92 protein-coding genes, 1 tRNA gene, 1 pseudogene and 1 riboswitch (1 of these 95 cut by a window edge) are annotated in these 103,766 nt (G+C 58.4%); of the genes and pseudogenes, 60 read left to right on the top strand and 34 right to left on the bottom strand.

The window, feature by feature from the left end:
• Together ABUK73_RS14890 and ABUK73_RS14885 are read left to right on the top strand one after the other, a co-directional pair.
• Positions 1-308: hypothetical protein (locus ABUK73_RS14890; RefSeq protein WP_353577952.1), on the top strand; the 308-nt coding region annotated here is incomplete at its 5' end.
• Positions 309-331: 23 nt separating this feature from the next.
• A tRNA-Met gene (locus tag ABUK73_RS14885) sits at positions 332-408 on the top strand.
• Between the two features lie 145 nt (positions 409-553).
• Here ABUK73_RS14885 and ABUK73_RS14880 read toward each other — a convergent pair.
• From ABUK73_RS14880 to ABUK73_RS14870, 3 genes and pseudogenes are all read right to left on the bottom strand, one after another.
• Positions 554-769, bottom strand: a pseudogene (locus ABUK73_RS14880) (peptidoglycan-binding domain-containing protein); the annotation flags it as partial.
• A gap of 143 nt (positions 770-912) precedes the next feature.
• Positions 913-2,184, bottom strand: a complete 1,272-nt coding sequence (locus ABUK73_RS14875; protein WP_353577951.1) for a HAMP domain-containing sensor histidine kinase — start codon at positions 2,182-2,184, stop codon at positions 913-915.
• A 2-nt stretch (positions 2,185-2,186) separates the two neighbouring features.
• Positions 2,187-2,873, bottom strand: coding sequence for a response regulator (locus ABUK73_RS14870; protein WP_353577950.1), 687 nt, complete (start codon positions 2,871-2,873; stop codon positions 2,187-2,189).
• Positions 2,874-3,019: 146 nt separating this feature from the next.
• On the opposite strand from ABUK73_RS14870, the gene ABUK73_RS14865 reads away from it, so the two are divergent.
• From ABUK73_RS14865 to ABUK73_RS14855, 3 genes are read left to right on the top strand one after another with little or no spacing between them, the layout of a single operon-like run.
• Positions 3,020-4,447, top strand: coding sequence for an efflux transporter outer membrane subunit (locus ABUK73_RS14865; RefSeq protein WP_353577949.1), 1,428 nt, complete (start codon positions 3,020-3,022; stop codon positions 4,445-4,447).
• Positions 4,447-5,571 (top strand): efflux RND transporter periplasmic adaptor subunit, encoded by a 1,125-nt coding sequence (locus ABUK73_RS14860; protein WP_353577948.1) that lies wholly within the window; start codon positions 4,447-4,449, stop codon positions 5,569-5,571. Before ABUK73_RS14865 ends, ABUK73_RS14860 begins: the two co-directional genes overlap by 1 nt.
• The gene (locus tag ABUK73_RS14855) at positions 5,568-8,675 is read left to right on the top strand and encodes an efflux RND transporter permease subunit (protein ID WP_353577947.1); all 3,108 of its coding nucleotides are present in this window, start codon (positions 5,568-5,570) and stop codon (positions 8,673-8,675) included. The genes ABUK73_RS14860 and ABUK73_RS14855 overlap by 4 nt, the downstream gene beginning before the upstream one ends.
• Here the strand turns inward: ABUK73_RS14855 and recQ are convergent.
• From recQ to ABUK73_RS14810, 9 genes are all read right to left on the bottom strand, one after another.
• Positions 8,624-10,435: a DNA helicase RecQ gene (gene recQ / locus ABUK73_RS14850; protein ID WP_353577946.1), complete on the bottom strand. Its 1,812-nt coding sequence runs from the start codon at positions 10,433-10,435 to the stop codon at positions 8,624-8,626. The genes ABUK73_RS14855 and recQ overlap by 52 nt on opposite strands.
• Positions 10,436-10,522: 87 nt before the next feature.
• Positions 10,523-13,180: a nitrate reductase gene (locus tag ABUK73_RS14845; RefSeq protein WP_353577945.1), complete on the bottom strand. Its 2,658-nt coding sequence runs from the start codon at positions 13,178-13,180 to the stop codon at positions 10,523-10,525.
• Positions 13,181-13,182: 2 nt separating this feature from the next.
• Positions 13,183-13,512: a nitrite reductase small subunit NirD gene (nirD, locus tag ABUK73_RS14840; protein ID WP_062452276.1), complete on the bottom strand. Its 330-nt coding sequence runs from the start codon at positions 13,510-13,512 to the stop codon at positions 13,183-13,185.
• A 102-nt stretch (positions 13,513-13,614) separates the two neighbouring features.
• Positions 13,615-16,065 carry a nitrite reductase large subunit NirB gene (nirB, locus tag ABUK73_RS14835; protein ID WP_353577944.1) on the bottom strand — a complete coding sequence of 817 codons (2,451 nt, stop codon included), beginning with the start codon at positions 16,063-16,065 and terminating at the stop codon, positions 13,615-13,617.
• Between the two features lie 5 nt (positions 16,066-16,070).
• Positions 16,071-16,868, bottom strand: coding sequence for an ABC transporter ATP-binding protein (locus tag ABUK73_RS14830; RefSeq protein WP_077120664.1), 798 nt, complete (start codon positions 16,866-16,868; stop codon positions 16,071-16,073).
• 11 nt (positions 16,869-16,879) lie between these two features.
• Positions 16,880-17,776: a nitrate ABC transporter permease gene (ntrB, locus tag ABUK73_RS14825; RefSeq protein WP_353577943.1), complete on the bottom strand. Its 897-nt coding sequence runs from the start codon at positions 17,774-17,776 to the stop codon at positions 16,880-16,882.
• A gap of 66 nt (positions 17,777-17,842) precedes the next feature.
• Complete coding sequence (locus ABUK73_RS14820; protein WP_353577942.1) at positions 17,843-19,141, bottom strand: CmpA/NrtA family ABC transporter substrate-binding protein; 1,299 nt, start codon at positions 19,139-19,141, stop codon at positions 17,843-17,845.
• Between the two features lie 369 nt (positions 19,142-19,510).
• Positions 19,511-20,797 (bottom strand): CmpA/NrtA family ABC transporter substrate-binding protein, encoded by a 1,287-nt coding sequence (locus ABUK73_RS14815; protein ID WP_353577941.1) that lies wholly within the window; start codon positions 20,795-20,797, stop codon positions 19,511-19,513.
• A gap of 31 nt (positions 20,798-20,828) precedes the next feature.
• Entirely contained in the window at positions 20,829-21,416 is a 588-nt protein-coding gene (locus ABUK73_RS14810; RefSeq protein WP_113086270.1) for an ANTAR domain-containing response regulator, read from the bottom strand.
• Positions 21,417-21,566: 150 nt separating this feature from the next.
• Between ABUK73_RS14810 and ABUK73_RS14805 the strand changes: the two genes are divergently transcribed.
• Positions 21,567-22,280 (top strand): FadR/GntR family transcriptional regulator, encoded by a 714-nt coding sequence (locus ABUK73_RS14805; RefSeq protein ID WP_353577940.1) that lies wholly within the window; start codon positions 21,567-21,569, stop codon positions 22,278-22,280.
• On the opposite strand, the gene ABUK73_RS14800 is transcribed toward ABUK73_RS14805, so the two are convergent.
• A complete protein-coding gene (locus ABUK73_RS14800; protein WP_353577967.1) occupies positions 22,277-23,698 on the bottom strand; it encodes an aspartate ammonia-lyase in 1,422 nt (473 codons plus the stop codon). The two genes, ABUK73_RS14805 and ABUK73_RS14800, sit on opposite strands and share 4 nt — an antisense overlap.
• A 294-nt stretch (positions 23,699-23,992) precedes the next feature.
• On the opposite strand from ABUK73_RS14800, the gene ABUK73_RS14795 reads away from it, so the two are divergent.
• The 8 genes from ABUK73_RS14795 to ABUK73_RS14760 all read left to right on the top strand — a co-directional run bounded on the left by ABUK73_RS14795 (position 23,993) and on the right by ABUK73_RS14760 (position 33,171).
• Entirely contained in the window at positions 23,993-25,462 is a 1,470-nt protein-coding gene (locus ABUK73_RS14795; RefSeq protein ID WP_113086205.1) for an amino acid permease, read from the top strand.
• Positions 25,459-26,421, top strand: a complete 963-nt coding sequence (locus ABUK73_RS14790; protein WP_353577939.1) for an asparaginase — start codon at positions 25,459-25,461, stop codon at positions 26,419-26,421. The genes ABUK73_RS14795 and ABUK73_RS14790 overlap by 4 nt, the downstream gene beginning before the upstream one ends.
• 64 nt (positions 26,422-26,485) lie before the next feature.
• Positions 26,486-28,825 (top strand): glucose/quinate/shikimate family membrane-bound PQQ-dependent dehydrogenase, encoded by a 2,340-nt coding sequence (locus tag ABUK73_RS14785; protein ID WP_353577938.1) that lies wholly within the window; start codon positions 26,486-26,488, stop codon positions 28,823-28,825.
• Between the two features lie 152 nt (positions 28,826-28,977).
• Positions 28,978-29,201: riboswitch (cobalamin riboswitch) on the top strand.
• Positions 29,202-29,443: 242 nt separating this feature from the next.
• On the top strand, positions 29,444-30,421 hold the full coding sequence (locus tag ABUK73_RS14780; RefSeq protein ID WP_353577966.1) for an ABC transporter substrate-binding protein: 978 nt from the start codon (positions 29,444-29,446) through the stop codon (positions 30,419-30,421).
• 3 nt (positions 30,422-30,424) lie between these two features.
• On the top strand, positions 30,425-31,444 hold the full coding sequence (locus ABUK73_RS14775; RefSeq protein ID WP_353577937.1) for a FecCD family ABC transporter permease: 1,020 nt from the start codon (positions 30,425-30,427) through the stop codon (positions 31,442-31,444).
• Positions 31,441-32,238 carry an ABC transporter ATP-binding protein gene (locus ABUK73_RS14770; RefSeq protein WP_353577936.1) on the top strand — a complete coding sequence of 266 codons (798 nt, stop codon included), beginning with the start codon at positions 31,441-31,443 and terminating at the stop codon, positions 32,236-32,238. The genes ABUK73_RS14775 and ABUK73_RS14770 overlap by 4 nt, the downstream gene beginning before the upstream one ends.
• Positions 32,235-32,681: a pseudoazurin gene (locus ABUK73_RS14765; protein WP_353577935.1), complete on the top strand. Its 447-nt coding sequence runs from the start codon at positions 32,235-32,237 to the stop codon at positions 32,679-32,681. The genes ABUK73_RS14770 and ABUK73_RS14765 overlap by 4 nt, the downstream gene beginning before the upstream one ends.
• A gap of 178 nt (positions 32,682-32,859) precedes the next feature.
• Positions 32,860-33,171 carry a hypothetical protein gene (locus ABUK73_RS14760; protein WP_353577934.1) on the top strand — a complete coding sequence of 104 codons (312 nt, stop codon included), beginning with the start codon at positions 32,860-32,862 and terminating at the stop codon, positions 33,169-33,171.
• 30 nt (positions 33,172-33,201) lie between these two features.
• Here the strand turns inward: ABUK73_RS14760 and ABUK73_RS14755 are convergent, their stop codons facing one another.
• Together ABUK73_RS14755 and ABUK73_RS14750 are read right to left on the bottom strand one after the other, a co-directional pair.
• Positions 33,202-34,218: an NAD-dependent epimerase gene (locus ABUK73_RS14755; RefSeq protein ID WP_353577933.1), complete on the bottom strand. Its 1,017-nt coding sequence runs from the start codon at positions 34,216-34,218 to the stop codon at positions 33,202-33,204.
• 13 nt (positions 34,219-34,231) lie between these two features.
• Positions 34,232-35,539: a UDP-glucose dehydrogenase family protein gene (locus ABUK73_RS14750; RefSeq protein ID WP_353577932.1), complete on the bottom strand. Its 1,308-nt coding sequence runs from the start codon at positions 35,537-35,539 to the stop codon at positions 34,232-34,234.
• Between the two features lie 237 nt (positions 35,540-35,776).
• Here ABUK73_RS14750 and ABUK73_RS14745 point away from each other — a divergent pair, with 237 nt between their 5' ends.
• Both ABUK73_RS14745 and ABUK73_RS14740 read left to right on the top strand, forming a co-directional pair.
• Complete coding sequence (locus ABUK73_RS14745) at positions 35,777-36,991, top strand: adenylate/guanylate cyclase domain-containing protein (protein WP_353577931.1); 1,215 nt, start codon at positions 35,777-35,779, stop codon at positions 36,989-36,991.
• 167 nt (positions 36,992-37,158) lie between these two features.
• Positions 37,159-38,046: a DMT family transporter gene (locus ABUK73_RS14740; RefSeq protein ID WP_062452261.1), complete on the top strand. Its 888-nt coding sequence runs from the start codon at positions 37,159-37,161 to the stop codon at positions 38,044-38,046.
• Here the strand turns inward: ABUK73_RS14740 and ABUK73_RS14735 are convergent, their stop codons facing one another.
• The gene (locus ABUK73_RS14735) at positions 38,047-38,958 is read right to left on the bottom strand and encodes a LysR family transcriptional regulator (RefSeq protein WP_353577930.1); all 912 of its coding nucleotides are present in this window, start codon (positions 38,956-38,958) and stop codon (positions 38,047-38,049) included.
• A gap of 216 nt (positions 38,959-39,174) precedes the next feature.
• Between ABUK73_RS14735 and amaB the strand changes: the two genes are divergently transcribed.
• Complete coding sequence (amaB, locus tag ABUK73_RS14730) at positions 39,175-40,710, top strand: L-piperidine-6-carboxylate dehydrogenase (RefSeq protein WP_353577929.1); 1,536 nt, start codon at positions 39,175-39,177, stop codon at positions 40,708-40,710.
• Positions 40,711-40,756: 46 nt separating this feature from the next.
• Here the strand turns inward: amaB and putA are convergent, their stop codons facing one another.
• Positions 40,757-44,458 carry a trifunctional transcriptional regulator/proline dehydrogenase/L-glutamate gamma-semialdehyde dehydrogenase gene (gene putA, locus ABUK73_RS14725; protein WP_353577965.1) on the bottom strand — a complete coding sequence of 1,234 codons (3,702 nt, stop codon included), beginning with the start codon at positions 44,456-44,458 and terminating at the stop codon, positions 40,757-40,759.
• Between the two features lie 136 nt (positions 44,459-44,594).
• On the opposite strand from putA, the gene ABUK73_RS14720 reads away from it, so the two are divergent.
• Complete coding sequence (locus ABUK73_RS14720; RefSeq protein ID WP_353577928.1) at positions 44,595-45,065, top strand: Lrp/AsnC family transcriptional regulator; 471 nt, start codon at positions 44,595-44,597, stop codon at positions 45,063-45,065.
• Between the two features lie 47 nt (positions 45,066-45,112).
• On the opposite strand, the gene ABUK73_RS14715 is transcribed toward ABUK73_RS14720, so the two are convergent.
• Positions 45,113-45,679 carry a sigma-70 family RNA polymerase sigma factor gene (locus tag ABUK73_RS14715; protein ID WP_113086275.1) on the bottom strand — a complete coding sequence of 189 codons (567 nt, stop codon included), beginning with the start codon at positions 45,677-45,679 and terminating at the stop codon, positions 45,113-45,115.
• Positions 45,679-45,879: a NepR family anti-sigma factor gene (locus ABUK73_RS14710; RefSeq protein WP_113086276.1), complete on the bottom strand. Its 201-nt coding sequence runs from the start codon at positions 45,877-45,879 to the stop codon at positions 45,679-45,681. Before ABUK73_RS14710 ends, ABUK73_RS14715 begins: the two co-directional genes overlap by 1 nt.
• A gap of 139 nt (positions 45,880-46,018) precedes the next feature.
• Between ABUK73_RS14710 and ABUK73_RS14705 the strand changes: the two genes are divergently transcribed.
• Together ABUK73_RS14705 and ABUK73_RS14700 are read left to right on the top strand one after the other, a co-directional pair.
• On the top strand, positions 46,019-46,813 hold the full coding sequence (locus ABUK73_RS14705) for a response regulator (RefSeq protein ID WP_113086216.1): 795 nt from the start codon (positions 46,019-46,021) through the stop codon (positions 46,811-46,813).
• A 112-nt stretch (positions 46,814-46,925) separates the two neighbouring features.
• Positions 46,926-47,921, top strand: a complete 996-nt coding sequence (locus ABUK73_RS14700; RefSeq protein WP_353577927.1) for a sensor histidine kinase — start codon at positions 46,926-46,928, stop codon at positions 47,919-47,921.
• Between the two features lie 241 nt (positions 47,922-48,162).
• On the opposite strand, the gene ABUK73_RS14695 is transcribed toward ABUK73_RS14700, so the two are convergent.
• Entirely contained in the window at positions 48,163-49,866 is a 1,704-nt protein-coding gene (locus tag ABUK73_RS14695) for a sensor histidine kinase (protein ID WP_353577926.1), read from the bottom strand.
• A gap of 251 nt (positions 49,867-50,117) precedes the next feature.
• On the opposite strand from ABUK73_RS14695, the gene ABUK73_RS14690 reads away from it, so the two are divergent.
• Entirely contained in the window at positions 50,118-50,678 is a 561-nt protein-coding gene (locus ABUK73_RS14690; RefSeq protein ID WP_353577925.1) for a PRC-barrel domain-containing protein, read from the top strand.
• A gap of 89 nt (positions 50,679-50,767) precedes the next feature.
• Here the strand turns inward: ABUK73_RS14690 and galE are convergent, their stop codons facing one another.
• From galE to ABUK73_RS14675, 3 genes are all read right to left on the bottom strand, one after another.
• The gene (galE, locus tag ABUK73_RS14685) at positions 50,768-51,751 is read right to left on the bottom strand and encodes a UDP-glucose 4-epimerase GalE (protein ID WP_353577924.1); all 984 of its coding nucleotides are present in this window, start codon (positions 51,749-51,751) and stop codon (positions 50,768-50,770) included.
• Between the two features lie 141 nt (positions 51,752-51,892).
• Positions 51,893-52,321, bottom strand: coding sequence for a hypothetical protein (locus tag ABUK73_RS14680; protein ID WP_353577923.1), 429 nt, complete (start codon positions 52,319-52,321; stop codon positions 51,893-51,895).
• A 9-nt stretch (positions 52,322-52,330) separates the two neighbouring features.
• Positions 52,331-52,672: a DUF883 family protein gene (locus ABUK73_RS14675; RefSeq protein ID WP_353577922.1), complete on the bottom strand. Its 342-nt coding sequence runs from the start codon at positions 52,670-52,672 to the stop codon at positions 52,331-52,333.
• A 222-nt stretch (positions 52,673-52,894) separates the two neighbouring features.
• On the opposite strand from ABUK73_RS14675, the gene nspC reads away from it, so the two are divergent.
• Together nspC and ABUK73_RS14665 are read left to right on the top strand one after the other, a co-directional pair.
• The gene (nspC, locus tag ABUK73_RS14670) at positions 52,895-53,992 is read left to right on the top strand and encodes a carboxynorspermidine decarboxylase (RefSeq protein ID WP_353577921.1); all 1,098 of its coding nucleotides are present in this window, start codon (positions 52,895-52,897) and stop codon (positions 53,990-53,992) included.
• A 48-nt stretch (positions 53,993-54,040) separates the two neighbouring features.
• Positions 54,041-55,279 (top strand): saccharopine dehydrogenase family protein, encoded by a 1,239-nt coding sequence (locus ABUK73_RS14665; RefSeq protein WP_353577920.1) that lies wholly within the window; start codon positions 54,041-54,043, stop codon positions 55,277-55,279.
• A 94-nt stretch (positions 55,280-55,373) separates the two neighbouring features.
• Here ABUK73_RS14665 and ABUK73_RS14660 read toward each other — a convergent pair whose 3' ends face one another.
• Complete coding sequence (locus ABUK73_RS14660; RefSeq protein ID WP_113086225.1) at positions 55,374-55,613, bottom strand: DUF2934 domain-containing protein; 240 nt, start codon at positions 55,611-55,613, stop codon at positions 55,374-55,376.
• Between the two features lie 284 nt (positions 55,614-55,897).
• On the opposite strand from ABUK73_RS14660, the gene ABUK73_RS14655 reads away from it, so the two are divergent.
• The 5 genes from ABUK73_RS14655 (at position 55,898) to ABUK73_RS14635 (ending at position 60,903) form a co-directional block, all read left to right on the top strand.
• Positions 55,898-56,968, top strand: coding sequence for an enoyl-CoA hydratase/isomerase family protein (locus tag ABUK73_RS14655; protein WP_353577919.1), 1,071 nt, complete (start codon positions 55,898-55,900; stop codon positions 56,966-56,968).
• Between the two features lie 148 nt (positions 56,969-57,116).
• Positions 57,117-58,103 (top strand): thiosulfate ABC transporter substrate-binding protein CysP, encoded by a 987-nt coding sequence (cysP, locus tag ABUK73_RS14650; RefSeq protein ID WP_353577918.1) that lies wholly within the window; start codon positions 57,117-57,119, stop codon positions 58,101-58,103.
• 71 nt (positions 58,104-58,174) lie between these two features.
• Entirely contained in the window at positions 58,175-58,996 is an 822-nt protein-coding gene (cysT, locus tag ABUK73_RS14645) for a sulfate ABC transporter permease subunit CysT (protein WP_103587976.1), read from the top strand.
• Between the two features lie 3 nt (positions 58,997-58,999).
• Positions 59,000-59,881, top strand: a complete 882-nt coding sequence (gene cysW / locus ABUK73_RS14640; RefSeq protein WP_353577917.1) for a sulfate ABC transporter permease subunit CysW — start codon at positions 59,000-59,002, stop codon at positions 59,879-59,881.
• On the top strand, positions 59,878-60,903 hold the full coding sequence (locus tag ABUK73_RS14635; protein WP_353577916.1) for a sulfate/molybdate ABC transporter ATP-binding protein: 1,026 nt from the start codon (positions 59,878-59,880) through the stop codon (positions 60,901-60,903). Before cysW ends, ABUK73_RS14635 begins: the two co-directional genes overlap by 4 nt.
• On the opposite strand, the gene ABUK73_RS14630 is transcribed toward ABUK73_RS14635, so the two are convergent.
• On the bottom strand, positions 60,900-62,006 hold the full coding sequence (locus ABUK73_RS14630; protein ID WP_353577915.1) for a DNA alkylation repair protein: 1,107 nt from the start codon (positions 62,004-62,006) through the stop codon (positions 60,900-60,902). The genes ABUK73_RS14635 and ABUK73_RS14630 overlap by 4 nt on opposite strands.
• Before the next feature lie 117 nt (positions 62,007-62,123).
• Positions 62,124-63,560, bottom strand: coding sequence for an NAD-dependent succinate-semialdehyde dehydrogenase (locus ABUK73_RS14625; RefSeq protein WP_353577914.1), 1,437 nt, complete (start codon positions 63,558-63,560; stop codon positions 62,124-62,126).
• Positions 63,561-63,690: 130 nt separating this feature from the next.
• On the opposite strand from ABUK73_RS14625, the gene ABUK73_RS14620 reads away from it, so the two are divergent.
• Positions 63,691-63,858, top strand: coding sequence for a hypothetical protein (locus ABUK73_RS14620; protein ID WP_353577913.1), 168 nt, complete (start codon positions 63,691-63,693; stop codon positions 63,856-63,858).
• Here the strand turns inward: ABUK73_RS14620 and ABUK73_RS14615 are convergent.
• A complete protein-coding gene (locus ABUK73_RS14615; protein WP_353577912.1) occupies positions 63,843-65,030 on the bottom strand; it encodes an acyl-CoA dehydrogenase in 1,188 nt (395 codons plus the stop codon). The two genes, ABUK73_RS14620 and ABUK73_RS14615, sit on opposite strands and share 16 nt — an antisense overlap.
• Positions 65,031-65,126: 96 nt before the next feature.
• Between ABUK73_RS14615 and ABUK73_RS14610 the strand changes: the two genes are divergently transcribed.
• The 9 genes from ABUK73_RS14610 to ABUK73_RS14570 all read left to right on the top strand — a co-directional run bounded on the left by ABUK73_RS14610 (position 65,127) and on the right by ABUK73_RS14570 (position 74,581).
• Positions 65,127-66,041, top strand: coding sequence for a LysR family transcriptional regulator (locus ABUK73_RS14610; RefSeq protein ID WP_353577911.1), 915 nt, complete (start codon positions 65,127-65,129; stop codon positions 66,039-66,041).
• A 119-nt stretch (positions 66,042-66,160) separates the two neighbouring features.
• Positions 66,161-67,228 carry a LacI family DNA-binding transcriptional regulator gene (locus ABUK73_RS14605; protein ID WP_353577910.1) on the top strand — a complete coding sequence of 356 codons (1,068 nt, stop codon included), beginning with the start codon at positions 66,161-66,163 and terminating at the stop codon, positions 67,226-67,228.
• A complete protein-coding gene (locus ABUK73_RS14600) occupies positions 67,225-68,247 on the top strand; it encodes an ABC transporter substrate-binding protein (protein WP_353577909.1) in 1,023 nt (340 codons plus the stop codon). The genes ABUK73_RS14605 and ABUK73_RS14600 overlap by 4 nt, the downstream gene beginning before the upstream one ends.
• A 277-nt stretch (positions 68,248-68,524) precedes the next feature.
• Complete coding sequence (locus ABUK73_RS14595; protein WP_284775561.1) at positions 68,525-69,352, top strand: ABC transporter permease; 828 nt, start codon at positions 68,525-68,527, stop codon at positions 69,350-69,352.
• Positions 69,349-70,128 carry an ABC transporter permease gene (locus ABUK73_RS14590; RefSeq protein ID WP_062452229.1) on the top strand — a complete coding sequence of 260 codons (780 nt, stop codon included), beginning with the start codon at positions 69,349-69,351 and terminating at the stop codon, positions 70,126-70,128. The genes ABUK73_RS14595 and ABUK73_RS14590 overlap by 4 nt, the downstream gene beginning before the upstream one ends.
• Positions 70,121-71,146 carry an ABC transporter ATP-binding protein gene (locus ABUK73_RS14585; RefSeq protein WP_353577908.1) on the top strand — a complete coding sequence of 342 codons (1,026 nt, stop codon included), beginning with the start codon at positions 70,121-70,123 and terminating at the stop codon, positions 71,144-71,146. The genes ABUK73_RS14590 and ABUK73_RS14585 overlap by 8 nt, the downstream gene beginning before the upstream one ends.
• Before the next feature lie 2 nt (positions 71,147-71,148).
• Entirely contained in the window at positions 71,149-72,075 is a 927-nt protein-coding gene (locus ABUK73_RS14580) for a nucleoside hydrolase (protein ID WP_353577907.1), read from the top strand.
• The gene (locus ABUK73_RS14575) at positions 72,072-73,865 is read left to right on the top strand and encodes an adenine deaminase (RefSeq protein WP_353577906.1); all 1,794 of its coding nucleotides are present in this window, start codon (positions 72,072-72,074) and stop codon (positions 73,863-73,865) included. The genes ABUK73_RS14580 and ABUK73_RS14575 overlap by 4 nt, the downstream gene beginning before the upstream one ends.
• 284 nt (positions 73,866-74,149) lie before the next feature.
• On the top strand, positions 74,150-74,581 hold the full coding sequence (locus ABUK73_RS14570) for a type II toxin-antitoxin system VapC family toxin (protein ID WP_353577905.1): 432 nt from the start codon (positions 74,150-74,152) through the stop codon (positions 74,579-74,581).
• A 13-nt stretch (positions 74,582-74,594) separates the two neighbouring features.
• On the opposite strand, the gene ABUK73_RS14565 is transcribed toward ABUK73_RS14570, so the two are convergent.
• Complete coding sequence (locus ABUK73_RS14565) at positions 74,595-75,767, bottom strand: M20 aminoacylase family protein (RefSeq protein ID WP_353577904.1); 1,173 nt, start codon at positions 75,765-75,767, stop codon at positions 74,595-74,597.
• Between the two features lie 112 nt (positions 75,768-75,879).
• On the opposite strand from ABUK73_RS14565, the gene ABUK73_RS14560 reads away from it, so the two are divergent.
• From ABUK73_RS14560 to ABUK73_RS14465, 20 genes are all read left to right on the top strand, one after another.
• The gene (locus ABUK73_RS14560) at positions 75,880-76,551 is read left to right on the top strand and encodes a phosphoribosyltransferase (RefSeq protein ID WP_353577903.1); all 672 of its coding nucleotides are present in this window, start codon (positions 75,880-75,882) and stop codon (positions 76,549-76,551) included.
• 217 nt (positions 76,552-76,768) lie between these two features.
• A complete protein-coding gene (locus ABUK73_RS14555; RefSeq protein ID WP_353577902.1) occupies positions 76,769-77,824 on the top strand; it encodes a dipeptidase in 1,056 nt (351 codons plus the stop codon).
• A 37-nt stretch (positions 77,825-77,861) separates the two neighbouring features.
• Positions 77,862-79,499: an ABC transporter substrate-binding protein gene (locus ABUK73_RS14550; protein ID WP_353577901.1), complete on the top strand. Its 1,638-nt coding sequence runs from the start codon at positions 77,862-77,864 to the stop codon at positions 79,497-79,499.
• A gap of 18 nt (positions 79,500-79,517) precedes the next feature.
• Complete coding sequence (locus tag ABUK73_RS14545; protein ID WP_353577900.1) at positions 79,518-80,588, top strand: ABC transporter permease; 1,071 nt, start codon at positions 79,518-79,520, stop codon at positions 80,586-80,588.
• Positions 80,585-81,517, top strand: a complete 933-nt coding sequence (locus ABUK73_RS14540) for an ABC transporter permease (protein WP_077105807.1) — start codon at positions 80,585-80,587, stop codon at positions 81,515-81,517. Before ABUK73_RS14545 ends, ABUK73_RS14540 begins: the two co-directional genes overlap by 4 nt.
• Complete coding sequence (locus tag ABUK73_RS14535) at positions 81,514-82,350, top strand: ABC transporter ATP-binding protein (RefSeq protein WP_353577899.1); 837 nt, start codon at positions 81,514-81,516, stop codon at positions 82,348-82,350. Before ABUK73_RS14540 ends, ABUK73_RS14535 begins: the two co-directional genes overlap by 4 nt.
• Positions 82,347-83,096: an ABC transporter ATP-binding protein gene (locus tag ABUK73_RS14530; RefSeq protein WP_353577898.1), complete on the top strand. Its 750-nt coding sequence runs from the start codon at positions 82,347-82,349 to the stop codon at positions 83,094-83,096. Before ABUK73_RS14535 ends, ABUK73_RS14530 begins: the two co-directional genes overlap by 4 nt.
• A 157-nt stretch (positions 83,097-83,253) precedes the next feature.
• Entirely contained in the window at positions 83,254-84,153 is a 900-nt protein-coding gene (locus tag ABUK73_RS14525; RefSeq protein WP_353577897.1) for a LysR family transcriptional regulator, read from the top strand.
• 84 nt (positions 84,154-84,237) lie between these two features.
• Positions 84,238-85,776 carry an ABC transporter substrate-binding protein gene (locus tag ABUK73_RS14520; RefSeq protein WP_353577896.1) on the top strand — a complete coding sequence of 513 codons (1,539 nt, stop codon included), beginning with the start codon at positions 84,238-84,240 and terminating at the stop codon, positions 85,774-85,776.
• 229 nt (positions 85,777-86,005) lie between these two features.
• On the top strand, positions 86,006-86,956 hold the full coding sequence (locus ABUK73_RS14515) for an ABC transporter permease (RefSeq protein ID WP_353577895.1): 951 nt from the start codon (positions 86,006-86,008) through the stop codon (positions 86,954-86,956).
• Positions 86,953-87,774 carry an ABC transporter permease gene (locus tag ABUK73_RS14510; protein ID WP_353577894.1) on the top strand — a complete coding sequence of 274 codons (822 nt, stop codon included), beginning with the start codon at positions 86,953-86,955 and terminating at the stop codon, positions 87,772-87,774. The genes ABUK73_RS14515 and ABUK73_RS14510 overlap by 4 nt, the downstream gene beginning before the upstream one ends.
• 184 nt (positions 87,775-87,958) lie before the next feature.
• Positions 87,959-88,540 (top strand): exopolysaccharide biosynthesis protein, encoded by a 582-nt coding sequence (locus ABUK73_RS14505; RefSeq protein WP_454892378.1) that lies wholly within the window; start codon positions 87,959-87,961, stop codon positions 88,538-88,540.
• Positions 88,541-88,615: 75 nt separating this feature from the next.
• Positions 88,616-89,569, top strand: a complete 954-nt coding sequence (locus ABUK73_RS14500; protein ID WP_353577892.1) for a sugar-binding transcriptional regulator — start codon at positions 88,616-88,618, stop codon at positions 89,567-89,569.
• A gap of 143 nt (positions 89,570-89,712) precedes the next feature.
• Positions 89,713-91,026, top strand: a complete 1,314-nt coding sequence (locus tag ABUK73_RS14495; protein ID WP_353577891.1) for an ABC transporter substrate-binding protein — start codon at positions 89,713-89,715, stop codon at positions 91,024-91,026.
• A 256-nt stretch (positions 91,027-91,282) separates the two neighbouring features.
• Positions 91,283-92,155 (top strand): carbohydrate ABC transporter permease, encoded by an 873-nt coding sequence (locus tag ABUK73_RS14490; RefSeq protein WP_045228296.1) that lies wholly within the window; start codon positions 91,283-91,285, stop codon positions 92,153-92,155.
• An 11-nt stretch (positions 92,156-92,166) separates the two neighbouring features.
• Complete coding sequence (locus ABUK73_RS14485) at positions 92,167-92,991, top strand: carbohydrate ABC transporter permease (protein ID WP_353577890.1); 825 nt, start codon at positions 92,167-92,169, stop codon at positions 92,989-92,991.
• Between the two features lie 12 nt (positions 92,992-93,003).
• The gene (locus ABUK73_RS14480; RefSeq protein WP_353577889.1) at positions 93,004-94,002 is read left to right on the top strand and encodes an ABC transporter ATP-binding protein; all 999 of its coding nucleotides are present in this window, start codon (positions 93,004-93,006) and stop codon (positions 94,000-94,002) included.
• Positions 94,003-94,086: 84 nt separating this feature from the next.
• Positions 94,087-95,568: a mannitol dehydrogenase family protein gene (locus ABUK73_RS14475; RefSeq protein WP_353577888.1), complete on the top strand. Its 1,482-nt coding sequence runs from the start codon at positions 94,087-94,089 to the stop codon at positions 95,566-95,568.
• 16 nt (positions 95,569-95,584) lie between these two features.
• Positions 95,585-96,268, top strand: a complete 684-nt coding sequence (locus tag ABUK73_RS14470) for an HAD family hydrolase (RefSeq protein WP_353577887.1) — start codon at positions 95,585-95,587, stop codon at positions 96,266-96,268.
• A gap of 64 nt (positions 96,269-96,332) precedes the next feature.
• Positions 96,333-97,907: an FGGY-family carbohydrate kinase gene (locus ABUK73_RS14465; protein WP_353577886.1), complete on the top strand. Its 1,575-nt coding sequence runs from the start codon at positions 96,333-96,335 to the stop codon at positions 97,905-97,907.
• A 22-nt stretch (positions 97,908-97,929) separates the two neighbouring features.
• Here the strand turns inward: ABUK73_RS14465 and ABUK73_RS14460 are convergent, their stop codons facing one another.
• Both ABUK73_RS14460 and ABUK73_RS14455 read right to left on the bottom strand, forming a co-directional pair.
• Complete coding sequence (locus tag ABUK73_RS14460; RefSeq protein ID WP_113086259.1) at positions 97,930-98,343, bottom strand: MerR family transcriptional regulator; 414 nt, start codon at positions 98,341-98,343, stop codon at positions 97,930-97,932.
• A 79-nt stretch (positions 98,344-98,422) separates the two neighbouring features.
• Positions 98,423-98,923 carry a hypothetical protein gene (locus ABUK73_RS14455; protein WP_353577885.1) on the bottom strand — a complete coding sequence of 167 codons (501 nt, stop codon included), beginning with the start codon at positions 98,921-98,923 and terminating at the stop codon, positions 98,423-98,425.
• Between the two features lie 131 nt (positions 98,924-99,054).
• On the opposite strand from ABUK73_RS14455, the gene dmeR reads away from it, so the two are divergent.
• Together dmeR and dmeF are read left to right on the top strand one after the other, a co-directional pair.
• Entirely contained in the window at positions 99,055-99,327 is a 273-nt protein-coding gene (dmeR, locus tag ABUK73_RS14450) for a Ni(II)/Co(II)-sensing transcriptional repressor DmeR (RefSeq protein WP_113086262.1), read from the top strand.
• 9 nt (positions 99,328-99,336) lie between these two features.
• Complete coding sequence (dmeF, locus tag ABUK73_RS14445; RefSeq protein WP_353577884.1) at positions 99,337-100,329, top strand: CDF family Co(II)/Ni(II) efflux transporter DmeF; 993 nt, start codon at positions 99,337-99,339, stop codon at positions 100,327-100,329.
• Between the two features lie 187 nt (positions 100,330-100,516).
• Here dmeF and ABUK73_RS14440 read toward each other — a convergent pair whose 3' ends face one another.
• The 4 genes from ABUK73_RS14440 to ABUK73_RS14425 all read right to left on the bottom strand — a co-directional run.
• Entirely contained in the window at positions 100,517-100,795 is a 279-nt protein-coding gene (locus ABUK73_RS14440) for a hypothetical protein (protein WP_353577883.1), read from the bottom strand.
• A gap of 222 nt (positions 100,796-101,017) precedes the next feature.
• Positions 101,018-102,103 (bottom strand): quaternary amine ABC transporter ATP-binding protein, encoded by a 1,086-nt coding sequence (locus ABUK73_RS14435; RefSeq protein WP_353577882.1) that lies wholly within the window; start codon positions 102,101-102,103, stop codon positions 101,018-101,020.
• Complete coding sequence (locus tag ABUK73_RS14430) at positions 102,096-103,004, bottom strand: ABC transporter permease (protein ID WP_353577881.1); 909 nt, start codon at positions 103,002-103,004, stop codon at positions 102,096-102,098. The genes ABUK73_RS14435 and ABUK73_RS14430 overlap by 8 nt, the downstream gene beginning before the upstream one ends.
• Before the next feature lie 261 nt (positions 103,005-103,265).
• Positions 103,266-103,766, bottom strand: partial view of an ABC transporter substrate-binding protein gene (locus tag ABUK73_RS14425; RefSeq protein WP_113089814.1) — the final stretch only. Its footprint extends 510 nt past the window's final position; the window shows 501 of its 1,011 coding nt (coding positions 511-1,011); its start codon lies off the right edge, out of view; it ends in the stop codon at positions 103,266-103,268.

The following is a 103,766-nucleotide window of genomic DNA, read 5'->3' as shown; positions in this document are numbered from 1 at the left end:
GACGCGGGAGAGTAGGTCGCTGCCAGGTCTGCAAAACGCAACTCATGACAATCAATATCTTCTCAACGCAAAAACAAGCGGCCAAAAGGCCAGTCAAAGGCCGCTCACAACGCGGCCTTTTGTGTTATAAAGCACAAAGACAAAAACAAAGTGGTGTACCGACTAAGGTGCGCCCCTTACAGGAGACAAATCCTAAAGGATTTGCTCCGAAATGGTCATGTCCCTCACAGGACAAACAACGGTATTTTGCCTTCGGCAAAAACCAGACCAGATACGCAAACCTAAACAGGTTTGCTCTGGCGCGATAAATCCCTACGGGATTTACGCTGGACGCGGGGTGGAGCAGCCCGGTAGCTCGTCAGGCTCATAACCTGAAGGCCGCAGGTTCAAATCCTGCCCCCGCAACCAAAAATCTTTCCCCAAAATCACCGAGAATAATAAGAATGAGCCGACCCAAACGGCAGCCTCCCCGCCCGTACGCCAAACATAACGCCTACCATGCGGATCACAGGCCGGCGATCCGAAATGCTCAGACGCAGTCCAACAACTCAACCTACCTCAGCTGCGCCTTCAAGCTAGCATCCGGAAAACAGGTCGGGGCTAACCCATTCCTAGACTGCCAATCCCCAAGCGACCGACGCGTCTTGAAACCAGCCAAGCCATCAGCCCTCCCGACGTCATAGCCCTTGCTCACAAGCGCTTGCTGCATCGTCAAAACATCTGATCGCAACATCGAGCCAAGGTCACCCCATGTGGCTTGGAACGAACCTGCGTTGTTCTCGGCACCAATTAATGTGCTCCAGCGGGAATCAAACTTTGCAGACAGCTGCTATTGCCGGTTACTTTGCTCATATGACATGAAAATATGTGCCGAACACGGCAACCCGACTGCCGTAGCCACCCTTACACCCATCAACCCTCCCGTGTCGCAGGAATAACAATGTCAACCCGCAAACCACCTGAGGGCGCGTTGCTGGCTGTTGCGCCGCCGCCGTGCCATTCGGCTGCGCGGCGGGTGATGGCTAGGCCTAGGCCGAAGCCGGAGCGGGTGGTGATGGTGGAGCTTTGGGAGAAGGGTTGGAAGATGGTTTCGAGTTCGGATTCTGGCACGCCCAGGCCTTCGTCCTGGATGGAGAGTGACAGATTGGTGCCTCTCACCTCTGATGTGACGAGCACCGATGTTCCGGTTTCGGTATATGCTATCGCATTGCGGATGACGTTTTCCAGCGCCCGGTAGATCAACTCCCCATTCACCGACGCGACGAATGTATCGACGCCCTGGTAGATGACTTTCACCTTGCGTGTCTGGCCTTCAAAACTGGCGTCTTCCACGATTTCGCGGACGAGGTCGATGAGATCGAGCGTTTGTCGTTCGAAGCGCGGGGTGCCGCGTTCGGAAAGTCTGGCCAGCGTCAAGATTTCGCCGACCAGTTCATCAAGTCGCTCCACTTCGCGGCCCATGCGCTCGATCATGGCCGTCAGTCGCGTCGGGTTTTGTTGCAGGACACCGATTGCGGCTTGTAGCCTCGACAGTGGCGAGCGAAGCTCGTGCGAGACGTCGTGAAACAGTTGCTGCTGCGTTTTCTGAAGCTCCTGCAAACGTGTGGCAGTGATGTCGAGATCGTGAGCAAGTGAGGTTATTTCATCGCGCTTGCTGCCGATTGTGTGGGCAATGCGAACGTCGAGCTGGCCATTTGCCAAAGCGCGAAGTCCGTACCGGAGCTGCTCGACAGGGCTGATGAAATAGCGAGCGAGCCAGTAGGCAGCAGCTGCGGCGGCGAGAAGGGCAGCCAGCCATGGCACCGTGCGCGGCCACGTTTTGGAAATCACACCCTGATCGGCGCCTGCAATCTCGATGCGATAGCAATTTCCGTCGCTTACGAGATCCGTTGTGAATTCATTGCCCGGAGTTGCTGCGCAGTTGGTGGATGGACCAACCCTATTGATACTGACGGTGATATCCTGATCGGCTTTCTTCATCGCCGCAATCAGCGCCATTGCTGCGTTCGGCCCGCTGGATTGCAAAAGCTGCGATGTCGTCTCCATCGCAAACATCTGTTTGCGATGACTGAGCTCTTCCTGGAAAGGCGATTGAAACAATGCGCTGATGGTAAATAGGAACGCGATGGAGCCAGCCATGGCAAGCCACACGACGGTGAAGAATTTCCAGAACAGGCGACGCATTTCTAGCCTTCCAGCAATTGATAGCCACGGCCTCTTACGGCCTGTATCCAGGGTTGTTCGTCTGCCCGGGTTCCCAGTTTTTGACGGATACTGCTGATATGCACGTCGATGCGCCGGTCGAAGGCGGTCAAAGGTTTGCCGAAGGCGCGAAGAGAAATTTCCTGCTTGGAAACGAGCTGACCCGCAGAGCGCGCAAGGACTTCGAGCAGGCTGAATTCCGTACCGGTCAGCTCCAGCGGCGTGCCGTGCCACTCGGCTGTGCGCTTGGAGGGATAAAGAACAAGATCGCCGGTTCTGATTTCTTCCACCGAACCATCGCGTTCGCTTCGGCCCGACCGGCGCAGAATGGCGCGTATGCGCGCCGCCAGCTCTCCCGGTGAGCAGGGCTTGGACACGTAATCATCGGCGCCTAGGTTGAGACCGGAGATACGATCGACATCATCGCCACGGGCCGTCAGCATCAGCACGGGCACATCGCTGACCTGCCGGATTTTGCGCAGAACCTCGATACCATTCATGCGCGGCATCATGATATCGAGAACGATGAGATCGGTTGATCGCGACAGGGCTTTGGAGACGCCGATCCTGCCGTCGGCAGTGGTTTCGACGGCAAAACCTTCCTCGGTCAGATATTCACCAAGAAGGTTGGTGAGTTCCGTATCGTCATCGATCAAAAGAACCTGGGTCATGGTGTAATCCATCGGGTACATGGACGACCTTTAAGGCTTACCATCTGCGAATACAGCAGTTTTACATAACTTTACGCATTCTTGACCGACATTAACATCGCGATCCCTAAAGTACGGCCTTGAGCTTTTCAGGCAGTCCGGATCCCATGCGCATTACGGTTTTTCATTCCTTTTCAGTTTTCGCCACGGTAGTTGTGCTCACCGGCTGCACAAGCCTCGGTGAGCTGAAGCCTGTGGCCTCCGTTGTCGCCGCCCATTGGCACGCCACCTTGCCCCATGGCGGTCGCTCCAGCGATCTACTGGCCTGGTGGGCGAGCTTCAAGGATGGTTCTCTGGATACATTGCTGAGAATGGCAGAGCAGGACAACCCGTCCATTCAGGAAGCGGTGGCCAATATCGACAAGGCGCGGGCGACGCTCGACAGCACCAAGGCTGGCCTTTTCCCGTCACTCGATGGCTCCGCATCCGCTTCGCGCGAAGGCAACAAGGGCGACGATCTCAACACGCTTCCGGCGGGGACGACCAAAAGCGGCGGTCTTGATGCGTCTTGGGAACTCGATCTTTTCGGAAAAACCAAGAAACAGGTGCAGGCCGCGGCGTCGAGAGCGCAGGGCAAGGTCTGGTCGTGGCATGATGCGCGCGTGTCTGTTGCCGCCGAAGTCGGTGATTATTATGTGCAATACCGGGCCTGCCGACAGCTGGAGCGGCTTTACAGCGACGAACTCGCCTCGCAGAAAGAAACGATCCGGGTGACGGAAAAATCCGCGCAGTCGGGCTTCACCTCGACAGCCGATCTTGCGCTTGCCCGCGCCAGTGCCGCATCGTCTTCGTCAAGCCTCACTTCCCAGCGCGGGGCTTGCGAAATCCTCCTAAAATCCATCGTTCAGTTGACGGGTGGTGACGAGGTCGCTGTCAGAAAGCTTCTCGACCACGGGCCGAGCCGCATTCCGCAACCGTCCCAGCTGCGCATCACTTCGGTGCCAGCAGAGGTCCTACGGCAACGGCCCGATATCAACCAGCTGGAAACCGAAGTTGTCGCGACGGTTGCGGATGTCAGTGCGGCCAAGGCGGACATGTATCCCAGCCTCAGCCTGAGCGGTTCGATTTCCATCAGCCAATCCACCGTTACCGGCAGATCGGTGCCATGGTCCTTCGGTCCGGCCCTGTCCATACCCTTGCTGGATGGGGGATCGAAGCGGGCGGCGGTCAGAAGCGCGGTTGCAGATTACGATGTCGCGGTGGCGAGCTACAAGGACGGTGTCCTTAGTGCGGTTTCCGAGGTCGAGACAGCGCTTGTGAATGTGAATACAGCGCTGAAACGCATCAACGATGCCAAGTCTGCCGCAGACAATTATCAGAGCTATTTCCGGTCCATCGATCAGAACTGGAGGTCCGGCGGTGCCAGCATTCTCGACCGTGAGGAGGCGCGCCGTTCTGCGCAGTCCGCCGCCATCAGCCTCATCGAAATCAGGCGCGATGCGGTCCAGTACTGGATTGCTCTCTACAAGGCCCTCGGAGGCGGCTGGGCTTCGCCAGCCAATGTCGCTGTTGCCTCGCTCAATGGAACACGCTGATGCAAAAATATGTCTTCATTCCTGCTGCGATTGCACTTGCACTCGCTTTTGCCCTGAGTACCGATGCGCGCGGTGAGGACAGTCAGCAGACGACCACCCGCGCGGCGGCGCTGAGCGTCAACGTGACCAAGCCGGAGGTCGCCTCTTGGTCCGTGACCATTCCTGCCAGTGGACGACTTGCGGCATGGCAGGAAGCTGTCATCTCGGCTGAAGTCAGCGGCCTGCGGATCACCGGCGTTAATGCAGATGTCGGTTCTGCCGTGAAGAAGGGCGACCTTCTCGTCCAATTCGACCCCAAGACATCGCAGGCCGAACTCGATCAACAAAAGGCTTCTGTCGACAAGGCTCAGGCAGAGCTTGATCAGGCGGTAGCCGACGCAGACCGCGCGCGCGGATTGACCGGATCCGGCGCGCTTTCGAACCAGCAGACGACGCAATATCTCATCACCGAGCGCACCGCCAAGGCGGAGCTTGCGTCTGCGCGCGCATCACTCGCCTCTGCGCAACTGACGCTGGACCGAACCAAGGTCTATGCCATTGATGACGGCGTGATTTCCAGCCGCTCTGCTTCCTTGGGCAAGGTCGTCAATGCCGGTGACGAGTTGTTCAAGCTGATCCGCCAGAACCGGGTGGAATGGAACGCGGAACTTCCGGTCAAACGTCTGGCAGACGTGAAGGAAGGGACGAAAACCGTCATCTCTACGCCTGCGGGCGATGTTCATGGTGAAGTGCGGTTAATATCGCCCACCTCGTCCACGGATAATGGGCGGGTGATTGTCTATGTCGCGCTGCATGCAGATGCCGGCATGCCGCAGCCCAAGACCGGTGTTCTCGTCAGTGGTCATTTCGAATTCGACCAGACCGACGCTCTCACGGTTCCCGCTTCGGCGGTGACGCTCAGAGACGGCTTTTCCTACATCTTCATCATGAACCCATCGCAGCAGGATACGGTCTTGCGAAAACGTGTCGATACCGGCCGACGGCAGGGGGATCGCGTTGAGATTCTCTCGGGCATAGACAAGGCGGATAGCATCGTCGCATCGGGCGGCGCATTTCTGGCGGATGGCTCAGTCGTGCGGGTCGTAGAGGCAGCCGAAGTTGCCGATGGGCAGGCTGCGAAATGAATTTCTCCTCCTGGTCCATTCGAAACCCGGTTCCGCCAATCCTGCTTTTTGCACTTTTGACCGCCTGCGGTCTCTGGGCGTTCAACCGCCTCGATGTGCAGAATTTCCCCGATATGGATTTGCCGACCATCGAGATTTCTGCCTCGCTGGATGGTGCCGCGGCATCCCAGCTGGAAACGGAAGTTGCGCGCAAAATCGAAGATGAGCTGACGGGTTTGACGCAGCTCGATTCGGTTACGACGACAATCACCGATGGTTCGGTCAGCATCTCCGTGGCCTTCAAGGTCGGCAAGGACACGCAGGTCGCGCTGGATGAGGTCAAAAGCGCCGTTGATCAGGCTCAACCCGATCTGCCGCAGGATATGAACGCGCCGACCGTTTCGAAACAGTCGCTCAACTCGTCGCCGCTCATTACCTATGTGGTTCATTCCGACAAGCTGGATGATGCGGAACTGTCATGGTTCATCGATAACGACATGTCGCGCGCTTTGATGGCCGTGGATGGCGTTGGAGAAGTCGGCAGGCTGGGCGGTGTCGATAGAGAGATCAGGGTGGCACTGAACGCCGATCTGCTGGATGGTCTGGGTCTGACGGCCAATGACGTCAACAGCCAGGTTGAGGCGGTGCAGTCCGATCTCTCGGGCGGCAAGGGGCGCATTGGCGGCGAAAGCCAGTCGGTTCGCACGCTGGCGGCTGCCAAAAGTGCGGATGAGATACGCGCGCTGCCCATTCCGCTGTCGAAGGGAAGCTGGGTCCGGCTGGACGAGGTCGCCACGGTGACCGATACCCACAGCGACCTGACATCGCTGGCCTATCTCAATGGCAAACCGGTGATTGCTGCGCAAATCAAGCGCTCCAAGGGATATTCCGATACTGCCGTGACAGACCGCGTTCGCGAGGCGATCAAAACATTCGCCGCCGCCAATCCGCAGGTGACGATCGAGGAGGCCTATAACACCATCGTGCCGACGGAGCAGAATTACGAATCCTCGATGCACATGGTCTATGAGGGGGCGATCATTGCCATTCTGGTGGTCTGGCTGTTCCTTCGCGATTGGCGCGCGACGCTTCTCGCCGCCGTGGCCCTGCCACTGTCCATCATTCCCACCTTTCTCGTCATGTATCTGCTCGGCTACAGCCTCAACACGATCACGCTTCTGGCGCTTTCGCTGGTGGTGGGCATTCTCGTGGACGATGCCATCGTTGAAATCGAGAATATCGAGCGACATCTCAATATGGGCAAAAGCCCCTATGATGCGGCCATGGAGGCGGCGGATGAGATCGGCCTTGCGGTCATTGCCACTACCTTCACTTTGGTCGCCGTATTTTTGCCCACCGCTTTCATGGGCGGCATCCCCGGCATCATCTTCAAGCAATTCGGTATCACGGCCTCCGTCGCCGTTCTCGCATCTCTTCTGGTTGCACGTCTGGTGACGCCGATGATGGCGGCCTATCTGATGAAGGCGACCGGCAAGGCCCATGATGAGGATGGCCATATCATGCAGGCCTATCTCTGGCTTGTGAAAGGCGCACTGAAACGTCGCTGGCTACCCGTGCTAGGCACTGCGGCTTTCATGGGCTTTACGGTTTTGCTGTTGAGCCATCTTTCGACGGGCTTTTTCCCGGCATCCGATAATGCACAAACGCAGGTGACGCTTACCACGCCATCAGGATCGACCATCGAATCGACGGATGAAGCCGCGCAAAAGGCCTCCAGTATCATTGCAGGTGTGGAGCATGTGACCTCTGTGTTTCAGGCAACCGGCACGGCATCGACCGGCGGCATGAACAGCACGTCCACGACCAACACGGACAGCGCCACCATCGTCGTCAACCTGACACCCATCGATGATCGCGATATCAAACAATCCCAGATCGAAGCGGATTTGCGCAAAGCTTTGGAACAGCTGCCCGGCGTGCGCATCGAGATCGGCTCAGGTGGCAACGGCACTCAGCTGACGCTAACGCTTGCGGGCGACGATTCCGATCTTCTGGAAAAGGCGGCCTCCAGCCTTGAGGCCGATCTGCGCACCCTGCAAGGCATCGGCAATGTCACGTCGTCAGCCGCAATGCAGGCGCCGGAAATTACCATCAAGCCTGATCTGGCAGAGGCGGCCTCTTTGGGGGTAACGTCCAAAGCCATTGCCGAGGCCGTGCGTGTCGCAACGTCTGGCGCCTATGATGAGGCGCTTTCCAAGCTCAATCTGCCGGAGCGTCAGGTGCCGGTTCGCGTCATGCTGGATACGGTCAATCGTCGGTCGCTGGATGCGATCTCGCTGATCCCCGTGGAGGGCAGGGACGGCAACGTCGCGCTCGGTGCGATTGCCGATATCACCATGGGTTCCAGTCCAAGCGAAATCGACCGGCTGGACCGCTCGCGCAATGTCTCGCTTACCGTCGAACTCAATGGCAGAAGTCTTTCGGAAGTCCTGGCAGAGGCTAAAAAGCTGCCGAGCTACCAGAACCTGCCGCAGGGTGTGAAATTTGTCGAACAGGGCGAATTGAAACGGCAGAGCGAACTGTTCAGCAGTTTCGGCCTGGCCATGGCCATCGGCATTTTCTGCGTCTATGCCGTGCTGGTCCTGCTCTTCCACGATTTCCTTCAGCCGGTCACCATCCTCATGGCCCTGCCGCTCGCCTTCGGCGGTGCCATGCTGCCTCTGGTGCTGGGGGGAATGAGCTTCTCCATGCCAGCGGTCATCGGCCTGCTGCTGCTGATGGGTATCGTCTCGAAGAACTCCATTCTTCTCGTGGAGTATGCGATTGAGGCGCGCAGAGGCGGCATGTCCCGCTACGATGCGTTGATCGACGCTTGCCACAAGCGGGCAAGACCCATCGTCATGACCACCATCGCCATGGCCGGCGGCATGCTCCCCGCCGCCCTCAGCCTCGTCTCCGGCGACCCCAGCTTCCGCCAACCCATGGGCGTCGTCGTCATCGGCGGCCTGATCACGTCCACCTTCCTCAGCCTTCTCATCATTCCTGTGGTGTTTACGTTCCTGGATGATGTGTTGATTTGGGTGAAGGGGCGTATCGGCCACTCCACCCACCATCACGCCTCGGATAAAAACGTCGCGATGACTTCCAGAAATGCCGGGCCGTAACGGTCCAGTTTGGCATCGCCGACGCCGGGGACTTTGGCCATTTCGGCGCGGGAGGTGGGTTTGGCACCGGCGAGCTCGATCAAGGTCTTGTCATGGAAAATGACATAGGGCGGCAGGTTTTGGGTGCGGGCGATTTCCATTCGGCGTTCGCGTAATGCCTGGAACAGTGCGGCGTCCTCGTCTGGGAGGCTGATGGCGGGTCTTCCACCAGCATTGCGATCACGGCTTGTTTTGCGTGGCGCCTGAGGCTTTCGCAGCATCAGGCTTGGCTTTTCGCGCAGGAACTGCCGCCCTGTGTCCGAGATCGAAAGACCGCCGTGTCCTTCGAGATCAACCTCGATCAGGCGAGATGCGATGAGCTGGCGCAGGATGGCGCGCCATGTGCGGTTATCGTGTTCCTTGCCGATGCCATAGGTGGTGATCTGGTCGTGGCCGAAGCGGGTGATGCGTTCGTCTTCTGCGCCTAACAAAACGCTGATGATATAGGCTTGGCCGAAGCGTTCGCCCGTTCGATAGATGCAAGACAGGATTTTCTGGGCGGCGATGGTGCCGTCGAAGAGTTCCGGTGGCTCAGCGCAGGTATCGCAATTGCCGCAAGGGTCGCAACTGTCACCGAAGTAGGAGAGCAGGGCCTGTCTGCGGCATCCTGCCGTTTCGGCCAGACCCAGCAATGCATCCAGCTTTTGCCGTTCCATATGTTTGCGCTGATCAGGGGCATCCGAGGTTTCGATGAAGCGGTTGCGCAGTGCGATGTCTTCTGAACCGTAGAGCATCAGCACATCGGAGGGCAGGCCATCACGCCCGGCGCGGCCCGTTTCCTGATAATAGGCTTCGATGCTGCTGGGCAGATCGATGTGGACGACGAAGCGGACGTCTGGCTTGTCGATGCCCATGCCGAAAGCAATGGTGGCGACCATGATGATGGCTTCGCCATGCTGAAAGCGGGTCTGGTTTTTCTCGCGCTGTTCGCGCTCCATTCCTGCGTGGTAAGACAGCGCGTCATAACCTTCGGAGCGCAGCCATTCTGCCGTTTCCTCGGTCTTTCGTTTGGACAGGCAATAGATGATGCCGCTTTCATCCTGATGGTCCCTCAGGAAGCGTTTGACCTGGGCGCGCGGATTGTCCTTTTCCATGATGGCATAGCGAATATTGGGGCGGTCAAAACCGGCGATGAAGGCATCGCTGCTTTCAATCCGCATATGCTCCAATATTTCCGCCCGCGTCGGCTCGTCTGCCGTCGCCGTCAGCGCCATGCGCGGCGTATCGGGAAAGCGCTCGATCAACATGTCGAGTTGGCGGTAGGGAGGACGGAAGTCGTGGCCCCATTGCGACAGGCAGTGCGCCTCATCGATGGCGATGAGTGACAGGGGGACATTCTCCAGCGAATCCAGCACATCCGGCTTCAGCAGGGTTTCTGGCGCGGCATAGAGAAGGCTGACTTTGCCGGCGCGAATATCGGCCCATAATGCGCGGCGCTCGTCTGGCAAAAGATTGGAGTTGAGTGCTTCGGCTCTCACGCCCGCCTGACGCAGGGCGGCAACCTGATCGACCATCAGTGCAATCAGCGGCGAGACGACGAGGCCCATGCCGGGGCGGGAGAGGGCGGGAATCTGATAGCAGAGCGACTTTCCACCGCCCGTGGGCATTAGAACGAAAGCGTTGTTGCCTGCGATGACGTGCTCAACGATATCGGCCTGCTGTCCGCGGAATGTATCGTAGCCGTAGATGGTCTTCAGAATATGGAATGGATCGGTATTCAAGGGCATCTTCTTCGAGATTCGGTTGCCCGGCACCTCATTCCATATTCATGATAATCACAACCCCTTTAGAGCGTGAAACACAGGCAATCACTCCGCTGCGGTCTTGATGCAGCCCTCGATGATCCCTCGGATTTCAACGCGGCAAGAGCCGCAATTGGTACCCGCGCTCAAGGTCTTGCCGATGGCTTCGACGGTGTGGCAGCCCTCGCGGATGGCGGCGGTGATCTGGTTGACGCCGACATTGAAGCAGGAGCAGACGGTGGCGCCGGGGTCTGCCTTGCCCGCCCCCGGGCGACCGGCAACAAGGGCAAAGCGCGTGCGCAAATCCTCGTGCCGGGAGGAGAGTTGGGAAATTGCCCAGTTGCGGGCGACGGCAACGGGCTTGTCGGCAATGAACAGGGCGGCCAGCAATGTCTCGCCATCGAAGAAGGCGAGGCGGACCTGATTTGTGCTGTTATCGGCATAGCCGATGGGTTCGATGCTGACATCGATGCCGAAGACGCTACGTGCCCAGCGGCTCCAGTCTTCGGGTATCTCATCGAACGCCATCTCCAGACGATAGCCGCCGTCGGCTTTTGCCAGCGCCCAATAGGCGCAATCGAGACCCTGCGGTTTGGCCTGCGTTACCGCGAAGGCATAGGCTTTCGCCTGAAAACGGCGCGCGGTGACGGCGATGTTTTTCGATGCCGGTTGGCCAGAGAATGGGTCGGTCACCGGTGGCACAAGCCTGTCGACGCGGGCATTGGCGGCGAACTGGTCGTTCCAGTGCATCGGCACGAAGATATTGCCGCGCGCCTGCCGTTCCGTGACCAGCGCCCTCACGATGATCTTGCCGAGCTGGCTTTCGATTTCAACCAGATCGGCGCTGTCGATACCTGCCTCCATCGCATCGCGCGGGTGCAGTTCAACGAAGGGTTCTGCGAGGTGAGATGAGAGGCGCGCACTTCTGCCGGTGCGTGTCATGGTGTGCCATTGGTCTCGAATGCGGCCCGTGTTGAGCGTCAGCGGGTAGGCTGCATCGATGCGGGATGTTTGCGGCAGGGCGGTGCTGATGAAACGGGCCTTGCCATCGGCATGATAGAATTTTCCGTCTGCAAAGAAGCGGGTTGTTTCGCGGTGTTCAGAGGCGGGTTGCGGCCAGTTGAACGAAGACAGGCGGTCATAGGCTGGCTTTGTCAGCGTAGAATATGCTCCGATATCGAAATCACGCGACCCGTTATTCTCGAATGCGGAGAGATCGGCATGTTCCGTGAAGATATCAGCTGGGCCGGTGTAATCGAACGCCTCGGCAAACCCCATGCGCTGACCAACCTGCGCCAGTTGCCACCAGTCTGCTTTGGCGTCTCCCGGTGCGGGCAGATAGCCGCGCTGGCGGGAAATGCGGCGCTCGGAATTGGTGACGGTTCCGTCCTTTTCGCCCCAACCCCGCGAGGGCAGGAGGACATGGGCGTATTTGGCGGTGTCGGTGGTTGCGAACATGTCGGAGACGACGACAAAGGGGCAGGCTTTCAATGCGGCTTCGACAGCGCTGGCATCCGGCATCGAAACCACTGGGTTGGTCGCCATGATCCACAACGCCTTGATCCGTCCATCGGCCACGGCCTGAAACAGATCGACGGCTTTGAGGCCCGGCTTTTGGGCGATAGTTGGTGCGTTCCAGAAGCGCTGGACGCGGTCGCGGTCATCGGCATTTTCGATGGCCATATGGGCGGCGAGCATGTTGGCGAGGCCACCCACTTCGCGGCCGCCCATGGCGTTGGGCTGGCCGGTCAGTGAAAACGGTCCCATGCCGGGCCTGCCGATCCGACCGGTTGCAAGGTGACAATTGATGATGGCGTTGACCTTGTCCGTGCCGCTGGCCGATTGGTTGACGCCCTGGCTGTAGCAGGTGACGGTCTTTTCCGTGCGCTCATAGAGTTCGTAGAACTGGAGCAGTTCGGCAATGGTCAGTCCAGTCGCTTCTGCAATTTCGGGAAGGCTGGATTCTCCAGCGGATTGGACGGCGGCATCGAAGCCGTTCGTGAAGCTCTCAACATAGGTTCGGTCGATGGCGGGGCTGTTGGCGAGATGGGCCAAAAGGCCGGTGAACAGTGCCACATCGCCATCCGGGCGGATAGCCAGATGCATGTCGGCAATGTCGCAGGTCATGGTCCGGCGCGGGTCAATGACGACAATGCGCATATCCGGGCGCTCTGCCTTGGCGGCGGCGAGCCGCTGGTAGATGACCGGGTGGCACCATGCCAGATTGGAGCCGGTGAGAATGACGAGATCAGCCTCGAAAATATCCTCGTAGAGACCGGGCACCGTATCCGATCCGAAAGCCCGGCGGTGGCCGGCGACGGAGGAGGACATGCACAGGCGCGAATTCGTATCGATATTGGCCGAACCGATGAAGCCCTTCATCAGCTTGTTGGCGACGTAATAGTCTTCCGTCAGCAATTGGCCGGAGACGTAGAAGGCGACCGAGTCAGGTCCATGTTCGGCAATGGCTTCCGAAAATTTCGAGGCCACGAGGTCAAGCGCATCGTCCCACCCAACCCTGGCACCATCCACCTGCGGATAAAGCAGACGTCCGTCGAGATCGATGGTTTCGGCCAGCGCCGAGCCCTTGGAACAGAGCCGTCCCAGATTGGCGGGGTGATCGGGATCGCCTTTGACGGAGACAGAGCCATCGTCTTCGATCTTCGCAATCACGCCGCAGCCGACGCCGCAATAGGGACAGGTGGTCTTGACCTCTTGTGCCATGCTCACTCCGCCGCGATCATGAGGCTTTCAATTGCTATCGACAGCTTGCCGTCCACATTGCGAACCGGAATGGTGCGCACCGCGCCTTCATCCGCGCCCAGCGCTTTGCCTGTTTCTAGCGAAATCACCCAGTTGTGCAGCGGGCATGTGACCGATGCGCCGTGGACGATGCCTTGGCTCAACGGTCCGCCCTTGTGCGGGCAATGGTCTTCGATGGCATAGACATCGTTGTCCGCCGTGCGGAACACGGCGATCTTGCCCGATGGCGTTTTCACGCAGCGTGCGCCGCGCAGAGGAATGTCCGAGATATCGCCGATATCGACCCAGTTCATTGCGTTCATCCTGTCCTTGTCGATGATGTCTACGGGTGGGCGGAAACTCCTCTTTCCGCCCACCCGACTGCCAACGCGTCCGTCACGCCTTGCGGCGGTCGGTCACTCTGCGGCTTGATTGAAGCCGATGGTCGCCATCGGTTTGAACTCGTGCTTATGTTCGCCTGAGACGCGCTCCGACCAGGGATCGACCTGCGCGAATTTCTGGCTGAAGACGAAGCGCTCGAAATAGGCCTTGCGCTTTTCGGCATCACCCATGATCTGGCGGCGAACCTCGTCGTAGCCGATGCGCTTGGCCCATTTGTAGATGCGCTCCAGGTAACGGCCCTGTTCGCGGTACATCTGCGTCAGCGCCACGATATGCTCCAGCGCCTCGTCCTCGGTTTTGACGAGGCCGAGAACTTCCGTGCCCTTGATGTCGAGACCGGCGGCACCGGCGAAGTGGATTTCATAACCGCTGTCGACGCAGATGACGCCAATATCCTTGCAGGTGGCTTCGGCGCAGTTGCGCGGACAGCCTGATACTGCCAGCTTCAGCTTGGCCGGTGTCCAGGAACCCCACATGAACTTCTCGACGCGAATGCCAAAGCCGGTCGAATCCTGCGTGCCGAAGCGGCACCAGTCTGAACCGACGCAGGTTTTTACGGTGCGAAGACCCTTGGCGTACGCTTGACCGGAGATGAAACCGGCCTTGCCGAGATCGGCCCAGACGGCAGGCAGGTCTTCCTTTTCGATGCCCAGCAAGTCGATGCGCTGGCCGCCGGTGACCTTCACCATGGGTATCTCGAACTTATCGACAACATCGGCAATGGCGCGCAATTCGTTGGCATTGGTCACGCCGCCCCACATGCGCGGCACGACGGAATAGGTGCCGTCTTTCTGGATATTGGCGTGAACACGCTCGTTGATGTAGCGCGACTGGTAGTCGTCGGCATATTCATCCGGCCAGTCGGAAACGAGGTAGTAGTTCAGTGCCGGGCGGCATTTGGCGCAGCCGCAGGAGGTCTTCCATTCCAGTTCCTGCATCACGGCGGGAATGGTTTTCAGACCCTTGGCCTTGATCAGACGACGCACGTCATCATGTCCAAGCTCCGTGCAGGTGCACATGGGTTGAACGGCAGCCGGGTTATAGCTTTCGCCCAGCGTCAGTTTCATGACCTGTTCGACAAGGCCGGTGCAGGACCCGCACGAGGCCGAAGCCTTAGTGTGGGCGCGCACATCGTCCAGCGATGTCAGTCCCTTGCCGGTGATGGTCGAGGTGATCTTGCCCTTGCAAACGCCGTTACAGCCACAGATTTCCGCATCATCCGGCAAGGCTGCAACGGCCGCCATAGGGTCCAATGGGGACCCTCCCTGATAGGCTTGGCCGAAAATGAGTGTGTCGCGCATCTCCGAAATATCGGTCGCTTTTTTCTTCAGGTCGTTGAACCACGCCCCATCGGAAGTTTCGCCATAAAGAACGGTGCCGATAATGCGATTGTCTTTGAGGATCACGCGCTTGTAGACGCCTGCGGTGGCATCGCGCAGCACGATTTCCTCACGGTCATCGCCATCGGCAAAGTCACCGATGGAGAAGAGATTTATGCCGGTGACCTTGAGCTTCGTCGGCGTATCCGCATGCACGAAGGCCGGCGTGGTGTCGCCCGCCAGATGCGAGGCGGCAACCCGTGCCATTTCGTAAAGCGGGGCGACGAGGCCATAGACCATGCCATCCACTTCGGCGCATTCGCCGACAGAGAGGATGTCGCCATCCGACGTCTGCATGCCCGCATCCACGACGATGCCGCGATTGACGGCAAGACCTGCGTCTTTGGCCAGACCCGCATTGGGCCTGATGCCAACCGCCATCACCACCAGAGTGGCCGGAATGATCGTGCCATTGTCGAGCTCGATGCCCTCGACCTTGTCGGTGCCGACAATCTGCTTGGTATTGGCCTTGGTGATGACCTTGATGCCGCGATCTTCCATCGCTTTTTGCAGCAGGTAGCCTGCTGCCGGGTCGAGCTGACGCTCCATCAGTGTGGGCATTACATGTAGGACGGTCACGTCCATGCCGCGCATGGAAAGACCGGCGGCGGCTTCCAGCCCCAGCAATCCACCGCCGATAACGACAGCCTTTGCGCGGGATTGCGCGGCGAGTAGCATGGCGTCGACATCATCCAGATCTCGATAGGTGATGACGCCGGGCAAATCCTTGCCGGGAACGGGGATGATGAAGGGAACGGAGCCGGTGGCGATGACCAGCTTGTCGTAGCTTTCCGTCACGCCATGGTCGGATGTAACGGTCTTCGCCGCACGGTCGATGTTGACGATCCGGTGCCCCTTATAGAGCGTGATGCCGTGCTGGATATACCAGCCATCGCCATGGATGATGATGTCCTCATAGGACTTCTCACCCGACAGCACCGGCGAGAGCATGATGCGATCGTAATTGACGCGGGGCTCGGCATTGAAAATCGTGACCTGATATCGATCAGGTGCTTTCTCGAAGAGTTCTTCCAGCATGCGCCCGGGAGCCATGCCGTTTCCGATGATGACAAGTTTTTCTGTCATAGGCGTTACTCCGCAGCTTCGACGAAGCGATGACGTTCGTAGAGGAACTTCAACACGGCTTCGCGGCATTTCAGATAGGTTCGGTCGGATGCAAGCTCGATGCGGTGGCGCGGCCTTGGCAAGGGAACATCGAGAATTTCGCCGATATGGGCGGCGGGGCCGTTGGTCATCATGACGATGCGGTCCGAGAGCAGCACGGCCTCATCCACGTCGTGGGTAATCATAACCATGGTGTTGCCGAGACGGGCGTGGATTTCCATAACCGCATCCTGCAAGTGCGCGCGGGTGAGCGCATCGAGCGCACCGAAAGGTTCATCCAGCAGCAGGATTTTCGGCTCCATGGCCAGCGCGCGGGCAATGCCGACACGCTGCTTCATACCGCCGGAAATTTCTGATGGTTTCTTGTCCTTGGCATGGGCCATCTGCACGAGGTCCAGATTGCGCATGACCCATTCGTGGCGCTCGGCCTTGGTCTTGGTGTAGCGGAAGACCTTTTCGACGCCGAGATTGACGTTTTCGTAAACGCTCAGCCACGGCAGCAGGCTGTGGTTCTGAAACACCACGGCGCGTTCCGGGCCGGGCTCGTTCACTTCGCGGTTTTCCAGGAGAACCACGCCGGAGGAAACCTTGGTCAGGCCCGCGATGAGGTTCAGCATGGTGGACTTGCCGCAGCCGGAATGGCCGATGACCGAGACGAATTCGCCCTTGCCGATGGTCAGGTTGATTCCCTTCAGCACCTCGGCGCGGCTGCCACCCTTGTCGAAATATTTGTCGATATTATCGAGCTTGAGATAGGCGTTCATTTTTATCTCCCTCAATTCGCCGCTGCGCCGCGGGTGATGACATTGCCGAGTGCGGCCACCAGCTTGTCCAGCACGAAGCCGACGACGCCGATGTAGGCGAGGGCGACGATGATGTCGGGCAGGCGCGAGGAATTCCACGCATCCCAGATGAAGAAGCCGATGCCGACGCCACCGGTCAGCATTTCAGCGGCGACGATGGCGAGCCATGAGAGGCCGACACCGATGCGCAGGCCCGTGAAGATGTAAGGGGCGGCGGATGGCAGCATGATCTTGTAGAAGAACTCCAGCTGGTTCAGCCGCAGCACCTTCGCCACGTTGCGGTAATCCTGCGGAATGTTGCGCACGCCAACGGCGGTGTTGATGATGACGGGCCAGATGGAGGTGATGAAGATCACGAAAATGGCGGATGGATTGCTGTCCTGAAAGGCAGCCAGCGACAGTGGCAACCATGCCAGCGGCGGCACAGTGCGCAGCACCTGAAAGATCGGGTCGAGACCGCGCATCGCCCAGATCGACTGCCCCACGACCGCACCGAGGATAACACCTGCTACGGCGGCAAGGCCGAAACCATAGGCCACGCGCTCCAGTGAAATCAGAACCCGCCAACCCAACCCGATATCCTGCGAGCCGTTGACGAAGAACGGATAAACGATCAGGTCATAGCTTTCCTGAAACACCTGGCTCGGCGGCGGCAGTGTTGCGCCGGGGGCGGAACAGAGCATCTGCCAGACGGCGAGCATCAGCGCCAGCACGACAAGCGGCGGGATGACATTTCGGGCGATCGTGGTGGCGATCTTTTTGCCGTTCAGTGCCGGTGTCTTGCGGCGGTCGATGGCAATCACGGTGCCGCTTTTCGGAATGGCGGTGGCCGTTGCCATGCTGTCTGTCTTGCGGGCGGTTGCGGTCATGGGTCTATCCTGTTTGCAAGAGGTCCGTGCCCCTCATCCTTTGGGGGAAGAGGGGCGAGAGCGTCTTTAAGAAGCGGCTTTGATCGAGAGGCTTTCGAGATAGGCGGATGGGTTTTCCGGGTCGAAAACCTTGCCATCGAAGAAGGTCTCCTTGCCGCGGGATTTCGATGTCGGGATATCGGCAGCAGCCACGCCCAGTTCCTTGGCGGCTTCGCGCCACAGGTCTTCGCGGTTGACCTGGGATACCAGCGCCTTGATGTCGGTGTCGGGCGCGAACTTGCCCCAGCGGACATTCTCGGCCAGGAACCAGCTGTCATGGCTCTGGAACGGGTAGGATGCGCCGTCCTTCCAGAATTTCATCTGCAAATCGGTGCCATGAGCTACACGGCCATTGCCGTAATTGATGTCGCCCTTCAGGCGCCCCAGCACATCCTTTGGCGGAACGTTGAACCATTGGCGCTTGCCCAGAATGGCGGACATTTCGTCCTTGTTGTCCATGCTGTCGCACCATTGCTGAGCTTCCATCACGGCCATCAGAATAGCTTTTGCGGCATTCGGGTTCTTTTCCACCCAGTCGGCGCGCATGCCGAGCGCCTTTTCAGGGTGACCCTTCCAAAGCTCGCCGGTGGTACAGGCGGTAAAGCCGATGCCCTGATTGACCAGCTGTTCGTTCCAGGGTTCGCCCACACAGAACACATCCATGTTGCCAACCTTCATATTGGCAACCATCTGCGGTGGAGGAACGACGATGGTGGAGACATCCTTGTCCGGGTTGATGCCGCCAGCCGCCAGCCAGTAGCGAATCCACAGATCATGCGTGCCACCGGGGAAGGTCATGGCCGCCTTGATTTCCTTCCCCTCGGCCTTCTTCTTCTCGAAGGCCGCTCTCAGCTTGGACGCATCCAGCTGCACGCCGGTATCGGCGTATTCCTTGGCAACCGAAATACCCTGGCTGTCGAGGTTGAGGCGGGCGAGGATGGCCATCGGTACCGGCACATTGTTCTGCGTCACTTTGCCGGTGTGGATGAGGTAGGGCATGGGCGTGAGAATATGCGCACCATCGATGCCGTTGGATGCGCCGCCGAGAACGAGATTGTCGCGGGTCGCACCCCAGGATGCCTGTTTGGCAACTTCCACATCCGGCATGCCGTATTTGGCGAAAAGGCCTTTTTCCGAAGCAACGATGAGCGGGGCGGCATCCGTCAGCGCGATGTAACCGAGCTTGGCACCGGTCACTTCCGGCGCAGCGGCAGCCGCAAATGCGCCGGATGGGAAAGCGGATTTCATGGCCGTGATCAGGGCTGCGGTGGCGGTGGTCTTCAGCATGCTGCGGCGGCTTATGGTGCCGGTGAATGTCGGTTTCATGCGCATGTTCCCCATTTTTGATCCGCCGTTCCGGCGCTGTTTGCGAAAGGTAAAAATAAAAAAAACGCCGCTCGGAGATTGCGTTTGCCGGGAGGGAGGTCCCGGTCAGCAAAAACCTTGCGACGTCGATGTCGTTGGTAAGCAGCAGTGAAGCGCTTTTATCCTCGATCGCCGTTGACCGAGTGTTTTATACAACGCAAACGCTGTGCCAGTTTGATCGAGCGTGAATAAGCGTCTGATATGAAATCGTTATTTCTGGAATGCGTATCGTTTGCTTGAAATTTAATCGCGAAGTTCACGGCTCATATTTTGCGCACATGATGTCGGTGCGGCTTTTTCGGTGCGCAGCATTTGTGCAGTGCGTTAGAGTCAAACGTCCTCAGCGCTAGCGGAGCCGAGGTTGCCTGCACTGACTGCGAAGCCGTTCACGTAGGCCTCTATCAGGCTCGGATCGAAGACATGGCCATCCATGAAGCGGTCACCATCCGTGTCACCTTCGATGCGCGTATCGGCCTCCGGCGGTGTGTTGTTCGCGCCCAGAGCGTTGCGATAGAGATCGCTGCGATATGCCGATGCCGCAGCTTCTGTGGCTTGCGGCGTTAAGCTTGCCTGCCCCCAACGGATCATCTGGCTGTAAATCCACAGGGCCTGACTTTTACGCGGATAATTCGCGAAATTATCATGGAAAGTGAAATAGCGCTCGATCACCCGCTGATTGCCCTGCGCATCGACACTGAAGCGTCCCGCCAGTACCTGACGGATGATCTCCACAGGTGCGGCAATGTATTTCGCATCTGCCAGTGTCTCGGCCAGTGCACCGTGATTTTCGGCGCGGTCACACCAACGCGCTGCGGCATCCAGCGCCACCAGCAGGCGGGAGACGGCTTCGGGCTGCGCATCCGCCCATTCCGGGCGCATGCCGATGACCTTTTCCGGTGCCGAGGGCCAGATGTCCTGTTTGGCGGCGACGATGCGGCCGATGCCGCGTTCGCTCGCCACCATATTCCACGGCGCGCCGACACAGAAGCCATCGATGGCACCAGCGGCCAGCGCATCTGACGTCAGCGGGGGCGGCACGACGACGAGTTTGACGTCCTTGTCAGGGTTGATACCGCCGGCCGCCAGCCAGTAGCGGAATTCGTAATTGTGCGATGAGAAAGGATATGTGACGCCGAAGGTCGGCGCAGCTTCACCGCGGGCGCGCATCTCATCCAGAAGTGTCTTCAGCGCCTTGGCATTATCCAGCGCGCTTGCGGTTTCGGACAGTCCCGTAACCTCGCGCATGCGGGCAAACAGCCGCGTCGACAGCGTAATCGCGTTGCCGCCACGCCCGAGCGAAAACGGCGTGATGGTGGGCGAGGGGTTGGAGCCGAGATCCAGCATCGAAGCGACCGGCATGGGCGACAGCATGTGGGCGATATCGAACTGGCGGAAGGCCAAGCGGTCACGCACATTGGCCCAGGATACGTCCTTCACGAGATCGAGCTTCAGGCCTTCCTTCTCCGCAAAGCCGAATTCGGCGGCGGCGATCAGAACGGACGCATCAACCAGCGGAATGAAACCAGCCCGCAGGGTGCGTTGGTGGTCATTGCCGATCAAGGCAGGCCCGCTCTCGCCGCTGCCGTTTTTCGTTGCCTCGCTGACGATGGTCGTCATATCCTGTGCTCCATTTCCTCGCCTGCGCCGCTCACATCAACAGGCCCGCAGCCGTCACGACGCTTTGCGCAATCTCGGACAGTTTTTTCTTCTCGTTCATGGCCGTCTGGCGCAGAAGGGCGAAGGCTTCCTCTTCCGAGAGGCCGCGCATCTTCATCAGAATGCCTTTGGCGCGCTCGACGATCTTGCGATCCTCCAGCGCCGATTTCGCTTCTGCCAGTTCCCGTTGCAGGCGACTGAAGGCATTGAAGCGACTGACCGCCATATCGAGAATGGGTTTGACACGTTCCTTCTTGAGCCCATCGACAATATAAGCCGACACGCCCGCTTCGACGGCGGCTTCGATGGAGGCCGTATCCGAGCGATCCACGAACATGGCGATGGGTCGCCCGACGGTGCGGGTGAGTTGGAACAAGTGCTCCATCATGTCCCGATTGGGATTTTCGATATCGATGACGATGACGTCGGGACAGAGCGTGTCGATAATGCGGGCCACGCCGTGGACTTCGTGGATAACCGTGACGCGGTCATGCCCCGCCTCGCGCAGGCCTTCCTCGATAATGGAGGCGCGGATGGCGTTTTCATCGATCACCAGAATGGTCAGGTCGCGGTGCGTCATCTGCGCATAGATGACGCAGGGCAAAGAGATTTGCAATCTTTTTAATCGCGCTTAAAAACAAGGCATTTGTTGTTGAGTGTTTGTATCAAATCCTGTCTCGTCATCGCAGGCAGCTTGACAAGTATGCCATGTTTATAAAAAGTTAGCTGTATGAGTGCTGGGGCGGAATGGTTATCTGAAACGAGCCCGATTAGCCGTAAGAGTGCGGCGGAATCGGTCTTCGAAGATTTGCGATTGGCAATCGTCTCCGGGCGATTGACGGTGGGTACCCGCTTGCCTGCGGAAACGCACCTTGCAGGTCGCTACGGCGTCAGCCGACCGATTGTTCGCGAAGCGTTGCGGTCCTTGCAGACACTGGGCATGACCCAGACGCGGACGGGCAGCGGCACCTTCGTTCTGACGGACAAACCAAGCCGCGAATTAAGCTATGGCGGTTATTCCGCTCGCGATCTCATCGAAGCGCGTCCCTTTATCGAGGTTCCCGCTGCCGGTTGGGCTGCGGTGCGGCGCACCAGCGAGCAGCTGGCGCGCATTCTGAAACTCTGTGACGCCATGGATTTGCAGGAAGATCCCCATAAATGGGTCAAGCTGGATTCCGAGTTTCACAGCACCATCGCCGAAGCCTCCGGCAACGCGCTTTTTGCCAAGGTGGTCGCCGATGCGCGCGATTCCTTGAGCCAGCAATCGGAACTGCTGAACATCATGGCCGATCGCCGTATCGCCTCCAATATCGAGCATCGGCTGATTGCGGAAGCCATTGCCGCAGGTTCGGATGAAACTGCCCGAAGCGCCATGGAAGCGCATCTCGGGCAGGTCAAGCAGGTCGTCACCGCCATTATCGGTGATGAAAAGGCGCTGGGTTAGAGCGCATCTTCCGGCTGCGGTGTGAGACTGAACAGCGGCAGATTGGCCAGCAATTCCGGTCGCAAGGCCTGTTCAAGCTGTTCGGCATTCAGATAGCCTTTTTCCAGAACAACCTGCGCGACCGTGCGCCCGGAGGCCAGTGCTTCCTGCGCAACCTGCGTTGCCGCGTAATAGCCGATCAGCGGGTTGAGTGCGGTCGCGAGGCCGAGGGATTCTTGCAGCCTGCGCGCCATGATCTCGACATTGGCGGTAATGCCATCGACACAGCGTTCTGCGAGTGTGCGGCAGGCGGCGCTCAGCTGCGCGATGCTGTCGGACAATGAGCGGACGATGACCGGCTCGAACGCATTGAGCTGAAGCTGTCCGCCCTCGGCGGCCATGGTGATGGTGATGTCATTGCCGATCACCGAAAAGGCGACCTGATTGACCACTTCCGGAATGACCGGATTGACCTTGCCCGGCATGATGCTGGAACCGGCCTGGACCGGCGGCAGGTTGATTTCGCCAATGCCGGCACGCGGACCGGAGGAGAGCAGGCGCAGATCGTTGCAGGTCTTCGAAAGCTTGACGGCAACCCGCTTCAGCACGCCGGACAGATGCACGAATGCGCCGGGATCCTGTGTCGCCTCGATCAAATCTGCGGCGGTGACAAGCGGACGGCCTGTGAGTTCGACCAGATGCTTGCAGGCAGCTTCGGCATAACCGGCGGGCGCATTCAGCCGCGTGCCGATGGCCGTCGCGCCGAGATTGATTTCATGCAGCAGGGCTGCGGATTCGATCAGGCGAAGACGATCTTCGCCAAGCATGATGGCGAAGGTGCGGAATTCCTGGCCAAGCGTCATCGGCACGGCGTCCTGCAACTGTGTGCGGCCCACCTTGAGAATGCCGTCAAATTCCTTGGCCTTGCGCTCGAAAGCGTCCTGCAGGATCAGCATCGAGGCGGCAAGATCATCGATGGCTTCGATCAGCGCGACATTGATGGCGGTTGGATAGGCGTCATTGGTCGACTGGCTGAGATTGACGTGGTCGTTGGGGTGCAGATGCGCGTAGTCGCCCTTTTTGTAACCCAGAATTTCCAGCGCGCGATTGGCGATGACCTCGTTGGCATTCATGTTGGTGGAGGTGCCTGCACCACCCTGGATCACGTCGATGATGAACTGGTCGTGCAGGGCACCCTCGCGGATTTCGCGGCAGGCCTGTGAAATAGCGGTCAGCTTTTCGTTGTCCAGCAAACCCAGGTCATGGTTTGCCCTTGCCGCAGCCTCCTTTACGAAGGCCAGCCCGCGAATGAGGTAAGTATATCGGCCGATGGCAATGCCGGTGATCTGGAAATTTTCTGCTGCACGCGCCGTATGCACGCCCCAATAAGCCTCGCTCGGAATGTCTTTTTCACCGAGCAGGTCGTATTCCTTACGCATGGTCACCACTGTTTCCTCCACATGGGCAAACATTAAAATCTGTAAAGCTGCTTGACAGATTTATGTTTTGTACGCCTAGTATGAGGCAGCGTCAACGGGGGTGGATTGAGGGTTGACGCACGGTATAAGGGCCAGTATCTGAAAATAATCTGTCTTACAGCATTACAGAATTTGGTTATTTAGCATATTTTGTAGTGGTCTATACAACATTGAAAGTCGCTGATCCCGCCATGCCAGGATAGGCCATCCGGATGGAGAGGATTTGCTGACGACGAAAGCTCTCAGGGAGGGGCGATGTCAGTGGACAAGTTGAACCAAGCCAACCATCAGGTGGAAGCCCGGGAAGACCTCGGTTACCACAAGGCGCTGAAACCGCGCCAGATTCAGATGATCGCCATCGGCGGCGCCATCGGAACCGGGCTTTTTCTCGGTGCAGGCGGGCGTCTCGCCGTTGCCGGACCGGCTCTTATTTTCGTTTATGCCCTGTGCGGCTTCTTCGCATTTCTGGTGCTGCGTGCGCTTGGCGAGCTCATCATGCACCGCCCGACATCGGGTTCCTTCGTTTCCTATGCCCGTGAGTTCTACGGCGAGAAAATGGCGTTTGCGGTCGGCTGGATGTACTGGCTGAACTGGGCCATGACCTCGGTTGCCGATGTGACCGCGGTCGCGATCTACATGAATTTCTTCAAGCAATATGTGCCGTGGATGCAGGGCATCGACCAATGGGTCTTTGCCCTTGGTGCGCTGATCATCGTGCTGGCCATGAACATGCTGTCGGTGAAGGTTTTCGGTGAGCTGGAATTCTGGTTCAGCCTGATCAAGGTCATTGCTCTGGCCACCTTCCTCGTGGTCGGCGTTTACTTCGTCATCTTCGGCACGCCCATCGAAGGCCATGTCACCGGCTTCAGCCTGATTACGGATAATGGTGGCTTTTTCCCCAATGGTATTCTGCCCGCCTTCATCATCGTCCAGGGGGTCTTGTTCGCCTATGCCTCCATCGAGTTGATCGGCACGACGGCGGGCGAGACGGAAGATCCGCGCAAGGTCATTCCCGGCGCCATCCGCACCGTGGTTTTCCGCCTGTTGGTGTTTTATGTCGGCTCTGTGCTGCTGCTTTCGCTGCTTTTGCCCTATACGGCGTATAAGGCTGGCGAGAGCCCGTTCGTAACGTTCTTCGGCTCCATCGGCATCGAAGGTGCAGATATCATCATGAACCTCGTGGTGCTGACGGCCGTTCTTTCGTCGCTGAATGCCGGGCTTTATTCCACCGGACGTATTCTGCATTCCATGGCGGTTTCCGGCTCTGCACCGGCGGCGCTGGCGAAGATGAACAAGGCGGGCGTGCCCTATGGTGGCATTGCGGTTACCGCCGTCGTCACCGTCATCGGCGTCATTCTGAACGCTATCGTTCCGGCTGCCGCATTTGAAATTGCCCTTAATGTTGCGGCACTTGGCATTATTTGCGCGTGGGGTGCCATCGTGTTATGCCAACTCAAGCTGTGGCACCTGTCCCGGCAGGGGAAAATGAATCGTCCTGATTTCAGACTGTTTGGCGCGCCTTACACCGGCATACTGACGCTTGTCTTTCTCTTTGCCGTACTGGTACTGATGGCACTGGATTATCCGGCTGGCACATGGACGGTGGGTTCGCTCATCATCATTGCACCGGCTCTTGTTGCGGGTTGGTATCTGTTGCGCAATCGCATTCATCAGCTGGCAGAGGCAGACACATTGAGAAGCGCCGATGCGCGGGGACAGAAGTGAGCATTGTGGAATCGAAATTGCTGGTGGCGGTCATTGCCACCGGCGGCACCATTGCCAGCACGCGTGATGAAACCGGTGCGGCCCAGCCCGCACTTTCGGGCGAGCATCTGATTTCAGGCCTCTCCGACGCCGAGGTTCTGGTCAAGCCGGTCGAGTTGATGGCGAAGGATTCGTCCAGCCTCACCATATCGGACATGCAGGATATCAGCGATGCCGTTGGCCGGGAGCTGGCCGATCCGGCGGTGTCAGGCATTGTCATTCTCCATGGCACCGACGCCATGGAAGAAAGTGCGCTTCTGGTTCACCTCCAGCATCGGCTGACCAAGCCGGTCGTCTTCACCGGCGCGCAGTTTACCGCGGATCATCCGCAGGCGGATGGCCCCGGCAATCTTTCCGCAGCCATTGCCGCATCCGCTGATCCCGCCAATGCGGACAAAGGCGTTCTTCTCTGTTTCGGCGGCAGGCTTTTGCCCGCATGGGGGCTATACAAGCGCTCCTCAGACGAGCCGGATGCCTTCGATCTTTCCGGTCAGGCAAGCTGTTCGCAAAGCCCCGGTTTTACCGCTGCCGTTAAAGACGTCAGGGTGGATATCGTCGCCATCTATCCGGGTTGCGATGCGGTTCATATCGATGCCAGCCTCAACGCAGGTACCAAGGGCATCGTCTTGTCTGCGCTCGGCTCCGGCAATGCCAACTCGTCCGTCGTTTCGGCGGTCCAACGCTGTTTCGAAAACAACGTGCCTGTCGTGGTGTCCAGCCGGGTTCCGGTTGGTGAACTGGTGGCCGGTTATGGTGGCGGCGGCGGTGGCCACGACATGGGTGCGGTGGGGGCAATCCATTCCCGCACGCTGAGGGCAGGGCAGGCGAGAATATTGCTCGCAGCCATGATTGCATCTGGGAAAAACCACAAAGAAATGGTCAGCGCATTCAACGATTTTCAAAAAGTGGCGAAAGCGTGATTTTTTCAGGAACCTTTGTGACCTGATGCCGTTTCCCCGGCTGGGAGACCACCGGGGGCTATTCATGGCAGTGACATCAACTGCAGTCATCCTGACGCTTATTGGACTTGCAATTTTCGGCTTCGGTTCTCAGCTCGTTATGCTGGGCGGAAGCTTTTATTATGCATTGGCAGGCCTCGCATTCGTTGTGACGGCCATTCTTTTGTTTCAGAGAAACAAGGCGGCATTGCACTTCTATGCCGCTTTCGTCATCGCGACCCTGCTTTGGGCCTTGTGGGAAGTCGGCTTCGACTGGTGGCAGCTCGGCCCCCGTGGCGGCTTCATCATTTTGATCGGCATGTGGCTGTTGATGCCATGGATCAGAAAGCCGCTCGGCTTTACCAGCCCGACCGGCACATCTTACGGCGCCAACGCTGTTCCCTTGCTGACCGCCGTTCTGGTATCCGTCGGTGCTGCAGCCTTTGCGATGACGCAGGACCCGCAGGATATGGAAGGCAATCTGCCCGATGAGGTGGTGACCGCCAACCCTTCCTACGGAAATCCTGTGCCGGATAATGAGTGGCACCAATATGGGCGCACCTCTTATGGCCAGCGCTATTCGCCGCTGACGCAGATCACTGCCAACAATGTTGGTGAGTTGAAGGAAGCGTGGCGCTACCAGACCGGCGACGTGAAGTTGCCGGGCGATGTGGGCGAGACGACCTATCAGGTGACTCCCTTAAAAGTCGGCAATTCGCTTTACATCTGCACGCCGCACAATTGGGCCATCGCCATCGATGCGGCGACTGGCAAGGAAAAGTGGAAATACGATCCCAATTCGGGCATGAACCCGGACCGTCAGCATCAGACTTGCCGCGGCGTGACCTATTATGCCGACCCAACGGCACAGGCTGGTTCGCCCTGTGCGGCACGCGTTTATCTCCCGACTTCGGATGCGCGTCTGATTGCTCTCGACGCGGAAAGCGGTCAGGTTTGCACGTCCTTTGCAGACAAGGGCACGCTGCATCTGGAAAGCGGCATGGAGTATAATCCAGCCGGCTATTATTACTCGACATCCCCACCCGCCATTGCTGGCAACAAGATCATCATCGGCGGTGCCGTCAACGACAACTATTCGACGCAGGAACAGTCCGGCGTCATCAGAGCGTTCGATGTCAACAGCGGTGCCTTGATCTGGAACTGGGATTCGGGAAACCCCACCCAGACCCAGCCGCTTCAGCCGGGTCAGACCTATACGACCAACTCTCCCAACAGCTGGTCGGTTTTCAGCGTCGATGAAGCGCTTGGGCTCGTCTATATCCCGCTCGGAAATCAGGTTCCAGATCAGCTCGGTATGGGCCGGAGTGCCAATGTCGAGAAATACTCCTCCTCCATCGTCGCGCTGGATGTGAACACCGGGCAGGACAAATGGGTGCGCCAGTTCGTGCATCACGATCTGTGGGACATGGATGTTCCCGCACAGCCTGTGCTGCTCGACATCACCAAGAAGGATGGTCAGACTGTTCCGGCACTGGTTGGACCGACCAAGCAGGGCGACATCTACGTGCTGGATCGCCGCAGTGGTGAGCCGATCCTGGCGATGACCGAAGAGCCTGCGCCATCTGGTACGATCCCCGAAGATTTCAGTGCTCCGACGCAGCCGACTTCGGCGCTGTCCTTCAAGCCTGATCCGCTCCAGGAAAAGAACATGTGGGGCGTCTCCATGTTCGACCAGCTGGCATGCCGCATCAAGTTTCATCAGCTGAATTACAAGGGCCGCTACACGCCGCCATCGCTCAACGGCAGCATCATCTATCCCGGCAATTTCGGCACCTTCAACTGGGGCAGTGTCGCTGTCGATCCAGAACGCCAGGTCATGTTCGGCATGCCGACCTATCTGGCCTTCACATCGCAGCTCGTGCCGCGCGCCCAGATCCCCGCAAAGGGGCAGGATGAAAAGGGCAGCGAGCAGGGCCTGAACCGAAATGATGGTGCGCCCTATGGCGTTCTCATGGGACCGTTCCTCGGACCGCTCGGCATTCCCTGCCAGGCTCCGCCATGGGGCTATGTGGCCGGTGCCGATCTGCGCACGGGTGAGGTCGCCTACAAGCACAAGAACGGTACCGTCTACGACATGACGCCGCTGCCGCTGCCCTTCAAAGTCGGCGTACCCGGCATCGGTGGCCCGATGATTACCAAGGGCGGCGTTGCCTTCCTCGGTGCGGCTGTCGATGATTACTTGCGCGCCTATGATCTGACATCCGGCAAGCAGCTGTGGGAAGCGCGTCTTCCCGCAGGTGGACAGGCAACGCCGATGACCTATGCCATGAATGACGGCAAGCAATATGTGGTCATCGTCGCAGGCGGACACGGCTCCGTCGGCACGAAGCCCGGCGATTATGTGATCGCCTATACCCTGCCTTGAATGGGCGGTGATGAATTGTGAAATAATGGCCGGGACGAAAGTTCCGGCCTTTTTGCTTTGTGTTACCATCATGCCGTTTTTCCGAAATCATATCTTGCAATCGATATGTAATAACATTACAGCAATCATTGCTTGACGACGGTTTCTGAATGGGGCTATCTGCACGCGACGGTTTCGAGCGAGTGATCGCGAGGAATAATAGGGAATACGGTGCGAACCTTGGTTCAATGCCGTAGCTGCCCCCGCAACTGTAAGCGGATTGTCGAACCCTTTGGCGCTCATCCAAGCGTCATGCCACTGCGGGTGAATATCGCGGGAAGGTGGGTGAAGACGCAAATCCGTGAGCCAGGAGACCTGCCGTCATAAGTTCATTCCAAGTCACGGGCGGGGATGCCCGGAACAGGAGACGTCGTGATTGCATCTAGCGCCCGCCAGCGCCTTATTCCATCTGCCATGTCCCGGTTTCGGATCGTCTCTGCCCGTGTTCTCACGGACTGAGCATCGACACATGTTCACATTGGTCTGCTTCTCGCCGACCGCTGACGATTTCGGGGACTATCGGAAATGACATTCAGTTTCAAACAGACGGTTTTTGCAGCCAGTTTTGCCGTTGTGGCAATGGCAACGGCCATGCCTGCGGCTCAGGCAGCCGAGACGACCTATCCGCTGACCTTCAAGAATTGCGGTCGCGACGTGACCTTTACCCATGCGCCAGAGCGTACGGTGTCCATCGGTCAAAGCACCACGGAAATTCTCTATCTGCTCGGTCTGGCCGATAAGGTCGTGGGCACCGCGGTCTGGATTGGCCCAGTTATCAAGGGCTATGAAGAGGCCAATGCCAAGATCGACCGTCTGGCCGATAACGATCCGAGTTTTGAAAGCGTGCTGGCCAAAAAGCCTGATCTCGTCACGGCCCAGTTTCAGTGGCATGTCGGCCCGGAAGGCATCGTCGCCAAGCCGCAGCAGTTCGAAGAGCTGAAAATTCCCGTTTACACCTCGCCTGCCGATTGCACCGGCAAGGACAATTCGGGCGGTGGCGATGGCGTGCGCCATTCCGTCTTCACCATGGACCTGATCTATCAGGAAGTGACTGAACTCGCGCAAATCTTCAATGTGCAGGACAGGGGCGAAAAGCTCGTGGCCGATCTGAAGGCTCGCGAAGAAGCGGCACGCAAGAAGATCGCCTCTGCCGATGGCAAGCTGTCTGCCGTCTTCTGGTTCTCCAGTGCGGAGTTGGATATCGATCCCTACGTTGCGGGCACCAATGGTGCACCCGGCTACATCATGTCCGCGCTTGGCATCAAGAATGTCATCAACAGCGAGGAAGAGTGGCCGACGGTGGGTTGGGAAACCATTGCCAAGTCGCAGCCGACCCTGGTTGTTGCCGGTAAGATGGACCGCAGGCGGTTTCCGGCAGATGATATCGTTGTCAAGGAGAAGTTCCTGAAGGAAGATCCGGTCACGAGCCTGATGCCGTCCGTCAAACAGGGGCACATCGTTGCCATGGATGCGCAGGCCATGAACCCGACCATCCGCACCATCGAAGGTATCGAAGTTCTGGCCGACGCCGTCGTCCAGCTCGGCCTTGCCAAGTAAGCCATGCGTGCTTGTTTCATCTTCACCCGTGCCGCCTTGCTGGCGGTCGGGTGTCTGGCTCTGGCGCTCTGGTTCGGGGCTGCCATCGGCGAGACATCCATTCCCATGGATGTCGTCGCCAAGACGGTCGCAAACCGTGTGTTCCATGCAGGCTATCCGCTCGATGCCATCGATGAAGGCATCATCTGGAACTACCGCCTCAGCCGGGCGGTGGTGGCTGCCTGCTGTGGTGCGGCACTGGCCATGTCCGGCGTCGTGCTTCAATCGCTTCTGCGCAATCCTTTGGCCGATCCGTATATTCTCGGGATTTCTGCGGGTGCATCGACCGGTGCCGTTGGCGTTGCCATTCTGGGCTTCGGTGCCGGCATGCTGACCATGCCGCTTGGCGCATTTCTGGGGGCAATCGTGGCATTTGCGCTTGTCAGTCTGCTGGCCTTGCGGGCAGGCAGCGGCAACAGCGCCATCATTCTCGCAGGTGTCGCCGGTTCGCAGCTCTTCAACGCGCTGACCTCCTTCATCGTGACCAAGGCGGCCAATGCCGAACAGGCACGTGGCATCATGTTCTGGTTGCTGGGCAATCTGTCCGGCGTTCGCTGGCCGGATGTGTGGCTGGCCTTGCCTGTCGCGATTGGTGGTTTCGTCGTGTGTCTGTGGCATGCGCGTGCGCTGGACGCCTTTACCTTCGGCTCCGAATCCGCCGCCTCTCTCGGCATACCCGTGCGTCGCGTCTACATTGTTCTGACCGGCGTTTCCGCCTTGATGACGGCTATCATGGTCAGCATCGTCGGCTCCATCGGCTTTATTGGTCTCGTCATTCCCCATGCCGCACGCATGATCGTCGGCATTCGCCATGGTCTTCTTCTGCCCGCTGCTGCCTTGACGGGGGCAGTATTCATGATCGCTGCCGATATTCTGTCGCGCACCATCATCGCAGGCCAGGTTCTGCCCATCGGCGTCATCACCGCATTGTTCGGCGCACCCGCTTTCGCTCTCATTCTCAGCCAGCGACGGAGGGCCGTATGATGCTTTCAGCCCAGGATGTGTGCTGGTCTGCCGGTGGCGTGGACATCGTCAAAAATGTCAGTCTGGAGATCAGGCCGGGTGAATTTTTAGGGATCGTCGGGCCGAACGGCTCTGGCAAGACGAGCCTCATGTCGCTCCTCTGCGGTATTCGCAAATCGAAATCCGGCGAGGTTACGTTGGATGGCAAGGCGATGCAGGAGATGAACCGCCGGGACGTTGCGCGCTCCATTGCATTCGTTGAGCAACAGGCGGAAACGCAGGAGCGGATTAATGCCCGTCAGGCCGTGGAGCTTGGCCGCACACCGCATATCGGTGCCTTGTCGCCATGGTCGGTGCATGATGACGCTATCGTGGATCAGGCGCTGCGGGATGTGGACGCCGAACATCTTGCAAAGCGCATGTGGCACACGCTGTCGGGCGGCGAGCGGCAGCGTTTGCATATTGCCCGGGCGCTGGCCCAAAAGCCCGACATTCTGCTTCTGGACGAGCCGACGAACCATCTCGATATTGGCCATCAGATCGCGCTTCTGCACCTCGTGCGCAAACAGCGGCTGACTGTTGCTGCCGCCCTGCACGACCTCAACCATGCGGCCATGTTCTGCGACCGGGTGGCCGTCATGAAAGGTGGCAAGCTGGTTGCGCTTGGTGAGCCATCGGCCGTGTTCACCGTCGATCTGATCGGCGATGTCTTCGGTGTGGCGGTTGATGTCGAGCGTGAAGATGGGGACATCTGCCACATCCGCTACCGACCGCCCCGCGATGAGACCCTATCGAATTCAAGGACCGTAACATGAGCATTGTTCGAACGCTTTCCGCCAGCCTGTTTCTTGCCTGCCTTGCCGTTTCTCCCGCGCATGCAGAGACATTCGAGGTGAAGATGCTCAATCGGGGTGAAAAAGGTTCGATGGTGTTCGAGCCGGATTTTCTTCACCTGAATCCGGGTGACAAGGTCAAATTCATCGCTACCAACAAGAGCCATAACGCCGCGACCATCGACGGCATGGTGCCCGAGGGAGCGACCGGCTTCAAAGGCAAGATCAATGAGGAAATCGAAGTCGCCTTCGATCATCCCGGCTTTTACGGCATCAAATGCTCGCCGCATTACGGCATGGGCATGGTGATGCTGATCAAGGTCGGCGAAACGACGCTCCCGGAAAGCTACAAGGCGATCAACCATCCCGCCCGTGCGAAACCGCGTTTCGATGCGCTGATGACCGTTGCCGAAGGCAAATCTTAAGCCGCCACACGACTTTGCGGCATGGGCATCGTTTTCGGTAGCGCGTCTCTTGAATTGGGAGGTAGGCCTCCCACATCTGGATCAACCCGCTGGTCCGGGCCCCTCTGGTGAAAGTCTCGGTGCTTTCACGATGTCGGACCTTTTCCGATGTCTTCGCCGAGTGTGCAGAGGTTAGCGCATGATTTCCGATATTGCCGCGTGGTTCATCACGCTTTTCGTTCTCAATCCGATCCAGGCTGATGTGCAGGAGCGTATGCAAGGCGTCAACGCGTCGGCGCAGTCTATTCAGCAATCCCAGCAATGTATCGCAGCGCAGGGACCGAAGCTGCTTCAGCGTGCTGGCGAAGACCCGTCCTGGGCCGTGGCGACGGCGGCAGGCTATACGCTCGGCTGGACGTCACCTTCGCAATTGCTCGATGCAAACGATCCGAATTGCGCCGAACTGACCCGCCTGTTGCAGGCCGGTGAGGGCGAAGAGGCGAATAGCTAAGGACTATCAAAAATCCGGCGGCCTGAGATATCAGGCCTTGCCGGATTGCCAGTTGCGATACCAGTCCACAAAGGCGGCAACGCCGGTTTCGATAGTGATATCCGGTGCGTAGCCGGTCAGCGCTCGCAATAGATCGGGTGAGGCGAAGGTGCGCGGTACATCGCCCTGTTGCATGGGCAGCATGTTGCGGATGGCTTTCTGGCCGAGTACGTCTTCCACCGTTTCCACGAAGCGCATCAGTTCCACCGGCTGGCCGCCGCCAATATTGACGACGCGGAAGGGCGCGTGTTTCGACAGCGTGTCGGTCACGCCTTCTTCGGTCACGCGATTTTCTTCCGAGGGGGGTATGTGGCTCAGCCGCACGATGCCTTCGACCAGATCATCGATATAGGTGAAGTCGCGGCTCATCTTGCCTTCACCGTAGATGTCGATCGGCTGGCCCTTGAGAATGGCATCCACGAATTTGAACAGCGCCATGTCCGGGCGTCCCCAGGGGCCGTAGACCGTGAAGAAGCGGAACGCCGTGGTCGGCACCTTGTGCAGATGCGCGTAGCTGTGCGCCATCAGCTCCATGGATTTTTTGGTGGCCGCATAAATCGTCATCGGCTCGTCGGCTCTGTCGCTTTCGGCGAAGGGCACTTTTTCATTGGAGCCATAGATGGAGGAGGTAGAGGCCAGCAGCAGATGCTTGGGCTGCAGGTTTTTTGCCAGCTCCAGAATATTCCACGAACCGATGAGGTTCGAGCTGACATAATCCTTCGGGCAATCGATGCTGTAGCGAACGCCTGCCTGTGCGGCGAGGTGGATGATCACTTCCGGCTCGGCCAGATCAGCGGCGCGGTTCAGCGCATCCGCATCTTCCAGCATGCCGATCTGCGCCTTGAAGCCGTTGGACCGGGCCAGAATGGCGTGGCGTTTTTCCTTCAGCGCAACATCGTAATATTGCGTCATGCCATCGAAGCCGACGACGAAATGCCCGTCATCCAGCAAACGCTTTGCCAGATGAAAGCCGATGAAACCCGCCGTGCCGGTGATCAGATATCGCATGTTTTCGCCTTGCTTATGATGGACGGCCGATGCCGGCATAGGTGAAGCCGTGGGCCGTCACTTCATCGGGGCGATAGATGTTGCGCAGATCCACAAGAACAGGTGACGCCATGATCGACTTCAGCCGCTCGAGATCGAGCGCACGGAACTGGTTCCATTCGGTCACGATCACCACAGCATCCGCTCCCTGCGCCGCCTCATAGGGACCGGCGGCATATTCGATGCCTTCCATCAGCGGGCGCGCATTGGCCATGCCTTCAGGATCGTAGCCCGTGACCTTGGCGCCCGCATCCTGCAAGGTCTGGACGACGGCAATGGCCGGGCTGTCGCGCATGTCATCGGTGTTGGGCTTGAAGGTGAGACCCAGTACGGCGATTTTCTTGCCTCTGATATCGCCACCCACGGCAGCAATGACCTTGCGGCCCATGGCGCGCTTGCGGTTGTCGTTGACGGCAATGGTCGTTTCGATCAGACGAACCGGGCTGTCATAATCCTGCGCGGTCTTGGCCAGTGCCAGCGTGTCCTTGGGAAAGCAGGAGCCGCCGTAACCGGGACCTGCATGCAGGAACTTGGCACCGATGCGGCCATCCAGGCCGATGCCGCGCGACACATCCTGAATATCACCACCGACTTTTTCGCACAGATCAGCCATTTCGTTGATGAAGGTGATCTTCATCGCGAGGAAGGCATTGGCGGCGTATTTGATCAGCTCGGATGTGCGGCGCGTGGTGAACAGCAGCGGCGACTGGTTGAGGTAAAGCGGGCGATAGACTTCCGTCATCACAGGCCGCGCGCGTTCATCGGACAGGCCGACAACGATACGGTCAGGGCGCTTGAAGTCGTCGATGGCAGCGCCTTCGCGCAGGAATTCCGGGTTGGAGACGACGGCAATATCGGCGCTAGGATTTTCCTCGCGGATGATGCGCTCGACTTCGTCACCGGTACCGACAGGAACGGTGGACTTGGTGACGATGACGGTAAAGCCGGTCACGGCTGCGGCGATTTCGCGTGCCGCGGCATAGACATAGCCAAGATCGGCATGTCCATCGCCACGACGGGAAGGCGTTCCCACAGCAATGAAGACGACATCGGCATCAGCAACCGCGCTCTTGAGATCGGTCGTGAAGCTCAGGCGACCAGCCTTGGCGTTGCTGGCAACGATGTTGTCGAGCCCCGGCTCGAAAATCGGGATCTGGCCGTTTTTCAGCGCCTCGATCTTTTCCGGCATTTTATCGACACAGATGACGTCATGGCCGAAATCGGCAAAACAGGCACCTGAAACCAGCCCGACATAACCAGAGCCAATCATTACAATACGCATCGAAAAACCTTTCGGGATCAAGGCGGACGATCGCTCGCCAGCCGCACTTGCGCGTCAAAACAGCATTTTGAGTAGCTGTTTATCCGCCTTCGTTGCCGGGGCCAAGCGTGCAGCATGTTTTCAACGGACGATTTCAAGAAATTGTTGTAAATGGAACCGGCGACAAGGCACCACAGGGCTTGTGAAGCGTTCACCCACCATGTCTTCTGCTGCTTATTTCAGGGAAAACCGGCATCCATGATCCAGCAATCCAGCCTTTCGGAAATTTCACTCTGGCTTTCGCAGCAGGGCTATGAAGGGGTTGCCGAAGAAACCTTGCTGTCCGGCTTTTGCGAACGCTGCAACGCGGCGGGGATCAGTATCTCCTGCGCGCTGATCCTGATGGATACGCTGCACCCCGATTTCGAAGGACATGCCTTTCGCTGGGACAGCCATAATGTGTTCGAATCCTCCAGCGTCTATGATTTCACCGATGACGGAGAGGCGCGGGAAGCCTGGGAAAGCTCGGTCTTTTTTCATCTCATCAAGGAAAATGCCCATGAGGCGCGGCACCGGTTTTTTCTCGGTGAAGAGACGCGGTTTCCAAAGCTCTCCGAACTGAGAGACGCCGGCCATACGGATTATCTGGCGGCAGTCCACCGCTTCACGGATCGCGGCAGCATCGGCGAGATGAACGCCTTTTATTCGCAGTGGCTGACGCGCCACCCGGAAGGTTTTCACGACGATGAGCTTGCGGCGTTGCGCATGCTGCTGCCCACGCTGGCACTTGCCGTCAAGGCGGCCTGCTGCATGCGCATCATCGGTACGATCAGCGATGTGTATCTGGGCCGCGATGCGGGCCGAAAGGTCATGAGCGGAACGATTACCCGTGGCGAGGTCGAGAGGATCGATGCTGTCTTGTGGTTTTCCGATCTGCGGGATTTCACCGGCATTTCCGACCGGGCCGAACCAGACCAGATCATCCCGTTCCTCAATGACTATGCCGGTCTGGTCATTGATGCCATTCACGCCCATGGCGGCAGTGTGCTGAAGCTGATCGGGGACGGGGTGCTGGCGATCTTCCGCGATGGCGATCAGCAATCAGGATGTGCTGCCGCACTGGCATCGGAAATCACCATGCGAACCAACCTCACCGTTCTCAATCATCGACGCCGCATGGAAGGACTGCCGACGACCGACGTCTATCTCGGCCTGCATGTGGGTGAGGTCTTCTACGGCAATATCGGCAGCCGCAACCGGCTGGATTTCACCGTGGTGGGTCCGGCGGTCAATATGGTCAGCCGCATCAGCGGCCTGTGCGCCTCGGTGGACCGAGATACGGTCATGTCGCGGGAGTTCACGGCGGGTTGCCCGGAAGAAATGCGCGGACTGATGGTGTCGATCGGGCGCTTCGCGCTTCGCGGTTTTGCGCGGGCGCACGAGCTTTTCACCATCGACCCGGAAATCTGCTGACAACACGAGCATTCCCGAACAAGAGGGAACGATTTTTGTGCTTTCATGCCTTGTCTATCAGCGATGTGAGGCGTAGCCAGAGGTAGGGGCTATCGTCACATCACCGTCATCAGCGCATTAGATTCGATGCGAGGCGGTGGCCTGTTCTCCTGCCGGGATCGGTTGCCATGCAAAAAGGTTTTCTACTGGGGTTGCTCGCCTATGCCAGCTTTTCCTGTGGAGACGCCACCATCAAGTCGTTGGGATCACAGGTCAGCGTCTTCGAGATCGGCTTTTTCAGCATCCTGTCATCCGCATCGCTCATTTTCTTTCTAAAGCCGAAGGAAGAGCGCTGGCGGCATTTTTGGCGCATGAGCAGGCCATGGGCTGTGCATGGGCGGGCGATTTCCGGCCTGTTTGCGGGAATTCTCGGCATCTATGCCTTTACCAGCGTGCCATTGGCTGAGGCCTATGCGCTGATTTTCCTGTCACCGCTTTTCGTCACCATTCTTTCGGCGCTGGTGCTGAAGGAAGATATCGGGCTGTGGCGCTGGTCTGCGGTCATGGCTGGCATTGTCGGCGTGCTTCTGGTGGTGCGTCCCGGCTTCAAGACGCTGGAGCTTGGCCATTTCGCAGCGCTTTGCGTGGCCTTTCTGGCGGGGCTGACCATCGTTCTTTTGCGCTCGCTCGCCGGGCGGGAAAAGCGCACGTCGATCATGGGCGTGCTGATCCTGTATGGCCTGACCTTCAACGGTATCTTGATGATACCGGAGTTTCAGGTGCCGACGCTGAATCAGATCGGCGCTTTCATCGTCATCGGCATGTGCACCGCTGTCGGCCAGATAACCTTGCTGACGGCAACGAAGATTGCGCCTGCCAGCCAGATCGCACCATCGCATTATTCCCAGATCCTATGGGCGGTCGCCATCGGCGCGTCCTTCTTCGGGGAGTACCCAGATACGCTGGCGATCTCCGGTCTGGTCGTCATTGCATCGGCGGGGTTGCTGACGATGATGCGCGAGAAAATCCGTCTGGGATTTGTGCGCTGGAACCCGTTTTTCCGCAATCGTCTATGATTACGGGTCGCCAGCCGGTCTGCCCACTTCTTCCAGCAGCCAGTTTTGAAAAGCGCGCGCCAGCACATTGTCCTGCCTCCCTTCCGGCAAGGCGATGTAATAGCTGTTTTCCGTTTGCAACGGCACGTCGAAGACCACGTTCAACAGGCCGGATTTCAGTTCCGCCTCGATCAGATATTTCGGCAAAAGCGCGAAGCCCAAACCGCTGATCGCGGCCTCGATCAGCATGGAAAACTGGTCGAAGCGGCTGCCACGATAGGCGCGGTCCGAAGCAAGGCCGTTCATTTCAAACCACTCCGTCCATAATTTTGGGCGGGTGGTGACATGCAAAAGCGGGCCTTCCAACATGTCTTCATGTGTGTTCACGGCGCGGGAGGCGAGAAGCGCAGGGCTTGCCACGGGCACGATGACCTCGTTGCACAGAAAGGTGCAGGTACCATGCGCCCAGACAGGCTGGCCGTAATGAATGGCGATATCGAAGCCTTCCTCATCGAAATCGAAAGGCTGCGAGCGCGAGCCGACCGTCAGCGCCGTATCCGGGCGAGCGGCCATGAATTTGTGCAGGCGAGGGGTTAGCCAGCGGCTGCCAAACGTGGGTAGCGTCGCGATGGAGAGAGAGGCGCTGGAGGAACCGGCGGTCACGGCGCGCACCATCAGCTGTTCCGATTGCTGCAACAATCTCTGCACGTCAGGCAGAAACTTGCGGCCTGCATCCGAGAGCACGACGCGGCGGCGGATGCGCTCGAACAGCAACATGCCGGTCTGCGCTTCCAGATCGCTGATCTGGCGGCTGACGGCACTCTGTGTCAGGTTCAGCTCTTCAGCGGCACGCGTGAAATTGCCATGCCGTGCAGCGCATTCGAAGGCCTGCAAGGTAACGATATCGGGAACCAGTCGTCTGCGTGTGTCCATTCCAGTCTCGCATCAACCTACCCGCTTTCCTCATTTGAAAACGGCGCTTGAACCCGTATATGATCAGGAAAGAGAATGAAACGGGTATTGTCTGGCGTCAACCGCGATTGTTTGACCGCTTCAGAAAGACCCGGTGCAGCAACCCCCAGCCGGATTTGGCTTTTGGCATATCGCCACCGCCGCCGATCCCGCGTTTGGAACAACGGAGCCATTGTCATGAGCCAAACCACAACCAAGGTCGATGTCGTCAAGGAAGCCGCAGCGCTTCTGGCCAAGATGGGCGTTTCCCCTGAACTCTATCAGGGTGGCGACATGGCCTCGTTCAGCCCCGTCAGCGGCGAAGAAATTGCGCGTCTCAAAACGGTTTCTGCCGGTGATGTGGCTGCTATTGTCGAGACGGCAGATGCGGCATTCAAGGCGTGGCGTCTGGTGCCAGCGCCCAAGCGCGGCGAACTTGTCCGCCTGCTGGGCGAAGAATTGCGCGCCTCCAAGGATGACCTCGGTCGTCTGGTATCGCTGGAAGCCGGTAAGATCCCGTCCGAAGGTCTGGGGGAAGTGCAGGAAATGATCGACATCTGCGATTTCGCCGTCGGTCTTTCCCGCCAGCTCTACGGCCTGACGATTGCCACCGAGCGCCCCGGCCACCGCATGATGGAAACCTGGCATCCCCTGGGCGTCGTCGGCGTTATCTCCGCCTTCAACTTCCCCGTTGCCGTCTGGTCGTGGAATGCGGCACTTGCTCTGGTCTGCGGCAACTCGGTCGTGTGGAAGCCATCGGAAAAGACACCGCTGACGGCGCTTGCCGTGCAGGGCATTTTCGAGCGCGCCGTTGCCCGCTTTGGCGATGCGCCTGAAGGTCTCAGCCAGCTCATCATCGGTGACCGCACCGTTGGCGAAGCACTGGTCGATCATCCCAAAGTGCCGCTCGTCTCTGCCACCGGCTCCACCCGCATGGGCCGCGATGTCGGTCCGCGTCTTGCCAAGCGCTTTGCCCGCGCCATTCTGGAATTGGGTGGCAACAATGCCGGTATCGTCTGCCCATCCGCCGATCTCGATATGGCCCTGCGCGCCATCGCCTTTGGTGCCATGGGCACTGCCGGTCAGCGCTGCACCACGCTTCGCCGCCTCTTCGTGCATGACAGCGTCTACGATCAGCTCGTTCCGCGTCTGAAGAAGGCCTATGCGTCTGTCTCCATCGGCAACCCGCTGGAAACCTCCGCACTTGTTGGCCCGCTGGTCGATAAGGCAGCTTTCGACGGCATGCAGAAGGCGCTGGAAGAAGCCAAGGCTCATGGCGGTGTCGTCGCCGGTGGCGAACGTGTTGCCGAGGCTGGCAAGGACACAGCCTATTACGTGAAGCCAGCGCTGGTCGAAATGCCAAAGCAGGTTGGCCCTGTGCTGGAAGAAACCTTCGCGCCGATCCTCTACGTGATGAAATACAGCGATTTCGATCAGGCGGTTGCAGACCACAACGCCGTTGCCGCTGGCCTTTCCTCCTCCATCTTCACCCGCGATCTTCAGGAAGCCGAGCGCTTCATGGCGGCAGACGGTTCCGATTGCGGCATTGCCAATGTCAATATAGGCACATCAGGTGCGGAAATCGGTGGTGCCTTCGGCGGTGAAAAGGAAACCGGTGGCGGTCGCGAATCCGGCTCGGATTCCTGGAAGGCCTATATGCGCCGCGCCACCAACACGGTGAACTATTCCAAGGCGCTGCCGCTTGCGCAGGGCGTGACCTTCGATATCGACTAATCGGAAAAAGATCGGCTGGCGAGCATGCCTCGCCAGCCGATGATGTTTAGCCGATGGACATCAGGCTGGCATTGCCGCCCGCTGCTGTCGTGTTGACGCTGACGGAAACTTCTTCCAGCAGCCAGTTCAGATTGTAAGGCTGTTCGGTTCCCTGCAACGCATCGGTCGTTGCGGCCTGAACCAGAACGAGCGGGCCGGGAAGCTCCGCGATCCGGGCATTCATCTGCCGCACCCTATCAGCATCACCTTCCACCAGCGCACCGGCAAAGGGGCCGGATTTCGCCCAATCATCCGACCATGCGATATGGGCTGCGACACTGGATGGCAGGCCGCTTAGCTCCGTTTCCAGACCGTTCTGCTTGTCGATTGCGACCGTATTGCCGGTCGCAAGTGCTGCTGCCAATTGGCGGAACAGTCCCTCTGCCGTCAGTGCGGCCAGAAGAACATGACCGCGTGGATGTAGGGCGTAAAGATTGCGCTCACCCACCGGGCCCGCAAGCTCCGTCTCGAAACCGAGGCCGGAGAGTTTGGCGGATAGACGGGCCGTTTCAGCCGCCGCCGTCTCGCCTTTCGCCTCCAGCCAGTTGGCGAAATCGGCAATGGACGTGTCGTTCTGCTGACCTTTGCGCTCGACAGTAGGCGCAGTCTTCGTCAGGCGACCGAGATAGAGGGGACCGCCAGCCTTGGGGCCAGTGCCGGACAGACCGCGTCCGCCGAAAGGCTGGACGCCGACGACAGCGCCGATGATGTTGCGGTTGACATAAAGATTGCCCGCTTTGATGCGTGACAGCACATGGGCAATCGTCGTGTCGAGGCGCGTATGCAGGCCAAAGGTCAGGCCGTAGCCGGTGGCATTGATGTCATCGATCAGACGATCAAGCTTCTCACGTTTGAAGCGGATGACATGCAGAACGGGGCCGAAGACTTCGCGTTTGAGATCGGACAGTGACGTCAACTCGATGATGGTCGGCGGCACGAAGGTTCCCCTGTCGGTCTCACCGGCCAGCGTGATTTGTTCGATGCGGTTGCCTGACGCTCGCATGGATTCGATGTGCTTTTCGATGTTTTCCTTGGCTTCCTGCGTAATGACCGGGCCGACATCCACCGACAGGCGATCCGTTCTGCCGATGCGCAATTCATGCAGCGCGCCCTTCAGCATGGTCAGCGTCCGCTCAGCCACATCGTCCTGAAGGCAGAGAACGCGCAATGCCGAGCAGCGCTGACCGGCGCTATCGAAAGCGGATGCGATGACATCGGCTACGACCTGTTCGGCCAGTGCCGAGGAATCCACGATCATGGCGTTCTGGCCACCGGTTTCGGCAATCAGCGGAATGGGCTGGCCTTCGCTCGATACGCGTGCAGTCAGCTGTTTCTGGATGAGGCGGGCGACCTCGGTTGAGCCGGTGAACATCACGCCTGCTGTTTGGGAAGCGCCCACCAGCAGCGCGCCGGTTTTGCCATCGCCCGGCAGAAGCTGCACGGCATCTTCAGGGACGCCAGCGGCATGCAATAGCCGAATGCCTTCTGCAGCAATCAGCGGTGTTTCCTCGGCAGGCTTGGCCAAAACCGGGTTACCGGCAACCAGCGCTGCGGCCACTTGCCCGATGAAGATCGCCAGCGGGAAATTCCATGGGCTGATGCAGACGACGGGGCCAAGTGCCTGTTGCTGCGGGCCGAAGGTATTGCGGGCCTCGGCGGCGTAATAGCGCAGGAAATCGATGGCTTCGCGCACTTCGGCAATGGCGTTGGGCGCCGACTTCCCGGCTTCGCGCATGATGAGACCGAGCAGTGTCGGCAACTTTGCCTGCATCAGATCGGCTGCCTTTTCGAGGCATGCCGCGCGCTCTTCCACGCTGGTCTGCGGCCATGTGGATGCGGCGGCTGCTTCGAGTGCTTTCGTCACATCGCCTTCGGTCGGTTCGGTGACAAAGCCGACGATATCATCGAGGTCGCCGGGGTTGAGAACAGGGCGCGTTGAGCCTGTGGCAATGGGCGATGCGGCCTTCCATTCGGTCTCGGCGCTTGCGGACAGTGCTTCGCTGAGTGAGGCGAGGGTGTCTTCATTGGCGAGATCGAGGCCGGAGGAGTTCACGCGTGCGCCATAGAGGTTGGCGGGCTTGGAAATCTTGTCGTGCTGCGCACCCGGTGTCGCCATAGATTTGACCACCGCGACCGGGTCTTCCAGCAGCGAGTCGATAGCGACATTGGGGTCGGCAATGCGGTTGACGAAGGAGGAGTTCGCGCCGTTTTCCAACAGGCGGCGCACGAGATAGGCGAGCAGCGTTTCATGCGTTCCAACCGGCGCATAGAAACGGCAGGGGCGGTCGAGGTTTTGTCTGCCAACGACTTCGCTGTAGAGCGGCTCGCCCATGCCATGCAGGCATTGGAACTCGTAATCGCCGATTTTGAAATCAGGACCGGCCAGATGATAGATCGTCGCCAGCGACTGCGCATTGTGGGTCGCAAATTGCGGGAAGATCACGTCGCAAGCGGCAAGAAGTTTGCGTGCGCAAGCTATGTAGGACACATCCGTATGGACCTTGCGGGTGAAGACAGGGAAATCCTCCAGCCCATCCAGCTGCGCGCGTTTGATTTCCGCATCCCAATAGGCGCCCTTGACCAGACGCACCATGATGCGGCGGTTGGAGCGGCGGGCCAGATCAATGATGTAGTCCAGCACGAAGGGGCAGCGGCGGCTATAGGCCTGCACCACGAAGCCAAGGCCCTGCCAGTTGCCCAGTTCCGGGTCGAGAGCGATGGCTTCCAGCAGATCGAGAGAAAGCTCCAGCCGGTCGGCTTCTTCGGCATCGATGTTGAGGCCGATATCGTAGCTTTTTGCCAGCAGCATCAGGGATTTCACGCGCGGCAGAAGCTCATCCATCACGCGCAGTGCCTGCGCACGGGCGTAACGCGGGTGCAGCGCAGACAGCTTGATGGAAATGCCGGGGCCACCATAAACGCCGCGACCGGCAGAGGCCTTTCCGATGGCATGGATCGCCTGTTCATAATCGCGGTAATACCGCTCGGCATCCTTTGCCGTCGTCGCGGCTTCGCCCAGCATGTCATAGGAATATTGAAAGCCCTTGGCTTCCAGCGCCTTGGAGCGGTTGATGGCTTCGCCAATCGTCTGGCCGGTGACGAATTGTTCGCCCATCATCCGCATCGCCATATCCACGCCACGGCGGATAACGGGTTCCCCGGCGCGGGAAATAAGCTTGGTCAGCGCAGCTGACAGGCTCTTGTCGTTGACGGTCGAGGTTAGCTTGCCAGTGATGACCAGACCCCATGTGGCGGCATTGACGAAGAGCGAACGTCCGCCGCCGAGATGCGAGCGCCAGTCACCGGTGGCGATCTTGTCGCGGATCAACGCGTCGCGGGTGGCAGCGTCGGGAATACGTAGCAGCGCTTCGGCAAGGCACATCAGCGCCACACCCTCCTGACTGGAGAGGGAATATTCCTGCACCAGACCTTCGACACCGGTGCCTTTTGCTTTGGAGCGCAGCGCCTGAACCAGCTTGCGGGCGGTGGTGCGGATCGTATCGGCCTGTTCGGGCGAAACACTCGCAGCTTCCAGCAAGGGCGCGATGCAGTCAGGCTCGGCACGGCGATAGGCAGCAGTGATGGCTTGGCGAAGCGGGCTTTGCGGTCGCACCGGTGGCGCGAATTGCGCAAAAATCTCGCCGGTCTCATTGGTACGTGTCGTGTTTATCGTTGCTGCGTGTTCCGCCATCGGCCCGGCCCCTGGGATGTCTGTTTCGAGCGCGTGTTCTTGTCGCTCTTTCTCAGTGCTCAGAATATCATTGCCGTTGAAATTGCTATGGTCCTATTTTAGCGATATATCAGGACAAAATGACTTATAATACGCGATATAGGAGGCAAATTGGATGGCAAAACCATCAGAAACAGGCGATCTGGATCACTTCGATCTGAAGATACTGGAAGCGATGAGCGAGGACGGGCGCATGTCCATTCTGCAACTCTCCAAGCAGGTCGGGCTTTCAAAGACGCCGTGCCAGACACGGCTGAAGCGTCTGGTGGATGAGGGCTATATTCTCGGCTTTCGCGCCATGCTCAACCCGGCCAAGCTTGGCCTCGAGCACATTGCCTTTACCGAAGTCAAACTCTCCGACACGCGGGAAAAGGCGCTCGAAGATTTCAACACGGCTGTTCGCAAGATCAAGGAAGTGGAGGAATGCCACATGATTGCGGGGGCGTTCGATTATCTGCTGAAAGTGCGCACCACAAACATCCGAAAATATAGACAGGTATTGGGAGAGAAAATTTCCAGCCTGCCCTGCGTGGCCAACACATCGACCTTCGTCGTCATGCAGTCGGTGAAGGATGTCGGTATGTAAAAAACGGCGCAGCTTTTCAGCCGCGCCGTTTTCTTGTCTTTAAATGTTTAGCGTACCGCAGCCGCTGCGGTAACAGCCGTCATCTGGGCATCAGGGCCAAACTCGTTTTCGTCTTCGATGCCAAGCAGTTCCTGCAGGCGAAGGCGGGCTCGGCTGACGCGGCTCTTGATCGTGCCCACAGGGCAACCGCAAATCTCCGCAGCTTCCTCATAGGCAAAACCGGATGCGCCGATCAGAAGAATGGCTTCGCGCTGATCTTCTGGCAGTTTGGCAAGCGCCGTCTTGAAATCAGCGAGATCGACGGAACCATGCTGTTCCGGCGGCACGGACAGGCGAGACGTGTAGGCGCCGTCCGTATCCTGCACTTCACGGCCCGATTTTCTGATCTGGCTGTAGAACTCGTTGCGCAGGATCGTCACCAGCCATGCCCGCATATTGGTGCCGGGTTGATAGCTGTCCTGCTTTGCCCAGGCCTTCATGATCGTATCCTGTACGAGGTCATCGGCCCGGTCACGCGATCTGATGAGAGATATGGCAAAGGCGCGCAGATTTGGCAGGGCTGCCAGCATTTCGCGCTTGAAATTATATTCGTTCTTGCTCGAATCTGTTGCCATCATCCCCTCGAAGCTTTCGCGTTGTTTTCAGCTTCGTCGAGCTTTTCAAGAAGATCGAGAAATTTGTCTGGAATTCCCTCATCCTGAACTGCATCATACAATTCTCGTAATTTTCGGGAGATTACGGCGCGACCCGAATCGGGAACCGTCGGCGGTGTTCCCTTGTCAGATGGATCCTGGTCCGATTGAAACATGCTCATGATTTCCGGTATTCCTTTGGTGACGTCGCTAGTAATGCGTGGCAGAAAAAATAGTTCCAGCCAAACGGAACTTTTTTTGAAACGCCGCGTTTTTTCGTTCAGGTTTGCGCTGCAAACCGCATGAACAGGGGAGAATTCCATGTCAGTTTCTACACGCATCGCTCCGCATCTGCCCTATCTCCGCAGGTTTGCGCGTGCCGTTTGCGGTTCACAATCAACTGGCGATGCTTATGTTGCCGCCAGCCTTGAGGCACTGATCGCAGATGTCAGCATTTTTCCGCAGACGAGCAGTGATCGCGTTTCGCTTTACCAATTGTTTGTCTCCATCTTTAGTTCCGTTACCATCAACATCAAGAATGATGAGAACCTGACTGGATGGGAAAAGCGCGCCTCCGCCAATCTTTCGGCTGTTCCCGCCGTGCCGCGCCAGGCGTTCCTGTTGACAACGGTTGAAGAATTCACCCTTGCAGAAGTTGCAGAAGTGCTGCGCGTGCCAGAAGGCGAAGTCAGCAAGCTGATCGACGAAGCCGCTTCCGAAATCGCCCGCCAGGTTGCGACAGATATCATGATCATCGAGGACGAGCCTCTGATCGCCATGGATATCGAGCAGATGGTGACCGACCTTGGCCACAACGTGACCGGCATTGCCCGTACGCACAAGGAAGCGCTCGAGCTGTTCCACCGCACCCAGCCGAAGATGATCCTGGCCGACATTCAGCTCGCAGACGGAAGCTCCGGTCTGGAAGCAATGAAGGAAATCCTTCAGATGACGACGCTGCCGGTTATCTTCATTACGGCTTTCCCTGAACGTTTGCTGACCGGTGAGCGCCCAGAGCCAACATTCCTCGTCACCAAGCCATTCAACCCGGATATGGTCAAGGCCCTCATAAGTCAGGCTCTTTTCTTCAATGAAAGTTCACGCGTCGCCGCATAACTTGCACTGATTTTAAAAAGATTTTGGAACTCGGGTTCTTACCCGGCGTTGACGTCGATATGTTTTTTCAAGCATCGCGACCATCATCGCCGTTCCGCGTTAGGAGACAATATTGCATCGGCTGGCGTGGCATAATGCGGAGCGGGATGAGGGCGATCTGCACGATTCACTCGTGCTCGCACTGCTGGACTCTGACGAGACGGTTATGCTGCAAGACCGCGATAAGGAGTATATCTTTATCGCCAACCTGCCCGACGTATGGAGCCTGCCAACGGAATCCGGGCAAGACCCGACCGATGTGACGATGTTCGGCAACGACCTCGCGGTCCGTCTGTCCGAACTGAAGAAAGACCTGACCTCTGCGGGAAGCCGCGGCATGCTGGAAGTCAGCGCTGGCAAGGACCGTGTCTTCCAGTTTCATGTCTATTCCACCGTGAATATGTCCGGGCAACGGGTTCTCAAGACCACAATCAGAGAAATCACGGTCGAGCGGCGTCGTGAGCAATTGCTTCGCTCGCTTTTGCGTGAGGTCAGTCACCGTTCCAAAAATCTTTTGGCGATCATCCAGAGCCTGTCGGCTCAAACGGCGCGTTTCAGCTTCACCAAGGAAGATTTTCTGCGCAAATTCCGGGGGCGTCTGCATGCGCTGGCGCAATCCCAGGATTTGATCACGGATTCCGACTGGCGCGGCGCGGAGATTTTCGATCTCCTCAAACAGCAGGCCGACCTTTATCTTCCGGAATACCCAAACCTGATAAAGATGGTTGGCGAGAACCTTTTGCTGAACCCGAATGGCGCGCTCTATGTGGGTCTGGCTTTCCACGAGTTGGTAGTGAACACCGTCAGCCATGGCGGCAATCTCTCGCGCCATCTTCCCATCACGCTCGATTGTCGCAAGGACGGCGAATTTTTCGAAGTTCGCTGGACGGAGCCTTTGGGTGGCGAAGCCGCGCAATCGGCTTCTGCTGATGCCGGCAAGAGAAGCCACTTCGGAAGTGTCGTGCTGGAAAAGGTCGTGCCTGCGGCCTTGGGCGGTGAGGCGAGCTATAATGTCTCGGCTGACAATATCGACTATTTCCTGAAATTCCCGGCACCCCTTCCCACGTAATCCATAGCTGCGCGGCATCGTGAAACGGCCCGTGTGCTCACGGCTGCTGTGAAATGGCTGCAGGTATTTTGGTTTGAAAACAGCCCTAAAACACAAAAGCACGGCTCCGTAGAGCCGTGCTATCTGTGGCAGGTTTTCAGGGGCAAAACCTGCATCGCCAAGCCTCAGGCGGGGACGGGGAGTGGCTTGGCTTGCTGTAACAACGTGACCGGTACCGGTTAGTTCCCGCCATGGTTCAATTTTATTCCAGCACCGTCGTATTTTTCTGCGTCAGGAAATGGCGCATAGGTGCGGTCAGCGTCCAGCGGAAGCCTTCTTCACTATAATCCATTGATATATTGGCAGAAAATGAACTTTCCGCGTGGCGTTTGATGATCGTCGTGCCAAAGCCGCTGCGTGTTGGTGCAACCGCAGCAGGGCCGCCAATCTCGTTCCAATCGATGGTAAACTGGTCGTGATCGCCATCGACCTTCCGTGTCCATGACAATTCGACGGTGGCGGTCTTTCTGGACAGCGCACCATATTTGATCGAGTTGGTGGTCAGTTCGTGAATGATGAGGCCGAAATTCTGCGCTGCTTCTGGCGACAGCATGAAGTCTTCACCGCTGAGCTTGACCTGATCGACGGCGGTGCCGAAGACATTCATATGTGTCTCGATCAGCTTGCGCATCGGCAGGCCCTGCCATTGCACCTCCGATAACGCGCTGATCGACATGCCGAGGCCGCGAAGCCTGTGGTCCACTTCCTTCTGGAATTCGGGCACCGTGGTGTTTTCACGCGCAAGCTGGCGCATCATCGCCTGCACCAGCGTCAGCAGGTTTTTGGAGCGGTGAACCAGCTCGTGCAAAATGAGGTGAGTGCGGTCTTCCGCCTGACTGCGGTCAAAGGACGCGTTGGATAGTGCCACAGCCACCTGGTTGGCCTCTTTGATCTTGGTGTCGATGGGCGCAACGATCTCGCCTTCACCAATGCGTTTTGCCATATCCACCAGTTCACGGATCGAGCCGCGCAACTGCCGGCCAACCAGATAGGCACCGGCGATGGCAATGATGACAAGCACGAAGCTGCCGATCATCATTTTACGCCATGTGCTGACCAAAGCCGACTGGCTGTTATCGGCGGGTCCCCAGATCACCGCTTTCCACGACCAGCCCGGAAGCTGGGAATAGGCATAGATAATGCCGTTCTGATCTTCAAAGCTGCCGCTGAAGGATCGCATCAGTCCGGTTGCGTCGCTGTGGCCGAAAGCGGTGCCCGCTGCGATCTCGTCCGGCGCGCTGGAGGAAACGACGTGGCTGTCGGCATCCAAGATGGCAATCGACCAGCCGGGCGGAAGGCCATCGGTGGAAATCAGCCCCATCAGGTCGCGGGCATTCTGAGTCATGATCAGGGCGTCGCCCGCAGCGGACAGCGCGCGCGGCAGTGGCCGCATGACGTTGAACACCCATTCCTTGCTGGTATTGCCGTAAAAAATATTGGACACGGCTGTCCGCCCACCGGCAATCACGTCAGGAAGCTTGATGTCCGGTGGTACGTTGCCCAGAGTTTGCTCGAAAGGCACGCGGCTGTTCAGGCGCTGTTTTCCGTTGGCGGTGGCAATGATGACATAGAGCCCTTGCTTCTGGAGGCTCTCGCTCACTCGCTTGTGAAAAGCCGAGAGGTCGCCATCTTCCAGTTCCGGGAACTGCGAGAGGAGATTGAGCGAGGTTGCCATTTCCTGCAAACGCCGATCGATGTTGCGGCTGACGGCGCGGGCATCTTCGACCGCCTCGCGCTGAAGGTCGCCTCTCTCATCTGCTTCCAGCTTTAACATCAAATAGCCGACGAAGATAATCAGCGGCAGCGTGATTACCGTTGTCATAACAACGAGATAGACGCTTATCGGCGCAGTCGGAAAAAAGCCAGCAAGGCGTTGTCTTAGTCTGGAAATGAAATCGTTCTGCATTGTTTCGCTGGTTTCGACTGCTGCTCAAGTCATGGTAGGGTGGGCGCAGAATGGCTGAAGCGGAGAAGCTTCGCAATCCCATTATATGCCCGAATAAACGTCATTTTTCGCTGTTGATCGGGCGCTAGATTGCCTAAAAAAATGGCGGAACTAATTCCGACCTGCCGTCGTTTGCAAACCAACAGGCTCACACAGAAACGGACAAACCGTAGTGAGCAGGTTTCGAACGAAGACAATAAGGAAGGTACGAAATGAACAAGACACTCACCACGATCGTCACTGCCGCTCTCTTGGGTTCCACGACATTCGCACCACTCGCCATGGCACAGACCGCCGCCGAGCCAGCACCGGCTGCACCGGGCGCCGCTGCTCCTGCCACACCAGCCGCCCCTGCTGCGCCAGCAACGACCGCTGCTACACCAGCAGCCAGTGGCAGCTACCTGACGGAACAGGCTGCAACGCAGATCAGCGCCAATGACTATATTGGCAACGCCGTCTACACCTCTGCCGATGAAAGCATCGGTAGCGTGACGAACCTCATCCTCGAAGAAAATGGCGGCATCGTCGCAGCTGTTGTGGGCGTTGGCGGGTTCCTCGGCATCGGTGCCAAGGACGTAGCAGTTCCGATGGACAAGATCACGGTTACCCGTGACACGCAGAGCGGCGCTGTTCGCCTGACGACAACGGAAACGGCTGAATCTTTGAAGGCTGCGCCAGAATTCGTTACCATGAAGGACAAGAAGGCAGCTGACGGCGCCGCAGCACCTGCGCCAGCCAGCGATGGTGCAACGACGACAGCACCGAAGCCATAAGGTTTCCTGGGAGAGAGGAGCTACGGGAGCGTTCCTGTAGCGGAAACACCGGTCCAAAGGACCGGTGTTTTTTTGTGCTTTTGCGTTTGTTACATGCTCTCGTTGCGGGACGAATGCCAGCGCCATGCCGAGCGGATAATGTCTTCCAGCGTATATTGCGGCTCCCAACCCAACACTTCCCGCGCCTTGTCGTTGTTGGCGACGAGCGTGGTGGAGTCGCCTTCGCGACGGTCGGAATATTCCACCGGGAAGGGACGACCGGAGACTTCCGAGATCGTGTCGAGCAGTTCCTTGACCGTCGTTCCGGTACCAGTGCCGAGATTGAGTTCGACGGTCTCCCCGCCTGCCAGCAGGTAATCCACGGCACGCACATGGGCGTCGGCTAGGTCGAGAATGTGGATGTAGTCGCGCACGCATGTGCCGTCACGCGTATCGTAATCCGTACCGAACACCTTGAAGCCTTCGCGACGTCCAAGCGCCGCTTCGATGGCGAGCGGAATGGCGTGGGTTTCAGGCTTGTGCCACTCGCCGATCCGGCCTTCGAAATCCGCGCCTGCCGCATTGAAATAGCGCAGCATGACGGATTTCAGGTCCTTGTAGGTGCTGTAGTCTTTCAGCGCCTGCTCCACCACCCATTTGGTGCGACCATAGGGATTGATGGGTGCTTGGCGGTGGGTTTCGTCCAGTGGCACGCGTTCCGGCAGGCCATAGGTTGCGCAGGTGGAGGAAAAGACGAAGGCCTTGACGCCTGCATCCATCGTGGCCGACAACAGGGTCAGCGCGCCAGTGACATTATTATCGTAAAAGGCCATCGGGTTTTTGACGGATTCGCCGACTTCGATCAGCGCTGCAAAATGCAGAACGGCTTCCGGCTTGTGTTTCGCAAAGACTTCGTCGAGACGCGCCCGGTCCCTGATATCGCCCTGTTCGAAGGGCCCCCAGCGGACGAATTCCTCATGGCCGTTTGAAAGATTGTCGAAAACGACTGGCTCATATCCACGCTCGGCGAGCAACAGGCATGTGTGGGAACCGATATATCCGGCACCGCCGACAACAAGGACTTTCTTCCGCATCCAACATTCTCTCCGTTAAACAGATGGTTGCAACCTGCGTAACATTTTGTCGGCAGAAGGGCAGCGGGAAATTATCGCGGATGAAAAAAGGAAAGCCGCCTTTGGGGAAAGGCGGCTTATCAGATTCTCCAGATACTCGGATCACTTTTTCTTTTTAACCGTTGTCCGTGTCGCGATGTAACCGAGGGCCAGTGCGCTCAGCAAAGTCGTGTAGGGACGCGCCCTCAGTGCACCGGCAGCCATGGCCTGTACTGCCAATGGTGCAGCCGCCAGCGGAGCCAAGGGCATAACGGGCCTCGTCGCATAAACGCGAGGCCTGCGCATGATCGCCAGACTGACGATCATGATGACGCCCAGAAGAAATGCGACGCCTGCAATGACCAGTGCCGCAGGTCCGGCACCGATTTCTTTCGCCAGATAGATCGAGCCACCGATGATCGCGGCAATGAAGGCGATGGCAAAAAATACGCCTGCCAAAACCCAAAGCAGAAGCTTGGATTTTATGCGCCGTGTTACGAGTTGGCCTTCTCGCTGGGTATCGCCGAGATAAAGCAGCAGCGCTTCAATCATGATGCTGCCTTAGCGCCGGGTGACGAGGGCGATAAGGAAACCTGCGGCCACTGCGATGCCGAGAGACTGGAGAGGATTTTTCTGAACCTGATAGGTCAGATTGTCGTTGATAGACTGAATTTCGTGGCGAACGTTATCGACCGTTTCTTCGCCAGCGGCCAGTGCGTCATCGGCAACGCGGGTTGCGCGTGCCTTGACTTCGGAAGAAACACCGACGCCCAGAGCCTTCACGCTGCCTGCGAGGTTTGCGAGATCTTCGCGCAACTGTGTGAGTTGTGCAGCAACATCGGCTGCATCGCCGCCTTCGAGAGTTTCACGGACTTTGTCTTCCACGTTGCGAACCGTCGCCATGATGTTTCCTTTTCTGAAGTGATGTCAAAAACGCCGTGTCCACGGCTCACGCGTAGTTTCAAAACGTGCATGCCCTTGTTTGGTTCCGCATCTTTGCGGTGAGAGGAGAAAAAAGAACTCTGTTGCAGAATCTGTCCTGCGGGTTTGTTTTCCTGTCACAAGCATCATATAAGGCCCGTCAATCAGACCCGTCTTTGACTTCCATCAACATGTGATCCGCCAATGCTTCAGACGCCATACTATCTCATCGACAAGACCAAGCTTCTTCGCAACATGGAGAAGATTGCCTATGTGCGCGAAAAATCCGGCGCGAAAGCTCTTCTGGCCTTGAAGTGCTTTGCCACTTGGTCGGTGTTCGATTTCATGTCGCAATATATGGATGGCACGACATCGTCGTCGCTTTACGAAGTGCGTCTCGGTCGCGAGAAATTCGGCGGTGAAACGCACGCTTACAGCGTTGCCTATGCCGATTACGAGATCGAAGAGGTCATCTCCAACGCCGACAAGATCATCTTCAATTCCATTGGCCAGCTGGAACGCTTCGCCGACAAGGCATCCGGCATCACGCGTGGTCTGCGCCTTAACCCGCAGGTTTCCTCGTCCACCTTTGATCTGGCCGATCCGGCCCGTCCGTTTAGTCGTCTGGGTGAGTGGGATGTGGCGAAGGTTGAAAAGGTCATGGACCGCATTTCCGGCTTCATGATCCACAACAATTGCGAAAACGGCGATTTCGAGCTGTTCGACCGCATGCTGGGTCAGATCGAGGAACGTTTCGGCTCGCTGTTGTCGCGGGCGGAATGGGTCAGCCTTGGCGGCGGCATCCACTTTACCGGTGACGATTATCCTGTTGATCGCTTCTGTGATCGCCTCAAGGAATTCTCGGAAAAATACGGCGTTCAGGTCTATCTGGAGCCCGGCGAAGCATCGATCACCAAGAGCACGACCTTGGAGACTACGGTTCTCGACACGCTGTTCAACGGCAAGAACCTCGCCATTGTCGACAGCTCCATCGAAGCGCATTTGCTCGATCTGTTGATTTACCGCGAAACAGCCAAGGTCTCCCCCAACGAGGGTGACCATCCCTACATGGTCTGTGGCAAGTCGTGCCTCGCAGGTGACGTGTTTGGCGAGTTTCGCTTCGAGAACGAACTGAAGGTAGGCGACCGCGTGTCCTTCCAGGACACGGCCGGTTACACCATGGTCAAGAAAAACTGGTTCAACGGCGTCAAAATGCCGACGATTGCCATCAAGGAACTCGACGGCACTGTCCGTGCCGTTCGTGAATTCGACTTTGCTGATTTCCAGCAGAGCCTGTCTTAACGTCAAACCAAGCTCATCCCTACGGGGATAAAGGGGGTATCACCTGAAATGAAGAAGAACGTTCTCATCATCGGCGCCGGTGGCGTGGCACAAGTTGTGGCGCATAAGTGCGCCCAGAACAGCGATGTATTGGGAGACATTCATATTGCGTCACGCACAGTTGATAAGTGCCGCAAGATTGTCGAGTCCGTACGCGAAAAGAAGAGCCTCAAGACAGATGTAAAGCTTGAGGCCCATGCGCTTGACGCGATGGATATCGAGGCGACGAAAGCCTTGATCGTGAAGACCGGCGTGCAGATCGTCATCAATGTCGGTTCTGCCTTCGTCAACATGTCCGTTCTTCGTGCCTGCATGGACACAGGCGTTGCCTATATGGATACGGCGATCCACGAGGATCCGACCAAGATTTGCGAAAATCCGCCGTGGTACGGAAACTACGAGTGGCAGCGCGCCGCCGAGTGCAAGGAAAAAGGCGTCACCGCCATTCTCGGCGTCGGCTTCGATCCGGGTGTCGTTAACGCCTATGCGCGTCTGGCCAAGGATGAGTATTTCGACAAGGTCACCTCGGTCGATATCGTCGATATCAATGCCGGCAGCCATGGCCGCTGGTTCTCGACCAACTTCGATCCTGAAATCAACTTCCGCGAATTTACCGGTGTCGTCTATTCCTGGCAGAACAACCAGTGGCAGACCAACGAGATGTTCGAAGTCGGTCAGGAATTCGATTTGCCTGTCGTCGGCAAGCAGAAGGCCTATATGACGGGCCACGACGAAGTGCATTCGCTGTCCAAGAACATGGATGGAGCAGACGTGCGTTTCTGGATGGGCTTTGGCGACCACTATATCAACGTGTTCAACGTGTTGAAGAACCTTGGTCTTCTCTCCGAAAAGCCTGTTAAAACCGCCGAAGGTCTGGAAGTCGTGCCGCTGAAGGTGGTCAAGGCCGTGCTGCCCGATCCGTCTTCGCTGGCGCCCGATTATGTCGGCAAGACCTGCATCGGCGATGTCGTCAAGGGCATCAAGGACGGCAAGGAAACCGAAGTGTTCATCTACAACGTGGCTGACCACAAGGAAGCTTACGAAGAAGTCGGCTCCCAGGGCATTTCCTACACAGCAGGCGTTCCGCCGGTTGCCGCAGCCATGCTGATTGCAACGGGCGAATGGGATGTGAAGCAGATGGCGAATGTGGAAGAACTTCCACCGCAGCCATTCCTCAACATCCTCAACCGCATCGGCTTGCCAAGCCGCATCAAGGATGAAAAGGGCGACCGCGCGCTGACATTCTAAGTGCGGACCAAAGCCTAAGCTATAACGAAGAAAAGCCCCGTTTTTCGGGGCTTTTTGCTGTCTGTCTTTGTTCGCAAGCTGCTTGGGAGGAGACTTACTTTGCGGCGCTTTTGCGCGCCTTTGGTTTGCTCTTTGCCGCCTCTTCCAGGGCAACGGCAGCCTGCACATCTGCTTTCTTCCGGTGGTTCGGCTTGGTGGCCTTGGAATTTTGAAGCAGAGAATATTCGTGTTTTGCCTGTTCCCAATGGTCTGAATCGCGACCATGCGGATGGCCTTCACTCTCCCATAAGGTGTATGCGCGCTTACTAATCCAATCGTCTGCTGAAACCTGCATATTGATCTCCCGTTACTACGTCATCGCCCGCAAAGGGCCGTCTGTGTGGTCCGGCTGGAACGCTGGACAGGAATTGGCGCCGGTATTTTACGATGTTATTACATGCCATGATTCGCCAAAGCGTCAAGTGAAATTGCTGCACTGCAAGAACGCTATGGTTGTTGTTTCCTGAGCGATATCAACGTTCAAACAATCTGCTTGTTTCACAATGACGCGATAAATGTTGCGTGATGCTGTCGGGAGCCTCACACTGTGCGCAGATGCAATCTGTGGGAGGAGGCATAATGCAGAGGGACGTCGCGACAGATGAGATCATCATCGAGAAGAAGGGCAGCGCGGGGCTGATCCGTCTCAATCGGCCACGTGCCATCAACAGCCTCAACGAAGCGATGGTAGCGGGCATGAAGGCAGGGCTGGATGCTTTTGCGCGCGATCCCGACATCACCTGCGTCATTCTTTCCGGTGAAGGCGACCGTGGCCTCTGTGCGGGCGGAGATGTGCGTCAGATTTACGAAGCGAAGACCGCGAGCGAGGCGGATCGCACCCGTTTCTGGCGCGAGGAATTCCCGCTGAACTACACGATCTCCCATTATCAAAAGCCCTATGTCGCGCTGATGGATGGCATCGTCATGGGCGGTGGCGTCGGCGTTTCCGCCCATGGCCGGTATCGCATCGTAACGGAACGCACCCGCCTCGCCATGCCGGAAACCGCCATCGGCTATTTCCCGGATGTCGGCGCGACATGGTTGCTGCCGAAGGCACCGGGCGAGACGGGAGCATGGTTGGGTCTGACAGGCAAGGAAATCGGTGCGGCGGACGTGATCCATATCGGTCTTGCGGATTATCACATCGCATCCGCGCGCTTGGGCGATTTGGTGGAAGCATTGGCGGAGGTATCATTCGCGGCTGACATAGGCGCTGTGATCGAAAGTTTCTCAAGCAGGCCCGAGATCGATGGCATCATCGCCGCCAATCGCCGTATGATCGATGCAGCTTTCGCCTTCGATTCCATCGAGGAGATATTTCAGGCTCTTTCCGCAATGGACGCTGCTTTTGCCAGGGACACGCTCGCCACGCTGCAATTGCGATCTCCGACCAGTCTCAAATTGACCCTGCGGCTCCTGCGCCTTGGTCGAGGCAGTTCCGGTCTCGTTGAATGCCTTGAGCGGGAGTTTGCGGCGGGCTGCGAGGTGCTGCGCAATCCCGACTTCTACGAGGGCGTGCGTGCGGCGCTGATCGACAAGGATCGCAATCCCAAATGGAGCCCAGACACTCTGGCGCAGGTGGGGGAGAAGCAGATCGACCGATATTTCGCGTCCAGCGCCCCACCGCTTTTTCCTGATCATCGGCTCTGACGTCTTGAACCGCGCAACATCCGTTTTGTTAAAAGTGCAAGAGAAGCAAAAAATTCTAAGTTTGACTTGGGATGGAGAGTCTCGTTCCTCGCGGTAACCAGCCCACTTCCGTATCTTGCCGGTAGAATTTGGTGCTGTGGGGACTTTCATGAAACGGATCATGCTTATCGGTGCTGCTGTTGCAGCCCTTCTGTCGACCTCTGCCTTTGCGCAGGAGCCGAAAACGCTTCTCAACGCGTCCTATGACGTCGCGCGTGAGGTGTTTGCCGCTGAAAACGAAGCCTTCACCAAGACGCATCCAGGCGTGACCATCGATCAGTCGCATGCGGGCACGTCCAAACAGGCGCGTGCAATCGTTGAAGGTCTGGAGGCCGACGTTGTGACCTTCAACCAGGTCACCGACATTGATTTTCTGGTCAAGCAGGGCTTTGTTTCAGCCGATTGGCAGAAGAACTTCGCCAATGATGCGTCGCCCTTCTATTCCTTCCCGTCCTTCCTCGTGCGCGCCGGCAACCCCAAGAATATCAAGGATTGGGACGATCTCGTCAGGGACGACGTGAAGCTGGTCTTCCCGAACCCTAAGACGTCAGGCAATGCGCGTTACACCTATCTGGCCGCTACTGCTTACGCGAAAGAAAAGTTCAACGGCGATGACGCCAAGGTTCAGGACTTTATCAAGAAAATCTTCGCCAACACGCCTGTCTTCGACACCGGAGGCCGTGCAGCCACGACGACCTTTGTCGAGCGTGAAGTGGGCGACGTGCTGATCACCTTCGAGGCCGAGACACGCGGTATCGCCAAGCAATACGGCAAGGACAAGGTCGAAAGCGTCGTTCCCTCCGTCAGCCTTCTCTCGGAATTCCCGGTTGCCGTCGTGGACAAGGTTGTCGACAAGCGCGGTTCGCGCGAACTGGCGAAGACCTATCTCGATTTCCTCTACACCGAGGAAGGCCAGCGCATTGCAGCCCAGTTCGGCCACCGCGTCCACAATGAAAAGGTCGCTGCCGAGTTCAAGGATCAGTTCCCGCAGATACGCCTCGTCAACGTCAAAGACGTGTTCGGCGGCTGGGACAAAATCCAGAAAGAACACTTCGCATCCGGTGCCGTGCTTGATACGCTTTACGGCAATCGTTAATCACTGACTTTGGATTTTGTTCGACCCGGCGGGCTTCCCGCCGGGTCGATTTTCCATGATGGGGGACGGGTTTGAGACGCAATGTTTTGCCGGGGCTGCGCTTGTCGCTCGGCGTTACCCTGCTGTATGTCGGCATCATTGTCGTGCTGCCGCTGGCTGCCCTTGTTTTCAAGGCGGCGAGCCTTGGCCCTGCCGAATATTGGGCGATCATTTCCTCGCCGCGTGCCGTCGCCAGCTACCGCGTCACCGTGCTGTGCGCGCTCGCCGCCACGCTGTTCAACGTCGTCTTTGGCCTTGCACTCGCATGGGTGCTGACCCGTTACCGTTTTCCCGGCTGGCGTCTGGTCGATGCCATTGTCGACCTTCCCTTCGCCCTGCCCACGGCCGTCGCCGGTATCGCACTGACGGCGCTCTTCGCGGGCAATGGCTGGTTCGGCTCGATCCTCGCCCATGCCGGTATCAAGGTCGCCTATACGCCGCTCGGCATCATCATCGCCATGGCCTTTACCAGCCTGCCTTTCATCGTCCGCACGGTGCAGCCGGTACTGGAGGATTTGGACCCGGCCTTGGAAGAAGCCGCGCAGTCTCTGGGCGGTTCTGATCTGGAGATTTTCCGCAAGGTCATTCTGCCGCTGCTGACGCCTGCCATTCTCGCAGGCCTGTCGCTGTCCTTTGCCCGCAGCCTTGGTGAATTCGGCGCAATCATCTTCATCGCTGGCAACCAGCCGTTTTCGACCGAGATCACCTCGCTTCTCGTCTTCATCCGGCTAGAGGAATATGATTATCAGGCCGCAGCCGCCATCGCCTCGGTGCTGCTCATCACAGCCTTCGTCATGCTGGCCGTCACCAACTATCTCCAGACACGCGCCCTGCGCTATACGGTAAGGAGCTAGCCGATGAATGCTCATGCCTCCCGTCGTAAGCCACCACGCGTGGGTGACGCCCCCTGGGTGCGTCGTTCGCTGATCGCTTTCGTACTGGTGATCGGTGCCTTGCTCGTCGTCGCACCGCTGCTCATCATCGGCGTCGAAGCCTTCTCTCAGGGGTGGAAGACCTATACGGCCACCATCAATCACCCCGATACGCGCCACGCCATCATGCTGACGGTGATCACTGCGCTGATTGCCGTGCCTGTCAACACCGCCTTCGGCATTGCCGCCGCTTGGGCGATTACGAAATTCGATTTCCGGGGTAGGCGGTTTCTGCTGGTCCTTATCGAGATACCCTTCTCCATTTCGCCCATCGTGGCAGGTGTGGCCTATCTCTTCGTTTACGGCTTGCAGGGTCTGCTCGGCCCGTTCTTTGCTGCCTATGACATCAAGGTGCTGTTCGCCCTGCCGGGCATCGTCATCGCCTCCATGTTCGTCACGGCCCCCTTTGTGGCGCGCGAACTGATCCCGCTGATGCAGGCGCAAGGGCGTGATCTGGAGGAGGCGGCCACCTCGCTCGGCGCATCCGGCTGGCGCACGTTCTGGTCGGTCACGCTGCCCAATATCAAATGGGCGCTGCTTTACGGCGTCGTGCTGTGCAATGCGCGTGTGATGGGGGAATTCGGTGCGGTGTCCATCGTCTCGGGCAATATTCGCGGCCAGACCAACACGCTGCCTTTGCATATCGAGCTGCTCTATCACGATTATCAGGCCGCAGGCGCCTTCGCCTCGGCATCCATTCTCGCGGCTCTCGCCGTCGTCACCATCATTGCCAAGGTCGCGCTGGAAAAGCGTGGGGCAGGGCGTGGCGCCAAGAAAACCGCCGCCATGTCGGAGACAACTGCATGAAAATCCGCCTCCAAAATGTGGTGAAAACCTTCGATACCTTTCGTGCGGTGCGCGACGTATCGCTCGATATCGAAAGCGGTGAGCTGCTGGCGCTGCTCGGCCCTTCCGGTTCCGGCAAGACGACGATCCTGCGCATGGTCGCAGGTCTTGAATATACCGATGGCGGCCAGATTTATTTCGGAGAGGAAGACGCTACCAACATTCCGGTGCGCGACCGTGGCGTCGGCTTCGTCTTCCAGCATTATGCGCTTTTCCCGCATATGACGCTGCATGAAAACATCGCCTTCGGTATGAAGGTTTCCAGGGTCAAGCGTGACAAAGCGGCCATCGATGCGCGCGTGGATGAATTGCTGCGGCTGGTCAAGCTGGACGGTCTGGGCGAACGTTTCCCGGCGCAGATTTCCGGCGGCCAGCGCCAGCGTGTTGCACTGGCCCGTGCGCTTTCTGTCGATCCTAAGGTTCTGCTGCTGGATGAGCCCTTCGGCGCGCTGGACGCCAATGTGCGCCGCGATCTGCGCCGCTGGCTGCGCGAAATCCACACCGAACTCGGCATCACCACCATTTTCGTGACCCATGATCAGGAAGAAGCACTCGATCTCGCCGACCGCGTCGTCATTCTCAATCAGGGTGAAATCGTGCAGCAGGGCACCCCGAAAGAGGTCTGCCGCCAGCCCAACTCCTCCTTCGTCATGCGTTTTCTGGGTGATGCCAACCGCATTTCCGGCACGGCCCGCGCAGGCAAGGTTTTCGTGGGTTCAGCCGAAGTGCCGTTCGCTTATGGTCAGGCAGATGGCCCCGTCGATATTTATGCCCGTCCCAATGATCTGGAATGGGAAGACCTGCATGATGGCATTCCGGCACAGGTGACACGCGTACTGGACCGTGCAGGCGACCGCCGGGTGATCGCATCTACCACCGAAGGTGACTTGCTGGAATTCGATGTGCCGCCGGAAACCGCAGTTGAAGCTGGCGACCGGGGCCACATCGTCATTCGCCGCGCCAAGATTTTTCCGGCGGGTTAAACGCTGAGTTCAAACGCCGTCTCGGCCAGCGCTTCGCCGTTCACCATTAGCTGTATCAGGTGGAGGCCGGGATAATGTTTGCGGGTGGTGAAATCGCGGATGGCGCGGCTTATGGACAGCGTGCAGCCTTCGCCCGGTTGAAGGCTCAGTTCTTTCCATTTGAAAATCTTAGGTGAGGTGCCGCCGCCCTTTTTCACGTAGTGAACGGCGTAATCGATCACCAGTTTCTGTGGCTTTTCGGATGTCGAGCGAAGCGATGCCGAAATCCGCACATTGCCGCCCAGCGGCAAAGCGTCCGGTGACACCTGAAATGCCTCTATCGCAATATCCGCTTTCTCATGAGCGCCCAGATGCGCAAGTGCCGAAGCGTCGCCCTTCTTCACGAGTGTTCGCAATGCCTGCCGGATGATCCATGCGGTCTGCTTGTTCTCCTTCGGCCACGTCGAAATCCGCTCAAGAACCCATTGCGGATTGTCCTTGGTGATATCGTTCAGATGGTTGGCCACGGATTTGCGCACATAGAGTGCATTGTCGCTTTTCAAGTTTTCAAGAATGGTCGCGACGGGGGAGGGGTCATCGATCAGCGCCTTGATCTGGAACGACCATGGCAGACGCGGGCGGCAACCTTCGCTGGCCAATCGGCGCACATGTTCGTTTTCATCTCGCGACCACTTCTCCATCGTCGCCAGCGCGCGGGGCATATCGGCGAGGATAAAATGGCGGATCGCGAATTCCGACGAGCCGAAGCGGGTGAAAAATTTGAGCGCATCCATAGAGGCACCGAAATGCTCCAAGCCGTAGAGCGCCACATATTCCGACAGCGAAATCGAGGCAAAGCCGTGGTTGATGCGCGGTGCCAATGCAGTGAGGATTTCGAGGTTGCGGGCGTAATCGCCGGGCAGTGTGGCATGTAGGCTGGTCGCCACCTGGCGCATCCGCTGCATGATGCCGAGTGTATCGAGATCGGTCTCGGCGAGTGCCAGAAATGCCTGCTCATCAAAGGGTGGATGGACGGCTTTCGTTTCAGCGGCGATGAATTGCAGACGGGCGCGGTTGAAGATTTCCTTCAGCGCGGGCGCTGCCGTGTCGCTTGTCTCTGCCATCCATTCGCCCCATCGTTCACTCTTTGTTCGTTTAGCGAAAGTCGTTGATTTTTGCAAATGAAAAGCCCGGCGTGGTGAAACGCCGGGCTTTAAAATTCAACTCACTTCAGCTGGATATCAGTTCATCTGGCTGACGAAACGAGTTTCCAGGTATGCGCCAACGGCTTCCGAACCACCTTCCGTGCCGTAGCCCGAATCCTTGATGCCGCCGAAGGGCACTTCCGGCAGAGCAAGGCCGTTGTGGTTGATGGTCAGCATGCCAGCTTCGACCTGACGGCCAAGTTCGTGGGCGGTCTTGACCGAGCCGGTGAAGGCGAAGGATGCGAGGCCGAAGGGCAGGCGGTTGGCTTCCGAGATTGCGTCATCGAAGGACTTGAACGTGTTGACGATGGCAACCGGGCCAAACGGCTCGTCGTTCATGATCTTGGCGGATGTCGGAACGTTGGCCAGCACGGTCGGTTCGAAGAAGTTGCCCTTGTTGCCGATGCGCTTGCCACCGGTCTTCAGTTCCGCGCCGTTGGAAACGGCATCCTGAATGAGCGCTTCCATAGCAGGGATGCGGCGCTCATTGGCGAGCGGGCCCATCGTGATGCCGTCTTCCAGACCATTGCCGACCTTGACGGCCTCGGCTGCCTTGACGAAGCCATCGAGGAACTGGCTGGCAACGCCTTCCTGCACGAGGAAACGTGTTGGTGCAACGCAGACCTGACCGGCATTGCGGAACTTCGACATGGCCATGATTTCGACGGCCTTTTCGATATTGGCATCATCGAAGATCATCACCGGCGCGTGGCCGCCGAGTTCCATCGTGGCGCGCTTCATGTGCTTACCAGCGAGGGCTGCAAGGTGCTTGCCGATCGGCGTGGAGCCGGTGAAGGAAATCTTGCGGATGACAGGATGCGGGATGAGATATTCGGAAATTTCCGAAGGCACGCCGTAAACGAGATTGACGACGCCAGCGGGAACGCCTGCATCCACAAAGGCGCGAATGAGTTCGGCAGGCGATGCCGGTGTTTCCTCGGGAGCCTTGACGATGATCGAGCAACCGGCGGCGAGCGCTGCGGAAAGCTTGCGCACGATCTGGTTGATCGGGAAGTTCCAAGGCGTAAAGGCCGCAACGGGACCGACGGGAACCTTGATGGCAAGCTGGGAGACGCCGGTGGCGCGGGCAGGAATGACCTGACCATAGGTGCGGCGTGCCTCTTCGGCAAACCAGTCGATGGTGTCGGCAGCGCCCATGACTTCCATGGCAGACTGCGCCAGCGGCTTGCCCTGTTCGCGGGTCATCAGCCAGGCAATGGTGTCCTTGCGCTCACGCAGCAGGTCAGCGGCCTTGCGCATGATCTTGGAACGCTCATAGGCAGAGGTTTCGCGCCAGACCTTGAAGCCCTTGTCGGCAGCATCGAGTGCCAGATCAAGATCGGCCTTTTCCGCATGGGCAATCTGGCCGAGGATTTCGTCGGTTGCCGGGTCGGATACGGCAATGGTCTTGCCGGACAAGGCATCGCGCCATTCGCCGTTGATGAGGAGCTTAATGTCGGGATAGCTGTGCATGTGGAATACCTTCGTGACTTGACCGACCGGCACGGTGCCGATGCTTGGCGTTTAATTGCGGTCTCGGAATTTACCGGCGCTGCATGACGTGTCTTCCGTGGCGGGACAATCGAATGCAGCGATACCGGATATGGCAAATGACTTTGCCAGAGACGATGATGACATCTCTATATTAATTCGTGCGGCGGCGGTTTCAACCGGTCAGCGCATTAAAAAGTATTATTTATTTCGCATCGCAGCAAAACCGGCGGCTGGTGCCGCCGGTTGCTTGATCGTTCAATCTCAGAAAAACGCCTGAATGCCGGTCTGGGCGCGGCCGAGGATCAGCGCATGTACATCGTGCGTGCCTTCATAGGTGTTGACCGTCTCAAGGTTCTGCGCGTGGCGCATGATGTGGTATTCGATCTGAATGCCGTTGCCGCCGTGCATGTCGCGGGCCTGACGGGCGATATCCAGCGCCTTGCCGCAATTGTTGCGCTTGACGATGGAGATCATTTCCGGGGCCATGCGGTGCTCATCGAACAGGCGACCGACGCGCAAGGACGCCTGAAGGCCGAGCGTGATTTCCGTCTGCATGTCGGCCAGCTTCTTCTGGTAAAGCTGCATGCCAGCCAGTGGCTTGCCGAACTGCTTGCGGTCCATGCCGTACTGATGGGCGCGGAACCAGCAATCTTCAGCGGCACCCAGCACACCCCAGGAAATGCCGTAGCGGGCGCGGTTGAGGCAGCCGAACGGACCCTTGAGGCCCGAAACATTCGGCAATAGCGCATCTTCGCCCACTTCGACGCCGTCCATGACGATTTCGCCTGTTATAGAGGCGCGCAGTGACAGCTTGCCGCCAATCTTCGGTGCAGACAGGCCCTTCATGCCTTTTTCCAGCACGAAGCCACGGATCTGGTTGTCATGCGCTTCGGATTTTGCCCAGACGACGAAAACGTCGGCAATCGGCGAATTGGAAATCCACATCTTGGAGCCACGCAGGCGATATCCGCCTGCGATCTTCTCGGCGCGCGTCTTCATGCCATTCGGGTCGGAACCGGCATCCGGCTCGGTCAGGCCAAAGCAGCCGATCAACTCGCCGGAAACGAGGCCGGGAAGATATTTGTCCTTCTGCTCTTCCGAGCCATAGGCAAAAATCGGGTAGATGACGAGCGATGACTGCACGCTCATCATAGAGCGATAGCCGCTGTCGATACGCTCGACCTCGCGGGCGACGAGGCCATAGGCGACATAGCTGGCTTCGGCAGCACCGTATTTTTCAGGCAGCGTCACACCCAGAAGGCCTGTCTGGCCCATCAGGCGGAACAGTTCGGGCTCGGATGTTTCAGAAAGATAGGCTTCGTTGATGCGTGGCAGAAGCTCCGATTGGGCAAAGGCCGCTGCCGTATCGCGGATCATCCGCTCGTCTTCGGTCAGTTGGTCTTCGAGAAGAAACGGGTCCTGCCAATTGAATGCTGTGCGTTCGCTCACGGTAAATCTCCAAAATTGCTGGTGTGATTATTGGCATTTGGCGGCATCGCGGCAAGCCATGTTTACTCATTTTGCTATTACAGATAGGAATGCGCCATGACCTCGCTCAGCCGCAAACTTCTGCCCTCCACCAGCGCTCTCGCCGCCTTCGATTCCGTGGCGCGGCTGGGTAGTTTTTCGCTGGCCGCCGATGAACTTTCGCTGACGCAAGGGGCCATCAGCCGGCAGGTTCTGTCGCTGGAAGAACAGCTTGGCGTGCGGCTGTTTGAGCGCGGCGCGCGTGGAGTTTCGCTGACGGCAGAGGGCCAGACCTATGCCAAGGCCATCGGCACGGCGCTGGGCGATATCCGCTCCGCGTCTCTTCATATTATGACCAAAACGCATGGCAACACGCTGAACCTTGCCATGCTGCCTACCTTCGGCACGCGCTGGCTGCTGCCGCGCATTCCCAAATTCGTGGCCGCCCACCCGGAAATCACGCTCAATTTCGCCACCCGCATCGGCCAGTTCGATTTCGAAAAGGAAGGCCTCGATATGGCCATCCATATCGGCCAGCAGGATTGGCCAGCGGCGGAAAGCACGTTTTTGATGGATGAGATGGTGGCACCGGTGTGCAGCCCGTCTTTTCTCGCGCAGCACCCCATCGCCAAGGCGCAGGATATCTCGACCCTGCCGCTGCTGCATATGGCATCGAGACCGGGCGCATGGGACCACTGGTTCCAGAGCCTCGGGCTTGGTGCACAAAACGCACCCGCCATGCGGTTCGAGCAGTTCTCCAGCGTGGCGCAGGGCTGCATCGCCGGTTTGGGCGTGGCGCTGATGCCGCTGTTTCTGATCGATATCGAACTCAAGGCCGGACAACTGGTGGCCGCCTTCGATCATCAGGTCAAAAGCCCTAGCTCATACTACGCCGTCGCCCCGCTTTCGCGCATCAACCACGCGCCGGTCGTGCTGTTCAAGCAGTGGCTTTTGGCCGAAGTCGAGGCATTTCGAGACGAAGCCGGGCGATAATTTCGCCCTTGTTTTCGGCACTTAGAGTTTTCGCACAAAAATCCACCCGCCCACGACTCGACAAAAACGAGCATTGGCCTTACGCTGATTAAACGTTTAATCATGCGGGTGGGCAGACCATGACCTCGGGTCGTGCGGGTGCAAATTTGACGGCGATTGCTACGGCACTGGGTGTGTCGGCGGCAACCGTGTCCAATGCACTGTCCGGCAAGGGCCGTGTTTCCGCTGAGCTTTCCGAGAAAATCCGCCTCAAGGCCGATGAGCTGGGCTATGTGCCAAGCGTGGCCGGTCGTGCGCTGCGCACCGGCAGAAGCGGCGTTCTGGGTCTGGTGCTGCCGGATATCGCCAATCCGCTGTTCCCGCAGATCGCTCAGGCCATCGAAAAGGCCGCTGACAAGGCCGGTTACGGTGTGTTGATTGCCGATTCTCATGGTGATGTCGCCAAGCAGACGGAAGCCATCAACCGGCTGATCGAACGCGGCGTCGAAGGCATGGTGGTGGTGCCGCGTCGTGGCACGCGCATCGGCAATGTGGATTGCCCGGTGGCGGTCATCGATTCTCCCTCCACGCCCGGCAACACGGTTGCTGCCGATCATTGGGAGGGCGGCGTTCAGATCGGTCTCCATCTGGCGGAGCTTGGTCACCGCAAAGTGGTCATTATCGGCAACAATCCTGACTCCAACGTGCAGAACGACCGCGTCGGCGGCATTCGCTCCGGCCTTTCCGGCGGTGCTGAAACCGAAACGCTGTGGATCGCCTCTCTGGAGAAGCAGGATGGGGCAGGCTGCCCTCTGGGCGTTGCGGCCAAGGTGGCGCAGGGCTTTACGGCTTTTGCCGCCGTCTCCGATCTTCACGCGCTTCGCGTTCTCACCGAATTGCAGCGCGATGGCATCACCGTGCCGGAACAGGCCAGCGTCACCGGTTTCGATGACCTCATCTGGGCACCTGTCGTCACCCCCGCGCTGACCACCATTCGCATGGACATGGTGCGGATTGCCGATCTGGCGATCACGGCGCTGGTGCGCAGCATCGATGCGGAAAACCCGGCGGACCGCACGGCCACAGGTGGCGTCGTGGCAGATATATCGAAAGTTGCAATGGAAATGGTCATACGCCATTCTTCCGGGCCAAATAAGAAGAAGCAGACAGCAAACAAAACCTCGACAGCAGGAGAACTCACATCATGAAGAAGATCATTCTGGCATCCGGCACGGCCTTGATGCTGTCCATGGGTGCCGCTCAGGCGCAGGACAAGACACTGACCATTTCCGTCTATGCCTTCGCGCAGGACGAATTCAAGGAACTGGTCTACACGCCGTTCGAAGCCAAGTGCGGCTGCAAGCTGGTGGTCGAAACCGGCAACAGCGTCGAGCGTCTGGCCAAGATGGAAGCCAACAAGGCAAGCCCGGTCATCGATCTCGCCATCGTTTCCATGGCTGACGCGCTGTCTGCTGCCCGCAAGGACCTCGTCCAGAAGATCGATACCTCCAAGGTGCCAAATGTCGGCAAGCTCTATGACATCGCCAAGGACCCGAATGGCGATGGCATGAGCGTCGGCGTCAACTTCTACGCCACCTCCATCGTCTACCGCACTGACAAGATGAAGATCGATAGCTGGGCCGATCTCTTGAAGGATGGCATTGTCGATCACGTCGCCTTCCCGAATGTCACCACCAATCAGGGCCCGCCCGCGCTCTACATGCTGGGCAAGGCCATCGGCAAGGATACGCCTGATCTCTCCGGCGCCATCGAGGCTGTCGGCGAAAAGAAAGACGAGATCGTCACCTTCTACGTCAAGTCCTCGCAGCTGGTGCAGTTGATGCAGCAGGAAGAAATCTGGGCAGCACCGATTGGCCGCTTCTCCTGGGCACCGTTCACCAAGCTCGATCTGCCGCTGGCATGGGCAACGCCCAAGGAAGGCCAGACGGGCGGCATGAATGTTCTCGTGGTGCCGAAGAACGGCAAGAATGAAGACCTCGCGTTGCAGTTCATGGACTTCTGGCTTTCGACCGATGTGCAGAAGGCGCTGGCTGAAAAGCTGGTCGATAGCCCGACCAACAAGGAGGTCAAGGTGTCCGACGAAGTGGCGAACAACATCACCTATGGCGATGAGACGGCGAAAAGCCTCCAGCTCATTCCTTCTGCCGCGACGCTGGATAACCGCGACAAGTGGTTGTCTGAGTGGAATGCGAAGGTTGGGCAGTAAGGACTGTTGCCGGGTGTGGGGGCTACGTGCTGACGCACGTCACCCCCCTCTGTCCTGCCGGACATCTCCCCCTCAAGGGGGGAGATCGACCAGAAGCGCGACGTCCCGATCATCTCTAGCGTTGCTGATGGAGTGCCGAGCTTTACGCCCAGCCAATCTCCCCACCTGTGGGGGAGATGCCCGGCAGGGCAGAGGGGGGCTGGCACCTACCAACGCTCAATAACAAAACCCTCCATCTGTACGCAGGCGGAGACATGTCAACACCGGAGAAGACTCCATGTTTCAAAACCGGGCTGAAGCCTTGGCGCTTGCCTTGCCCGCCGCGATCTTTGCGGCGGCGGTGTTTCTTGTGCCCGTGTTCATTCTGCTGTCGGAAGGTTTTCGCACCGCCGATGGTTGGACCTTTCAGGCCTATGTGGATTTCTTTTTCGATCCGCTGAACCGCGCCGTTTTCCTGCGCACGCTGAAGCTCGGGGCCATCGTCACCGTGGTCTCCGCCATCATCGGTTACGCAGCGGCCTTCGCCATCGTCAATCTGCCGGCCAACTCCAAGGGACATATGATCAACCTCGTCATTCTGCCGCTGATGATCTCGCCCGTGGCCCGCACCTATGCCTGGATCGTCATTCTCGGCCGCACCGGCATGGTCAACGAGTTGCTGAAACTGGTGGGGCTGACGGATGCGCCGATCCGCATCCTGTTTTCTGAAACCGCCGTCTTCATCGGCCTGCTGCAACTCTTCCTGCCGCTGATGATCATCTCCCTCATCAGCGCGCTGGAAAACATGCCGAAAGACGTCATCGCCGCCTCTCGGGTTCTCGGTGCCAACTGGTTGCAGGTGTTCTGGAAGGTCATTCTGCCGCTGACCAAGGAAGGTCTCGTCGTCGGAGGCACGCTGGTCTTCACCGGTTCGCTGACGGCCTATATCACGCCGGCTATTCTCGGCGGCTCCAAGGTGCTGATGCTGGAAACGCTGCTCTACCAGCAGGTGACGGTCTCCAACAATTTCGTCGCGGCCAGCGTCATCGCCTTCATTCTGATCGTCATGAGCTTTGCGGCCAATATCCTGCTCAAGCGCATCGCCACGGCAAGGAACAAGAAATGACCCGGCATCTCTTCATTCCGCTCACGCTCGCGCTGGTCATCGGCTTTCTGATCGGCCCGTTCCTTATCATCGTCGCGGCCTCCTTTTCGGCGGGCGATACGCTGGCCTTTCCGCCGCAGGGCTTTTCGCTGAAATGGATCGCCAAGGTCTTCACGGTCGAAAGTTTCCGTGAAAGCTTTGCCATGTCGATGTTTCTGGCTATCGGCGGCACATTCGCAGCGCTCATCCTTGGCATTCCAGCCGCCTATGCCATGTCGCGCTACAAGCTGCCCTTTTCGGAAACCATCCGCACCATCGTCTCGGCCCCGATCATCGTTCCCGGCATTATCGTAGGTCTCGCGCTCCTGCGCTATTTCGTCGTGCCCTTCGGCATCGGCATCACGCTGGCACTGTTTCTGGCGCATACGGCGCTCATCCTGCCCTATGCGGTGCGCGTCGTCTCGGCCAGCCTCACCAATCTGCGCTCGGATATCGAGGAAGCAGCGGTCCTGCTCGGTTCGTCTCGGCTGGGCGCATTCTTCCGTGTCGTGCTGCCGAATATCAGGGGCGGCATTCTCTCGGCCTTCATTCTGGGCTTCGTGACCAGCTTCAATCAGGTGCCGGTGTCGCTGTTCCTGTCCGGTCCCGGCGTGCGCACTCTGCCCATCGATATGCTGGGTTATATGGAAATCGTCTTCGACCCATCCGTGGCAGCCCTGTCTTCGCTGCTCGCCTTCCTGTCCATCGGCATTGTTTTCATGGCCGAACGTTTTCTGGGGTTCTCCCGTTATGTCTGATGCAAATTATCTCTCGCTCCAGAACCTGTCGCTGGCCTATGGCAATTCCATTGCGGTCAAGGACCTGAACCTCGATATCCGCAAGGGAGAACTGCTGGCACTGCTCGGCCCATCCGGCTGCGGCAAGACCACGACGATGCGCGCCATTGCGGGGCTGATGCCTGTGGCTGGCGGCCGGATCGATCTTGATGGTGCCGATATCACCCGCGTTTCCGCCAACAAGCGGGCGGTGGGACTTGTGTTCCAGTCCTACGCGCTGTTTCCGCATTTGACGGTTTATGAGAATGTCGCCTTCGGTCTGAAGCTGAAGGGCATGAAGGGTGCGCCGCTGGATGAGAAAGTCGCATCCGGCCTGAAATCCGTTGGCCTGTCAGCCTTCGCCTCTCGCAAACCGGCGGAGCTCTCCGGCGGCCAGCAGCAGCGCGTGGCGCTGGCCCGTTCCATGGTCATGGACCCCAAGGTTCTGCTGCTGGACGAACCACTGTCGAATCTCGATGCACGGCTGCGGCTGGAAATGCGCACGGAGCTTCAGCGCGTGCAAAAAGCCACCGGCGTCACCATGATTTTCGTCACGCATGATCAGGTCGAGGCCTTGGCGCTGGCCGACCGTATCGTCGTGATGAAAAGCGGTGCCATCGAGCAGATCGGCACGCCGGAAGACATCTATAACGCACCTGTCTCGTCCTTCGTGGCTGACTTCGTCGGCTTCGAAAACATCTTTCGTCTAGAGGGTGGATTGCTCAAGACTGATAACGGAAGCATCCCCCTTTCTGGCCAGGTTCCGAGTACGGCGGGACTGGCATGGAGGCCGCGCATGGTCACCCTCGGTTCAGGACCTTTCGAGGGCACCGTGCGCGGCACGTCTTTTGCGGGCAACAGCCGCGAATATCTTTTGGACACACCGCTCGGGCCCATCAAGGCCGAAGTTGACGCCGCCCTGCCGGCGCATGACATCGGAACGCCCCTTGCCTTCGATCTGCCGGTGGAAAAAGCCGCCAGCCTCAAGGTGTTCAGCTGATCATGGGCATCTGGATCGATACCGATATGGGGTTTGATGACATTGCCGCCATCATGGTGGCAACGGCGCACGGGCTTGAGATCGATGGCCTCTCGCTGGTCTTCGGCAATGCACCGCTGGCACAGGTGTGCCGCAATGCGGCAGGTGCCGCCGCTGCCTTCGGCTGGACATTTCCCATCCACACGGGGCGAGAAAACCCGGTTCTGGGGAGGCTTGAAACCGCACAGACGATCCTCGGCGATACCGGCATTCCCACCATCGGTTTGAGCTTACCCGATGCTGGGGAGTTGCCGAAAAGCGAGGCGTTCGACGCGCTCTGCGCGTGGCTGGCGGAGGGTGACGGCGAAAAGCCTGTTCTGGCGCTTGGGCCCCTTACCAACATCGCCGCCCTCTGCCTCGCGCGGCCCGATCTTGCCGCCCGCATCACAGACCTGACATGGATGGGCGGAGGCGTAACAGCCGGAAACCACACCGCATCTGCGGAGTTCAACGCCTTTGCTGATCCTGAAGCATTGGCCATCGTCATTGCCCACGAACTGCCATTGCGCATGGTCGATCTCGATCTCTGCCGCAAGGTGACGGCTGCGCTTTTCGACGTTGCACCCATTCGCGTCGCTGGCGGCAAGAATGCCGGTTTGATCGCCGATATGCTGGAAGGCTTCATCAATATCGCTACCAGTCGTGGGCGTGATGCCATGGCGCTTTACGATCCCTGTGCTGCCGTCGCCCTCGTCGCCCCGGATTGCATCGGCTGGAAAAAAGCCCGCATCGATGTCGAACTTCACGGCACGCTGACGCGTGGCCGCACCGTGGTCGAAGCGCGTGCCGCCCATGCGTCAAAATTCAATGCGCAATTTGCCGAAACGGTTGATGCTGCGCGTGCCAAAACCATCATTCTCGATGCCCTACGTCTGGAGGCCAGCCGATGAAAGAGCAGACCATTATCGTCGATCGCGACGGAATGAATGACGATACGTTGCGCGCCCACGCGGTTGCCGCCGCACGCGGAGATCAGCCTTTCGACATCTTGATCAGCGGCGGAACGCTGGTCGATGTCGTGACGGGTGAACTTCGGCTAGCCGATATCGGCATCGTCGGCCCGCTGATTGCCAGTGTTCACGAGGCCGGGTCACGCAAGGATGCAACGCGCATTCTCGATGCCACGGGCGCCTATGTCTCGCCGGGGCTTATCGACATGCATATGCATATCGAAAGCTCGATGATCACCCCTGCGGCCTACGCCAAGGCCGTCGTTGCGCGCGGCGTCACCACCATTCTCTGGGACCCGCATGAATTCGGCAATGTCCACGGCATCGATGGTGTCTGCTGGGCCGCACGCGCAGCCAAGGGCCTGCCGCTGCGGGCCATCATGCTTGCACCGTCCTCCGTGCCATCTGCGCCGGGGCTGGAGCGTGCGGGTGGAGATTTCGACGCTTCGGCCATGGCAGAAATGCTGTTCTGGCCAGAGGTCGGCGGTGTCGCCGAAGTCATGAATATGCGCGGCGTCATCGAGCGTGATCCGCGCATGAGCGCCATTCTTCAGGAAGGCCTGTTTTCCGACAAGCTCATCTGCGGCCATGCTCGCGGTCTTGAAGGTGCCGATCTCAACGCCTTCATGGCGGCGGGCATCACGTCTGACCATGAGCTTACATCCGCTGCCGATCTCATGGCAAAACTGCGGGCAGGGCTGACGATAGAGCTGCGCGGTTCGCACGACCATCTCCTGCCGGAGTTCGTGGAAGCCTTGAACGGGCTCGGCCATCTGCCGCAAACGCTGACACTCTGCACCGACGATGTGTTCCCCGACGATCTCCTGAAAAAGGGCGGTCTCGATGATGTGGTGCGGCGCCTCGTGGCCTATGGCCTGAAGCCCGAATGGGCCCTGCGCGCTGCCACGCTGAATGCGGCCATGCGCCTTGCCCGCAACGATCTCGGCCTCATCGCCGCCGGTCGCCGGGCCGATATCGCGATCTTCGAAGACCTTTCGCACTTTGCCCCACGCCATGTGCTGGCCAGCGGTACGCCGGTTGCTGAAGGCGGCAAGATGCTGGTCGAGTTGACCGAGATGGATGCCGCACCGCTACAGAATTCGGTCAAGCTCACGCCTCGCGCCCCCTCAGATTTTAAAGTGAAGTCTGAAGGCAAAAAAGTAAAACTCGCCACCATCGACAAGCCGCGCTTCACCCAGTGGGGCGAGGCGGACGCTGCCGTGGAAAACGGTTTCGTGGTGCCGCCGGAGGGCGCAACCATGATTTCCGTCACCCACCGCCACGGCAAGGCCGATCCCGTCACCCGCACCGGTTTCCTCACTGGCTGGGGCAAATGGGACGGCGCTTTCGCCACCACAGTCGCGCATGACAGCCATAATCTCACAGTGTTCGGCGGCAATGCGGATGATATGGCGATTGCCGCAAACGCCGTCATCAAATCAGGCGGCGGCATGGCCGTTGCATCCGGCGGCAAGGTCACGGCGCTGTTGCCACTACCGCTCTCCGGCCTCGTCTCGGACGCAGGTTTGGAAGATGTCGCATCCGGCTTTGAAGCCGTGCGCGATGCCGTCGGCCAGATCGTGGAATGGCAACCGCCTTACCTGGTCTTCAAAGCCTGCTTCGGCGCGACACTCGCCTGCAATATCGGTCCGCATCAGACAGATATGGGTATTGCCGATGTGCTGACGGGCAGGGTGATGGAAACGCCGGTGATTAAGATCATAGAATGATAGGTGCAACCGTTTTGTGCCCATGATTAAATTTACTCGCGTTCGTGATAATGAAGCGCTATATTAAGCCTATGAGTAAGGCAGAGCTTAAACAAGAAACGACCGGAAAATGGGTCGTCCGCGATTCAAGTAGCGGGCGCTTCGTGGAAGTGCGCGGCGCAAATGCGATGAAGTCTTCGCAGCTCCCTCTTAAAAAAAACGTCGATCTGACGAAGCCTATTGCAGAACAAGCTCTGCGGAGAAGCTCGTCTAAGTCACAAAAGCCAATGTGAGAGTGTTGAGTATTGTCCGGGGCATTGCTCGACACTCATGCTCTGTACTGGTTGATAACATCAGCCGATTCCCTTTCAGAAGAAGCTCTTATTGCAATCTCTGAAAATCAGGTGGCGGGAACGTTGTATGTGTCTCCGATTACTGCTTGGGAACTTACGATCGCATCCCGCAAACCAGTTCATAGAGACCCGCCGAATCTTGGAGCCAAACCACCCTCGAAATGGTTTTCTGAAGCGGTAGCCGCCACCGGTGCAAAAATTGTCCCTATCAAACAGAAGATTGCCTGCGAAGCAGCTGCTGTGGTCATGGACACCGGTCATAAGGACCCTGGAGATTGCTATTTGATCGCCACCGCGCGGGTCAGAAAACTTTCCATTATTACACGCGACGCGGTCATTCTGAATCTCGCCTCTCCGGAATATCTGGATGTAATCGTGTGCTGATGTCCTTTCGGTTTCACTCCCCCGCCAGTTCCTGCTCCACCAGCGTCGTCCAGAAGGCCACACCCGACGCAATCGCATCATCGTTGAAATCATAGGACGTATTGTGGTGCAGCGCGCCGTCAACCGCTGGGCCATTGCCGAGCCAGACGTAACAGCCGGGAGCCTTACCCGCAAAGAACGAGAAATCGTCGCCAGCCGTTGAGGGTGGGAAGGTGGTTCTGACCTTTTCGCCGAAGACGCTTTGTGCCGCTTTGAGTGCCCGGCGCGTCGCATCTGCATCATTGATCACGGGCGGAATGCGGCGGATGAAGTCGTAAATCACCTCGATGCCGAACATGGCAGCGGTGCCGTGGGCCAACCTGCCGATTTCGTCTTCCAACTGGTCGCGGACATGGGCCGAATAGGCCCGTGCCGTGCCGCCGATTTCGACGATATCGGGGATGACGTTCAGCGCTTTCGGATCACCCGCCTGCACCGAACAGGCGCTGACGACAGCTGGTTGCAGTGGGTCGATCACGCGCCCGACGATGCTTTGCAGCGCTGCCAGAAAGCTGCCCGCCGCCGTGATCGGGTCGCGCCCCAGATGCGGCTTTGCGCCGTGGGTGCCGATACCCTTGAACGTGACGCGCCAGCTATCGGAGGACGCCAGTTGCGGCCCCTCGACCACGGCAATCTCGTCCACATCCAGCCCCGGCATGTTGTGCAGCCCGTAGACCGCATCGCAGGGGAAGAGATCGAACAGTCCGTCCTCCACCATCTGTTTCGCGCCGCCACGTCCCTCTTCGGCAGGCTGGAAGATGAAGTGAACGGTGCCGGAAAAATTGCGGGTCTCGGCCAGATGCCGGGCGGCACCCAAAAGCATCACCGTATGTCCGTCATGGCCGCAAGCGTGCATCTTGCCCGGAACCGTCGATTTATAGGGTCGCTCTGCAAGTTCAGGCATGGCGAGCGCATCCATATCGGCACGAAGGCCGATGCGGCGTGTGCCATTCCCCACCTGAAGCGTACCGACAAGACCGGTTTTGCCCAGTCCGCGATGGACCGTTAGGCCTGCATCTTCCAGCAGATCGGCGACCAGAGCGCTGGTTCGCACCTCCTCGAAGCCCAGTTCCGGGTTGGCATGCAGATCGTGCCGCAAAGCGGTTAGAAATGGCAGGTCTTCTGCAATCCGGTTCAGCGGTGTCATGCGGCATATCCTTTGATGGCAAGTGGTCGTCTTTTTCTAGTGCAGAAGCCCCTTAAAATTAATAGGAACTCACTGGTAAAACCGAAATAATATCGCCGCGAAAGGAATGGTTATGAAGCCGCACGAGTTCTGGCAGGAAATCCATGCGCCCGGCAGCTTCGATCTCGCCGGTCCGCATTCTGGCTTCTTCCCCGTCACGCTCGATGATGGCAGACAGTTGCGCCTGCCGATCCGTCCGCTGGCCGATGGCGAACATGCGCTCGCATCGCTCATCGTCAATCAGGCGTCCTTTGCTGTGGTGGAAGCGCTGGCAGATGATTTGGCGGTAAAGCTTGAAACCTTTGACATAGATGTCATTGTCGGCCTGCCGACGCTGGGCCTGACGCTGGCGGCAGAAGTCGCGCGTCGCCTCGGCCACAGCCGGTATGTGCCGCTCGGAACCTCGCGCAAATTCTGGTATCTGGATGAGCTGTCCGTACCCATGTCGTCCATCACCACGCAGCAGCAGAAGCGGCTTTATATCGACCCGCGCATGTTACCGCTTCTGGAGGGCAGGCGGGTTGCGCTGGTGGATGATGTGATTTCCAGCGGCACCTCGATTATTGCAGGCCTGTCACTTCTCGTTGCCTCCAACATCGAGCCGGTCGTCATCGGTGCCGCCATGCTGCAATCGGACAGATGGCGCGAAAGGCTGGCGGATTTCGGCGCGCAATGGCCGGACAAGGTGAACGGCGTTTTCAGTACACCGATGCTGAAAAAGGCAGGCGAAGGTTGGCAGTATTGATGGCGATCAATCGCCGGTAGGCGCCTTGTGGTCATTTTTTAATCCTGCACATTTTCTGACTTGCGAAGCCGGGAAAGATCGGCCTAGGATTAGTGATGACAGAAATAAGGGGTGGCGGCGATCTCAGCGCCATTCTCGCGCGGTAACATTCCGGCGTCTGCCAAGCCCATGGTTTTCAACGCCTTATCTCAATGCCCCGCCTTTTGGAATTTCCTGCATGCAACTGGTCTTCGATGGTCACAACGATGTTCTTCTCCGCCTGTGGCGTAACAGCAAGAGGGGAGGCGATCCGGTTGCTGAGTTCATGCAGGGCACATGGGAAGGCCATATCGATGCCCCGCGCGCCAAGGCTGGCGGTCTGGCTGGCGGCATCTGCGCCATCTATATTCCCTCCGGTGATCTAATCCTTCAGGAGCCCGATGCGTCAGGGCATTACGTCACCCCGCTTGCCGCCCCGCTGGAGCGCCAGCCATCCCTCGATATCGCGCTGGAAAAAGCCGCCATTGCGCTGCGGCTGGATCAGGCTGGCGGCTGGAAGCTCTGCCGCTCGACTACAGAAATCCGCAAGGCCATAGCCGACGGCGTGTTTGCCGCCGTGCTGCATATGGAAGGCTGCGAGGCGATTGCTGCCGATCTCGATGCGCTGGATGTATTTTATGCCGCAGGTTTGCGCTCGCTCGGCCCGGTCTGGAGCCGCCACAATATTTTCGGCCACGGCGTGCCCTTCGCCTATCCCATGTCGCCGGACACGGCACCCGGCCTGACCGATGCCGGTTTCGAGCTGGTGAAACGCTGCAACCAGCTCGGCATTCTCATCGATCTCGCCCACATCACTGAAAAAGGCTTCTGGGATGTGGCAAAGACCACCGACCAGCCTTTGATCGCCAGCCATTCCAATGCTCACGTTTTGACGCCCGTCGCCCGCAATCTCACGGATAAGCAGATGGACGCCATCAAGGACAGCAACGGACTGGTCGGTCTCAACTATGCCGTCACCATGCTGCGCCCGGATGCGCGCGATGACGCCAACACGCCGCTTTCACTGATGGTGCAGCATATCGATTACATGGTCGAGCGTATGGGCATCGATTGCGTGGCGTTGGGTTCGGACTTCGATGGCGCGACGATACCGGCGGAAATCCGCGATGCTAAGGGCAACAATAATCTTGTTGCGGCGCTCAAATCTGCGGGCTACGCTGATCAAGACCTTGCTAAAATTTGCCGGGAAAACTGGCTGCGCGTTTTGGCTCAGGCATGGCACGAACCGGCCTGAGACCGAGTATAAACCGAGATAAAAACAGGGGAAGACGATGAACAAATCGCTCAACAAAGCCGCCCGCATCCTCGCCACCAGCGTGGCCCTTTCGATGCTCTCTCTCGCACCACAGGCCTTTGCGGCAACGCCCGCCGATACGCTGGTCGAAGGTTTCGCCATCGATGACATCATCACGCTCGATCCGGGCGAGGCGTTCGAGATCACGACGGCCGAGGTCACCGGCAATACCTATAGCAAGCTCGTCTCCATCGACATCACCGACACGTCCAAGGTGAAGGGCGATCTGGCCGAGAGCTGGACGACATCGGATGATGGCCTGACCTATACGTTCAAGCTGAAGCAGGGCCTCAAATTCGCCTCTGGCAATCCCGTGACGGCAGACGATGTGGCCTTCTCCATGGAGCGGGCCGTCAAGCTCGACAAGAACCCGGCATTCCTGCTCAATCAGTTCGGTCTCAAGGGTGACAATGTTACCGAAAAGGCCAAGGCTACGGATGCCAACACGTTCGTTCTGACGGTCGACAAAGCCTATGCACCCAGCTTCGTTCTCAACGTTCTGACGGCAACCGTTGCCTCCGTTGTGGACAAGAAGCTGGTGATGGAAAAGGCCAAGGCCGTTACGCCAAGTGCCGATTACAAATATGAAACCGATTTCGGCAACGAGTTCCTGAAGACCGGATATGCCGGTTCCGGCCCCTACAAAATCCTTGGCTGGAAGGCCAATGAAGCGGTTATTCTGGAAGCCAACCCGAACTATTATGCCGAGAAGCCAAAACTGAAGCGCGTCATCTATCGCCACATGAAGGAAAGCTCCGGTCAGCGTCTGGCGCTGGAAAATGGCGATATCGATGTGGCGCGTAATCTTGAGCCCGGCGATATGGAATCCGTTTCCAAGAAGGATGGCTTCACTGTCATCTCCGCGCCTAAAGGCACGGTCTATTACCTCGGCCTGAACCAGAAGAACGAATATCTGAAAAAGCCTGAGGTCGTCGAAGCCTTCAAATATCTCATCGATTACGAAGGCATAGGCGCCACAATCATCAAGGGCATTGGCGAGGTACACCAGACCTTCCTGCCAAAGGGCCAGCTGGGTGCGCTTGATGAAAACCCCTTCAAGCTGGATGTCGCCAAGGCCAAGGAATTGCTGGCAAAGGCGGGTCTGAAGGATGGCTTCACCGTCACTATGGATGTGCGCAACACCCAGCCGGTCACGGGCATTGCGGAGAATATTCAGCAGACTTTGGCGCAGGCCGGTATCAAGCTGGAAATCATTCCCGGCGATGGCAAGCAGACGCTGACGAAATATCGCGCCCGCCAGCATGACATCTACATTGGTGACTGGGGCTCGGACTATTTCGACCCGAACTCGAACGCTGAAACCTTCACCATCAATTACGACAATTCCGATGCAGGCAAGAACAAGACGCTGGCATGGCGCAATGCCTGGGACGTTCCTGAGTTGACGAAGCAGACACAGGCAGCGCTTCTGGAGAAGGACAACGCCAAGCGCGCTGCCCTGTATCAGGACCTTCAGAAAAAGGTTCTGGAAAGCGGCCCGTTCGTGGTCATCGAACAGAAAACGGAAATTGCCGGTTTCTCCAACAAGGTCAAAGGTCTGAAGCTTGGACCAAGCTTCGACACCAACTATGTCTTCCCGGTCTCGAAGGAGTAATCCGGCAGGATTGGTCCATTGAGCATCGTTGAGACATCACCAAGGCCACGGCGCGGCAAGAAAAGCCGCGCCAATACGCGCCTTCTTGCCATTCTTGGCTTCATCGTTACCGTTCTCACCACCTTTTTGGGTTTGATGGCGGTTACATTTTTCATCGGCCGCGTCATCCCCATCGATCCCGCCTTGGCGATCGTGGGAGACCGCGCGCCTGCCCATGTGGTGGAGCGCGTACGCGAGGAGCTCGGCCTCAATCTGCCGCTCTGGGAGCAGTTTTTTATCTATATCAAACAGGCGCTTTCGGGGAATTTTGGCAACTCCGTGCTGACGACCAATCCGGTCTTTGAGGATATCAAGCGCTTCTTTCCAGCCACCATCGAATTGGCCACTATCGGCACGCTGATCGGTGCTGTCTTCGGCATTCCGCTTGGCGTTCTCGCCGCCGTCAAGCGTGGTAGCATCATCGACCAGATCGTGCGCATCATCGGTCTCGTCGGTTATTCCGTGCCGATCTTCTGGCTCGGCCTGTTGGCGCTCTTGGTGTTTTACGCCAAGTTGAACTGGGTCGCTTATCCCGGCCGCATGGATATCACTTACGAATTCACCTTTACGCCCGTCACCGGCTTTTACCTGCTGGATGCCTTCTGGCAGGGGCAATGGGATGTGCTGTGGGATCTCTTCCGCCACATCATTCTGCCCGCTGGTCTGCTTGGCTATTTTTCGCTGGCCTATATCAGTCGCATGACACGTTCCTTCATGCTCAATGAACTGTCCCAGGAGTACATTGTTGCCGCCCGTGCCAAGGGCCTGTCGGAAACCCGCATCATCTGGTTTCACGCCCTGCGCAATGCCGCCGTGCCGCTGTTGACGGTCATCGTGCTGTCCTATGCCGGTTTGCTGGAAGGCTCCGTCTTGACGGAAACCATCTTCTCCTGGCCGGGGCTTGGCCTTTACATCACCAATTCCTTGCAGAATGCGGATATGAACGCCGTTCTCGGCGGCACCATCGTGATTGGCGCTGTTTTCATCAGCATCAATCTCCTGTCCGATCTGCTCTACCGGACGCTCGATCCAAGGACGCGCAGCCGATGACGACAGCTTCGACACCATTGAAACCCTATAGCCGCGAATGGCTGCTGTCTGACCGGCCCGCATCACGCGGACAGGCCCGGCTTGGCCGCGCCTATGTCATCTGGCGGCGGTTTTCGGAAAACCGGCTGGCGCTCGCCGGTCTCGGCATTATTCTCGCACTGGTGCTGGTTGCCATCTTCGCCGATGTGCTGGCCCCGCATTCTGCCGTGCAGGGCGATTTGCGCAATGCCCGCCTGCTGCCGCCCGGTAGCGCAGGCTACCTTCTCGGCACGGATGATCAGGGCCGCGATATTCTCTCTCGCCTCATCCACGGTTCGCGGCTGACGCTGTTCGTGGTTCTGCTGGTTGCCATCATCGCCGCCCCCGTTGGCCTCATCGTCGGCACGGTTGCCGGTTATGCCGGTGGCTGGGTGGATGCCGTTTTGATGCGCATCACCGATATCTTCCTGGCGTTCCCGAAACTGGTTCTGGCGCTGGCACTGGTTGCGGCTCTGGGACCGGGCATCGAAAATGCGGTGCTGGCCATCGCCATCACCTCATGGCCGCCCTATGCCCGTATTGCGCGCGCCGAAACCATGACCTTCCGACATTCCGATTTCATCGCGGCGGTGCAATTGATGGGCGCGTCGCCGTGGCGCATCGTGCTGAAACACGTCATGCCGCTCTGCATGTCCTCGCTCATCGTGCGTGTAACGCTGGATATGGCGGGCATTATTCTGACGGCTGCCGGTCTCGGTTTCCTCGGTCTTGGCGCACAGCCGCCGCTGCCGGAGTGGGGCGCGATGATCGCATCCGGTCGCCGTTTCATTCTCGACCAATGGTGGGTTGCGGCCATGCCGGGCATCGCCATTCTCATCGTCAGTCTGGGCTTCAACCTGCTGGGTGATGGTCTGCGTGATGCGCTGGACCCGAAGGAGGCTGGCCAATGAGTGCGCCGCTTCTCACCGTCGAAAACCTGCGCGTCAGCTTTCCCACCCGCACCGGGCTGGTGGAAGCGGTGCGCGGTGTGTCCTTCACACTGGGCAAGGAGCGCTTGGGCATCGTCGGCGAATCCGGCTCCGGCAAATCGCAGACCGGTCGCGCCATCATGGGGCTGACGCCATCTTCTGCCAAAATCGAGGCGGATGCGTTGCGTTTCGGTGATATCGATCTGCTCAAGGCATCGCCCAAGCAACGCCGCAGCATTCGCGGCAAGCGCATCGGCATGATCCTGCAGGACCCGAAATATTCGCTGAACCCGGTCATGCCCATCGGTCGCCAGATCGTGGAAACCTTGCAGACGCATGAGCGCATCAGCACATCGGCGGCCAAACAGCGGGCGCTCGATATGCTGGAGGCCGTGCAGATCCGCGAGCCGGAACGTGTCTACGGGCTTTATCCGCACGAAGTCTCCGGCGGGATGGGCCAGCGCGTCATGATCGCCATGATGCTGGTCTGCGGCCCGGAATTGCTGATTGCCGACGAACCGACATCGGCGCTGGATGTCACGGTACAGCTCGAAGTCCTTGGTATTCTTGACAAGCTGGTACGCGACCGCGGCATGGGCCTCATCTTTATCTCGCATGATTTGCGGCTGGTTTCCTCCTTCTGCGACCGTGTCATCGTCATGTATGCGGGCCGTGTGGTGGAGGAGCTTCAGGCCTCCAATCTGGACAATGCCCAGCACCCCTATACGCGCGGGCTGCTCAACTGCCTGCCGAAAATTGGCGATAACAGGCATCCGCTGCCGGTTCTCGACCGCAAGCCGGAGTGGCGCGCATGACCACAGTTCTTTCCGTCAAAGACATGGTCGTGGATTTCGATGGCCATATCGCGCTCGATGGTGTCAGCATCGATGTTGCCCAAGGCGAATCCTTCGGTCTGGTCGGTGAGTCCGGCTCGGGCAAATCCACGCTTTTGCGCGCCATTGCCGGTCTCAACCACTTCGATGAGGGCAGCCTCATGGTCGAGGGGCGGACCTACAAGAGCAAGTTCCGCGAAAAGAGCTTCTACCGCGATGTGCAGATGGTGTTTCAGGACCCATATGGCTCGCTGCACCCGCGCCAGACGGTGGATGCGCTGCTGCTGGAGCCTCTGACGATCCATGGGCTGGATGACAAGGAAGGCCGCATCACCCGCGCGCTGGATGAGGTCGGCCTTGGAACCGGCTTCCGTTTCCGCTATTCGCACCAACTCTCGGGCGGCCAGCGCCAGCGCATCGCTATTGCCCGCGCGCTGATCCTCGAGCCGAAAATCCTGCTGCTTGATGAGCCCACATCGGCGCTCGACGCCTCCATTCAGGCCGAAATCCTCAATTTGTTGGAACAGGCTCGGCATGACCGAAACCTCACCTTCCTCATGGTCAGCCACGACCTCGGCGTCATCAGCCACATGTGCGACCGTCTGGCCGTGATGAAAAGCGGCAAGGTGGTGGAGATGCTGGATGTGGAAGCGCTGGAAAGCCGGAAATTTGAAGCGGATTATACGCGGCAGTTGCTGGTGGCAAGTGAGGGATTTGTCCGCGATTGAGATAGGGTGAGGACGCTGTTACATACTCCCCTCATTCCTGTGCTCGTCACAGGAATCCAGTGCCGCGCGTCTGCGCGGCGAAAGAGTTCTTTCAGCCCAAAGACTTGGGCTGACTAGATTCCTGTGACAGGCACAGGAATGAGGGGGCACCGTCACCATGAATCTACGCGCATTGATGTATTTCGATGAGCTTGTCCGCACCAGTTCCATGCGGGCGGCGGCGGAAAATCTCAATGTTGCGCCCACCGCCGTCAGCCGCCAGATCGAAAATCTGGAGGACTATTTCGGCACGCCGTTGGTGGAGCGGTCCAGCCGCGGCGTGACCTTGACCGCAGCGGGAGAGCTTCTGGCGGAACGTGCCGGAAAAACCCTGCGCGAGCTTGGGCATGTTCATCAGTTGATCGATGATCTCAAGGGGCTGGAGCGCGGGCGCGCCACGATCTATGCCAATGGCGCCACCGTCGCCAGCCTGCTGGCACCGGCGTTATCACAATTTTCCCAAGCCTATCCGAAGCTGCGTTTCGAGGTACATATCACCAGCGCTCGTCAGGCCATCGATGCACTGGTCTCCGCGCAGGCCGATATCGCCATCACCTTGTTTGCGCCCAAGACATCCGAGGTGAAAATCCTTGCCAAGCGGGAGATCGGCTATGATGTCATCCTTCCCGCAGATCATCCCTTGGCAGCCAAATCTTCGATTTCATTGAAGGAACTTGCCAATCTGCCTCTAGCCCTGCCGGAAAAAACCTTTGCCGCACGGCAGGCCTTCGATGCGCTGTTTGCGGAGTCCGGTATCGCGTTAGACCCGGTTTTCACCGCAAGCTCACTGGAACTTCTGAAAGAACTGGTGCTGGACCGCGCCGCAGCCACGGTACTGCCAGCCCTTGCTGTTATGAGAGAAATCAAGTCCGGCCAGATGGTCGCAATCCCGCTCAGCGGCACAAAGGGCGTGCGCACGAATATGGAGCTTTGCGTTGCGCCGGACCGTGAATTGTCCTTCGCCGCTGCAACGCTTGCCAGTTTTATTGAGACCTTTCTCGGCAATCTGCCGAAATAGGCGGTTGATTTTTACCCTTGATGTCGTGTAGCGATTTTCGCAACGCGCTGAACACAAAATGTTTGCGCCACTCGACCGGAGACGATGATGATGCGCAGCATGCTTTTGCAATCGGTAAACCTCACACGCCGCCTGGCCTTGGGCCTTGCCGTTGCCACCACGCTTTCCGCCATGCTGCCAGCCACGGTGGCTTTTGCAGCGCCGAAAAATTCCATCACCATCGGCATGGGAACGGAGCCTGCAGGGCTTGACCCGACAGCCGGCGCCAACGTCTTCATCGGTCAGGTCACTTGGCAGAATGTCTTCGAAGGTCTCGTCACCATCGACAGGGATGGCAAAATCCAGCCACAACTGGCGGATAGCTGGGAGATTTCAGAGGACGGCAAGACCTATACGTTCAGGCTGCATGAGGGCGTGAAATTCCACGATGGCGAAGCCTTCGATTCCACTGTTGCCAAGGCATCGCTGGACCGCGCGCGTGGTGACGCCTCCATCAATCCGCAGAAGCGCTTCTTTGCGGCCATCGACAGCATCGAAACGCCAGATGCGACGACGCTTGTTCTGAAACTGAAGCAGCCCTCCGGCAGCCTGCTCTATTGGCTCGGCTGGCCCGCCTCGGTCATGGTCGGCACCAAATCTGCCGATGCCAACAAGACGACACCCATCGGCACCGGCCCCTTCAAATTCGTCAACTGGGCCAAGGGCGAAAAGGTCGAGCTGTCGCGCAACATGGACTACTGGAACAGGTCCGTGACCGTTGCGCTCGACAAGGCAACTTTCCGCTTCATTCCCGATCCGCAGGCGCAGGCCGCCGCGCTGAAATCCGGTGATGTCGATGCCTTCCCAGAATTCGGCGCGCCGGAACTGATGGGCTCCTTCGATGGCGATGCGCGGCTTGGCACCTTCATCGGCAACACCGAATTGAAGGTTGTTGCGGGCATGAACAATGCCGTCAAGCCCTTCAACGACAAGCGCGTGCGCCAGGCGCTGATGATGGCGGTGGACCGCAAAACGGTCATCGAAGGCGCATGGTCCGGCTTCGGCACGGCCATCGGCAGCCATTATACGCCGAACGACCGTGGCTATATCGATACGACCGATATCTTCTCGTATGATGCGGAAAAGGCAAAAGCTCTGCTGGCGGAAGCTGGTTATCCCAACGGCCTGACTTTCACCATCAAGGCACCGCAGATGGCCTATGCCCAGCGTAGCGCACAGGTCCTGCAAGCCATGTTTGCCGAAATCGGCGTGACGATGAACATCGAAACCACCGAATTCCCGGCCAAATGGGTTTCGGATGTGCTGAAGGGCGCCAATTACGAAATGACCATCGTCGCCCATGCCGAACCGATGGATATCGATATCTTTTCGCGCGATCCCTATTACTTCAACTACAAGAACCCGACCTTTAACGAGATCATCAAGAATGTCGAACTGACGCCCGATCCTGTCGAGCAGGAAGACTTGTATAAGGACGCGCAGAAGATTTTGGCGCAGGATGTGCCAGCGCTGTTTCTCTTCGTGATGCCGAAGCTTGGGGTTTGGGACAAGAAGATTCAGGGGCTGTGGGAGAATGAACCGATCCCGTCTAATGTTTTGGCGGATGTGCATTGGGAAGAGTGATGGTGTGTTTGCAGTATAGTGACGGTGGGTGGGGCTTACCCCCCTCTGTCCTGCCGGACATCTCCCCCTCAAGGGGGGAGATCGGCGAGACGAATGCTCCCCGCTTTATCCACGACCCTAGAGATGGGCAAGAGGTCTCAACGAGTCGATCTCCCCACCTGAGGGGGAGATGTCCGGCAGGACAGAGGGGGGTAAGCCCCACCCACCGCCCTATAGACCGGCCCTCCTCATGATCGCCCTCATCTCCAAACGCATCCTAACCCTCCTCATCACCCTGCTGGCCGTCTCCTTCCTCATCTATTTCATCATGGGCCTGCTCCCCGGCGACCCAGCCGCCATCATGCTGGGCACCTCGGCCAGTCCCGACACGCTGGCGGCGCTACAAAAACAGATGGGCCTCGATCAGCCCCTCGTGCTGCGCTACCTGCACTGGTTCGCGGCCATCGCGCGGGGTGATCTGGGGCAATCCTATACCTACGGCGTCCCAGTTTCCGGGCTCATCCTCGACAGGCTTACCGTTACCCTCCCACTCGCCCTCATCGCCGTCGGTCTGTCCATCCTCATCGCCCTCCCGCTCGGCGTCTTTGCCGCGCGCTACAGAGGTGGCGTCATTGATTTTCTCTGTGGTCTGTTTTCCCATGCGGGCATTGCCGTACCCAGTTTCTGGGTCGGGCTGCTGCTGATCCTGCTCTTCTCCACCACGCTCGGCTGGATGCCAGCAGGCGGCTTTCCCGGCTGGCAGGCGGGGTTTGGCCCGGCATTGAAAGCGCTCGTGCTTCCGGCAGTGGCCCTAGCCTTTTCGCAGGCGAGCGTGCTGACGCGGGTTTGTCGCTCGGCCATGCTTGAGGTGATGAGCGAGGATTTTGTGCGCACTGTCCGCGCCAAGGGCATCGGCGAGGGTGCTACCCTGTGGAAGCACGTTCTGCCCAATGCGCTGATCCCTGTTGTCACCATGATCGGCCTGCAATTCACCTTTCTGATCGCAGGCACGGTGTTAGTGGAAAACGTCTTCAATCTGCCCGGCCTCGGGCGTCTCGCCTATCAGGCGCTGACCCAGCGCGACATCGTGGTCATGCAGTCGGTCGTGCTGTTCTTCTGCGCGCTGGTCATATCAATGAACTTCCTTGTCGATATGGCCTATCTGCTGATCGATCCGCGATTGCGGGCGCGTGCCGCATGAGACGTTCCCATCGCCACAGTGTCACCCTTCTGACTGGCTCCATCATCACCGGTGCTCTACTCTCCATCGCGTTGCTCTCGCTCGTCTGGACGCCGCAGGTGCCGACGAAAATGCACATCGTCGCCAAGCTGAAACCACCGCTGGCGGAAGGCTTGCTGGGTACGGATCATTTCGGGCGTGATATTCTTTCGATGCTCATGGTCGGGGCGTGGAATTCGCTCTCCACCGCTGTCATGGCGGTTGCCATCGGGGCCACCATCGGCACGCTGGTTGGCGTGTTTGCTGCTGCGCAACGCGGTGTCGTGGAGGCTTTGCTGATGCGGCTCTGCGATATCATTTTCGCGCTGCCGCCCATCCTTTCGGCCATGATGCTGGGGGCCTTCATCGGTTCCGGTCGTTTCACCGCCATCGTCGCCATCGCCACTTTCATGGTGCCGGTCTTTGCCCGGCTGACCTGCGCTGCTGCCTTGCAATTATGGGCACGGGATTTCGTGTTGGCAGCAGAAAGTCTGGGGCGGAGCAGGGGCGGCATTACGTTTACGCATATTCTGCCCAACCTCACCAACCTCATCATCGTGCAGGTTAGCATTCAGCTGGGGCTCGCCATTCTCACCGAAGCGGGCCTTAGCTTTCTCGGCCTCGGCATGCCGCCGCCTGCACCCACCTGGGGGCGGATGTTGTGGGAATCGCAGACCTATCTCTCCGCCGCGCCATGGCTTGCCATCCTCCCCGGCCTAGCCATCGCCCTGGCGGTTCTCGGCTTCAATCTTCTGGGCGATGGTCTCAGGGATATGCTCGACCCGAAAACGCGCGGATAGGGCTCCCCAACGACAATGTGAGGCGGATGTCGTATTGCTGCCGCCATTGATCTGCTACAGCGGGCCGTCATTTCGGAGTTGAGAACCCATGCTGCGCCTGTCGGACAATCCTGCTCTATCGGTCGACGATGCCGAGCCGACCTTGGCGGAACCTGCCGAGACCCCTGTCGGCCTTGTCGATATTTTGCAAGCGTTGGCGGGCGATGAAAGCCGGTCGCGCATCTCTGTCGGTGATCTTCTGTCTGCCATGGGTGATCGCGCCTTCGGGGCGCTGATGCTGGTTTTCGCGCTGCCCAATATCGTGCCCACACCGCCCGGCACATCGGCCATTACAGGCACGCCTCTCGTCTTCCTCGCCGCCCAGCTTTTTGCGGGCAAAAGCCCGTGGCTGCCGGGCGTCATTGCGGATCGGTCGCTGGCGCGCGAAGATTTTGCCAAAGTCGTGCAAAAGATCGTTCCTGTCTTGCTGTGGGTGCAAAAGCTGTTGCGCCCGCGTATGGAAGGTCTGCTGTCTCCGGTTTTCGAGCGCGTGATCGGCCTCATCTGTCTGCTGCTTGCCGTCATTCTGGCCTTGCCCATTCCGCTCGGCAATATTCTGCCTGCCATCGCAATCTGTTGTTTTTCCTTCGCTCTTCTGGAACGCGATGGCCTATTTGCGCTGCTGGGCGGTGTCCTCTCAGTCATCTCTGTGGCCATCGTCAGCGGCGTGATCTATGGCATCACGAAGGCCGCATTTTATTTCGTTATCGGACCATTGTTGGGCTGAGCTTGCCTTGCCGCGTTTGACATGGGCGTTGAAAAAATGTCAGCACAGTGGGGATGATGACGTAAGGGCAGGCATATGGCCAGACGATCCGAGACAGGTGGACGGCTAGACGACGCGGCGCGGGCCGGGTGGCTCTATTATGTTGCCGGTCGCACGCAGGATGAGATCGCCAGCGCCATGGGCATTTCTCGCCAGTCGGCGCAGCGCCTCGTGTCATTGGCCGTGGCCGAACGTCTGATCAAGGTCCGGCTCGATCATCCCATTGCCGCCTGCCTGGAAAAAAGCGAGGCTCTGCGCGAGCGGTTTTCGCTGAAATACGTGGAAGTCGTGCCGAGTGATCCGGCGGGCGTGTCCTCCACGGTCGGCATTGCCGAGGCCGGGGCGGCGGAAATCGAACGCTGGCTGCGCAAGACCGATCCCATCGTGCTGGCCATCGGCACGGGACGGACGCTGAAAGCGGCGGTCGATCAGTTGCCGCCGATGGAATGCCCGCAACACCGCATCGTCTCGCTCACCGGCAATATCGGGCCGGATGGATCTGCAGCCTATTACAACGTCATCTTCTCGATGGCCGATGCAATCAAGGCCCGGCACTTTCCCATGCCTCTGCCGGTTCTCTGTTCGTCTGCGGAAGAGCGGGAATTGCTGCATGAGCAGTCCATGGTGCGCTCCACGCTGGCACTGGGTGCTGCCGCCAATGTCACCTTCGTCGGTGTGGGCCAATTGGCAGAGGACGCGCCGCTCTGCGTCGATGGCTTTCTTGAGGTTCAGGAGATGCGCGACCTCATTGCCAAGGGCGGTGCGGGTGAGATTTGTGGCTGGTCTTTTGATCGCGACGGCCAGTTTCTTGACACGCCCATCAATGATCGTGTCGCCTCCGTCCCCCTGCCGCCACGCGAAACAAGCACGGTCATCGGCATTGCCCAGGGCAAGCAAAAATCACCTGCCATTCTCGCTGCGTTGCGTGGCGGGCTGCTCAACGGCGTGATTACGGACGAGGCTTCTGCCGAATATTTGCTCAGAGATTGAGCAGAAATATCGCCTTTATTTCAGTATGTTAGCTATTCCTTGTGCATCGCAGCGCAGGTAGGTGCTTGACTTCCGTCTCCCAAAAGTGAGTAATTGCCCTAGAGCAAAGCGAATGCTCACAAACTTCTTCTGGGAGGAAGATCATGACTTTGAAGACACTTCTGCTGGGCGCGTGCTCGGCTCTCGCCTTTTCGGGCCTCGCTTCCGCAGAAACGCTGACCATCGCCACCGTCAACAACGGCGATATGATCCGCATGCAGGGACTGACATCCGAATTCACCGCCAAAAACCCCGATATCAAGGTTGAATGGGTCACGCTGGAAGAAAACGTCCTGCGCGAACGCGTCACAACCGATATCGCCACCAATGGCGGCCAATACGACATCATGACCATCGGCAACTACGAAGTTCCGATCTGGGCCAAGCAGGGCTGGCTTCTGCCGCTCGAAAAGCTCGGCGATAACTATGATGTCGCTGACATGCTGCCATCGATCAAGGGCGGTCTGACTGTCGATTCCAAACTCTACGCTGCACCGTTCTACGGCGAATCCGCCATGATCATGTATCGCAAGGACCTGTTTGAAAAAGCTGGCCTGAAGATGCCTGAAAACCCGACATGGGAATTCATTGGTGACGCAGCCCGCAAGATCACCGACCGTAAGGCCGACATCAACGGCATGTGCCTTCGCGGCAAGGCCGGTTGGGGCGAAAACATGGCCTTCATCACCGCTCTCACCAACTCCTTTGGTGGTCGCTGGTTCGATGAAAACTGGAAGCCACAGTTCGATCAGCCTGAATGGAAGAATGCGCTCCAGTTCTACGTTGACCTGATGAAGGATGCCGGTCCGTCCGGTGCTTCCTCCAACGGCTTCAACGAAAACCTGACGCTGTTCCAGCAGGGCAAATGCGGCATGTGGATCGATGCCACGGTGGCTGCGTCCTTCGTGTCGAACCCGAAGGATAGCAAGGTTGCCGACAAGGTTGGCTACGCGCTGTTCCCGACGCATGGCGAGTTGAAGAACCACGGCAACTGGCTCTGGTCCTGGAACCTCGCCATTCCGAAGAGCTCGAAGAAGGCTGACGCCGCTGAAAAGTTCATCGCCTGGGCAACCAGCAAGGACTACACGCAGCTCGTCGCCTCCAAGGATGGCTGGGCCAACGTTCCTCCGGGCACCCGTACCTCGCTCTACAAGAACGCGGATTACGAAAAGGCGGCAGGCTTTGCAGCACCGACGCTCGCTGCGATGAACGCGGCTGATATCACCAAGCCAACGGTGAAGCCGGTGCCTTACACAGGCGGTCAGTTCGTGGCCATTCCTGAGTTCCAGTCGCTCGGCACCACAGTCGGTCAGCTGTTCTCGGCAGTCGTTGCCGGTCAGTCCAGCGTCGATGACGCTCTTGCCGGTGCTCAGTCCACGGCTACGCGTGAAATGACGCGCTCGGGATACATCAAGTAATCCTCCCGAAGATCGCCGTCCGGCCCATAGGGTCGGGCGGCGGATACTGATCCGTGAGACATAGCCTGTAAAAACAAAAAAGAACCCCCTCTGGCCTGCCGGCCATCTCCCCCACAAGGGGGGAGAAACCTTGTGGCCAAGGTCTCGATCACTCTCCAAATTGGGCGGCTGGGTTAAGCCCCTCCCCCTTGTGGGGAGGGGTTGGGGAGGGGCCTTCCAGAGCGCAGGTTCCAAAAATCGGGGAGGAAGCCATCCGATGGCGACGCAAAACACCAAGAACCTGGCGCGGATCATGATGGCGCCTTCGGTCATCCTGCTTCTGGTCTGGATGATCGTGCCACTGTCGATGACGCTGTGGTATTCGTTTCAGAATTACAACCTGCTGAACCCGGCCAATGTCAGCTTTGCTGGCCTGTTCAATTACCAGTATTTCTACACCGACCCGGCCTTCTTCCAGTCCATCTGGAACACGCTCGTTATCGTTGGCGGCGTATTGATGATCACTGTCATCGGCGGCATCGGCATTGCGCTGTTGCTGGACCAGCCCATTTTCGGGCAGGGCATCGTGCGCATTCTGGTCATCTCGCCCTTTTTCGTCATGCCGCCGGTTGCGGCACTCGTCTGGAAGAACATGATCATGCATCCCGGTTACGGGGTGCTGGCGGATTTGAGCCGGTTCTTCGGATTTCAGCCCATCGACTGGTTCTCGCAGTTTCCCCTTCTGTCCATCGTCATCATCGTGGCCTGGCAGTGGCTGCCCTTTGCAACGCTCATTCTGCTGACGGCACTTCAGTCGCTGGATGGCGAGCAGAAGGAAGCCGCTGAAATGGATGGCGCAAGCTTCTTCAGCCGCTTCATCTATCTGACGCTGCCGCATTTGGCGCGCGCCATCACTGTCGTCATTCTCATTCAGACGATCTTCCTGCTCGGCGTCTACGCGGAAATTCTCGTCACCACCAATGGTGGCCCGGGCTACGCCTCGACCAATCTCGCCTTCCTCATCTATCGCACGGCGCTGCTGGGCTATGATGTGGGTGGAGCGTCCGCCGGTGGCATCATCGCCGTCATCCTTGCAAACGTCGTCGCCATCTTCCTGATGCGCGCCGTCGGCAAGAACCTCGATCGATAGGAGACAGGATCATGGCTCGTAAAGTCTCGACACGCTCCAAAATCGGCTTCACCATTGCCGCCTGGGTTATTGCCCTCTTGCTGTTCTTCCCGATCCTCTACGCCTTCGTCACATCGCTGAAGACGGAGCCGGAAGCGATTGCGGGTTTCAGCCTCTGGCCATCGGGAACGTTTGAAAACTACATTACGGTCAATACGCAGCGGGATTACTTCAAGCCGTTCATGAACTCGGTGATCCTCTCGGTAGGCTCCACCATCGTGGCCCTTCTGATCGCGATCCCTACGGCCTGGGCCATGGCGTTTTCGCCAACCAAACGCACCAAGGATATTCTGATGTGGATGCTCTCCACCAAGATGATGCCTGCGGTGGCGGTGCTGGTGCCGATCTATCTGATCTTCCGCAATGCCGGTCTGCTCGATACGCGCATCGGCCTCACCATCATGCTCACCTTCATCAATCTGCCGATCGTGGTGTGGATGCTCTACACATACTTCCGGGAAATTCCGGGTGAAATTCTCGAAGCATCCCGCATGGATGGCGCATCGCTGTGGAACGAGATCGTCTATGTGCTGACGCCGATGGCGATCCCCGGCATTGCCTCGACGCTTCTTCTCAACATCATTCTGGCGTGGAACGAATCCTTCTGGACCATTCGTCTCACCACCACCAATGCCGCACCACTGACGGCCTTCATCGCCTCCTTCTCCAGCCCGCAGGGTCTGTTCTGGGCGAAGCTGTCTGCCGCTTCGATGATGGCGATTGCGCCGATCCTCGTGCTTGGCTGGTTCTCCCAGAAACAACTCGTTCGCGGCCTGACCTTCGGCGCGGTGAAATAAGGAAATAAGAAAATGGGCAGCATTTCCCTTAGAAAAGTTTCCAAGGTCTTTGGTGAAGCCAAGGTCATCCCCTCCATCGATCTCGATATCGAAGATGGCGAGTTCGTGGTCTTCGTCGGCCCGTCGGGCTGCGGCAAGTCCACGCTCCTGCGCCTCATCGCAGGCCTTGAGGATGTGACCGGCGGCCAGATCATCATCGATGGCAAGAATGTGAGTGAGAAGGCACCGGCAGAACGTGGCCTTGCCATGGTGTTCCAGTCCTACGCGCTTTATCCGCATATGAGCGTGCGCAACAATATTGGCTTTCCCCTGAAAATGGCCAAGCTCGACAAGGCCGTCATCGACAAAAAGGTCAATGATGCCGCAAGCGTTCTGAACCTCACCGATTATCTCGACCGTCGCCCCTCGCAGCTGTCCGGCGGTCAGCGCCAGCGTGTTGCCATCGGCCGCGCCATCGTGCGCGAGCCCTCGGCCTTCCTGTTCGATGAGCCCTTGTCGAACCTCGATGCTTCCTTGCGCGGCACGATGCGGCTGGAAATTTCCGAGCTGCACAATACACTGAAGACGACGATGATCTACGTCACCCACGATCAGGTCGAAGCCATGACCATGGCCGACAAGATCGTCGTGCTCAATCGCGGCAATATCGAACAGGTCGGCTCCCCGATGGAGCTTTACAAGACGCCGCGAAATCTCTTTGTTGCCGGTTTCATCGGCTCGCCGCGCATGAATTTCGTCAAGGGTGCCTATGCTGCCGCCAAGGGTGGCGATACCGTCGGCGTTCGCCCGGAACATCTGCTGCTGTCCAAGGACAGCGGTGTGTGGAAGGGGACTGTCGCGGTTGCCGAACATCTGGGCTCCGACACCTTCATCCACATCAATGTCGATGACATCGGCATGATTACCGCCCGTGCGGGCGGCGAGTTTGCGTGTCAGCATGGCGATACCGTCTTCATCACGCCGGATGACAGCAAAATCCACAAGTTCGATAGCAAGGGTCTCGCCATCTAGGCGCCAGACTGCATCGCCTAGACTGGTCGTATATGCGGCCAGCCTAGGCGACTGCTCCATGACAGGAAATTCGAGGATCGTCTCATGACATCAAAACTCTCGCTCGCAACGCTCGATCAGGTCAAGGCAACGGCATCCGTTCCGTCCTATTCCCGCAGCGACCTTTCTGCCGGTATCGTGCATTTCGGCGTGGGCAATTTTCACCGCGCCCATCAGGCCATCTATCTGGACGATCTGTTCAACACCGGTGCCGATCATGATTGGGCGATCATCGGCGCGGGCGTTCTGCCATCCGATACCGTCATGCGCGAGAAGCTTGCGGCACAGGATTTCCTGACGACGGTGGTGGAGCAGGACAACAACCGCACCAGCGCGCGCGTCACCGCCCCGATGATCGATATTCTCAAGATCGGTGACACGGCAGCCACCATCGAAACGCTGGCCGATCCGAAAATCCGCATCGTCTCGATGACCATCACCGAAGGCGGTTACTTCATCGATGCTTCAGGCACGTTCAATCCGCAGCACCCGGCCATTGCTGAAGACGGCAAGAACCCAGCGTCTCCCAAGACGGTCTTCGGCCTCATCGTCGCTGGCCTGAAAGCCCGCAAGGACAAGGGCCTCCAGCCCTTCACCGTCATGTCCTGCGATAATATTCCGCATAACGGCAAGGTCACAAAAAACGCCGTCGTCGGGCTGGCGGCACTCTCCGATCCCGCCTTCGCCAACTGGATCAGCGACAACGTTTCCTTCCCCAATTCCATGGTGGACCGCATCACGCCTGCTACGGGTGATCGCGAGCGCGATATCGCCCGCGACGATTTCGGCATTGATGATAATTGGCCGGTCTTCTGCGAAGAGTTCAAGCAGTGGGTCATGGAAGACAATTTCCCCGCGGGTCGTCCGGCGCTGGAAAAGGTCGGCGTGCAGTTCGTGCCCGAAGTCGCACCTTACGAGCATATGAAAATCCGCATCCTGAATGGCGGCCATGCAGCGATTGCCTATCCGGCCGCGCTTCTCGACATCCACTTCGTGCATGAGGCGATGGAGCATCCGCTGATCCGCGCCTTCCTTGCCAAGCTGGAGAAGGAAGAGATCATCCCGATCATTCCGCCGGTGCCGAATACGGATCTCAACGAATATTTCGATCTGATCGAGCGGCGTTTCCTCAACCCCAAGATTGGCGATACCATCCCGCGTCTGGCGCAGGATGGCTCCAACCGCCAGCCGAAATTCATCCTGCCATCCACGGCGGATCGTCTTGAAAAGGGCGAGGATATCGTCGGTCTTTCGCTGGTCTCGGCGCTCTGGTGCCGTTACTTCCACGGCACGTCCGATAGCGGCGCGAAGATCGTTTTCAACGATGCCAGCGCCGAGCGCCTTCAGGCAGCCGCCATCAAGGCGAAGTACGATCCGATGGCGTTTCTGGCCTTGGACGATATCTTTGGCGAAGTCGCCAAGTCGGAACTCTTCCGCAAACGCTTCGCCCATGCCTTGAAGACGTTGTGGGAGCAGGGTACGGCTGAAACGCTTGAACTTTACCTGCAAAACAAACTCGTCAGCTGACGAAAAGAGATGTGCCATGCAAACCGGGAACGCGCCTTTGCTGATCTTTGATTGCGACGGCGTTCTCGTGGATAGCGAGCCGGTTTCCATTGCAGTGCTGATCGACATGGTCGCCCATCAGGGCGTCCAGATCACCGAAGAGGAAGCCTATCAGCGTTTTCTCGGTCGCAGCGTCGCCAGCATGACGTCAACGCTCTGGGAAGAATACGGTGTCGAAACCGACATCGATTTTCTAGAGCATATGCGCAGCGAACTTTTCCAGCGTTTTCGCGCTGAGCTGAAAGCGATAGACGGCATGGCCGAGACGCTGGATCGCCTGTCGGTGCCGCGCTGCGTTGCCTCCTCCAGCCAACCGGAGCGCATCCGCTATTCGCTGGGGCTGACGGGTCTCTTGGACAAGCTCGAACCGCATATTTTCAGCGCCACAATGGTGAAAAACGGCAAGCCTGCGCCGGATCTTTTCCTGCATGCCGCAGGCCAGATGCAGGTGGAGCCGAAAGACTGCATCGTTATCGAAGACAGCCCCGCCGGAATTGCCGCTGCCAAGGCGGCAGGAATGCGCGTCTTTGCCTTCACGGGCGGGTCGCATGCCCGTTTCCCCGCATTTCGTGACCTTATTGCCAGCCTGAAACCCGATCTGGTGTTTGACGCCATGCCGGATTTGGTCCAACTTGTGGCCGATCAAACTGCGCGGAGTTAGCGGCTGCGGGTGCCATCTGCACCCATGCTGAAGGGTCGCGATTGAGGGATGGGAATTTAGCTTGATGCGTCAATATCTTGTTGCTGTCGATGTCGGCACGGGCAGCGCTCGCGCTGGCGTTTTCGATGCGAGCGGCAGGCTGATAGCGCGGGCAATCCACCCCATCATCATGCAGCGCCCCAAGGAAAACCACGCCGAGCACGATTCCGCCGATATCTGGAATGCCGTCTGCTTCGTCGTGCGCCGCGCCATGGCAGATGCTGCCATTCCCGCATCCTCCGTCGCCGCCATCGGTTTCGATGCCACCTGTTCGCTCGTCGTGCGAGGGCCACAGGGCGAGCAGGTTACGGTCTCCACGACAGGCGAAGACCGTTTCGACACCATCGTCTGGCTCGATCACCGCGCCATTGCGCAGGCCGATATCCTGAGCACCTCGGGCCACCCCGTGTTAGATTTCGCAGGCGGCTCCATCTCGCCGGAAATGCAGATGCCCAAGCTGATGTGGCTAAAGAAACATCTGCCGGACAGTTGGGCCAAGGCCGGATATTTCTTCGATCTGGCCGACTTCCTCACATGGAAGGCCAGTGGCAGTGCGAATCGTTCCAACTGCACGCTGACAGCCAAATGGAATTTTCTGGCGCATGACGGAAAGGGCTGGAGTAAGGACTATCTCGACATAGCCGGTGTCGGTGATCTCCTGGAGCGCGGCAACCTTCCCAAAAAAACAGTCGAGCCCGGCCAGAGCGTCGGCAAGCTCTCAGCGCAGGCGGCTGAAGAACTGGGCCTAGACACCGGCTGCGAAGTCGCCGCAGGCATGATCGATGCTTATGCAGGCGCGCTAGGTGCGCTCGGCGGCAGCCTGCAATCGGACGTCGGCAGCAATGTCGCCTTGATTGCAGGGACATCCAGTTGCCTCGTCACGCTGACGCCCAAACGCATGCCCGGTCACAGCTTATGGGGGCCGTACTGGCAGGCGGTGCTTCCCGGCCATTGGCTGGTGGAAGGCGGACAATCGGCCACCGGCGCGCTGCTGGACCACGTCGTGCGCATGCACGCCGCTGGTGGTGAACCGACCTCGGCCCTCCATGCCCGTATCGTGAACCGCGTGTTGTCCTTGCGCCAAGCGGAAGGCGAGATGTTTGCGGAGCATCTGCATGTCCTGCCGGATTTCCACGGCAACCGCTCGCCGCTGGCGGATCCGCATGCCCGTGGCGTCGTCAGCGGGCTGACGCTGGACACCTCCTTCGACAGCCTCTGCCGCCTCTATTGGCGCACCGCGGTCTCCATCGCACTCGGTGCGCGACATGTTTTGGACGCCATGGAAGGCTTCGGCTACAGGGTGGATACGCTGCATGTCACCGGCGGCCATGTGCATAATCCCATCCTGATGGAGCTGTACGCTGACGTTACCGGAAAACGCATCGTCGTCCCGGCAACGGCAGATGCCGTGCTGCTCGGCACGGCCATGACGGCGGCGTCTGCGGGCGGGGTGCATCCGGGTCTCGCCGCTGCCGGTGCGGCCATGTATCCCGGCGGGGAAGAGAAACGGTCCAGCGACGCCGGCACGCGGCGTTACGACCGCGACTATCGCCGTTTCCTTGCCATGTACCGCCACCGCGAAGAACTGGAAGCGATCTAACAAGGAAAGACGTTAGAGGCCCTCAATGCTCGTGTTCACACAGGGCATGGTTCGATAACGCACGGATCACATAACAATCCTCGATCGAATGACCGTCGCAATGGGAGACGATCCGCTCCAGCTCGTGTTCCAGCTTCTTCAGTTTGGCGATCTTTTCCCGCACGCTGACCAGATGATCTGCGGCGATGCGGTCTGCGCCATCGCAAGGCATTTCGCGGTGTTGGCTCAGCGCGATCAGCTCGCGAATGGCATCGATGTTGAGGCCAAGGTCGCGGGCATGGCGCACGAAGGCAAGCCGCTCCAGATCGGTCTTTTCATACCGTCGCTGGTTGCCTTCTGACCGTTCTGCCGCGCGCAACAAGCCCATCTGCTCGTAATAGCGAATGGTCGGCACCTTGACGCCGGTGTGTCGCGAAAGATCGCCGATGGAATACATGACTGCTCCTCATATCTATAGCTTCTAGAGATATAGGTGAGATGAGAGGTTGACGCAATGAGATGCAGGGCGTCGTCAATTACTTGGTCTGCAAACCATCCACCGTGTCTGTCGTGCCTGACGATCCGGCAATCTGGTCGATGCCAAGCGCACGCTCGATCGCCTCTTTAATCATATCCTCTATAGCCTGACGCTCTTCCGGCGGAAGCGCAGCCAGTTTTTCCTCTGTTAATTCCAAATCCCCCAGCACGATGGCACGGATTTTTTCTGCAGGCGTCATTTCCGAGAATTTCAAAAATTCCTCGGTGAGTGCCTTGGATTTCGCGTCGAGTGTCTTTTGCTTGTCCTCGATGGTCTCCGGCTCTTTTTTACCGTCGAGTTCCCATAACGCGCTTGAAATGGACACGGCGAAGGTTGGCCCCTGGTAATCCCATAAGGACACCGGACCAGTCTGCTCCTCCGTGTCTGAGGCTTGTTCCTCCAGCGCGAATTGGAATTGCGCGCCTGATTCGTCATCGGCTTTTTGGCCTGCGTATCCCAGATAATATTGGTCGGACGAAGAGACTGGATAGACGGTCATGCAAACTCTCCCTTAAAATTTGAGAGTTGAGTCATGCCATCGTCAGCTTGCGCAAAAGTTGTGTTCTGAATGGATTGCTTGTCGTAATTTCATAATATAATATACCCCCCTATACTATATGGAAGAACCTCATGTCACACACCATTCAGAATAAGGACAAGCTTCTGGCCCGCACGCGCCGCCTGAAAGGGCAGATGGAGGCGGTTGAGCGGGCGTTGGAAGGCGGCAAGCCCTGTGGCGAGGTGCTGCAACTGCTGGCGTCCGTGCGCGGTGCACTGTCCGGCCTGACGGGGGAGGTGATGCTGGAGCATCTGCACGAACATGTCCTGCACGCCGAAAACGAAGACGAGCGTGCGCGCGCCACGGAAGAGCTGGCGCAGGTTCTCAAAACTTACATTCGATAAAGGTGTGCCATGACCGCAACGACTGATCATTCCCACGCATCCGGCACGCATAGCCACGTCTTTCTTGGCCAGAACCACGAGCGCAACGAGCGCCGGGTCTGGGCGGTCATCGCCTTGACCACGGCGATGATGGTGGCGGAAATTGCGGCGGGCAGCTGGTTCGGCTCCATGGCGCTGACGGCGGATGGCTGGCACATGGCGACCCATGCCGGTGCCATGCTGATTTCGGCGCTCGCCTATCTCTATGCCCGCCGGCAGATCAAGAACGCCCGTTTCACCTTCGGCACCGGCAAGTTCGGCGATCTCGCCGGTTTCGCCAGTGCGGTCGTTTTGGGCGTTGCGGCTCTGATGATTGCCTGGGAAAGCCTGCTGCGTTTCTTTTCGCCCGTCGAGATCGATTTCAATCAGGCCATCGCGGTTGCTGCCATCGGCCTCGTCGTCAATCTCGTCAGCGCATGGCTGTTGAAGGACGATCACCACCACCATCATCACGGTCATGAACACGGCAGCCACGCGCATCATGGAAGCCATGCCCATCATGGCGACCACGCTCACCACGACAATCATGGCAGCAAGGACAATAATCTACGCTCTGCTTACTTGCATGTTCTGGCAGACGCGCTGACATCGGTTCTTGCCATCGTCGCTTTGCTATTGGGCAAATGGAACGGCTGGACATTCCTCGATCCCGCCATGGGCATTGTCGGTGGCATCGTCATTGCCCGCTGGTCCTGGGGTCTGCTGCGCTCTACCGCTTCCGTGCTGGTGGATGCAGCCCCTGAAGCGCAGGATTTGTCGCAGGAAATTCGAAGTGCTGTCGAAACGGCGGACGAGCGGATCACCGATCTGCATGTCTGGCAGGTGGGGCCGGGGCATCACGCGGCCATCGTCGCCATCAAGTCGCCGTCACCGCAAGCGCCGTCATTCTATCGGCAGAAGCTGGCAGCGATCCATGAGCTGTCGCATATTACAGTGGAGATCGATGCCGCCCATCCGGCTTGATGGGTTTGTGTGACAAGCACAGCACGGGGAGTTTGGCGCGCGTCGTCATAACGCAAGCCGCAAAGAGTGAATGTGGAGCGGCGCGAAAACTTTGGGCGCGGCCTCTTCATCAATTAATCAACTGTTAATCAAAAATATGCTTGCTGGCCACGTAAACGCAGTGTGGGCAGTCTGAGTCGTGCAGAGATCAATGTTCCGTATAGGCTTGACGAAGCCAGGCGCTGTCCAGCGGCATGGTCGCTTCGATCGTGCTTTGCGTGGCAGGCGCATCTGCGGTCGCGTCGTTGTTGACGGTCCAAAGGACATTGGCAAGCGACGTGGATTCAAGTGCATTCACGAAGGAAATCTTGCTGCCGCTGAGGGCGGCCTGCTGCTGCTCGGGCGCAACCGGTTCCGTCTGTCTCTTTTCAATATGGTGAGAGCGGCTTTGATGCGCAGAGCCGCCGATATTATTATCGATATTCATTGCAAAGCCTCTTCCAAGATCAATTAACGATTTATTAACCGCTGAACCTTGTGCGAAACTTGCGTGATTGCGTTTGGTGCCTGTTCTTCGCTTGACAGCATGGAAAGTGCTGCTTCGTTTTCGCATTTTGGGGTTGCAAAAGCGGGACATATGCCCGTTTGAGCCGATTCCCTTACGTCAGCTTCCCTCCGCAACGTGAGTCGCGGAGGGGTGAGTCGGGGATCAGGCGATCTTCTTTTCCGCTTCCTCCGGCTCAGGCACTTCCTGCTCCGCCGGTTCCGTTTCCTGCGTGGCAGGCGTCACCATGGCGGCCACCAGCGTTTCGATGCCGATGCTGCCGACCGGCTTGCCGTCTTCGTCCACCACATGGGCGGTGGTCTCGTTGGCATCGGTCATATCGCGGGCGATGTTTTCCAGCGTGTCCGTTTCCAGAACCGACATGCTCTCGGGCGCTGTCATGACCGGGTCCATCACGGTGGTTGCCTGCAACACGCGGCCACGGTTCACGTCGCGCACGAAGTCGCTGACATATTCGTTTGCCGGGGACAGAATGATGCTCTGGCCATCGCCCTGCTGCACCATCTCGCCGTCTTTCAGAATTGCGATATGGTCGCCCAGCCGCAGCGCCTCATCCAGATCATGGGTGATGAAGACGACGGTCTTCTTCAGCTCCTGTTGAAGATCCAGCAGCATGGTCTGCATATCGACGCGGATCAGCGGGTCGAGCGCGGAATAGGCCTCATCCATCAGCAGAATGTCGGCATCATTGGTCAGCGCACGGGCAAGGCCCACGCGCTGCTGCATGCCGCCGGACAGCTGGTTGGGGTAATAGTCCTCGTAACCGTCGAGGCCGACCCGGTTCAGCCAGTAACGGCCTTTCTCGATGCTCTCCTTGCGGGACACGCCTTGAATATCCAGACCATAGACGCTGTTCTCCAGCACGGTGCGGTGCGGCAGAAGGCCAAATTTCTGGAACACCATAGCGGTCTTGTGGCGGCGGAAATCGCGCAGGTCAGAGCCGCTCATGGAGCAGATATCCTGCCCGTCGTACACCACTTCGCCCGCCGTCGGCTCGATCAGCCGGTTGATGTGGCGGATCAGCGTGGACTTGCCGGAGCCCGAGAGCCCCATGACCACGGTAATCTTGCCGCCGGGCATGGTGATGTTGATGTTGTTGAGGCCCAGAACGTGATTGTGCACATCGTTCAGTTCGCTCTTGCTCATACCGTTTCGAACGGCCTCGAGATGTTTCTCGGGGTGCTTGCCGAATATCTTGTAGAGATTCTTGATTTCAATGCCGTTAGCCATGTTGCACCTCGCGGTATTTCTGCAGACGCTTGCCGAAGGCCTGGCTTGCGCGGTCAAACATGATGGCGATGGCCACCAGCGCAAAGCCATTCAGAAAGCCGATTGTGAAGAACTGGTTGTTGATGGCCTGAAGCACGTTCTTGCCCAGCCCGCCGACGCCAACCATGGAGGCGACAACGACCATGGCGAGCGACATCATGATGGTCTGGTTGATGCCGGTCATGATGGTGGGCAGCGCCAATGGCAGCTGCACATTGAACAGCTTCTGTGTGTTGGAGGAGCCGAAGGCATCAGCCGCTTCCAGCGTCTCCCGGTCCACCATGCGAATGCCCAGATTGGTCAGGCGGATCATCGGCGGTACGGCATAGATGACGACCGCAATCAGTCCCGGCACCTTGCCGATACCGAAGATGACGACAACGGGGATGAGATAGACGAAGCTTGGCATCGTCTGCATCACGTCCAGCGTGGGATTGATGAAGCGTTGCAGCCGCTCGGACCGCGCCATCAGAATGCCGAGCGGCAGACCGATGATGACGGCAATCAGCGTCGCAATGGCCACGATGGACAGCGTCGTCATCGCATCGCGCCACAGGCCGACAAAGCCGATCAGACACAACGAGACAGCCGTGCCGAGCGTGATGCGGATGCTGCGTCCGGCCAGGTGCACCAGCGCCAGCAGACCGAGAAATATGACGATCCAAGGCGTCTGAATGAAAAACCGTTCGGACGCATTGAGAAACATTTGCAGCGGATGCACCACGGTATCGATGATATCGCCGTAGCTTCGAACGAGATCGCGAAACCCGTCATCAATCGTCTTGCGTGCCACGCGCATGGTGCTGTTGGAGAGGGCCGGAAACTTGCACAGCATATCCGGCAGGATGTTACAGAGGGCCATTATTGTTGTTTTCCCTTGTTGATTTTAGGACGGTGCATGCCGGGTTGATGCGGAGTTCGCAGCTCACCCCCCTCTGTCCTGCCGGACATCTCCCCCTCAAGGGGGGAGATCGGCAAGACGCTCAAACATTGCCAAAGTCGCGACGTTTAAGTTGATCGGGAGGTTGCCACAGGCCGATCTCCCCCCTTGAGGGGGAGATGCCCGGCAGGGCAGAGGGGGGTGAGCCAAGACCACAAAGGATCATGGCCACCCCCACACCCATCACATCGAAGCCTTGATCTTCTCAGCCACCTCAGGCGAAACCCACTTAGTCCAAATGTCCTCGTGGTTCTCGAGGAAATAGGCCGCACCGTCTTCGTTGGTGCCCTGATTTTCATCCATCCAGGCCAGAACTTCGGCAACCGTGTCGTTGCCCCACTGGCGCTTCTTCACGTATTCGACGGAAGGACCGGCCTTTTCGGCAAATTCCTTGGTCACGACCGTAAACACTTCAGCCACCGGATAGGCATTGGGCTTGGGGTCGGCGCAATCTGGCTTGGCGATGCAGTTGTCGTAAGCTTCGCGGTCCAGTTCGACGCCGTCTTCCAGCTTGACCATATCGTATTTGCCCAGAATGGCAGTCGGCGCCCAATAATAACCGAGCCAGCCCTGCTTCTTTTCATAGGCATTGGAAATGGAGCCATCGAGGCCAGCGCCGGAGCCGGTATCAACGAGCGTAAAGCCCTTTTCATCCGCCTTGCGTGCCTTGAAGAGATTGGCCGT

The sequence above is a fragment of the Agrobacterium vacciniicorymbosi genome (assembly GCF_040427045.1).
GTDB lineage: Bacteria > Pseudomonadota > Alphaproteobacteria > Rhizobiales > Rhizobiaceae > Agrobacterium.
Note: the sequence above shows the minus strand (reverse complement) of the source record. Positions and strands in the feature narration are given on the sequence as shown.

Coding starts and splice junctions, on each gene's coding strand:
- ABUK73_RS14765 (WP_353577935.1), top strand. CDS start 32,235: ATGAGCATTGTTCGAACGCTTTCCGCCAGCCTGTTTCTTGCCTGCCTT.
- ABUK73_RS14795 (WP_113086205.1), top strand. CDS start 23,993: ATGTCAGTGGACAAGTTGAACCAAGCCAACCATCAGGTGGAAGCCCGG.
- ABUK73_RS14500 (WP_353577892.1), top strand. CDS start 88,616: ATGGCCAGACGATCCGAGACAGGTGGACGGCTAGACGACGCGGCGCGG.
- ABUK73_RS14680 (WP_353577923.1), bottom strand. CDS start 52,321: ATGATTGAAGCGCTGCTGCTTTATCTCGGCGATACCCAGCGAGAAGGC.
- ABUK73_RS14600 (WP_353577909.1), top strand. CDS start 67,225: ATGAAGAAGATCATTCTGGCATCCGGCACGGCCTTGATGCTGTCCATG.
- ABUK73_RS14435 (WP_353577882.1), bottom strand. CDS start 102,103: ATGGCTAACGGCATTGAAATCAAGAATCTCTACAAGATATTCGGCAAG.
- ABUK73_RS14695 (WP_353577926.1), bottom strand. CDS start 49,866: ATGCAGAACGATTTCATTTCCAGACTAAGACAACGCCTTGCTGGCTTT.
- ABUK73_RS14760 (WP_353577934.1), top strand. CDS start 32,860: ATGATTTCCGATATTGCCGCGTGGTTCATCACGCTTTTCGTTCTCAAT.
- ABUK73_RS14565 (WP_353577904.1), bottom strand. CDS start 75,767: ATGACACCGCTGAACCGGATTGCAGAAGACCTGCCATTTCTAACCGCT.
- ABUK73_RS14495 (WP_353577891.1), top strand. CDS start 89,713: ATGACTTTGAAGACACTTCTGCTGGGCGCGTGCTCGGCTCTCGCCTTT.
- ABUK73_RS14740 (WP_062452261.1), top strand. CDS start 37,159: ATGCAAAAAGGTTTTCTACTGGGGTTGCTCGCCTATGCCAGCTTTTCC.
- ABUK73_RS14780 (WP_353577966.1), top strand. CDS start 29,444: ATGGCAACGGCCATGCCTGCGGCTCAGGCAGCCGAGACGACCTATCCG.
- ABUK73_RS14515 (WP_353577895.1), top strand. CDS start 86,006: ATGATCGCCCTCATCTCCAAACGCATCCTAACCCTCCTCATCACCCTG.
- ABUK73_RS14715 (WP_113086275.1), bottom strand. CDS start 45,679: ATGGCAACAGATTCGAGCAAGAACGAATATAATTTCAAGCGCGAAATG.
- ABUK73_RS14535 (WP_353577899.1), top strand. CDS start 81,514: ATGAGTGCGCCGCTTCTCACCGTCGAAAACCTGCGCGTCAGCTTTCCC.
- ABUK73_RS14735 (WP_353577930.1), bottom strand. CDS start 38,958: ATGGACACACGCAGACGACTGGTTCCCGATATCGTTACCTTGCAGGCC.
- ABUK73_RS14870 (WP_353577950.1), bottom strand. CDS start 2,873: ATGACCCAGGTTCTTTTGATCGATGACGATACGGAACTCACCAACCTT.
- ABUK73_RS14845 (WP_353577945.1), bottom strand. CDS start 13,180: ATGGCACAAGAGGTCAAGACCACCTGTCCCTATTGCGGCGTCGGCTGC.
- ABUK73_RS14785 (WP_353577938.1), top strand. CDS start 26,486: ATGGCAGTGACATCAACTGCAGTCATCCTGACGCTTATTGGACTTGCA.
- ABUK73_RS14530 (WP_353577898.1), top strand. CDS start 82,347: ATGACCACAGTTCTTTCCGTCAAAGACATGGTCGTGGATTTCGATGGC.
- ABUK73_RS14485 (WP_353577890.1), top strand. CDS start 92,167: ATGGCTCGTAAAGTCTCGACACGCTCCAAAATCGGCTTCACCATTGCC.
- ABUK73_RS14440 (WP_353577883.1), bottom strand. CDS start 100,795: ATGAATATCGATAATAATATCGGCGGCTCTGCGCATCAAAGCCGCTCT.
- nirD (WP_062452276.1), bottom strand. CDS start 13,512: ATGAACTGGGTCGATATCGGCGATATCTCGGACATTCCTCTGCGCGGC.
- ABUK73_RS14605 (WP_353577910.1), top strand. CDS start 66,161: ATGACCTCGGGTCGTGCGGGTGCAAATTTGACGGCGATTGCTACGGCA.
- ABUK73_RS14590 (WP_062452229.1), top strand. CDS start 69,349: ATGACCCGGCATCTCTTCATTCCGCTCACGCTCGCGCTGGTCATCGGC.
- ABUK73_RS14490 (WP_045228296.1), top strand. CDS start 91,283: ATGGCGACGCAAAACACCAAGAACCTGGCGCGGATCATGATGGCGCCT.
- ABUK73_RS14595 (WP_284775561.1), top strand. CDS start 68,525: ATGTTTCAAAACCGGGCTGAAGCCTTGGCGCTTGCCTTGCCCGCCGCG.
- ABUK73_RS14665 (WP_353577920.1), top strand. CDS start 54,041: ATGAAGAAGAACGTTCTCATCATCGGCGCCGGTGGCGTGGCACAAGTT.
- ABUK73_RS14675 (WP_353577922.1), bottom strand. CDS start 52,672: ATGGCGACGGTTCGCAACGTGGAAGACAAAGTCCGTGAAACTCTCGAA.
- ABUK73_RS14720 (WP_353577928.1), top strand. CDS start 44,595: ATGGCAAAACCATCAGAAACAGGCGATCTGGATCACTTCGATCTGAAG.
- ABUK73_RS14560 (WP_353577903.1), top strand. CDS start 75,880: ATGAAGCCGCACGAGTTCTGGCAGGAAATCCATGCGCCCGGCAGCTTC.
- nspC (WP_353577921.1), top strand. CDS start 52,895: ATGCTTCAGACGCCATACTATCTCATCGACAAGACCAAGCTTCTTCGC.
- ABUK73_RS14625 (WP_353577914.1), bottom strand. CDS start 63,560: ATGCACAGCTATCCCGACATTAAGCTCCTCATCAACGGCGAATGGCGC.
- ABUK73_RS14655 (WP_353577919.1), top strand. CDS start 55,898: ATGCAGAGGGACGTCGCGACAGATGAGATCATCATCGAGAAGAAGGGC.
- ABUK73_RS14705 (WP_113086216.1), top strand. CDS start 46,019: ATGTCAGTTTCTACACGCATCGCTCCGCATCTGCCCTATCTCCGCAGG.
- ABUK73_RS14630 (WP_353577915.1), bottom strand. CDS start 62,006: ATGGCAGAGACAAGCGACACGGCAGCGCCCGCGCTGAAGGAAATCTTC.
- ABUK73_RS14585 (WP_353577908.1), top strand. CDS start 70,121: ATGTCTGATGCAAATTATCTCTCGCTCCAGAACCTGTCGCTGGCCTAT.
- ABUK73_RS14620 (WP_353577913.1), top strand. CDS start 63,691: ATGGCAAATGACTTTGCCAGAGACGATGATGACATCTCTATATTAATT.
- ABUK73_RS14800 (WP_353577967.1), bottom strand. CDS start 23,698: ATGCGTAAGGAATACGACCTGCTCGGTGAAAAAGACATTCCGAGCGAG.
- ABUK73_RS14555 (WP_353577902.1), top strand. CDS start 76,769: ATGCAACTGGTCTTCGATGGTCACAACGATGTTCTTCTCCGCCTGTGG.
- ABUK73_RS14710 (WP_113086276.1), bottom strand. CDS start 45,879: ATGAGCATGTTTCAATCGGACCAGGATCCATCTGACAAGGGAACACCG.
- dmeR (WP_113086262.1), top strand. CDS start 99,055: ATGTCACACACCATTCAGAATAAGGACAAGCTTCTGGCCCGCACGCGC.
- ABUK73_RS14540 (WP_077105807.1), top strand. CDS start 80,585: ATGACGACAGCTTCGACACCATTGAAACCCTATAGCCGCGAATGGCTG.
- ABUK73_RS14745 (WP_353577931.1), top strand. CDS start 35,777: ATGATCCAGCAATCCAGCCTTTCGGAAATTTCACTCTGGCTTTCGCAG.
- dmeF (WP_353577884.1), top strand. CDS start 99,337: ATGACCGCAACGACTGATCATTCCCACGCATCCGGCACGCATAGCCAC.
- ABUK73_RS14860 (WP_353577948.1), top strand. CDS start 4,447: ATGCAAAAATATGTCTTCATTCCTGCTGCGATTGCACTTGCACTCGCT.
- ABUK73_RS14430 (WP_353577881.1), bottom strand. CDS start 103,004: ATGGCCCTCTGTAACATCCTGCCGGATATGCTGTGCAAGTTTCCGGCC.
- ABUK73_RS14820 (WP_353577942.1), bottom strand. CDS start 19,141: ATGAAACCGACATTCACCGGCACCATAAGCCGCCGCAGCATGCTGAAG.
- ABUK73_RS14815 (WP_353577941.1), bottom strand. CDS start 20,797: ATGACGACCATCGTCAGCGAGGCAACGAAAAACGGCAGCGGCGAGAGC.
- ABUK73_RS14755 (WP_353577933.1), bottom strand. CDS start 34,218: ATGCGATATCTGATCACCGGCACGGCGGGTTTCATCGGCTTTCATCTG.
- amaB (WP_353577929.1), top strand. CDS start 39,175: ATGAGCCAAACCACAACCAAGGTCGATGTCGTCAAGGAAGCCGCAGCG.
- ABUK73_RS14805 (WP_353577940.1), top strand. CDS start 21,567: ATGAGTGCTGGGGCGGAATGGTTATCTGAAACGAGCCCGATTAGCCGT.
- ABUK73_RS14465 (WP_353577886.1), top strand. CDS start 96,333: ATGCGTCAATATCTTGTTGCTGTCGATGTCGGCACGGGCAGCGCTCGC.
- cysW (WP_353577917.1), top strand. CDS start 59,000: ATGAATGCTCATGCCTCCCGTCGTAAGCCACCACGCGTGGGTGACGCC.
- ABUK73_RS14810 (WP_113086270.1), bottom strand. CDS start 21,416: ATGACGCACCGCGACCTGACCATTCTGGTGATCGATGAAAACGCCATC.
- ABUK73_RS14575 (WP_353577906.1), top strand. CDS start 72,072: ATGAAAGAGCAGACCATTATCGTCGATCGCGACGGAATGAATGACGAT.
- ABUK73_RS14830 (WP_077120664.1), bottom strand. CDS start 16,868: ATGAACGCCTATCTCAAGCTCGATAATATCGACAAATATTTCGACAAG.
- ABUK73_RS14550 (WP_353577901.1), top strand. CDS start 77,862: ATGAACAAATCGCTCAACAAAGCCGCCCGCATCCTCGCCACCAGCGTG.
- ABUK73_RS14510 (WP_353577894.1), top strand. CDS start 86,953: ATGAGACGTTCCCATCGCCACAGTGTCACCCTTCTGACTGGCTCCATC.
- galE (WP_353577924.1), bottom strand. CDS start 51,751: ATGCGGAAGAAAGTCCTTGTTGTCGGCGGTGCCGGATATATCGGTTCC.
- ntrB (WP_353577943.1), bottom strand. CDS start 17,776: ATGACCGCAACCGCCCGCAAGACAGACAGCATGGCAACGGCCACCGCC.
- ABUK73_RS14480 (WP_353577889.1), top strand. CDS start 93,004: ATGGGCAGCATTTCCCTTAGAAAAGTTTCCAAGGTCTTTGGTGAAGCC.
- ABUK73_RS14520 (WP_353577896.1), top strand. CDS start 84,238: ATGATGATGCGCAGCATGCTTTTGCAATCGGTAAACCTCACACGCCGC.
- ABUK73_RS14875 (WP_353577951.1), bottom strand. CDS start 2,184: ATGCGTCGCCTGTTCTGGAAATTCTTCACCGTCGTGTGGCTTGCCATG.
- nirB (WP_353577944.1), bottom strand. CDS start 16,065: ATGACAGAAAAACTTGTCATCATCGGAAACGGCATGGCTCCCGGGCGC.
- ABUK73_RS14660 (WP_113086225.1), bottom strand. CDS start 55,613: ATGCAGGTTTCAGCAGACGATTGGATTAGTAAGCGCGCATACACCTTA.
- ABUK73_RS14525 (WP_353577897.1), top strand. CDS start 83,254: ATGAATCTACGCGCATTGATGTATTTCGATGAGCTTGTCCGCACCAGT.
- ABUK73_RS14855 (WP_353577947.1), top strand. CDS start 5,568: ATGAATTTCTCCTCCTGGTCCATTCGAAACCCGGTTCCGCCAATCCTG.
- ABUK73_RS14580 (WP_353577907.1), top strand. CDS start 71,149: ATGGGCATCTGGATCGATACCGATATGGGGTTTGATGACATTGCCGCC.
- ABUK73_RS14470 (WP_353577887.1), top strand. CDS start 95,585: ATGCAAACCGGGAACGCGCCTTTGCTGATCTTTGATTGCGACGGCGTT.
- cysP (WP_353577918.1), top strand. CDS start 57,117: ATGAAACGGATCATGCTTATCGGTGCTGCTGTTGCAGCCCTTCTGTCG.
- ABUK73_RS14750 (WP_353577932.1), bottom strand. CDS start 35,539: ATGCGTATTGTAATGATTGGCTCTGGTTATGTCGGGCTGGTTTCAGGT.
- ABUK73_RS14690 (WP_353577925.1), top strand. CDS start 50,118: ATGAACAAGACACTCACCACGATCGTCACTGCCGCTCTCTTGGGTTCC.
- ABUK73_RS14865 (WP_353577949.1), top strand. CDS start 3,020: ATGCGCATTACGGTTTTTCATTCCTTTTCAGTTTTCGCCACGGTAGTT.
- ABUK73_RS14455 (WP_353577885.1), bottom strand. CDS start 98,923: ATGACCGTCTATCCAGTCTCTTCGTCCGACCAATATTATCTGGGATAC.
- ABUK73_RS14770 (WP_353577936.1), top strand. CDS start 31,441: ATGATGCTTTCAGCCCAGGATGTGTGCTGGTCTGCCGGTGGCGTGGAC.
- ABUK73_RS14610 (WP_353577911.1), top strand. CDS start 65,127: ATGACCTCGCTCAGCCGCAAACTTCTGCCCTCCACCAGCGCTCTCGCC.
- ABUK73_RS14635 (WP_353577916.1), top strand. CDS start 59,878: ATGAAAATCCGCCTCCAAAATGTGGTGAAAACCTTCGATACCTTTCGT.
- ABUK73_RS14460 (WP_113086259.1), bottom strand. CDS start 98,343: ATGTATTCCATCGGCGATCTTTCGCGACACACCGGCGTCAAGGTGCCG.
- ABUK73_RS14775 (WP_353577937.1), top strand. CDS start 30,425: ATGCGTGCTTGTTTCATCTTCACCCGTGCCGCCTTGCTGGCGGTCGGG.
- ABUK73_RS14475 (WP_353577888.1), top strand. CDS start 94,087: ATGACATCAAAACTCTCGCTCGCAACGCTCGATCAGGTCAAGGCAACG.